The 115,343-nt window shown below is 64.7% G+C and carries 105 protein-coding genes and 1 pseudogene (2 of these 106 cut by a window edge); 79 read left to right on the forward strand and 27 right to left on the reverse strand.

Annotation, left to right across the window (positions count from 1 at the left end; genetic code table 11):
* The 18 genes from AB0J47_RS18090 to AB0J47_RS18175 form a co-directional block, all read left to right on the forward strand.
* On the forward strand, positions 1 to 1,442 hold the 3' portion of the coding sequence (locus tag AB0J47_RS18090) for an SCO6880 family protein (RefSeq protein ID WP_364346744.1). Its footprint begins 31 nt before the window's first position; only the last 1,442 of its 1,473 coding nucleotides appear in the window; its start codon lies off the left edge, out of view; its stop codon occupies positions 1,440 to 1,442.
* A gap of 29 nt (positions 1,443 to 1,471) precedes the next feature.
* Positions 1,472 to 3,148 (forward strand): hypothetical protein, encoded by a 1,677-nt coding sequence (locus AB0J47_RS18095; RefSeq protein ID WP_364346746.1) that lies wholly within the window; start codon positions 1,472 to 1,474, stop codon positions 3,146 to 3,148.
* A 401-nt stretch (positions 3,149 to 3,549) separates the two neighbouring features.
* Positions 3,550 to 5,442, forward strand: a complete 1,893-nt coding sequence (locus AB0J47_RS18100) for an acyl-CoA dehydrogenase family protein (protein WP_364346748.1) — start codon at positions 3,550 to 3,552, stop codon at positions 5,440 to 5,442.
* Between the two features lie 48 nt (positions 5,443 to 5,490).
* Positions 5,491 to 6,645 carry a C40 family peptidase gene (locus AB0J47_RS18105; RefSeq protein ID WP_364346750.1) on the forward strand — a complete coding sequence of 385 codons (1,155 nt, stop codon included), beginning with the start codon at positions 5,491 to 5,493 and terminating at the stop codon, positions 6,643 to 6,645.
* The gene (locus AB0J47_RS18110; RefSeq protein ID WP_364346752.1) at positions 6,642 to 7,313 is read left to right on the forward strand and encodes a hypothetical protein; all 672 of its coding nucleotides are present in this window, start codon (positions 6,642 to 6,644) and stop codon (positions 7,311 to 7,313) included. The genes AB0J47_RS18105 and AB0J47_RS18110 overlap by 4 nt, the downstream gene beginning before the upstream one ends.
* 215 nt (positions 7,314 to 7,528) lie before the next feature.
* Entirely contained in the window at positions 7,529 to 7,843 is a 315-nt protein-coding gene (locus AB0J47_RS18115) for a hypothetical protein (protein WP_364346754.1), read from the forward strand.
* Positions 7,840 to 8,919 (forward strand): hypothetical protein, encoded by a 1,080-nt coding sequence (locus AB0J47_RS18120; protein WP_364346756.1) that lies wholly within the window; start codon positions 7,840 to 7,842, stop codon positions 8,917 to 8,919. The genes AB0J47_RS18115 and AB0J47_RS18120 overlap by 4 nt, the downstream gene beginning before the upstream one ends.
* Before the next feature lie 54 nt (positions 8,920 to 8,973).
* On the forward strand, positions 8,974 to 9,882 hold the full coding sequence (locus tag AB0J47_RS18125; RefSeq protein ID WP_364346758.1) for a hypothetical protein: 909 nt from the start codon (positions 8,974 to 8,976) through the stop codon (positions 9,880 to 9,882).
* An 83-nt stretch (positions 9,883 to 9,965) separates the two neighbouring features.
* Positions 9,966 to 10,907 (forward strand): hypothetical protein, encoded by a 942-nt coding sequence (locus AB0J47_RS18130; RefSeq protein ID WP_364346760.1) that lies wholly within the window; start codon positions 9,966 to 9,968, stop codon positions 10,905 to 10,907.
* Positions 10,908 to 10,920: 13 nt separating this feature from the next.
* Complete coding sequence (locus AB0J47_RS18135; protein WP_364346762.1) at positions 10,921 to 11,886, forward strand: hypothetical protein; 966 nt, start codon at positions 10,921 to 10,923, stop codon at positions 11,884 to 11,886.
* Positions 11,887 to 12,167: 281 nt separating this feature from the next.
* Positions 12,168 to 13,256, forward strand: coding sequence for a hypothetical protein (locus AB0J47_RS18140; protein ID WP_364346764.1), 1,089 nt, complete (start codon positions 12,168 to 12,170; stop codon positions 13,254 to 13,256).
* Between the two features lie 47 nt (positions 13,257 to 13,303).
* Positions 13,304 to 15,163 carry a TraM recognition domain-containing protein gene (locus AB0J47_RS18145; RefSeq protein WP_364346766.1) on the forward strand — a complete coding sequence of 620 codons (1,860 nt, stop codon included), beginning with the start codon at positions 13,304 to 13,306 and terminating at the stop codon, positions 15,161 to 15,163.
* On the forward strand, positions 15,160 to 16,044 hold the full coding sequence (locus tag AB0J47_RS18150) for a DUF4913 domain-containing protein (RefSeq protein WP_364346768.1): 885 nt from the start codon (positions 15,160 to 15,162) through the stop codon (positions 16,042 to 16,044). Before AB0J47_RS18145 ends, AB0J47_RS18150 begins: the two co-directional genes overlap by 4 nt.
* Complete coding sequence (locus AB0J47_RS18155) at positions 16,041 to 16,979, forward strand: hypothetical protein (protein ID WP_364346770.1); 939 nt, start codon at positions 16,041 to 16,043, stop codon at positions 16,977 to 16,979. Before AB0J47_RS18150 ends, AB0J47_RS18155 begins: the two co-directional genes overlap by 4 nt.
* Positions 16,976 to 17,911 carry a hypothetical protein gene (locus tag AB0J47_RS18160; protein ID WP_364346772.1) on the forward strand — a complete coding sequence of 312 codons (936 nt, stop codon included), beginning with the start codon at positions 16,976 to 16,978 and terminating at the stop codon, positions 17,909 to 17,911. The genes AB0J47_RS18155 and AB0J47_RS18160 overlap by 4 nt, the downstream gene beginning before the upstream one ends.
* Before the next feature lie 267 nt (positions 17,912 to 18,178).
* The gene (locus AB0J47_RS18165) at positions 18,179 to 19,042 is read left to right on the forward strand and encodes an MBL fold metallo-hydrolase (protein WP_364346774.1); all 864 of its coding nucleotides are present in this window, start codon (positions 18,179 to 18,181) and stop codon (positions 19,040 to 19,042) included.
* Positions 19,043 to 19,124: 82 nt separating this feature from the next.
* Positions 19,125 to 19,781, forward strand: coding sequence for a GNAT family N-acetyltransferase (locus AB0J47_RS18170; RefSeq protein WP_364346776.1), 657 nt, complete (start codon positions 19,125 to 19,127; stop codon positions 19,779 to 19,781).
* Between the two features lie 80 nt (positions 19,782 to 19,861).
* A complete protein-coding gene (locus tag AB0J47_RS18175; RefSeq protein WP_364346778.1) occupies positions 19,862 to 21,334 on the forward strand; it encodes an NAD(P)/FAD-dependent oxidoreductase in 1,473 nt (490 codons plus the stop codon).
* Here AB0J47_RS18175 and AB0J47_RS18180 read toward each other — a convergent pair whose 3' ends face one another.
* Entirely contained in the window at positions 21,335 to 22,750 is a 1,416-nt protein-coding gene (locus AB0J47_RS18180) for a cytochrome P450 (protein WP_364346780.1), read from the reverse strand.
* Between the two features lie 139 nt (positions 22,751 to 22,889).
* Positions 22,890 to 23,657 (reverse strand): hypothetical protein, encoded by a 768-nt coding sequence (locus AB0J47_RS18185; RefSeq protein ID WP_364346782.1) that lies wholly within the window; start codon positions 23,655 to 23,657, stop codon positions 22,890 to 22,892.
* A 1,293-nt stretch (positions 23,658 to 24,950) separates the two neighbouring features.
* On the opposite strand from AB0J47_RS18185, the gene AB0J47_RS18190 reads away from it, so the two are divergent.
* The 6 genes from AB0J47_RS18190 (at position 24,951) to AB0J47_RS18215 (ending at position 29,731) form a co-directional block, all read left to right on the forward strand.
* On the forward strand, positions 24,951 to 25,529 hold the full coding sequence (locus AB0J47_RS18190; protein WP_364346784.1) for a TetR family transcriptional regulator: 579 nt from the start codon (positions 24,951 to 24,953) through the stop codon (positions 25,527 to 25,529).
* A gap of 211 nt (positions 25,530 to 25,740) precedes the next feature.
* Positions 25,741 to 26,046, forward strand: a complete 306-nt coding sequence (locus tag AB0J47_RS18195) for a hypothetical protein (RefSeq protein WP_364346786.1) — start codon at positions 25,741 to 25,743, stop codon at positions 26,044 to 26,046.
* A 745-nt stretch (positions 26,047 to 26,791) separates the two neighbouring features.
* Positions 26,792 to 27,661 (forward strand): hypothetical protein, encoded by an 870-nt coding sequence (locus AB0J47_RS18200; protein ID WP_364346788.1) that lies wholly within the window; start codon positions 26,792 to 26,794, stop codon positions 27,659 to 27,661.
* A 442-nt stretch (positions 27,662 to 28,103) separates the two neighbouring features.
* The gene (locus AB0J47_RS18205; protein WP_364346790.1) at positions 28,104 to 28,550 is read left to right on the forward strand and encodes an ankyrin repeat domain-containing protein; all 447 of its coding nucleotides are present in this window, start codon (positions 28,104 to 28,106) and stop codon (positions 28,548 to 28,550) included.
* 6 nt (positions 28,551 to 28,556) lie between these two features.
* Complete coding sequence (locus AB0J47_RS18210) at positions 28,557 to 28,838, forward strand: hypothetical protein (protein ID WP_364346792.1); 282 nt, start codon at positions 28,557 to 28,559, stop codon at positions 28,836 to 28,838.
* Between the two features lie 425 nt (positions 28,839 to 29,263).
* Positions 29,264 to 29,731, forward strand: a complete 468-nt coding sequence (locus AB0J47_RS18215; protein ID WP_364346794.1) for an NUDIX domain-containing protein — start codon at positions 29,264 to 29,266, stop codon at positions 29,729 to 29,731.
* Here AB0J47_RS18215 and AB0J47_RS18220 read toward each other — a convergent pair.
* Positions 29,719 to 30,282 (reverse strand): HD domain-containing protein, encoded by a 564-nt coding sequence (locus AB0J47_RS18220; RefSeq protein WP_364346796.1) that lies wholly within the window; start codon positions 30,280 to 30,282, stop codon positions 29,719 to 29,721. The two genes, AB0J47_RS18215 and AB0J47_RS18220, sit on opposite strands and share 13 nt — an antisense overlap.
* 317 nt (positions 30,283 to 30,599) lie before the next feature.
* Between AB0J47_RS18220 and AB0J47_RS18225 the strand changes: the two genes are divergently transcribed.
* Together AB0J47_RS18225 and AB0J47_RS18230 are read left to right on the forward strand one after the other, a co-directional pair.
* Positions 30,600 to 31,646: an asparaginase gene (locus AB0J47_RS18225; RefSeq protein ID WP_364346798.1), complete on the forward strand. Its 1,047-nt coding sequence runs from the start codon at positions 30,600 to 30,602 to the stop codon at positions 31,644 to 31,646.
* 2 nt (positions 31,647 to 31,648) lie between these two features.
* Positions 31,649 to 32,143 carry a DUF296 domain-containing protein gene (locus AB0J47_RS18230; RefSeq protein ID WP_364346800.1) on the forward strand — a complete coding sequence of 165 codons (495 nt, stop codon included), beginning with the start codon at positions 31,649 to 31,651 and terminating at the stop codon, positions 32,141 to 32,143.
* Positions 32,144 to 32,236: 93 nt separating this feature from the next.
* Here AB0J47_RS18230 and AB0J47_RS18235 read toward each other — a convergent pair whose 3' ends face one another.
* From AB0J47_RS18235 to AB0J47_RS18250, 4 genes are all read right to left on the reverse strand, one after another.
* Complete coding sequence (locus AB0J47_RS18235; protein ID WP_364346802.1) at positions 32,237 to 32,671, reverse strand: NUDIX domain-containing protein; 435 nt, start codon at positions 32,669 to 32,671, stop codon at positions 32,237 to 32,239.
* Between the two features lie 243 nt (positions 32,672 to 32,914).
* Positions 32,915 to 33,454: a GNAT family N-acetyltransferase gene (locus tag AB0J47_RS18240; protein WP_364346804.1), complete on the reverse strand. Its 540-nt coding sequence runs from the start codon at positions 33,452 to 33,454 to the stop codon at positions 32,915 to 32,917.
* A gap of 57 nt (positions 33,455 to 33,511) precedes the next feature.
* Positions 33,512 to 34,453, reverse strand: a complete 942-nt coding sequence (locus tag AB0J47_RS18245) for a phosphotransferase (RefSeq protein ID WP_364346806.1) — start codon at positions 34,451 to 34,453, stop codon at positions 33,512 to 33,514.
* Positions 34,454 to 34,544: 91 nt separating this feature from the next.
* Positions 34,545 to 34,751: a GNAT family N-acetyltransferase gene (locus AB0J47_RS18250; protein WP_364346966.1), complete on the reverse strand. Its 207-nt coding sequence runs from the start codon at positions 34,749 to 34,751 to the stop codon at positions 34,545 to 34,547.
* 382 nt (positions 34,752 to 35,133) lie between these two features.
* Here AB0J47_RS18250 and AB0J47_RS18255 point away from each other — a divergent pair, with 382 nt between their 5' ends.
* Positions 35,134 to 36,120 carry a DUF6615 family protein gene (locus tag AB0J47_RS18255; protein WP_364346808.1) on the forward strand — a complete coding sequence of 329 codons (987 nt, stop codon included), beginning with the start codon at positions 35,134 to 35,136 and terminating at the stop codon, positions 36,118 to 36,120.
* Positions 36,121 to 36,123: 3 nt separating this feature from the next.
* On the opposite strand, the gene AB0J47_RS18260 is transcribed toward AB0J47_RS18255, so the two are convergent.
* The 3 genes from AB0J47_RS18260 to AB0J47_RS18270 all read right to left on the reverse strand — a co-directional run bounded on the left by AB0J47_RS18260 (position 36,124) and on the right by AB0J47_RS18270 (position 38,266).
* Entirely contained in the window at positions 36,124 to 36,363 is a 240-nt protein-coding gene (locus AB0J47_RS18260; protein WP_364346810.1) for a hypothetical protein, read from the reverse strand.
* Between the two features lie 151 nt (positions 36,364 to 36,514).
* On the reverse strand, positions 36,515 to 37,453 hold the full coding sequence (locus tag AB0J47_RS18265) for a hypothetical protein (RefSeq protein ID WP_364346812.1): 939 nt from the start codon (positions 37,451 to 37,453) through the stop codon (positions 36,515 to 36,517).
* A gap of 192 nt (positions 37,454 to 37,645) precedes the next feature.
* Positions 37,646 to 38,266 (reverse strand): restriction endonuclease, encoded by a 621-nt coding sequence (locus AB0J47_RS18270; RefSeq protein WP_364346968.1) that lies wholly within the window; start codon positions 38,264 to 38,266, stop codon positions 37,646 to 37,648.
* On the opposite strand from AB0J47_RS18270, the gene AB0J47_RS18275 reads away from it, so the two are divergent.
* From AB0J47_RS18275 to AB0J47_RS18335, 13 genes are all read left to right on the forward strand, one after another.
* The gene (locus tag AB0J47_RS18275; RefSeq protein ID WP_364346978.1) at positions 38,189 to 38,470 is read left to right on the forward strand and encodes a hypothetical protein; all 282 of its coding nucleotides are present in this window, start codon (positions 38,189 to 38,191) and stop codon (positions 38,468 to 38,470) included. The two genes, AB0J47_RS18270 and AB0J47_RS18275, sit on opposite strands and share 78 nt — an antisense overlap.
* Positions 38,471 to 38,616: 146 nt before the next feature.
* Positions 38,617 to 38,871, forward strand: coding sequence for a hypothetical protein (locus AB0J47_RS18280; protein WP_364346814.1), 255 nt, complete (start codon positions 38,617 to 38,619; stop codon positions 38,869 to 38,871).
* 303 nt (positions 38,872 to 39,174) lie between these two features.
* Complete coding sequence (gene pglW / locus AB0J47_RS18285) at positions 39,175 to 43,815, forward strand: BREX system serine/threonine kinase PglW (protein WP_364346816.1); 4,641 nt, start codon at positions 39,175 to 39,177, stop codon at positions 43,813 to 43,815.
* Positions 43,812 to 47,465 carry a BREX-2 system adenine-specific DNA-methyltransferase PglX gene (gene pglX, locus AB0J47_RS18290; RefSeq protein WP_364346818.1) on the forward strand — a complete coding sequence of 1,218 codons (3,654 nt, stop codon included), beginning with the start codon at positions 43,812 to 43,814 and terminating at the stop codon, positions 47,463 to 47,465. Before pglW ends, pglX begins: the two co-directional genes overlap by 4 nt.
* A gap of 2 nt (positions 47,466 to 47,467) precedes the next feature.
* The gene (locus AB0J47_RS18295) at positions 47,468 to 51,388 is read left to right on the forward strand and encodes a phage resistance protein (protein WP_364346820.1); all 3,921 of its coding nucleotides are present in this window, start codon (positions 47,468 to 47,470) and stop codon (positions 51,386 to 51,388) included.
* Between the two features lie 85 nt (positions 51,389 to 51,473).
* On the forward strand, positions 51,474 to 54,356 hold the full coding sequence (gene pglZ / locus AB0J47_RS18300; protein WP_364346822.1) for a BREX-2 system phosphatase PglZ: 2,883 nt from the start codon (positions 51,474 to 51,476) through the stop codon (positions 54,354 to 54,356).
* Between the two features lie 52 nt (positions 54,357 to 54,408).
* A complete protein-coding gene (gene brxD / locus AB0J47_RS18305; protein WP_364346970.1) occupies positions 54,409 to 55,707 on the forward strand; it encodes a BREX system ATP-binding protein BrxD in 1,299 nt (432 codons plus the stop codon).
* The gene (locus AB0J47_RS18310; protein ID WP_364346824.1) at positions 55,704 to 57,854 is read left to right on the forward strand and encodes a DEAD/DEAH box helicase; all 2,151 of its coding nucleotides are present in this window, start codon (positions 55,704 to 55,706) and stop codon (positions 57,852 to 57,854) included. Before brxD ends, AB0J47_RS18310 begins: the two co-directional genes overlap by 4 nt.
* 172 nt (positions 57,855 to 58,026) lie before the next feature.
* Positions 58,027 to 58,422, forward strand: a complete 396-nt coding sequence (locus AB0J47_RS18315) for a hypothetical protein (protein WP_364346826.1) — start codon at positions 58,027 to 58,029, stop codon at positions 58,420 to 58,422.
* A 106-nt stretch (positions 58,423 to 58,528) separates the two neighbouring features.
* Positions 58,529 to 58,924, forward strand: a complete 396-nt coding sequence (locus tag AB0J47_RS18320) for an SseB family protein (RefSeq protein WP_364346828.1) — start codon at positions 58,529 to 58,531, stop codon at positions 58,922 to 58,924.
* On the forward strand, positions 58,924 to 59,514 hold the full coding sequence (locus AB0J47_RS18325) for a hypothetical protein (protein WP_364346830.1): 591 nt from the start codon (positions 58,924 to 58,926) through the stop codon (positions 59,512 to 59,514). Before AB0J47_RS18320 ends, AB0J47_RS18325 begins: the two co-directional genes overlap by 1 nt.
* Before the next feature lie 5 nt (positions 59,515 to 59,519).
* Positions 59,520 to 64,826: a putative T7SS-secreted protein gene (locus tag AB0J47_RS18330; protein ID WP_364346832.1), complete on the forward strand. Its 5,307-nt coding sequence runs from the start codon at positions 59,520 to 59,522 to the stop codon at positions 64,824 to 64,826.
* Positions 64,823 to 65,221, forward strand: coding sequence for a hypothetical protein (locus AB0J47_RS18335; protein WP_364346834.1), 399 nt, complete (start codon positions 64,823 to 64,825; stop codon positions 65,219 to 65,221). Before AB0J47_RS18330 ends, AB0J47_RS18335 begins: the two co-directional genes overlap by 4 nt.
* 438 nt (positions 65,222 to 65,659) lie before the next feature.
* Here the strand turns inward: AB0J47_RS18335 and AB0J47_RS18340 are convergent, their stop codons facing one another.
* Together AB0J47_RS18340 and AB0J47_RS18345 are read right to left on the reverse strand one after the other, a co-directional pair.
* Complete coding sequence (locus tag AB0J47_RS18340; protein WP_364346836.1) at positions 65,660 to 66,583, reverse strand: SUMF1/EgtB/PvdO family nonheme iron enzyme; 924 nt, start codon at positions 66,581 to 66,583, stop codon at positions 65,660 to 65,662.
* A gap of 65 nt (positions 66,584 to 66,648) precedes the next feature.
* On the reverse strand, positions 66,649 to 67,428 hold the full coding sequence (locus AB0J47_RS18345) for an aminotransferase class IV family protein (protein WP_364346838.1): 780 nt from the start codon (positions 67,426 to 67,428) through the stop codon (positions 66,649 to 66,651).
* Between the two features lie 216 nt (positions 67,429 to 67,644).
* Between AB0J47_RS18345 and AB0J47_RS18350 the strand changes: the two genes are divergently transcribed.
* The 14 genes from AB0J47_RS18350 (at position 67,645) to AB0J47_RS18415 (ending at position 79,183) form a co-directional block, all read left to right on the forward strand.
* Positions 67,645 to 67,965, forward strand: a complete 321-nt coding sequence (locus AB0J47_RS18350; protein ID WP_364346840.1) for a hypothetical protein — start codon at positions 67,645 to 67,647, stop codon at positions 67,963 to 67,965.
* Positions 67,965 to 68,186 (forward strand): hypothetical protein, encoded by a 222-nt coding sequence (locus AB0J47_RS18355; protein ID WP_364346842.1) that lies wholly within the window; start codon positions 67,965 to 67,967, stop codon positions 68,184 to 68,186. The genes AB0J47_RS18350 and AB0J47_RS18355 overlap by 1 nt, the downstream gene beginning before the upstream one ends.
* Before the next feature lie 17 nt (positions 68,187 to 68,203).
* Positions 68,204 to 68,455 (forward strand): hypothetical protein, encoded by a 252-nt coding sequence (locus tag AB0J47_RS18360; RefSeq protein ID WP_364346844.1) that lies wholly within the window; start codon positions 68,204 to 68,206, stop codon positions 68,453 to 68,455.
* 240 nt (positions 68,456 to 68,695) lie between these two features.
* Positions 68,696 to 69,817 (forward strand): Gfo/Idh/MocA family oxidoreductase, encoded by a 1,122-nt coding sequence (locus tag AB0J47_RS18365; protein WP_364346846.1) that lies wholly within the window; start codon positions 68,696 to 68,698, stop codon positions 69,815 to 69,817.
* A complete protein-coding gene (locus tag AB0J47_RS18370; RefSeq protein WP_364346848.1) occupies positions 69,801 to 71,036 on the forward strand; it encodes a methionine adenosyltransferase in 1,236 nt (411 codons plus the stop codon). Before AB0J47_RS18365 ends, AB0J47_RS18370 begins: the two co-directional genes overlap by 17 nt.
* The gene (locus AB0J47_RS18375; RefSeq protein WP_364346850.1) at positions 71,030 to 71,989 is read left to right on the forward strand and encodes a sugar phosphate isomerase/epimerase family protein; all 960 of its coding nucleotides are present in this window, start codon (positions 71,030 to 71,032) and stop codon (positions 71,987 to 71,989) included. The genes AB0J47_RS18370 and AB0J47_RS18375 overlap by 7 nt, the downstream gene beginning before the upstream one ends.
* Positions 71,986 to 72,981, forward strand: coding sequence for a Gfo/Idh/MocA family oxidoreductase (locus AB0J47_RS18380; RefSeq protein ID WP_364346852.1), 996 nt, complete (start codon positions 71,986 to 71,988; stop codon positions 72,979 to 72,981). The genes AB0J47_RS18375 and AB0J47_RS18380 overlap by 4 nt, the downstream gene beginning before the upstream one ends.
* Entirely contained in the window at positions 72,978 to 74,081 is a 1,104-nt protein-coding gene (locus AB0J47_RS18385) for a Gfo/Idh/MocA family oxidoreductase (protein WP_364346854.1), read from the forward strand. Before AB0J47_RS18380 ends, AB0J47_RS18385 begins: the two co-directional genes overlap by 4 nt.
* On the forward strand, positions 74,078 to 74,956 hold the full coding sequence (locus AB0J47_RS18390; RefSeq protein ID WP_364346856.1) for a hypothetical protein: 879 nt from the start codon (positions 74,078 to 74,080) through the stop codon (positions 74,954 to 74,956). The genes AB0J47_RS18385 and AB0J47_RS18390 overlap by 4 nt, the downstream gene beginning before the upstream one ends.
* Positions 74,953 to 76,038: a Gfo/Idh/MocA family oxidoreductase gene (locus AB0J47_RS18395; protein WP_364346858.1), complete on the forward strand. Its 1,086-nt coding sequence runs from the start codon at positions 74,953 to 74,955 to the stop codon at positions 76,036 to 76,038. The genes AB0J47_RS18390 and AB0J47_RS18395 overlap by 4 nt, the downstream gene beginning before the upstream one ends.
* Before the next feature lie 3 nt (positions 76,039 to 76,041).
* The gene (gene add / locus AB0J47_RS18400; protein WP_364346860.1) at positions 76,042 to 77,070 is read left to right on the forward strand and encodes an adenosine deaminase; all 1,029 of its coding nucleotides are present in this window, start codon (positions 76,042 to 76,044) and stop codon (positions 77,068 to 77,070) included.
* On the forward strand, positions 77,063 to 77,509 hold the full coding sequence (locus AB0J47_RS18405; RefSeq protein ID WP_364346862.1) for an NUDIX hydrolase: 447 nt from the start codon (positions 77,063 to 77,065) through the stop codon (positions 77,507 to 77,509). The genes add and AB0J47_RS18405 overlap by 8 nt, the downstream gene beginning before the upstream one ends.
* Entirely contained in the window at positions 77,506 to 78,219 is a 714-nt protein-coding gene (locus AB0J47_RS18410; RefSeq protein ID WP_364346864.1) for a hypothetical protein, read from the forward strand. The genes AB0J47_RS18405 and AB0J47_RS18410 overlap by 4 nt, the downstream gene beginning before the upstream one ends.
* A 535-nt stretch (positions 78,220 to 78,754) precedes the next feature.
* Complete coding sequence (locus AB0J47_RS18415) at positions 78,755 to 79,183, forward strand: hypothetical protein (RefSeq protein WP_364346866.1); 429 nt, start codon at positions 78,755 to 78,757, stop codon at positions 79,181 to 79,183.
* A gap of 221 nt (positions 79,184 to 79,404) precedes the next feature.
* Here the strand turns inward: AB0J47_RS18415 and AB0J47_RS18420 are convergent, their stop codons facing one another.
* The 12 genes from AB0J47_RS18420 to AB0J47_RS18475 form a co-directional block, all read right to left on the reverse strand.
* Positions 79,405 to 79,950: an NUDIX hydrolase gene (locus tag AB0J47_RS18420; RefSeq protein ID WP_364346868.1), complete on the reverse strand. Its 546-nt coding sequence runs from the start codon at positions 79,948 to 79,950 to the stop codon at positions 79,405 to 79,407.
* Positions 79,947 to 81,188, reverse strand: a complete 1,242-nt coding sequence (purD, locus tag AB0J47_RS18425; RefSeq protein WP_364346870.1) for a phosphoribosylamine--glycine ligase — start codon at positions 81,186 to 81,188, stop codon at positions 79,947 to 79,949. The genes AB0J47_RS18420 and purD overlap by 4 nt, the downstream gene beginning before the upstream one ends.
* A 44-nt stretch (positions 81,189 to 81,232) precedes the next feature.
* Positions 81,233 to 82,504, reverse strand: a complete 1,272-nt coding sequence (locus AB0J47_RS18430; protein WP_364346872.1) for an acetylornithine transaminase — start codon at positions 82,502 to 82,504, stop codon at positions 81,233 to 81,235.
* Complete coding sequence (locus tag AB0J47_RS18435) at positions 82,501 to 83,706, reverse strand: hypothetical protein (RefSeq protein ID WP_364346874.1); 1,206 nt, start codon at positions 83,704 to 83,706, stop codon at positions 82,501 to 82,503. Before AB0J47_RS18435 ends, AB0J47_RS18430 begins: the two co-directional genes overlap by 4 nt.
* Positions 83,703 to 84,194: an adenylyl-sulfate kinase gene (locus tag AB0J47_RS18440; protein WP_364346876.1), complete on the reverse strand. Its 492-nt coding sequence runs from the start codon at positions 84,192 to 84,194 to the stop codon at positions 83,703 to 83,705. The genes AB0J47_RS18435 and AB0J47_RS18440 overlap by 4 nt, the downstream gene beginning before the upstream one ends.
* 17 nt (positions 84,195 to 84,211) lie before the next feature.
* The gene (locus AB0J47_RS18445; protein ID WP_364346878.1) at positions 84,212 to 84,970 is read right to left on the reverse strand and encodes a phosphocholine cytidylyltransferase family protein; all 759 of its coding nucleotides are present in this window, start codon (positions 84,968 to 84,970) and stop codon (positions 84,212 to 84,214) included.
* Complete coding sequence (locus tag AB0J47_RS18450) at positions 84,958 to 85,572, reverse strand: gamma-glutamyl-gamma-aminobutyrate hydrolase family protein (RefSeq protein WP_364346880.1); 615 nt, start codon at positions 85,570 to 85,572, stop codon at positions 84,958 to 84,960. The genes AB0J47_RS18445 and AB0J47_RS18450 overlap by 13 nt, the downstream gene beginning before the upstream one ends.
* Positions 85,569 to 87,935 carry a PEP-utilizing enzyme gene (locus AB0J47_RS18455; protein ID WP_364346882.1) on the reverse strand — a complete coding sequence of 789 codons (2,367 nt, stop codon included), beginning with the start codon at positions 87,933 to 87,935 and terminating at the stop codon, positions 85,569 to 85,571. The genes AB0J47_RS18450 and AB0J47_RS18455 overlap by 4 nt, the downstream gene beginning before the upstream one ends.
* Positions 87,935 to 88,732 carry a class I SAM-dependent methyltransferase gene (locus AB0J47_RS18460; protein ID WP_364346884.1) on the reverse strand — a complete coding sequence of 266 codons (798 nt, stop codon included), beginning with the start codon at positions 88,730 to 88,732 and terminating at the stop codon, positions 87,935 to 87,937. The genes AB0J47_RS18455 and AB0J47_RS18460 overlap by 1 nt, the downstream gene beginning before the upstream one ends.
* A 36-nt stretch (positions 88,733 to 88,768) precedes the next feature.
* The gene (locus AB0J47_RS18465) at positions 88,769 to 89,770 is read right to left on the reverse strand and encodes a TauD/TfdA family dioxygenase (RefSeq protein WP_364346886.1); all 1,002 of its coding nucleotides are present in this window, start codon (positions 89,768 to 89,770) and stop codon (positions 88,769 to 88,771) included.
* 182 nt (positions 89,771 to 89,952) lie between these two features.
* Positions 89,953 to 90,993, reverse strand: a complete 1,041-nt coding sequence (locus AB0J47_RS18470; RefSeq protein ID WP_364346888.1) for a hypothetical protein — start codon at positions 90,991 to 90,993, stop codon at positions 89,953 to 89,955.
* Between the two features lie 23 nt (positions 90,994 to 91,016).
* A complete protein-coding gene (locus tag AB0J47_RS18475; RefSeq protein WP_364346890.1) occupies positions 91,017 to 91,529 on the reverse strand; it encodes an HAD family acid phosphatase in 513 nt (170 codons plus the stop codon).
* A gap of 140 nt (positions 91,530 to 91,669) precedes the next feature.
* Between AB0J47_RS18475 and AB0J47_RS18480 the strand changes: the two genes are divergently transcribed.
* From AB0J47_RS18480 to fxsT, 6 genes are all read left to right on the forward strand, one after another.
* Positions 91,670 to 92,197: a hypothetical protein gene (locus AB0J47_RS18480; protein ID WP_364346892.1), complete on the forward strand. Its 528-nt coding sequence runs from the start codon at positions 91,670 to 91,672 to the stop codon at positions 92,195 to 92,197.
* The gene (locus AB0J47_RS18485; protein WP_364346894.1) at positions 92,194 to 92,700 is read left to right on the forward strand and encodes a hypothetical protein; all 507 of its coding nucleotides are present in this window, start codon (positions 92,194 to 92,196) and stop codon (positions 92,698 to 92,700) included. Before AB0J47_RS18480 ends, AB0J47_RS18485 begins: the two co-directional genes overlap by 4 nt.
* Before the next feature lie 13 nt (positions 92,701 to 92,713).
* Positions 92,714 to 93,844: a hypothetical protein gene (locus AB0J47_RS18490; RefSeq protein ID WP_364346896.1), complete on the forward strand. Its 1,131-nt coding sequence runs from the start codon at positions 92,714 to 92,716 to the stop codon at positions 93,842 to 93,844.
* On the forward strand, positions 93,841 to 94,779 hold the full coding sequence (locus AB0J47_RS18495) for an alcohol dehydrogenase catalytic domain-containing protein (RefSeq protein WP_364346972.1): 939 nt from the start codon (positions 93,841 to 93,843) through the stop codon (positions 94,777 to 94,779). Before AB0J47_RS18490 ends, AB0J47_RS18495 begins: the two co-directional genes overlap by 4 nt.
* A 125-nt stretch (positions 94,780 to 94,904) precedes the next feature.
* Entirely contained in the window at positions 94,905 to 96,203 is a 1,299-nt protein-coding gene (tyrS, locus tag AB0J47_RS18500; protein ID WP_364346898.1) for a tyrosine--tRNA ligase, read from the forward strand.
* A gap of 127 nt (positions 96,204 to 96,330) precedes the next feature.
* Positions 96,331 to 98,886, forward strand: a complete 2,556-nt coding sequence (fxsT, locus tag AB0J47_RS18505) for an FxSxx-COOH system tetratricopeptide repeat protein (RefSeq protein WP_364346900.1) — start codon at positions 96,331 to 96,333, stop codon at positions 98,884 to 98,886.
* A 6-nt stretch (positions 98,887 to 98,892) separates the two neighbouring features.
* Here fxsT and AB0J47_RS18510 read toward each other — a convergent pair whose 3' ends face one another.
* Positions 98,893 to 99,798 carry a 2-hydroxyacid dehydrogenase gene (locus AB0J47_RS18510; RefSeq protein ID WP_364346902.1) on the reverse strand — a complete coding sequence of 302 codons (906 nt, stop codon included), beginning with the start codon at positions 99,796 to 99,798 and terminating at the stop codon, positions 98,893 to 98,895.
* 169 nt (positions 99,799 to 99,967) lie between these two features.
* Here AB0J47_RS18510 and AB0J47_RS18515 point away from each other — a divergent pair, with 169 nt between their 5' ends.
* Both AB0J47_RS18515 and AB0J47_RS18520 read left to right on the forward strand, forming a co-directional pair.
* Positions 99,968 to 100,147, forward strand: coding sequence for a hypothetical protein (locus AB0J47_RS18515; RefSeq protein ID WP_364346974.1), 180 nt, complete (start codon positions 99,968 to 99,970; stop codon positions 100,145 to 100,147).
* Positions 100,148 to 100,572: 425 nt separating this feature from the next.
* Positions 100,573 to 100,734, forward strand: a pseudogene (locus AB0J47_RS18520) (helix-turn-helix transcriptional regulator); the annotation flags it as partial.
* Here AB0J47_RS18520 and AB0J47_RS18525 read toward each other — a convergent pair.
* Positions 100,666 to 100,917: a hypothetical protein gene (locus AB0J47_RS18525; protein WP_364346980.1), complete on the reverse strand. Its 252-nt coding sequence runs from the start codon at positions 100,915 to 100,917 to the stop codon at positions 100,666 to 100,668. The pseudogene AB0J47_RS18520 and the gene AB0J47_RS18525 overlap by 69 nt on opposite strands.
* Between AB0J47_RS18525 and AB0J47_RS18530 the strand changes: the two genes are divergently transcribed.
* Positions 100,906 to 101,757, forward strand: coding sequence for a hypothetical protein (locus AB0J47_RS18530; RefSeq protein WP_364346982.1), 852 nt, complete (start codon positions 100,906 to 100,908; stop codon positions 101,755 to 101,757). The two genes, AB0J47_RS18525 and AB0J47_RS18530, sit on opposite strands and share 12 nt — an antisense overlap.
* On the opposite strand, the gene AB0J47_RS18535 is transcribed toward AB0J47_RS18530, so the two are convergent.
* Entirely contained in the window at positions 101,738 to 103,042 is a 1,305-nt protein-coding gene (locus AB0J47_RS18535) for a serine hydrolase domain-containing protein (RefSeq protein ID WP_364346904.1), read from the reverse strand. The genes AB0J47_RS18530 and AB0J47_RS18535 overlap by 20 nt on opposite strands.
* Positions 103,043 to 103,537: 495 nt before the next feature.
* On the opposite strand from AB0J47_RS18535, the gene AB0J47_RS18540 reads away from it, so the two are divergent.
* From AB0J47_RS18540 to AB0J47_RS18615, 16 genes are all read left to right on the forward strand, one after another.
* Entirely contained in the window at positions 103,538 to 103,861 is a 324-nt protein-coding gene (locus AB0J47_RS18540; protein WP_364346906.1) for a hypothetical protein, read from the forward strand.
* The gene (locus AB0J47_RS18545; RefSeq protein WP_364346908.1) at positions 103,858 to 104,568 is read left to right on the forward strand and encodes a hypothetical protein; all 711 of its coding nucleotides are present in this window, start codon (positions 103,858 to 103,860) and stop codon (positions 104,566 to 104,568) included. Before AB0J47_RS18540 ends, AB0J47_RS18545 begins: the two co-directional genes overlap by 4 nt.
* A 7-nt stretch (positions 104,569 to 104,575) precedes the next feature.
* A complete protein-coding gene (locus AB0J47_RS18550) occupies positions 104,576 to 104,962 on the forward strand; it encodes a hypothetical protein (protein ID WP_364346910.1) in 387 nt (128 codons plus the stop codon).
* A gap of 63 nt (positions 104,963 to 105,025) precedes the next feature.
* Positions 105,026 to 105,370, forward strand: coding sequence for a hypothetical protein (locus AB0J47_RS18555; RefSeq protein WP_364346912.1), 345 nt, complete (start codon positions 105,026 to 105,028; stop codon positions 105,368 to 105,370).
* On the forward strand, positions 105,370 to 105,651 hold the full coding sequence (locus AB0J47_RS18560) for a hypothetical protein (RefSeq protein ID WP_364346914.1): 282 nt from the start codon (positions 105,370 to 105,372) through the stop codon (positions 105,649 to 105,651). Before AB0J47_RS18555 ends, AB0J47_RS18560 begins: the two co-directional genes overlap by 1 nt.
* 31 nt (positions 105,652 to 105,682) lie before the next feature.
* Complete coding sequence (locus AB0J47_RS18565; RefSeq protein WP_364346916.1) at positions 105,683 to 106,171, forward strand: hypothetical protein; 489 nt, start codon at positions 105,683 to 105,685, stop codon at positions 106,169 to 106,171.
* The gene (locus AB0J47_RS18570; RefSeq protein ID WP_364346918.1) at positions 106,168 to 106,650 is read left to right on the forward strand and encodes a hypothetical protein; all 483 of its coding nucleotides are present in this window, start codon (positions 106,168 to 106,170) and stop codon (positions 106,648 to 106,650) included. Before AB0J47_RS18565 ends, AB0J47_RS18570 begins: the two co-directional genes overlap by 4 nt.
* Before the next feature lie 82 nt (positions 106,651 to 106,732).
* Complete coding sequence (locus AB0J47_RS18575; RefSeq protein WP_364346920.1) at positions 106,733 to 107,080, forward strand: cold shock domain-containing protein; 348 nt, start codon at positions 106,733 to 106,735, stop codon at positions 107,078 to 107,080.
* Positions 107,077 to 107,814 carry a TetR/AcrR family transcriptional regulator gene (locus AB0J47_RS18580; RefSeq protein WP_364346922.1) on the forward strand — a complete coding sequence of 246 codons (738 nt, stop codon included), beginning with the start codon at positions 107,077 to 107,079 and terminating at the stop codon, positions 107,812 to 107,814. The genes AB0J47_RS18575 and AB0J47_RS18580 overlap by 4 nt, the downstream gene beginning before the upstream one ends.
* A 94-nt stretch (positions 107,815 to 107,908) precedes the next feature.
* A complete protein-coding gene (locus tag AB0J47_RS18585) occupies positions 107,909 to 109,024 on the forward strand; it encodes an NAD(P)-dependent oxidoreductase (RefSeq protein ID WP_364346924.1) in 1,116 nt (371 codons plus the stop codon).
* Entirely contained in the window at positions 109,012 to 109,671 is a 660-nt protein-coding gene (locus AB0J47_RS18590; protein ID WP_364346926.1) for a hypothetical protein, read from the forward strand. The genes AB0J47_RS18585 and AB0J47_RS18590 overlap by 13 nt, the downstream gene beginning before the upstream one ends.
* A gap of 378 nt (positions 109,672 to 110,049) precedes the next feature.
* Entirely contained in the window at positions 110,050 to 111,465 is a 1,416-nt protein-coding gene (locus AB0J47_RS18595) for a helix-turn-helix domain-containing protein (protein WP_364346928.1), read from the forward strand.
* Positions 111,462 to 112,358, forward strand: coding sequence for an aminoglycoside phosphotransferase family protein (locus AB0J47_RS18600; protein ID WP_364346930.1), 897 nt, complete (start codon positions 111,462 to 111,464; stop codon positions 112,356 to 112,358). The genes AB0J47_RS18595 and AB0J47_RS18600 overlap by 4 nt, the downstream gene beginning before the upstream one ends.
* A 317-nt stretch (positions 112,359 to 112,675) precedes the next feature.
* Positions 112,676 to 112,867 carry a hypothetical protein gene (locus AB0J47_RS18605; protein WP_364346932.1) on the forward strand — a complete coding sequence of 64 codons (192 nt, stop codon included), beginning with the start codon at positions 112,676 to 112,678 and terminating at the stop codon, positions 112,865 to 112,867.
* Between the two features lie 602 nt (positions 112,868 to 113,469).
* The gene (locus tag AB0J47_RS18610) at positions 113,470 to 114,240 is read left to right on the forward strand and encodes a hypothetical protein (RefSeq protein WP_364346934.1); all 771 of its coding nucleotides are present in this window, start codon (positions 113,470 to 113,472) and stop codon (positions 114,238 to 114,240) included.
* Between the two features lie 12 nt (positions 114,241 to 114,252).
* Positions 114,253 to 115,343, forward strand: partial view of a cytochrome P450 gene (locus AB0J47_RS18615; RefSeq protein WP_364346936.1) — the 5' portion only. 163 nt of this gene lie beyond the right edge of the window; 1,091 of the gene's 1,254 nt are visible here — the first part of the coding sequence; the start codon lies at positions 114,253 to 114,255; its stop codon lies beyond the right edge, outside the window.

The raw sequence follows: 115,343 nt of genomic DNA on the forward strand, positions 1-115,343 counted from the left end.
GCCCCCGCTCGGCCGGGTTCTTTGGCCTGACTTGGGGTGTGTCCATGCTGGGCTTGGGCTTGATCATCATGGTGATGGTCGGGTTCATGATCACCCGATCGCTGTCGGTAGCCGCCGGTCTCATCATGGCCGCGGCGCTGGTGTTCACCCCCTTGGCCATCACCCGCAATGGCCGCACCGGCTGGGAAATGGCGTTGTTGCGGGTGCAGTTCGCCGCCGCCCGCGCCCGCGGTGAGCACCTCTACCAGGCAGGTCGCTTCTCGAAGATCCCGGGCATCGCGAAACTGCCGGGGCTGCTGGCTGATTCGCGGCTGTCGGAGTATGAGACCGCGGGCGGGAAACGTTTCGCGATGCTCCATATCCGACGCACCGACCATTACACCGTCGTACTACGGGTCATTCCGCGTGGCAAAGAGTTGGTCGATCAATCCCAGATCGACGCCTGGGTGCAGGGATACGGGCAATTCCTGGCCACCCAAAGCCGCGGTGGGGAAGTGGTCGCGGTGACCTCGGTGCTCGAGAACGTCGTCGAAACCCGTCTGAAACAGGCCCGGGAAGTCGCCCGCTTGGTCCGCCCCGACGCCCCGGCCTATGCCAAAGCGGTGATGCGGGAAGCCGCCGCCGACATCGGCGGGGTCGGGGTCCGGATCGAAGCCCGCATCGCGATCACCTACCGCGCAATCGGCAAAGGCCGCATCCGCCGCGACGAGGCCGAGCAGGCCCGCGAGATCGGGCAACGCCTGCAAGGCGTGCTGTCCCAGCTCGCCCGCGCGGGTCTTCCGGCGACACCGCTGCAGGCGTGGGAACTGCTCGGGTTGGTGCGTACCCGCTACGACTTGGCCGCCCAACGCGACGTCGAAGCCGCAGGCCCGGACATCACCGGCACGCAGTCGTGGGACTCGGTCGGGCCGGTCGCGCATCAGGACCGCTGGGATCACTACGTTCACGACGGCGCTCGCTCGATCACCTGGGAGATGGATGCCGCACCGCGTGGCGCGGTGATGGAAACGGTGCTCGAGGAGTTGCTGCGCCCGCGTGCGGACGTGCCACGCAAGCGGGTGGCGATCGTGTACCGGTTGCATTCGGCGGCCGAGGCCACCACCCTGGTCGACTCGGACTTCCGTGATGCGGTCGCGGCCGAGCAGACCGAACGCGGCATCGCCTCGGCGTCTGCGCGTATCCGGGTCGCCAACACCCAAGCCTCCCGTGAGGAGCAAGCACGCGGGGCGGGCTTGACCCGGTTCGGGGCGTTGGTGACCGTCACCGATCACCTCGATGGGGACCTGCCCGGGATCGAGGCGTCGGTCAAGGGGATGGCCGCTGCGTCGCGGCTGGGTGTGCGTCGCTGCTACGGCACGCAAGCCGCAGCGTTTGCCGCGTCACTGGGGATCGGGTTGATCCTGCCCGAGCACACTTCCATCTCCAAGCGGGTGTCGATGTGAATGGGTTCAGCCGCAAGTCTTCTCGGCCCGTGCGCACCGAAACGGTTGCTGGTGTACGGGTGCTCACGCCGGGGGCGCGCGCCGCGACCGAGGCGGCTGCCGCACAGCCCGGTGTGCGTGGTTGGCGGGCACGGTGGGCGATATCGAGCGATGATCATCGCCGCACCACCGCCGCTCGCCGCGCGCAGGATCAGGTCGGCGAGGGCTTCGACCGATCGCCACTTCCGTTGTCCGACCGCGGATATCGCGGGCTCGGCGGCGGCCGCGCCTCGGTGGTACCCAGTACACCGGAATGGCGCGCGACCACCGTGCAAGTCGCCGGGTTGTGGCCGTTCACTGTCGGTGCCAGCGCCCCCACTGTCGGCACACCTGTCGGCGCGCACTACATCACCGGCGCCCCGGTGCATTTCGACCCGATGTCGTGGTTCCTCAAAGGGTTCATCACCGCCCCGATCGCGTTCGTGCTGGGCCTCAATGGTTTCGGCAAATCCAGCCTGATCCGGCGGATGGTGACCGGGGCGGTCGCGGCTGGGGAAGTGGTGTTGTGCATGGGCGACATCAAACCCGACTACCGAGACCTCGTGATCGAACTCGGTGGGCAAGTGGTCGATGTCGGGTATGGACACGGCACCATCAACCCCCTCGACGTCGGCGCGCTCGGCGCGGTCGTCGAGCAGCTCACCGACCCTGATCAGCGCCGCCAAGTGACCGCCCGCGTCGAAGCCGGACAGGTCAACATCGTCGCCGGTCTCATCGAACTGGTGCGCGGATCACGGGTGGCCGACTACGAAGAAGTCCTTTTGGCCGCTGGGCTGCGCGAACTCTACAGCCCCGCAGGCGGATTCACCTATGAACACCCGCCGCTGCTGTCGAACCTGCTTGAGGTCATCTCTGGTGGCGGAGCGCAATTGCGCGAGTTCGCCGAAGAAGATGACGACGCCACCTACCGCGCCAGCACCAAAACCCTGCGCCGCTCACTGCGCGCGCTGGTAGAGGGCCCCTTCGGCGCGATCTTCAACGGACCCACCACCACCCGCTTGAATTTGGCCAGCCCTGCCGTGTGCGTGGATGTCTCCCGTATCCCCGAAGGCGACAACAAGCTGCTGGCGGCGGTGTTGATGGTCTGCTGGAGCGAGGGATTCGGCGCGGTCGCCGCTGCCCACGCCCTCGCTGACGCGGGTTTTGCGCCGAAGCGCACGTTCGAGGTCGTCATGGACGAGATCTGGCGTGTACTCGGCGTCGGTGAGTTCATGGTCGACCGTGTCGACGCCCTCACCCGCCTGAACCGCAAGTTCGGCACCGGCCTGATCATGTGCAGCCACACCACCAAAGACCTCGCAAGCTTCGACTCACCTGCCGCACAAGCCAAAGCCCTCGGGTTCTTCGAACGCGCCCGTGCGAAGCTCATCGGGCCGGTCGGGCCGGAGGAGATCAACCGCATCCGCAACGCGGTCGGCATCACCGACACCGAGAAACTTCTCGTCACCTCATGGGCTGCACCGCGCCCGCCCAGCGACGACGACCTCGACCCCACGCGCCGCGAAACACCACCGGGCACTGGCTGTTTCCTGCTGAAGACCGGCGAGGCCAACGAGCCAGGAATTCCGTTCCGTCTGGCATTCACACCGACCGAGCGTGCTGGGGATGTGCACAACACGAACCGGCGCTTCGATGACCTGCCCGGTGCGGGGGAGGCGAGCAGGTAATGGGTGCTGCTGTCGTGTCTGGCCGTCGCCGTGCGGGGTCCGGTTGTTATTTGCGATTTCCCGATCAGTTTGCCCCAGCCATCGGCGCAGATCCAGGCAGCGCACGGGATCACACGACGTCTGGAGGCCAACGCGCACCGCGTAGCTCGCGCACGGATCCCAAGGCTCACTGCCACCTCTACTACCGCTTTACCGACGGACACCGCGCCGGCCTCCGAGCACTCCCACATATCGAACAAAGCGCCAAACCGCGGAGAGGACACCACCCAAAACCGGTGGGAACAGCGATGATCCGCGCCGGTTACGACAGCGCGAAGCGCAAACGACCCCCGGAATCTGCAACCAGCGAACCGACCCAGCCCCCTAGCGCCAGCACCGGATGCGCACGAGAAAGGCACATCATGACCATCACCGACCCGCCCAGCCTGGATGTTGACACGTGGGACACCCCACGTCACCAGCAGCTCGACCCCACTACCAGAGCGCTTCGGAGAGCACTGTTCGGCGAGAACCGCGCCCAGCACACGCGGGTGCGCACGGCAATGATCGGACTTGGCGACCACCCGATCCCCGGTTCGACTCATGACGCCGAGGTGTATCGCAGCTACGCCATGTTGCGGCGAATCGTCGATGACCTCGGAGGGTCCTCGCGCAGTATCGCTGCCGACCCGGCCCTGCTCGGCGCGGTATTCGATTGGGCAGCGGTTGCCGCTCCGCGCCTGCTGCCCTTGTTGTCGGGGCACTTCCGCCTCGTCATCGGCGGTATCGAGACCCTGGGCGACGGCACCCTGTATCAGCAGCAGTGCCTGGCCGAGCTCGACCGCGCCGACGCTATCGGCGCGCTCCTGCACACCGAACTCGCGGGCACCAACGGCACCGACATCCAGACTCTGGCGATCCGCCAATCCGACGGAACATTCCTGCTGCGCACACCAGTCGGCGGAGCAGTGAAGTTCATGCCGAACGTCGCCGAGGTTGGTGTCCCGAAAACAGTGATCGTCACCGCACGCCTGCTCGTCGACGGCGTCGACGAAGGGATCTTTCCCTTCCTGCTGCGGCTGCGCACGAGCGCAGGACTTGCCCCGGGTGTCCATGTTGCCCGTCTTCCGGAGAAGGCCTGGGCGCCGATGGACAACGCGATGATCTTCTTCGACGATGTCGTGGTCCCTGGTGATGGCTTCCTGGGCGGGGATTGTGCCCGCTTCGTCGGTGGCCGCCTGGTGTGCGAGCTGTCGCTCGGGCAACGGTTCCACCGCACTATCAGCCCCCTGCAAAACGGTCGCAGCACCCTCGCCAGCGCCGCGGTCGCCGGTGCCCGCGCTGGGATGGCGATCACCTGGCACTACGCCCGCCAGCGCCGCCCCGGCCACGGGCCCTGGATGAGCGAACGCGACGCCGTCCTGAGCGATATGACCTCCGCCGTCGCACAGGTCTATGCCATGACCATCCTTGCGCGCGACGTGCGCGACCATTTCAGTGATGCCGATGCCACCGGATCAGTGCGGGCCATGCTGGCCAAACCGATCATCTCCAACACCGCGCTGAATGTGCTGTCGGTCTGTCGCCAGCGCTGCGCCGCCCAAGGCGCGCTGCGGGTCAATTACCTCACCGATTGGGCAGGAAACGTCGAAGGCATCATCACGGCCGAAGGCGAGAACCAGGTCCTTCAGGTCACGACCGGCAAACTGGCCCGCCAAGTCGCGGCAGGGCGCGCACCGAGTCACATGGACATCGTCGGACTGCAAGTCTGCGAACCACCAACTCAGCATCCCTGGTGGCGACAGATGCTCCTCGACCGGGAAACCACACTGGCCATCTCCGCTCGCTCTGGTGAAACCCGCCCCGATGCGCTGGGCGCCGATTCCGCCGCAATCGAGCTGTCGACCGCGACAGCGGAACGACTCGCCGCCGACTCGCTACTGTCCGCCGCTGAACACACCCCCGATCGGCGGGCCCGAGCGCTACTGGAAGCCGTCGCTGCCGTCTACGGCTTGGAGCGAGTGCGCGCGAACGGCAACTGGTTCGCCTCCCACCACCTGCTGACCCCCGAACTCGCCAACCGAGTGGACGCCGAACTCACCACACGCCGCCGCGAACTCGTCCCTCGTCTGACTCTGCTGGTGGATGCCTTCGACATCCCGCCACTGCCCGCACCCATCGCCTCCGACAATTACGAGCTGTCCTGGCTGCGATACGCCCACTGGGAACAGCTGGCACATCAACAAACCCCAGCAGTAACCGGACACCAACAGCGCAAAACCGGTGAGACAAACCATGATTCGCCCACCTCATGACAACCAGAGACGAAACGCGTTGGCGATATCTCGCAGTGATTGACCTGCATGGATACCTCCTCGCGAGCGGTGGCCGCGACCGCGCTCGGGCTTCCAGTGGCGCTGCTGCTGTTGTTGCTGGTGATCATCGGCGCCGACCCGGCGCTGACCTGCACAACCCCGCTATCAGGGGGCGGGGCGGCGGGCGTTGGGGGCGCGACCGGTCAGTCGGTGGCGGGACTGTCGGAGCGGCAGTTGCAGCTGGCGCGCGATGGCGTGGCGATCGGCAAACAACGCGGGATGGGCGAGTCGGTGATCATCGCCGAATTAGCAGCCCAAGCCACCGAGAGCACCTTCCGGAATCTGGCCAACCCGTCGGTGCCGGAGTCGTTGAACTACGCCAACGACGGGCTCGGCTACGACCACGATTCGATCGGCCCACACCAGATGCGCGCCAGCGTCTGGGGATCCGTCGGCATCGGCAAGCTCATGGAGCCGGTGTATCAAATCAACTGGTTCTACGACCACGCTCAACAACTCGGTGCCACCGCCGAGCGGATGTCGCCAGCCGAACTCGCGCAGGCGATCGAACAGTCGGCACCGAACGCCTATGGGGCGCAACTGGAATTGGCGCGGCGACTGTACGGGTTGTTCGCCGATATCGACCTCGCCTCGATGCCCCGCACCGCGGCCGGGTCGCCCGCGGCGGGATGCGGGACGGGCTCGGGTGCACCGTTGCCGGCGCAGGCGAGTGCGTTCGGGCGGGCGGTGATCGAGTACGCCTCGCGCTGGATCGGCACCCCGTACGTGTGGGGCGGCGGCGACACCACCGGCCCGACCAGCGGCGGGTTCGACTGCTCCGGGCTGACCCTCTACGCGATCTACCAAGCCTCCGGTGGCCGGATCCGCCTGCCGCACTACACCCAAGCCCAACAAGACCATCCGAGCGCGCGAGCGGTGCCGTTCGCGGATCGGGCACCGGGGGACCTGATCTTCTTCACCGCTCCGGGAAAGACGGATTCCCATCACGTCGGCATCTACTACGGCCGTGTCTATTCCGGCCCCGACGACAAGACCGGCACCGAGATGCTGCTGCACGCACCCCAGAGCGGGCAAACCGTCACCCTGACCCCGCTCAGTGCCTGGGACGAACACCCGGACGTGCGCCGCTACGACGTTCCCGCGACCCCAACCCCCGACACCACCCTGGGAGGTCGAACATGAAAAACCTACCAAACCCTCTGAGCCCGCAGCGATCTGGTGTCACGCCGGAGATGGTCGTGCGCGTGCGCGCGGTCGAGTTATACGGGTTCACCAGCACGCGTCAGTTCGATCGCGTGGCGACTGAACACGGGTTCACCGACCCGGGCGGTTTCGAGCGGTATCTGACCGCGTTGCTGGTCGAAGCCGGGATCGACTACGAAGGACTGCGCCAGATCGAGGCCGCCCGCCGCGTCGCGCATCAACGACTGGTGGTGAGGGCAGCGCGGGGGCCACGGCTGATGTTGTGGTCGGCCGCCACCATGACCACCTTCACGGTCTGCCGCGCCGACGGACGAGTCATCTGGCACGATCTGTTTGCCCGCGACACCGTGCTCGGTGACGGTTCAGCGGCTGCGGAAGCCTCAGCGCGACAAGCGATATGGATCGCAGAGCAGGCCCGCGCCCAGTGGGGCGCCGATGCCGCGACCCTGCATCTGATCTTGGCGCGCAGCCGCGGCGTCGATCTGGAAAACCTGCACCGCGATGCCGCGACCGCCGGCCTGGTGCTGGACGTGGTCACCGATCCGGTGCACAACCCAGCCGCCGAACAATGCCAGCGCCGCGATGTCGTCGACTGGCACACCACAGACCTCGGTGGCCTGCTACACCCATCCAGGGCCTCGGCATGACCCGCACGACATTGCTGACCACGGTGGTCGCTTTCGCCACCTCGAGTGCAGGGTGCGCTGCGAATACGCCTACCCCCAGCGTGGAACCGCCCTGCCGTGCAGCGAATTTCGCGGCTCCCTTTTCTGTGGTGGATCCGTGTTCGGCCGAATCGGTTCTGACCGCGGCGGTTTCGGCTGTGTTCGGGTATCGACCGAGCGAGGACCCCGATCAGCGGATGGCGTTCCGGTCGGCACGCACGTTGATGGATCCGGTGTTCGCGCGGCGCGCCGAGCCCGCGGCCCTGGTGTGGGCGCCGGTGAGCGTTACGCAGTGGCAGCGGTGGCGCACCGACGCCACCACCATCGCGGTATCGGCGCGTGTGACCAGCGACGACCACCCGGCCGACGCCGCCACCACCGTCAGCCGCGTGCTCGCCGTCGAACTCGAACCCCGCAATGAGGCGCCGATCAGGTGGGTGGTGTACGCGCAGGCAACCCGTACCACGGCGGGATCGGCGTGGTTGCTGTCTGGAATGGAGGTTGTCGCATGAATGGAGATCCCGTCGAGGAATCCAGCCAAGGAATGCGGCAGGGTTTCGTCCAAGCCTTGCAGACCGCGCACACCACTGCTGCTCTGATGCGGGGACGTGGTGGGGAATCACGATCGAGGGCGGAGTCCGAGCAGCGGATACGCCTGGCCGACAACAAAGAGTTGCGCTCGGTCATCGAACACCACCAGCGCGTGTTCAACGCCGGACAAGCAGCGGAGTTGGCGCGGGAACTGAACATCGCCAAGGTCGATGAAGTGCGTGCCCGCATCGAGCGCGCCGACGAGATGCACGAGATGGAGCAGTGGATCAAGGAGCGCCAATCCGAACGCGCCGATGCCGACCTCGACCGCCGCGACGCAGCAGGCGAACTCGAACGCGAGCAGAACATCGAAATCCACGAGTGGAAGGTCGACGCCTACGCCAACCGCGAGACCCGCGCCGCCGAGCTGCACGAGCTCGACGTCGAATACAAGAACCTGCTCATCGAGAGCCGCCGCCGCGCAGCCGGTTTCAGCGACACCCTGAGCGCGCACGGAGAATCCGGCGAAGCGATGGCCTCGGCTGCGGCGTTCGCCGCAGCCAAAGGCGCCGAGGGGTTGTCCGAGGAACTCGACGACGAGTTCGACGCTTTCGCCGAACGGTTCGTCGAGGACACCGGCAGCGACTACAGCGACATCATCGACGCCGAGATCATCGAAGACTTCGACGATCCCGACGTGACGGCGGCACCGCTGAGCCAGGCATCGGCGCCAGCGATCGAGAACATCGTCGACGCCGACATCATCGACGATTTCGACGTGACGGTGGCACCGTCAAGCCAGGCGTCGACGGTAGCGATGGACGACATCATCGGGCTCACCGAGGAACTGAGTTTCACCACCCACCTCAGCCATGAGTTCGCAGATCTGGCGGGCGACCCGGACACCGACGCGGATGCGGGCTCGGACATCGGCGATGCGGTCGATGCCGCCGGACTCACCGGCGAGGCCCTGGCCGAGGACATGGATTTCGGCCCCGAAGTAGATCTGCCCGCGCCGCACGTGTCGCCGATCTCTGATCTGGGGATGCAGCGGTGACCGCGACAACGACAACAACCGTGGTGGCTTCTGCTGCAGGTGGGAGCCGGTGAGATGGATACACCGACCGGCCTGCAGGCGCATCTGCTCAAAGCCGTCCAGAACCTCGCCTACGACAACCACCAGACCCTTCAGCGCGCACGCCACACAGGTCCCACCAGCCCACCGCCAGAGGTGGTGGCGCAGTTGGGCATCAGCGACCGGTCCCGCGAACAGCTCGAAACGGTCGGGTTGGCGGTGGGGGTGCCCAAGGCGTGGATCGACTACGCCCGCGCCGCCGGGGAACGCGGCAGCCAATGGAAGCCGGGGCAGGTGATGCTCGGGTCCGGACAGGTCCAGCGCAGCGAACTCACCACGGCGCTGGGCCGGGAAGTCCGTGACCTACAGGACATGGCCGGTATCGCCGCCGCACACACCCGCCACGCCGAACTCGACAGCGATGCGGTAGCGCGGTTTCGGCGAGTCATGGGAATGACCTGGCAGCGCCTCGGCGCGGTCGCCCACGCACTTGCCTTGAGTGAAGAAGAACGCCACCAGGTGTGGCAACGCGGCCACCAGCATTGGTCGACCGCGGTCGCCGAGCAGGTCCGCGACCACAACGATCAGCAGCTGACAGCACGGTGGAATGAGGTCGCGGGCTGCGATTTCACCGCGGTCGCGATGCCGGTGATCGTGCTGCAAGCCGCCGGAATCACCCACGACGACATCGCCGCACAAATGCCGGTGTCTCCGGACCACATGGTCGAACTCGTCGTCGACGCTCTCACCACCGCCGACCGCGGTCCTGTCGCACCCATAGTGACCGACCCGGACCGCGCACCCGAAGCTGCCGCGATCAACGCCGCCATTGAGGCCGCCGGTTTGACCGGTGAGCTGCCCACAGCCCTCGGGCCCGCCGAGGGAGCGACCGAATCAGCGCCCGCGACCGCAAGCGCCGACCTCGACCACGGGCACGAGCCATGACGTCCGCTCTCACAGCGGTGGTCGCGCTGCACGATCCGAAAACGACTGAACACCAACCCTTTCCAACAGAAAGGCACAAGCACATGCGTGAACCGACACCGGAGGTGGAGTACCTGCCCAGCTGGAAGCTGCGGCTGCTCGAACGAATCCAGGACAGCGCCGCCGACCACGCCCGGATGCTACGACAGGGCTACCCAACCTATGAGCCGCACTACGGCAGCGGGGAAATCCCGCTGCAGAACTGGCGCACTCACCTGCGCGCCCTGGAAGCTGACCGCGAAGAGATCGCGACACACGCCCTCGCGGTCGGTATCCCGTCCTCGGCTATCGATCGGGCATACGCAGTAGGTCAGCGCGGACTGAGATGGGCCGACAGCGTGTGGTCCCCTCTCAAGCCCCGCGGCGAGGACGCGGTGCGTGCCCACATGGTCGAAGGAGTTGCCGCCGACATCTGGCAGCTCGAACATATGGCGGCGATCGCTGTCGAAAGGCGATTCGGCCGACCGCCGAGCCGCATTCAGCATTCACCCGACGCCACCGAAGTCGCCCAGTACGGGCGCAACATGGCCGCGTTGTGGAACCGGGCCAACAACGTCGCGCACGCGATCGAGTTGACCGCCCAAGAGCGCGCCGAGCTGTGGGGCCGTGACGAGGCGGGCTGGCTCAGGCTGACCGCGGTGACCGTGCGCTGCTACAACGACGCCGATCTGATGGAGCGGTGGCGCGCCTACGCCTGGCCCGGCATCGAACACGAGGCCCGCCGCAGCATCGACACCCTGCCCGTAGGTCAGGTGGCGGGGGATGAGCAGGGTGCGGCGCCACCGACTCCGCATGTACTCATCGACCGCGCCACCGAAGCCCTCACGGTCACCACACCTGCTGAGGAGGCCGCGCGCGCCGACATTGGTGATGCGGTCGACGCCGCGCTGCCGCCGGATCCCGTTGCGGCATGGGACGACGAAACGGGCATCGAACCCGATGCCCGTCCACCCGAACCCGGCTCGTCACCCGGTCACGAACTGTGAAGGCGCGCAGACGATGACGACCCCGGAATCGGAATTCTCAGCACCGCAGACAGTGGCGCAGTGGCAATCCCAACTGCTGCTACGCATCCGGCTGCTCTCAGCCGAACACACCCGCATCCTCGACGCCGGGTGGGAGAACTTCGAGGCTCTCACCACCGACGGCGACCCCCAGCAGGCGTGGCAAACCCATCTCGATGGGCTCGAGGCCCAACGCGAGCAAACCGAACAGACCGCGCTGACCGCCGGAATCGAACCAGCCTGGATCGCGGATGCTCGTGAACTCGGCATCGCCAGCACCCGCCCACGCGTGGATGCCGGGGTGCGGGCGAACCCGTCACGTGACAACGCCGCCCAGGACTTCTACATGGACATGCTCCACCTGGACCTGTGGCATCTCGAGCGGATGGCTGTTCTCTCCGCGGCCCGCGCCGACCGCATCGCCACCGGACGGTGGAGCTTTGGCACCAATCCCCTTGCCGCGGCGCAGTTCGCGCAGAACATGCAGCTCTACCACCAGCGCGTCACCGCTTTGGCGCATGCCGCGGAAATCAGCACCAGCGAAGCCGACCAACTCTGGGGAGCAGATGCCGAAGGGAGCCGACGACGACATGCGGTCCACCTCGAAACCTACGACGAACTAGCCCTGGTCAACGAATGGAACTCCTACGCCACAGTCCGTGGCGACCTCGCGATCCCGCCCTATGTTCCCACCGACCCCGCTACCGGCACCCCCATCGCTGGCGCCGAGGTCAGCCCGCCGACACCACAAGACATGATCGCCGCCGCCGCCGTTTCCCTGCGGGCCGAATTCGTCGACGCCGCCCTCGGCCGCGAGGGCGAACTCGATCCGGCCGCGATCACCGACGCCGTCGACGCCGCCCTCCCCGACGGCGAGCACACCTGGGAAGCCGAACCCGACTACAGCGACCATGTCAGGTACCCACCGTCACGTACCGACCTGGGCGTCGACCCGTATTAGCAGACCTCCACGAAAGAAACACACGACCGACCACCGATACCACCTGACGAACTCGTTTCACGCGCTGATGTCGACGCACTGGTCACGGGTACTGACCGGGACGTTCGAAACCGCACTGCCAGGGGACATCCGAATACCGCCGCACCGACCGTCGCACGACGGTACGCGGTCCACGCCTTCCCTCACCGGAGGTCGACGATGTCTGACACCACACCCGATTCCGTCATTCCGCGAGACGACCGACCACGGCACGGTCGTCACAGTGATCGGCGGGAGCAGCGATGAGCTGGCCCGATCCGCGACACGCAACCACCGATCCCGCCTACTACCACGACGCCGCCAACCGCACCGAAGCCCAAATCCGGGCCGATTTCACCCGCTACTACCAACTGCGGGAGATCGCCCCGCACGGCGAAACCCCCGCCCAGCAACGGGAATTCACCGCCCAAGCCGATGAGTTGGCCGCACGATGGGGCCGCCACGAATCCGTCGAGCACCGCACCCTGTGGGCACAACTACAAGCCGCGGTCGCCGGGTGGGAAGCGCGCCCGGAATCCACCCGCCGCGCCTACGACCGGATCACCCGATCTGTCGCCGACGGGGACCTCGAGATCGATGCAGTGGTGGGCCGCAATTTGCGCCAGGCCGCCGAAATCACCGGCCACATCGAAACTTTCACCGCAGGCTCCGACCAAGACGGCGCCCGCTGGCGACCACCGGACCGCACCTTTGGGCGCGAAGCCGAGCGTGGCAGCTTGCTCGACCGGGCTTTGGGTGGGAGCGCACCGGTCCTGACCAGGCTGGCCGAGGTCGACGCGATCATCGCCGAAACCGATCAGCTCCTCGACGCCGAAGAAGCCGCCGGGGACCTCGACACCGGCCGTGACGAACGCCTCGCCCGGCAGCGGGCGGCACTGCGGCAACTGCAGGACTCCACCGCAGAACACACCCTGCTGGGGCAGGCGTGGCCCGATTCACCCGAACAGGACCAAGCCCACATCGCGCGGCTGGAATCCCTGCTCGATGACGCCCGCGCCGCCCGCGTGGACGCCGCCCTGACTGGGGCACCGGTCGCCGACATCGAAGCCGTCATTCACGCGGGACGCGACGGCACCTACTGGCACGACAAACCCGGCAACTCGCGGGTGCTCAGCACGCCCACGGGCATGCACCAAGGGCTGAATCCAGTGCCAGCGCTTGGCGACCCGGCCGCACCGGAACCGAGCACGGACCCCGGCGGCGCCGAAATCGAGGAAGCCATCGGCGCCGCCCTGCCCGAGGTCGAGGTCGGCGAGTGGAGCGACACCGAGGTGAGCGAAGAACCCGCCATGGCCCCCACAGCGGGCGTCGATGCCGACATGTCCCGGTGAAAACCGCCCCCTCCCAATCCTTTTCACCCTCTCCCAAGGAGTTGATCATGATCTCGACCAGAGAGACTCGCCGCCGTACCAAACGCGGACTGGGCGAGGAAACCACACTGCTGCTGGCGCTTCTGGCGTTGATCGCCTTCGCGCTGTCGTTGTGGGCGGCGTTGAGCCTGGGCAGCTGGTGGGCTGGACTGCCGGTTACTCGCCACCCGGTGACCGCGCTTGTGCAGGTTGTCCTAGGCCAGCATCCCTGGCCCTGGCAGGCCAGCGTCCTGGCCGTCGTGTTCATCGCCGCTGCAGCTGCGGTGGTGGTCGCGTGTTGGCGAACGTTGTTCGCGGGCAGCGAGATCGACGCGGCTGCCCGCACCATGCAACGGCCCGCCGACATCGAGATGGCTCGAGCCCGCGACAACGTGATCGCCAACCGGCGGCTGCTGCGCGACGCAGATCCGCAGATCCAGGCGCTCAAAGGGCCACCACTGGGGAAAACGGTGATCGGTGGTGTGGAGCTGTACGTGCCTGCCGAACTCGGGGTGACGATCGCCGCGGGAACCCGTACCGGCAAAACCATGGCGTGGGCGATACCGGCGGTGTTGTCGGCGTGGGGACCGTGCCTGGCCACGAGCAACAAGCCAGATCTCTACCGGCACACCGTCTATGGGCGCGAACAGCGCGGCCAGATCTGGTTGTGTGATCTGCAGGCGGTTACCGGCCATGTGGAGTGCGGGTTCTGGGTGGACCTGCTCGCCCAAGTGAAAATCCTGCCCGCTGCCCGTAAGTTGGCGGGGTTCTTCGTCGAGGACGCGACCGGCGACAACGCACGCGTCGATGCCTACTTCGACGGCGGAGCACGCGAGCTACTCGCCTTGTATGTCTTTGCTGCGGCGTGCGCGGGCGGGGACCTGATCCACGCAGCCGAATGGCTCGGTCGCGACCAAGACCAGACCCCCGCACTGATCCTGCGCCACTACAACCACGCGCGCGCCGCCGAGCGGATCCTGGAAGCCCAAAGCCTGTACGCGCGACAGCGTGACGGCTTGTTCGACATGGCGCGCCGATTCTTGAACGTGCTGTCGGACGAGGGCTACGCCCGGCTGGTCACTCCACCGCGACGGGTGTTGCTGGCGGCGCGGGAGGACACGGACAAGAAGACCGGCACACCCCGCATTGTCATCGAGAAGACCGAACAAGCACCGACCCATGATCTGCCGGAGTTCATACCCACTGAGTTCGTCACCTCGACCGACACGCTGTATGCGCTGTCGATGGCCGGGCCGGACGGAGCCACACCACTGACCTCCGCGTTGGTCGGCCAGATCCTGGAAGCCGCCCTCGACGCCGCCCGCGCCCGCCCGGACGGACGGCTGGCCGTGCCGCTGCTCGGTGTGCTCGACGAGGCCGCCAACTGCGCCCGCATCGCCGAACTTCCGTCGTATTACACCTACGCCGGCGGCTGCGGAATCATCCTCATCACCATCCTGCAGGTCCTTGAGCAGGGCGAAGACCTATGGGGCGCCAACGGTCTGAAAACCATGCGCGCCCAATCCATCGAGGTCTACGGCGGCGGCATCGCCGCGACCGACTACCTCGAACACTGGTCAGCCATGGCAGGCCCCCACGATGTGGCTGAGCGCTCCCGCAGCCACGGCGCCCAGGGCATCAACAGATCCCTGTCTTGGCGCGCCGAACCCATCCTTGATGTCGCCTTGTTGGCGGCATTGCCGAAAGACCGTGCGCTGGTGCGTCTTCCGAACCACGGGCCGGTGGTGGTGCGCAAGATCTGGTGGTCCGACACCGAATACGCGCCCCTGATCCAGGCATCGCTGGCGCGGTTCGACAAAGCCGCCGACCAGATCACGCTGCCCGCCAGCGACATCACCGACGGCGCGGCGGGCGGTGAGCAGCCGTGACCGCGCCGCCCGCAGCGGCCAAGAAGCCGCCGATGCCGCCGAGCTACACCCACTTCACCGAATTCGCCGAACGCTGGTTGTTCCCGTTCGTCACGGTGCGGCTGGCCGAAGCCAACCGGGAGAACACCTACACCTGGTGCAGCAAGTGGTGGGCACACCGCCCGGTCGCGGTGCGGATCGCGCACCTGCATGCCGCGTTCGAAGCGCAGCGCCGCGCCGGTACAGGTAATGGGTTCAGCACGTTCGTGGGCTCCCATGTCGATGCCCACGTCAAAACCATGCTCGACGCCGCCAACGGGCCCCTGCACCGCTGCACCCGAACCACCCACGTCGCGACACCCTCCCTGCCGTTCGACCCGGTCCCGGCCGGGTGGTTCAAATCCACCAAGCCAGCCGGCGGGCAAGCCGGGGGCAGCGATGCGAAGGGGGAGAAGAAGGGGCCGCCGCCGCGGTTCGCCCATTACAGCGAGTTCGTGCAGCAGTGGCTGCTGCCGGTCACCGCGGTACGTCTGGCGGGCAACGGCCGTGAGGGCCAATACACGTGGTGTCGCCAATGGTGGCGCCACCAAGGCGTGACCGTTCGCTTCGCCGGGCTGCACAAGGTGTTCGAAGCCGCCCGCCACGCCGAGGACAAATCCGCGATGAGCAGCCTGTTCGTCCGCCACATCGACCCACACCTGCGCCACATCCTCGACGCCGCCAACGGACCGCTGTTCCGCTGCACCCCCGACACACACATCGACACCCCCGGCGTGCCCGCGGCACCGATCCCGGCCGCCTGGTTCGGCGCCCCCGGCGCGAAAACACCCATCGAACGCCTCGGGTTCGGCCCCGACTTCCGAGCATTCGGCGACCTCAGCGTTGATGGGGCCAAGTCGTGACGGCACCGACGCGAGCACAGGTGAGGGTACTGAAATCCCTGCAGAACCAGACGGTGGTCCTGAACCAGATGGTCGTTACCGCCACCACGCGTCAGCAGCAGACCGGTCAACCCCCACCGGAGTCGTGGTTCCGGGACTATCAACCCCGCGCGATCGCGCGTGAGGAACTGATCAACGCGGCCTTTGCCGGCGGGGTGCCCCGTGCGTGGATCGACCACGTGCGCGAACGCGGCGACCGCGGAATCGGTTGGCGCGCCGACCTATACCTGCGTGCTCCCGAGGCGACCGATTGGGAGCGCATCCTCGGTGACCTCGATGCGGACGTACAGCGGCAGCGGGAATGGCTCGCGCTCAATGCCGCCCACAACACGATCAGCCCAGCCACCGACAGCGCTGCCGCTCACGATGTCGACCGCAACCTGCGCGCCCTGCACCACCGGACCACCGGGGTAGCCAACCTGCTCGGCCTCACCACCGAACAAGGCCATCAACTCTGGGGCGACGCCTGCGACTGGGCCCACTCCGCGGTCGAGATGCTCGATGATGTCCCCGCCGAACAGCTGACCCAGCGCTGGCAGCAGCTCGCGCGCACCGACACCCGCGCCTACGCACTGCAAGCCCACGCACTCGCCGCCGCTGGGATACCGACCTTGACTGCGGCAGCGTTGCCCTCCCACGCAGAGTTGGTCCCCGCGATCAGAGCTGGGCTCACACTCCCACAGCCACTGTTTCGGGCGGCCGTCACGACCGGTGAGGACATCGACACCGCGATCGACGCCGCAAACCTCACCGTCGACGGTGAGGTTGATGTCGAAACCGGTAGTGCAGCAGCGATGTTCAGCGATGGACCCACCACCCACGCGTGTGTCTACGAACCCGTGGCAGACATCGGTGCGCCGCAGTTCGTGGCGCCGGGCGAGGGATACGAACCATGACCACGCCCGGATCAGGCACGCGCAGCGGGGATATCCCGCCCGAGCAGGCGGTGCTCCTGGCCCGCATCCACCAGTTGGCCGCCGCCGCCAGCGGACTACGGCACGCCGACCATACCGCTGACCCAGTTAGCACGCCCAGCACACCGGTCCTCGAGCAGCTCGCCGCGATCGACCGCGACCGCGACCTGACCGAGATCACAGCCCGCGCCAACGGTGTGCCCGCGAGTTGGGTCGATCTCGCCCGACGGCTCGGGCACACCGGCCGGGCATGGAGCGATGACCAGTTGCTCCCGACACCGCGGCCGGTGGCCGTGCGCCGGAGCGTCCAACGCGTCCTCGACGACACCGGCCAATTGGCCGAGATGGCCGCGATCACCGTCATCCGCGAGCACCTGCTCACCGCCGCCGGGATCACCGCCGAGCCGGACCCTGTTGCCGCACAGCAACTCCGGCGAAACATGCAAGCGCTGTGGACCCGCGCCACCGCCACGGCCACCTCGATCCGCATGGGCCGCACCGAGCGTGCCCACGCATTCCAGGCCGCAATCGGTGCGGTGGACGCCCATGTCGAACGCTACCGGCACTACAGCCTCGACGACCTGGACGCACAGTGGCGCACCCACACCACGACCGCCATCGCCGATGGCGTGCGGCGCTCACTGAAAAGCCTGCGCCGCACCGACCGCACCACCACCCCCAGCAGCGACGCCGAGATCGAGAAACCGCCGACACCGAACGCCCTGCTCGACCACGCCCACCGCAGCCTCGGCACGACAAACACCGATCACACCCAGGCCGGAGCCGAGATCGACGCCGCGGTCACCGACGCGATGCCCGATGCGGCGACTCACGGCTGGGACACCAGCACCGATGTCCGCGACAGCGCCGCCACCGCCGTCCACGCGCATCCGGAGGCCGGACCCGATCCCTAGCCGATCCGCAAACCGAATGTGTTGCCCACCTTCGATTCTCACCGGAGAGGAGCCCATGCACACACCCGACGACGGTGTCCCCGCCGACGCCGCCACACAACACACAGCAACTGCGTCGACCCGTGCGCTCTCGCCATGACCCGCCCGCCCAGCCGTCGAGATTCAACCCGCCCGAACGCCCACCGCCGGGTAGGGCATCGCCGCACTTTCCGCACCTTCCGGCGCCGACCACCAACAACGCCTCCCTCGCGATCAGGAGACCGATCCATGACCCTCAGCCTCGACCACTACACCCGCTCCGCCACCATCCACCGACACCAGCTCGGCGAGCACCGCATCACCTACCTGCCCGACGGTGTCGCGCTGCTCGAACCCCAAGCCTGGCTGCCGGCCTGCGACGACCAGATCTGGGCCGAGCATGCTCATCTGATCAACGCCGACGGCTACCTGGTCGCCAGCGTCGGTGCGCTGCTGGTCGAATACGGCAACCGCGCCCTGCTCATCGACGCCGGATTCGGGCCACTGGCCGTACCGACACCGTTCGGGCTGCTACGCGGCGGACAGCTCCTCGACAGCCTCGCCGCAACAGGCAAGAGCACCGCCGACATCGAAGCCATCGCGCTCACCCACCTGCACCTCGACCACATCGGCTGGCTGTGGCAATCCACGCCCGGAACCACGACCAGTCCGTTCGCCGATATCCCGGTCCTGATCGGGGACAGCGAATGGGAACAGCGTGACCTCTCTTTCGCCGATGGCGCCAGTCCCGAGATGATCGAGGTGTTCGCCGCGCAAGTCCGCACCATCGGCGACGGGCAGGAAATCTTCCCCGGCGTCCACGCCATGGCCACACCCGGTCACAGCCTCGGACACCTCGCCTACACCATCACCTCACCCGGCCACCGGCTGATCGCGTTCGGCGACGCCATGCAAACCCCGCTGCAGATCACTCACCCCGAGCTGACCGCCGCCGTCGATGACGACCCCGCCGCATCCGTGGCCACCTGCCGTCGACTCATCGACGAACTCTCAGCGCCCGGCGTCCTCGGCTTCGGCATGCACTTCGCCGACGTCCAACTCGGCCGAGTCACCGGTCGTCCCGACGGCGCACCAATGTGGCAGCCGAAATAGACACGTGCCCAGCCACATTCGACGGCTCGCGCGCCAACAGACTCCAAAACCTTTCCACACCAACACATCTAGGGAGACAGCTATGCAACCAACCCCCCGATCTGCCGGTATCACCGTTCATGTCCGTCCTGCCGGTAGCCGCGCCGAGCTGCGCGAGTTCACTCGATGGCATCGGCTCGCCGGTGTGCCACAAGCACGCCAGGCCGGACGCAACCTCGTGGATGTGAGCGACGCGGGCATCCTCTCAACCGGGCTGACACGCAGCTATGCACATTCGGTGCACAACGGCAGCACGCCCGGCAGCGTGCCGACGGTGCTGGCCGCGCGCACGATGGCACTGGTCGCCCTCGCCGACGGCCGCCCGATCGGCGGCCTGTCCGCTGGACCCTCGTTCTTCGTGTGCGCGCAGATCGCTGCCCTCGGTCCTGCGTTGGCCCTGCAAGCCGCGCTGACAACGATCAAGATCCACGCGCTGGCAGTCCAGCCCGGCTACCAGCGCCACGGAATCGGCACCGCGTTGCTACGCCACGCGCTCACCACCGCCCGCAATGCCGGAGCCCGCATCGTGTTCGGCCAATTCGACACCAGCTCTTCAGGAGTGGCCGCGTTCTATCGCCATTCCGGCATAAACCTGTCCGAACCCGGCGCACCACTGGACCTGGACGCGCTCATCGATCTGCCCGCCATAATCGCGTCGCTACCAGGGGAGACCCTGTTTCATCAGGTCATGAACCAGTGAGCAGCGCATCAGATTGCTCGGTAGAGGCGAAACAGATTCCAGCCACCACCAGACCGGTGTCCGATCTTGTGGATCTTGAGGTGGCTGTGGTGGGGGCGGGCTTCGGCGGGATCGGCATGGGTGTGGCGCTTCGGCGCGCCGGTGTCGAGCGGTTCGCGATCTTCGAGGAGGCCGACGACCTCGGCGGCGTCTGGCGCGATAACACCTACCCCAACTGCAACTGCGACGTTCCCGCTCACCTGTATTCGTTTTCCTTTGCGCCCTACCGCAACCGGCGCATCAGGTATCCAGGACAGCCCGAGATCCTGAACTATCTGCGGCGGGTCGTGCTCGAGCAGCGGCTTGCGCCGCACCTACGGCTGGGCACGGCGATCCGCGACGCCACCTATCTCGAAAATCAGGGACGATGGGAACTGATGACCCAGTCTGGACAGGCGGTGCTGGCCGATGCCGTGGTCTTCGCGGTCGGGCAATTACACCGCCCCAACATTCCCGACGTCCCAGGCCGAGCCGAATTCACGGGAGCAGCCTTCCACACCGCCCGCTGGGACCACACCCAACACCTGTCCGGACGCGATGTCGCGGTGATCGGCACCGGATCCAGCGCCGCCGAGATCCTGCCGAGTCTTGCCGCGACCGCACACCACGTGCGCGTCTTCCAGCGCACACCGCACTGGGTACTACCCAAACCCGCTACCGAGTTCGGCCCAACCATGCGAACGGCGCTGCGATTACCTGGCGCTCAGCGCCTCTACCGCCACGCGCTCTACTGCGGTGGTGATCTCGTGCTCGCACCGATCATGCGCCGCGGCTGGTCGGCCCGCCCGGCCGAATGGGCGGCTCGCCGCTATTTGCGGCGACACATCCCCGATCCGGCACTCCGCGCCAAGCTCACCCCCGACTACCCGATCGGGGGAAAACGTATCATCCTCAACAACGACTACTACCCGACGCTGACCCAACCCAACGTCGAACTGATCACCGCGCCGATCACGCGCCTGACCCGCGAAGGTCTCGACACCGCCGACGGTGCACACCACCACGCCGATGTTCTGATCTTTGCCACGGGGTTCAGGGCATCGGAGTTCCTCGCCCCGATCATCGTGCGCGGCCGAGACGGACAGATGCTGCACGAGCGATGGCGTTCGGGTGCCTCGGCGTTCCACGGGTTGGCAGTGCCGGGGTTCCCGAACGCCTACCTCCTCGCCGGACCCAACACGTTCAATCCCGCGGGCAGCAACCCGACGATGAAGGAACACCAAATCGACTACATCATCCAATGCCTGCGCTGGCGCGACGAAATCGGCGCGACCGCAATCGAAGTCGACAACGAGGCGATGCAAACCCACCAGCGGTGGATGCACAAAGCCATCGCCGAAACCGTCTGGCCAGAAGCAGGTCCGAGTTGGTACAAGCACCCCAGCGGGGCCGTCACCAATCCCTGGCCCGCCACCGGGCGGCGCTTCGACCAGAGGCTGCGCCACCCGCCCGCCGAATCCTTCCACGCGGTTCCGGCCCGCGTCGATACTCAAAGCGAGCACACATGTAGTTGATCAGTCGACGAGTGCGACTTGTCTTGTGGTCACTCGCATTTGCACGCCGTCGGGTACCGGTACCTGTGTCATCGACATCGAGATCGGCCGCTGTGTCGGCGAGGACAGTCGCCACCGACCGGTGATTGTCGCTAATGCGAGCGCGGTTTCGATCAACCCGAACTGCTCGCCGATGCATCCGCGCGCACCGAGACCGAACGGGATGTAGGTCTTGCGGTTGTGATGGGGGTTGGTGTGCATCCAGCGGTCCGGGCGGAACCCGCTCGGATCCTCATATATCCGGTCGCTGCGATGAATCACGTACGGGCTGATCGCGACCTTTGTCCCGGCCGGAAGTTGTATGTCGCCCAATTCAGTATCCGCTGTGACCTGTCGAGTCACCATCCAGGTAGGCGGGTACAGCCGAAGGGTTTCGGTGATAACCCTGTTGGTGAGTGGGAGCGAGGGGAGATCGTCTCGTGTCGCTGTGCGGCCACCCAGAACTGAGTCGACCTCTTCGTGTAACTGCTGCTGCACGTCGTGGTTTCGGTCGAGCAGGTACAACGCCCAGGTGAGGCAGCCTGCGGTGGTTTCGGCGCCCCCCAAGAAGAATGTGAAGACTTGGTCGATCAGCTCGGAGTCGGTGAACTGTGCTCCGTCGTGTTCATCGCGGGCTTCCAGCAATGCCGACAACAGATCGCCGCGGTCTTTTTGTTCGGCGCGTCGTTCCGCAATGACCGATGCCGCGAGTTGCCGGACGCGTCGGGTGGTGGCGTCGTAGCGCCGATTGTCGGGAGTGGGTAGGCGATTGATGATGGGGGGCAGTGCTGTCCGCCGGAAAAGTCCGTGGGCGATCGTGCTCAGATCTGTGGCGAATTGGCGAATTTGCTTGTCGGACAGCGATGTTGAGAACATGGTATCGGTCGCAATCCGGAAGGTCATGGCCGACAGGTCGACGCCCAGGTCGATCAGCTGGCCGTCGTGCCATCCCCGGACCGTGGTCTCGATCGAGCGGGTCATGCTCTCGACATACGGCGGGAGCCGGTCGGAGCGGAACGCGGGCTGGCACAGGCGTCGCTGTCGACGGTGCTTGCTATGTGGGCAGCTGCCGAGTCCGTCGCCGGCGATCTCTCGGGCCCGGGCATAGAAGGGCCCACCTTTGTCGTAGAGCTTGTCGTCAGCGAGGACCTGCGATGTGAGGTCCGGATCGGAAACGAAAACGACGGTGTCCGCCGCGAGCTGGATTCGGCACATCGGACCGTGCTCGGGCAGCGCCGAGAGGAGCGCGAGGGGGTTTCGCATCAGTTTCACCCCATGTCCGATCAACGGCAGTCCACCCGGGGCGGGAGGGATGCGGTCGAGGTCTGACTTTTCCACGTTCATACGGGAGTCCCCCTTCATCAGCTGACTACTCCCCAGGTGATCGCAGCGCTGCATTCGCCCGCGAGCAGAACAATCGTTCGCGATGTTACCAACATCGGGATGTTCATAACATCCCAAATGGCCATTGGGTGCTTCGACGGTGAGCGTCGTGCGTTGCGCCGGCTCCCGTGTCACTTAGCTCCGCCGGGGCTTATCAGGACAGCGGTGGACCAGCGTAGGGTCGTCGCATCGCCTGATGGATGAGGATGTCGCGGTCAGGTCCGGGGAGTTCGCTGACCTGAACCGAGACCGAGAATGGCTCTTTGGTGATCGGATCTACCATGTGACACAGATCGTCGGGCTCACGTCCATATGTGACCTGGATTCCGCCCTGCCAGCGATCATTGAACTCGTCGCTGGCGCGGAGTCGCTCGAGCAAGTCGATGGACTGGGGAGATTCGCGGTAGCGACCGAGTCCCGCACGGACCATTGCGATGAGGCCGGTTGCCTCGTAGTCCCATTGCAGGGCAACGTCTTTGGCAGGCGACCTGGCCACACCGGGCCGGAAATGCCACAGTGCGACGTTGTTGCCTGCGGCTACGATGTCGGGTTCTGCCCGGTAGAAGTTCTGGTTGCCGACAAGGACATTCCACAAAGGATCGGTGAATACGCAAATGATGCCGACCTGGTCGAAGAACTTCAGTGCGGCAAGGCGGTCCGGAGTGCTCACGCGTTCGCGCAGCTCCTCAATCGGCGTCAGCTCGACGGGCGGCTCGGCTAGTTCCCGAGTGAAGCGGGCTTGCATCTCGTCAAGCCGGTAGCCGATGATGAGCTGGTCTAGCACACCCCGAAGTGGTATGAGCCCTTCATTCTCGATCTGTTTGATGTAGGAATCGCTGACCCCGGTACGTACCTCGGCGGACTTTCGAGTGTGCTTCCGGTGCTCACGCACCTTGCGCAACCAGTCACCGAGGTTAGGCATCTCGGCCTTGTCAGATGTCTGGGCGCGGCCACGCCGCTGCGTCATGGCTCGTCTTGCAGGAGTCGAGCTCACGTTGTCGTCCTCCCCGTCTTGTCATCGCTGCCAGCGACCTATCCTCACCATCAATGGATGGTGAGGAAATATCACCGCAGACTCCCCCAAGCTGCTTCTGTCCTATCAGACCTAGATCAATCCGGCAAACGCGTAAGGCCTTCCCACGATTGCGAAAAGGTTGCTTCAGTGGTCGAACCTCCGACTCTTGCAGCGGGACCGTGATCGAGAAGAGCCTCACCGTCGGGCAGCCTCCGGACACCAGCCTCGGGCGGTCCGTTGTTGCGCCATGGCGTGATCTTCTTCTCCTACACCCCGTTTGGGGCCGATACGCTGCCATGGTCACTACGGGTTGGCGTCAGCCGAAAGGCGTGAAGCAGCCGCGCGCGGTTGAGAGTGTCTGATGGACAAGGCTATTGCCAATTACCGCGATCCGTGCAGGTCAGGATGGTCCAGAGTATGGGCAAAGAATTTGACTGGCAAAAACGTTGTCCCTTGAAAGGGTGGCGCCGCGACCGTTTTCGAGGTTTTGATGGCGTAAGTGCGACTGTCGATCTCGGCGCTTACCGCGTCGCGTGCGTCGCGATCCGTTCTCGGTGCTCAGGGGAGGAACAGCTTGATCCAGATTCTGCGAACATGCCGGACCGGCGGTAGCGGCGAGATGAACGGCATGAGCGATAGCCAGGCTCCTACGACCGGTCTCGTCCTCGTAGCCACGAATGCCGTGGGACAGCTGAAAGCAATGACACTGACGAACCCGATACTTGCCGCAACTGTCGTAAGTGGTTGCGGGCGAAACGCTTTACCGGTGCTACTACGCGTAGTGCCGCGATCGTCCAACCGCAGTGCGGACGGGTGTGGAGGTAGCCGATCGAGATGCGCGCACGGATCCTCAGCCGTTCGTGCTGCCAGGGCCACGACTTTCGCCTGCTTCTTCGAAGCGGAACGAAACAGAATCGACGATGAAGCGACCGCCACGAGGTTTGGAGGGTCGTCGTCGTATGACGGCAGCGCTTCGGTAGGCGGGCGGTGTCGATGATCGCATCGGCCCGTCCGGGCGATCTGCACTCGCCTTGCCCGACAGCCGCCGGTGACGCTCGACAACCCACGACCGCCAAATGCCCAATTGTTCGAGAGGAAGTGATGGAAGAAGCGGCCACAAGTGTGCCTCGCGAGTTGGTCGGCTCGATATTGGGGAGCGCGCGAAGCTCTCCGAGCGGCTCGACTGCACAAGCCGCTGGGGTGGCACGTAGAGCGGCAGAGACCCGCGAGCATTTCTTCCGTGCGGCGACCGAGTTGTTTCTCACGCGCGGCTACGCCGAGACATCGCTCAAAGACATCTGCACACGCGCAGGCCATGGCTACAACGCATTCGTAGCCCACTACAACTCCAAGTCGGAACTCGGTAACGAAGTCGCGGAAATGCTGGCCAACCGTGGGGTACAACGAATTCAGCAAGCCGCCCCGCGTGACATCGACCATCTGATCACCATGTTGGTGAAGTGGGCGACGACCCTGGTGACCAGGCCCGCGTGGGCGATGCTGGAGCTGGCCCTCGTAGCCATCGATGACCGCAGCCGGGCCGAGACCACGGCGCGGATCGGACTACTGCGCGACACCCTCACTGAACTGGTTGTCAGCACGGCAGATTCGTCCCGCGAGTCGGCTTCCGTCGACAATGCGATGTCGTTCTTGGTGACGACGGTCATCGGTATGGCCATCCAGTACGCGAATGGCTTGGAGATAACTGGCAAGACGATCGACAGACACGTCCGACTAATTCTGCAAGCTGGTGGACTTGAGAGGTGCGCACAGGAATAGGTCGACAATCACGAGATCGGGCGACACGTGGGAACTCCTGGCCCCGGTCTCCAAACTAGTTTGATGAGTGCGGCCAGGGATGCCCGCAGGCCGTCTCGAAGACTCGGAACCGCGATATATCGTTTCGCTGAGTTTGATCAGGTCACCTACGTTGATCTCCAAATTGCCGCAGCCCAGATCCGACGTCTGGCCGGTTGGTACCGTCAACACCGTGGCCGCGTACCGCGAGTACCCTGACGATCAGCTGATGAGCCCGCAGCAGCGGGCTCTGCTTCTCAAGGTGATCACCGCACTCGACGCTGGCGAGACCGACATTTACCGCGCGGTCGCGACTAGAATGACTCCACCTCCGCTGGGGGAAGATGTCGATACCGTGCTGCGAATCCTCGACATCGACGCAATCCGATACCGGCCGGGCGATCCGGGCGAAGTAGTTCTCTCACGCATCCTGGACGCCCTGGAAGCCGCCGCGAACGGCGTCGAGTTCAAGCTCCCACCGGACGAAGACGCCAACTAGACCAGACCGAGTAGTATTCGAATCTATGTTCGAGTACTGGACGGGTGAGTTCTCGGCGCCGCTGAAGCGCGTCGTGGATCCACCGCGACATGTACTCATCGACCTGAGCGCAGCGATCCCGACCAACGGTCCATTTCGGGCGGACAGAGTTTCGCTGCGGTCCAAGAACTGCGGCCTCGACGTCACCGCGACCGTGCCCGGCTTACTACTGGCATGGGCCCGCGCGACCGATGGGACCTGGCTCGGCCTGTGCTGTTTCGCTATCCGCACTGGTAACCAGCGAGGCCGTGTCGAGACCAGACAGTGGTGCCCGGCACGGGCCATATCTTTGAGGCGTGACTAGCTGCTACCGAAGCGAACCCGACTGACGGACACATCCTTCGCGATAACCGTGCTCGCCTGATTCCGGATTGTTCCGGCTGTTGGGTAACTGAGGGCGGGATGGGTCCTTGCAAAATCCTGATCATCCATCGATGGACCGTGCGTGAATCGATCCCTGCGATACCGCGAAAGTATCGCAACAGCACTCCCTTTTGGCACTGTCGCTACAAGCGACAAGCGGTGCCGTCAGAAGGGATCCGCTGTCGAGGTGACGGATGCGTACGCCACGAAACCGCCGGGCGTAGGCCGAGTCTGCTGGAGAGTTCACGCATCGAGTCGCGAAACGCGGCGGCCGGATGCGCGAGCTGCGACCATGGTCAGGGTCACATGCCGGAAGGCGGCCGAGCGATCAATGGGGGTACCGATGCTGGAGACGAGCGCGACTGCGACCGGGACGCAGGCCGATGATGCGGAGCCGGTGGCGTACCGATGGACCACTATCGTGACCGACGCGGCCGGGCATCAACGGCCGACCTTGCGCGGCCAGGGCCGGTTCGACACCGAGGACTCCTACACCGCGCGCGCCCACGACAGCCACACCGACCTGGCCGCAGCGGTGTTCGCCGAGGTGTGCGGCGAAATGGTCGAATACCACCGCGACGCTGTGCTCGACGCCCGCATCGATGGCCAACCCGACCCGGTCCCACCCATCACAGTCACCACTACAGTCCACGATGCCCACGGCACTGCCGTGGCAATCCTGACCGGCCTGCTACATCATCGGCCAGTAACCGAAGACGAGGTCGCCGACGCCGCAGTCACATTGGGGCAGAGTGCAGTCGCCGACGCATGCCAGCGCATTGACCAACTGCGCGACCCCCGCAGCATCAGCCACCACGATTTGGTCCCGCCAGTCCTTGACCTCGATGTCGAGCTGCGCGCTTACACCGACGTTCACGCGGTTGGTGAGGGTGCGGTTGCGGCCGTCGACGACGAGCGGCGACAACGGCTGCGTGCGCTGCGAGCCGCTGCAGCAGAACTGCGGGCCGAGGTATACAACCCCGAGTACTGCCGCCAGCAACTCGCCACCATGGAAGATGCCCTCGCCGCCGCCCACACCACCGAAACCCCACCCTCGACCACACCACCCGGCGACGAGTATCGATCCGCCGTCGCACTGATCGATTGGCAGGCCCGCGTCGATCGCTGGCAGCGGCTGCTAGAGATCTCCACCGAGGCTTACCTCGACGCCGCCAGACTTGACACCGCCGCCGAACACCTGCGCCGCGGATAGATACATCCGAACTTTCTCGATAGGCGCGAGCTGCCCGGCGGCGATGCCGGCACGCACACGAAGGTCCAGAGCCGATGACGGCAGCGAATGCTGGAAAACGTGTCGTGCTAATCGGCGGCGGCAGGATACAAGGGGTGCGGGCAAGCAAGTCCGGGAACGGGTAGTCGTCGGGCACGCTGCTCGTTACGACATCGAGCCCGGTCCTGTCTTTGTACGCATCGTTCACGGCGGACCGCCTGATTCGCGATTCGGCCCGTAAGTTCCAGGGGTGTTGGTGCGAGGTGACACTCTGAAATCTTTATTGGCGATCGTCGAGGAGGATTGTCCAGGATCGCTTTCTCGTGAAATTCTGGTCTAATGAGTTGATCTCTATGAGTCGATGATGTGGGAAGCTGGCATTGGATTGCCATATCATCTTGGGTCGCGGTGAGGAAGCTTGGCGATGTGGGGAAAGAAGGCGGATAAAATTCCGCCCGTTGAACGCGATCGGGGCGGTCGAATTCCTTTGCACTACGCTGCAGTGGCCAGTGAGAGTGGCAACGACGCCCTTGTCACCTGGCTGCTCGCGCAGGGCCAAGACCCCAACGACCGCGATCACGTCGGGTTCACCCCGCTGCACGGCGCAGCCCAGTATGACCGTGTCGCGGTGGTGCGCGCGCTGCTCGATGCTGGTGGCAGGGTTAACGCGCAGGACGATGAAGGCAACACTGCATTGATGTATGCCGTCCGCAGTCCATGGACCAGTCCGGAAGTTGTTCAGTTGCTGCGGGACCGAGGCGGTGATCCGACGATCCAGAACCAGCAGGGCAACTCCCCGCTGTCGCGTGTTCGTCGCGTCAGCAACAAACCCCTTATCAAAGCAGTGTTCGCCGACATCCTCGACGAGTAACCGGTCATGAGATATGTGAAAGTCGCCTGGGACCATGATTTCGAGGACGAGCCGGTGGCGTACTTCCATGAGGTCGATGTCGACGACTGGGAAACACGCAGAGTGCAGGTTTATCGCGACGGGCGTATGGAGTGGGCTGATAGGTCCCATGAGACCGCTGCCGCCGGAGTCGCAGAGATACCGATTGCACCGATCGAAGAAATAGCAGCACAACCCGAATTCGCCGCAGAAGAAATATCTCGAGATCAATTCGAGCGTGCGTGGTCGAGGGCCCGCATCGCGCGGTAAGCACCCCAGCTGACGGAACTCGAGAGCCTACTGGCCGCTGACCCGGCGGCCCACTGCCAGGTCACCGAGGGGGTCCGCCGTCGCGAAGTGCCGACGCTGATCGCAGAGATGCTCGCTTTTCTGACGTCCAAGGTTCCCACTCGGCGCGACGGTGCCTGGGACCGACACTGCTTGAAAGCGGTTTCGTTGTTGCGATTTCCAGGCAGTTTCGCGAGGTGCACCTGAGAGCTCTGGACTGGCCAGCAACCGCTCGCGTCCACGTTTCTACAACAGTTGGAGGGCGGCGCGGCCCGGTCTCTGTCATCGAATCCGGTCTTCCAGCTCAAACGCGTTGGTGAGATCGGATGGTTCGACAACTACACCGAAAGCTTCGACGCCATCTGGGCTGACGCACAGCCCTGGACACCCTGATTGAAAGGCCGATCATGGGCAGGATCGAGTACTACCACGACCCAAAGGCACCCAAGCCCAATTCCCTTGTGGTGGCCTGCAATCTGCTAGTCACCGACGAACATGGGGCGATCCTGCTGCAGCGCCGTCGCGACACCGGGCAATGGGCGTTGCCCGGTGGTGCCATGGACTTCGGCGAGACCGCGGGCCAGTGCGCCATCCGCGAATGTGAGGAGGAAACCGGCATCACGGCGGAAGTCACGGGATTCCTTGGCGCTTACAGCAATCCGAACCACATCGTCGCCTACACCGACGGCGAGATCCGCCAACAGTACGAGAACTGCTACATCGGCCGCCCGGTTGGGGGTGAGCCGACGATCAACGAGGAAGCCGACGGCGTCACCTGGGTCGATCCACAGGACCTGGACCAATACGACATCCACCCGAGCATGCGCCAACAGATCGGGGACTTCCTGTCCGGGAACTACCCCTACCTCGGCTGAGCGGCCAGAGCCCGCTCGACCCGTGCTGCGGTGGCGAGGATTTCAGGCTCGGCCCGCTGGATGAACCTGCCCACCACGGTATCTGGGCCGTAGCGCGCCACGATCTCAGCGATCCGAGCCGGTGCCGTGGTCGGCGTTCCATCAGGGGTTGTGATTATGTCGCAATAGGTCAAGGCATCCACGAGGAGTTGATCGTCGAGGATTGGGAACTCGGCTTCCAGTTGCTCACGCAGGCCACGCTCCTCGGCCTCCAACAGCGCGAAGGTGTGGTTGGCGACCAGTCGAACCAGCCGGTCGTCGGCCTGATGCTCGTCCCTCAGGAAACGGGCACCGTCCAACGGATGGAAGCCGCTGAGTGCCAGCCGCGGCGCGTAGCCCACGTCGTGCAGGAGGGCAGCAGCGACGAGGAGGTCGCTGTCTTCGCCTTTCAGGTATGCCATTTCGGTCGCGGCACGCGCCACTCCTTGGGTGTGTGCCCAGCGGCGGGGTAGTACTTGCGACAGCTCGTTCTGACCTACATGCCACGCCCAGGACGATCCGTGATTGGCCACTGCCTCACGCTACCGAAATTCACTGCCATCGGGAGAGGCTAAGTAAGTCTGTCACTCGGATACCAGCGCATGCCGACAGGCCGCTGATCGAGCTTCAGCCGCGCTCTGGGTCGCAAGCGCAATGACGCAGTAGCGGTTGGGTAACAGAACTAGCCGTTTGCCTTCTCGTATGCGTCGCGCCTCATTCACGAAGCCAAGCTACAGACGGCCCGGACTGATAACCAAAGGGGTAGCCGCCGCACTCGCACAGCCATTGCAGCGCGGTGGGATGCCGATTTCTCGCCGACCTCGACTACCAAGATCGCTAGGCTGCCGGGGTGTCCTCCGCCGAAACCGGCCGCCGTGTGATCATTTTCGCCCTCGGCGGCACCATCGCCATGTCGGCCAGCCCCACCGGGGGTGTCGCGCCGACGCTGACAGCTGAGCAGCTTGTTGCGGCCATCCCGGGACTCGCCGACAACAGCGTCGCCGTCGAGGTCGTCGACTTCCGCCACATGCCCGGCGCGTCACTGAAGATCTCCGACATCACCGCACTCGCTGACGCCATCGACCAACGACTCGCAGACGCCGACGGTGCTGTTGTCACACAAGGCACCGACACAATCGAGGAAACAGCCTACTTACTGGACCTCCTGCACACCGCGCCACAACCAGTAGTCGTGACCGGAGCGATGCGCAACTCCACACTCGCCGGAGCCGACGGTCCCGCCAACCTGCTGGCCGCCATCCAAACCGCCGCCCACCCAAAGTTCCGGGGGCAAGGATGCCTCGTCGTTCTCGGCGACGAAATCCACGCCGCGCGCCGGGTCCGCAAAACCCACACCACCAGCCCCGCCACCATCCAATCACCCAACGGCGGACCACTGGGCTACATCGTCGAGGGCCACCCCCGCCTGCTCAACCAACTCCCACACCGCGCCGCCGTCCCGACCGCACCCGGCGACGACATCCGCGTCGCGATCATCACCATGGCCCTCGGCGACGACGGCACCACACTGCAAGCAGTCGGTGACCACGTCGACGGCATCGTCATCGCGGGCCTCGGGGCCGGACATGTTCCCGCGCAGACAGTCCCGCTCCTGGAGACCCTCGCCGACAAGGTCCCCGTCATCCTCGCCTCACGCACCGGCGCCGGCTCGACCCTTCAGGCAACCTACGGATTCCCCGGCTCAGAACGCGACCTCATATCCTGCGGCCTGATCCCCGCCGGTTACCTCGATCCGATCAAAGCCCGCATCTTGCTGCTGACACTGATCGCGGCGAACTGCGACCGCGCCGCGATCACCGCCGCGTTCGGCGCGGAGGGCGGATACCGCGATACCGAAACATGGCCCTGGCCAACGAATCTGGACAAAGACACCTGATCATGCGCAGCCACGAACTCACCCTGGGCCGATCATTCGGAGTCGTATTCGACCACGGCGACGACTTCTACCCAGCGCTCACCGAATTCTGCCGAAAAAACAACCTCCGCCAAGGCTTCATCCCCTCGTTCATCGCCGGGTTCAGCGAAGTCGACATCGTCGGCACCTGCGACCGGCTCGACAACCCACAAGCACCCGTCTGGTCCCGCGTGCATCTGACTAACGCCGAAGCCTTCGGCGGCGGCACACTCGCCTACGACCCCGAAACGAACCAGATCAAGCCCCACATCCACGTCGCTGTTGGCTTGAAGGAACACTCCGCAACCGGACACACCAGTCACCTGCTCGCCGCTAAAGTTCAGTTCCTCACCGAAATGCTCATCATCGAAGTCGCCCACCCGGACATGCACCGCGCCCCCGAACCCAGCCTCTACGGCGTTCCAGTGCTCACCTTCGACAGCGCACCCACCAACCATCTCGCCCCGCCCGCCCCATAGCACCGCGAATCCACGAGATCGCTGCAATCCGTCGAGCCGGGATATCGTCGGCACCGGCGCGGGCGCGCGTGAGCTTCCTGGCGTTTGGCCTGTTCAGTCGTAGAGGCGACCGAGTAGCGCGCCTTGTCCGGACTGCAGGACATGGGCGGTTTCCAGTGGTATCCAGAAGCATTCGAACTGCGTCGGCTCGCCGTCGCCGTCGTGGTCTTCCTGGCTGGTCCATCGGTCGGGGGCGTCCTCGTGCAGTGCCAGCTCGAAGAAATGCCGATGCTGGATCTCGAACCGGTATGGGCTGATGTCGTATTCGGCTTCCCCGAGCTTCCGGATGATGGTGAATGCCGACAGTCCCGTCTCCTCTCGGGCTTCGCGTACTGCGGCGTCTTCGGGCGTCTCCCCGGCTCGGATGGTGCCGGCGGGCACTTGGATGCCCACCTGCTCCCAGGAGAAGTCGGTGTGCCGGAACACCAGCAAACTGCCGTCGCGCACGATATAGACCAGCACCTTTTGCGTGATGACCTTCTCGGGCATCGAGCGTAATCCTTTCCTAGGCAATGGAAAACATGGTGAAGGTGTCGACTGAATCGGCCACTGAACGCATACCCCTCGAGTGTGCGCTGCCACCGAGTTTGGGGGCCTGCCGATCCCAGCGGGCTGATCGGCACTGTCAATGCGGTACAGGCCGCGACACGAGCCGCCATCGTAGTTCTGCCCCCTCGCTCGGTGCTGGGCTGGTTAACAGCTCCGGCGACAACGTCCGCCACAGGATGGAATTCAGCCGATCCAGTAGCGGCGGATGAGGGTGCCGTCGGCGCATGGTTCGACCGATTCCACTACGCCGCCGCAGGATTCGATGATGCGTCGTGAACCAAGGTTGTTCTCGTCACAGGTGATGAGTGCGCGGTCGATACCGAGTGCGTCGGCGACTGTGAGACTGTGGCGGAGGATCGCCGTGCCGTAGCCGCGGCGCCGAAATGGCGCCAGCACCCCGTAGCCGATGTGACCGCCTCTGCGGCGCAGTGAGTCGTTGAGGGTATGCCGGATCGACGCGCGGCCTACCACCTGCTCGTGTGCGACGGCCACCAGATACGTGGCGGCGACGATACCGTCAGGCAGATTCAGCCCTCGCTGCCGGTCATCGAGGGCGGACAGGTAATGCGACCACGTCATATCTCGGGCCAGTCCCAAGGCGAAAGTGAAGCTGTCCTCCGACATCGCCTGATGCGCCGCGCGAACGACCTGTTCGTCCGATAGCCGCAATGGGCGCAGGCGCACCAACTCCAAAGGCTTCGGTGTTCGCGAGACAGGTGCCATGAGCTCGAACCGCAGTCACCGATGTTGTTGTCGTCGAAGGATTTCACGGTTCCGTACCTACCGCCCCGGCATTGTGATTCGCTTGGTCAGCCATTCTCGGGAGACGCGGGCTTTTTCGGCTTGGTGGACGCGCAGATTCGGTGACCGCGCAGGTGCGGATAGTCGACTGTTGCGGGCCCAGTAGCCCGACATCGCGCACACGAACGCAGTGATCGCGGCCGGGTCGGCGTCGGCGGTGACCGGGTGTGTGGCAAGAATGGTGTCCGGGTCGATCCCGTCAGCGAGAAGCGATGGCATGAGTGAGACGAGGTCGACCCACGCGGCACCGCTGCACGGCCAAGCCCAATCCACCACGACCACGCCGCCATCGTTGCGGTACAGCATGTTGTCGGGGCGAAGGTCGGTGTGCAGCAACGTGTCACCGGCCGCCAGATCGGACCAGGTCGCTTCCAACTCTGCCAGCCGGTCCAGGTTGCGTAGCGACCACCGGTCTAGATCAGCGGGCGGACCCTGTTCGGCGAACTGACGCCACCCGGTCAGCTCGGGACCATAGGACTGCTCGATCGTGGGCACATCCGGCAGCGGGTTGGGCGTCAACAGCTCCGCCAACTGCTCGACTACGGCCAAGACGGCGGCCAGTTCACGAGGGCTGTCGAGGCGAGGATGCCGGCCGGGCACAGCTTCGAACACGGTGACCAGCCATCCGGCCGTCTCGATCGAGAACAACACGGCAGGCGTCGGGACCACAGCAGGTAGCTGTGCAACCGTGTCTGCTTCGGTGCGATACCGCACGGCGAGGGCGTCATCGCTAGGAATCGCCTTCGCGAAAACCGTTCGACCGTCGTCCAAATCCACAAGCGCGGCCATGCCGTGGCTGAATCCGCCCGATGGGACCGTCACCATCTGAACCCGAGCACGCAAGCGGCGCTCGATGGCCGCACGCACCGCGGCGGGCAGTTGATCCCATCCGATCCGATACGCAGCCTGCTCGTCTGTCATCACACCATCGTGGATCCCGCGCCACCGCGGACTCCACTCATTTTCGGCGAGCGACCGCGATCGGGCGCCCCGGTGGCGTCAATCGGGGCTGTCACGGATGTGTTCGAGGCTGCCGTAGGTAGAGGCCTGCTTCCTCGAAGTCCCAGCCCTGTTTGTAGAACCCCGCAACGTCGAGATGCGCTGCCAGCCCGAGGTGGTGGAGTTGGCGTTGGGTCGCCCAGTCGATGATTCGGTCCATGATGAGCGTGCCGATGCCTCGATGCTGGTGGCGCGGGTCGACCTGGCGCAGGGAAGTTATTCGATTGCTGCACTATTCTCACTCCGGCGTGGCGCCTGGCCTCTCGGCGCATCCAGCCGGCAGCACCGTCGCTGGTGCGAACAGCGCCCAATGCGGCATAGGACGTTCCGTAGCTGGATCCAGGCGGTGACCATCATGGCCGCCGCCACCGACAACCACCACACGCGGGCGGTCGAGGTGAAGGCAGATCAGGCCGGAGGCCTCGGACACTCGAGTGCCGCAACATTCCGCCGCAAAGAACTCCCGAAAAGCACTGCGCGCCAACATGATCGGCTCACACCGGCTTCCCATCGCTGCACCGCCTGCCCCTTGTCGGACAACATGTCTGGCAAGAGGCAGGGGCCGCTGTAACGACGGCAGGTTCACACCCCATGATCTGTGCATGGCGACGCACTCAGATCTGACGGCGGCAATGGACTACCTGGCCGTGGACACATGGCGACGCCTCGAACATGGACAACCGCGTGGCCTGGCACCCAGTGAAGAATCCATCACCGACTACGTGCTGTTCGAACTGAACCAGCAGTTCCCGCAGATCCTCGTGCACAAGCCCAGCAAACAGGAAGAGGCACGGGTCGGGGCGGACTGGGAATGGTGGATCGGATCGGATACGCGATGGGTGTGTCTGCGCGTACAGGCCAAGAAGTTCTTCGGTCACCACTATCGGTACCTGAGCCATCGGCCCAAGGGTGCCGACGACAGTCAGATCGACTTGCTGATCGAGGGATGCAATCGACGCGGATATCTCCCGTATCACGTGTTCTACAACGGCTGGGGACGCGACCACTTCGACGGTGAGGACATGGCGGCACTGCACACCAACCACCGATACTTCCCACACACACCGTGGCAGCCGATAGTGATCCGAAATCCCACCCACCCCGACGGTTACGAGGTGGTGGATCTAGGGGAGAAGAATCCGCGGTGGTGGGGATGTTCGGCGTTGCCGAGTCGCTTCGTGTTGAATCTGCTGCGGCACAGCCCACCGCATTTCGTGCCACGCTATCTGAAGCATGCGATGCCGTGGTCGATGATCTTCTCCACCACCCCCGCCAGCCGCGCACGCGATCATGTCCCCAAGAGTTTCACCGACGCCGTCGATGTCGTGCATTGGCGTCTGCTCAGAGGCCCCTTCAATGTCAAACGCTTGGTGCACAGGTTCCCGCCCACTGCGGGGGAGCCGGTAACCCCGTCCGTCTTGGACCGATGGCGACTCACCGCCCTCCCCAGCTATATGCGGGCCGTGCTCGACGGCCGCCACGACCTCAGCGCAGCCAGCCTGACCGACATGCTGGACGGTCAGGTCCCGGCCCGTCGACTCGTCCTCACCGACCTGGAAGGCTTTCCCGCCGAACCGCCCCGGGAATGACCCTCACCACCCTGAAATCGGCGGCAGCGCATCGGTTCCGGCCGACTCAGCATCCAGACGCAGCTTGTCGGTCGCGAGCCGGTTGAGGTGGTGATCCCACTCGAGGGCCTGCGTGACGCGCCCGTCGTCGTACAACTTGGGGACGATGGCTAAGGCTGGCGCGAGCGCGGGCGCTAGCCCTGACAGATCGACCCGTCGGTACGTGGTTTCGTCCGGCGGGCCACCGTCCAGGATGTGACGCACACTGCCGCCTTCGCACCAGCGCCTGCTGCAGCCGGGCATAGCTGCCGTCGATGATCAGCCAGGTGCCCTGCTCGATAGTGCTGAGATATCTGGCGCTGATCCCGGTCTTGAAGCGTGAGCCTCGTTTGCCAGAGAACCGGACACCGCGTCGTCAGGTCAGCTCTTGCGGAAGTGCCAACGACGGGACGAGTGTTGCCAAGTCGACCAGTTCGATGCGGTCGCCGTGGACGCGAACGAATTCTGCGACGGTGAAACCGGTTGCAGGTCCGAAGCGTTGATCGAACCGGGCCCTGGTGTGAGGAGACGATCGACCAAGTGCCCACGCTATCGTAGACGTGGATGTCTGGAGAAAACGGACCGGCAGCGCACCGACCACGAAAAGCTGAGCACGTCGGCCGCTTTCATCGAGCGCCAAGTGAACCAGATCGGAGACGACACCGCGCTTGCGCATGGTGTCGGCGCCCTTCCACTGCGCGACTTTGAACTCGGCGATCCGACGATCCGTTTCCAGATCGAACGGCCGCGACCGATCATTTCCCGCTCCCAGAGAGGGCTGTCGAATGACAACCTCGCCTTCTTCCAAGATGGCGGGTAGCACGCGCGCGATGACGGTCGCGTGAATGACGTCGTTGAGGCGCCCGACATGTGTGCGCACAGCCAGTGCTGCGTCGAGAAGGTCGTCGCTGAATCCGTACTCGATCGTCACCGCACGACTCGTTGCGGATCCCGCATGATGGAGGGCAGCCTCCGCGGCAGCGAGGTGCGCTGTCAGGTCGTGGTCGGTGAGAAACCGTGACAGCGTCGCGAACGACTCGGCCAATTCATTGTTGCCTTTGGACCCGTCGGAGGACTCCGCTTGGACAGCTTCGGTCCGCGGCGGCGTGTAGACGCTGGTCGACAGCCCCAACCTGCGCAATTCGGCGAGGGCTCGATGCGATGTGTACGCCGAGCGCGGCAACCCGGTGATCAGTTGATACACCTGCTTGGGTGGATAGCGTTTGTCGGCGACGACCACCCAATGCTCGCGGATCGGTTCAGGTTCGACCTTGCTGATCACCTCGAACACCGAAGACCCGATTGCTTCCTCCATGGCCGAGAGGTTGCCTACCACAGGCGGGTACAGCAACCATCGACATCGAACGCCATCACCTGACGGACGACCAGCGGCTTTACCGGACATCGTCCTCTGTCGGGGGTTGCTTGTGCCGCTTCACAGATGAAGGGCTCTCTGTATTACGAGGTTGCGGCGGCGCCGGGGATCTGGAGAAGGTCGTAGATCGAGTCACCCCAGCACACCCAGGTGCGCATTGATTTTCCATCCATCAGGTGGATGGCTTGGCTTGCGGCGAACTGGATTCCTTCTGGGGTGATGTGCCGGTTGGTTGCGAGGATGACGATGTCGGCCCCCGTGGATCGGGCGTGCGGTTCCGTTAAGCTCACGCAGAAACCGGGGCGCAATGGACCCGGATTGCCGGACTTTACATTGAACAGCGACACGGCGACCATCCGGTGTCGATGCAATGACGTCGACCCCTTGATCGCGTTGCCCTCCTCCATCGCGGATAATCGTGAGCCCGTCTCGCCGCAAAGTTCGGGCGACGAGTTCTTCGAACTCCCACCAGTCTGCACGCAGAACACGATCTTCGGGTTCGCTCGAATTCGATGCCAGAAAGGCTGATCGACGCTGCTCGACCTTAGCGAGCTCAGCAGCCTGAGCGCATGTCGCTGTCCAGCTGCGTACTGCCGCGTCATACGCTAGTACAGCGGAATCGCCGTGTTTGCAGATGCGTTCTACCGGTGATTCGGTCCGGACTGATGTGTCGAAATGCGGGACGAGGTCGCGTCCGAGTCGGTCTTTGAGCTCGGAGAATTCCTCCTGGATCTGGTTGTGTGCCTTGGCCATAGCGGAGCGCTGATGCTGGCACTGTTCTATATGCCCGTGCAACAGCTCTGCGAACTCGTCTCGAGTGCATTGCCATTCGATGTCCGAAGATGCCACAGCCGCCAGGCGCTTTTCCTGGTTTGCAATGTGCTTGTCGGTTTCGGCAATGTCGTTCCGCACGTCTTCCATCATCTGGCGTGCTGCAACCCCCTCGGCATGCCATAGCTGGCAGGGCCAGCAGTTCGTCCATGCTGATCTTGCCAATGGTCTGTCCGACGAACCGTCTGAGATCGCGATCGTGGTAGCGTACTGGCCTCGCCCGATCCGGGGCGAGTACAGGGTTCCGGTCGGCGGGGGATGCGGCGTCGGAGATGATCACGGGCGCGCACCATATAGGAGACGTCCGACACAGCAACCTGATTCCCTACTTCCACACTGCCTTTGGGCACTGCGAGGGTCGTGGCAACCCGAAGCAACGCACACAGGATATTGAGCACGGCCATGATGGGTGGACAGCCGAGAAGGCTGCAGCAGCGATGTCGAACGGTGGCGGTCGGTTCGTCGCCACCGATCGTGATGATGAGATCCTCGTGATGGGACAGGTCATCGGCGACGGCGCAATATGAAGATGGAATGGTCGACGTGATCGCCGATCCACGCCGCCACCATCGAACTCGCCGAGATCTCCGACGTACACGTGGTCACTGCGCCAACCGATGAGTGAGACCCTGGGGCAGGGTTGGAAGCGGTTTCGGAATGTCTCGCCTGAGCGTGTCGGCCCGGCAGGATAGGGTCTTGATCTGAGTTCCGGGTCGGCTCGACAGCTGGCGGGAGGGTCCGGCACTGTCAGCGCGAAGCAGGGGCATTCGGTTGGTCGCCGGTGCACGACCGGTCGGTATCCGACGACAACAGAGAACGAGGTTCGGCGCATGGACGGCGATCGGTGGATACCTGTCACCGAATCATCCTTCGACCACGAGATCCGCGCCTTGGAGGCCATCCGATCCGCCCTGCCGGATGCCGACCCGTGGCTCGCCTGGGCGAACTTCACATTCACCGAACGCTACGGTCATGTGCGCGAGGTCGACCTGCTGGTGATCGCCCCGAACGGGGTGCACATGATCGAGCTGAAGGACTGGCGCGGCGAGCTGGTCGTGCAGGGCCGGGACTGGGTGCAGAAGCGTGACGATGGAAGCGTCGTCCATCATCGCAGTCCGCTGCATCTGACTGACCAGAAGGCCAAGGAGCTCGCGGGCCTGCTCAACGCTCACCTCGGACCTGATCGCGTATATGTGGGTGCCCGGGTCTGCCTTACCAACAAGGCATTGCGGCGGATCGAGCTGCCGCCTGGCGATCGGGCCAACACGCACAGACTCGCGGAGCTGCTGGAGCTGCTGCAGCAGCCGCCGCGTGAAGAGCGGCACCGGATCACTCCGATGCGAGCCAGGGCCATCGCAAATGCCCTGCAGAAGGTCGGAGTCGGGCGCAGCGAGGCCGACTTCACGGTGGGCGCCTACCGCCTCGAGCACAAGCCGTTCGACATCGGCCCGACGTGGAGCGACTATCTCGCCCGCCACACCGACTTGGGTACACCGGCGCGTGTCCGCATCTATGTCACTGAACGCGGCGCGGATGCCGACGCTCGCAAGTCGGTGTACGACGCGGCCACGCGGGAAGCCGCAGTGCTGCGCCGCTTCCGGCATCCAGGCGTGGTGCGGTTCGTGGACATCGATTCGGGCGCGCATCCGGCCGGTCCAGCACTGATCTTCGAGTACGACCCGGCGACGGTGCGGCTGGACGAGTTCGTGGCTCGGCATGTGAGCGCGCTGGATATCGGCGACCGCCTGCAGTTGGTGCGACAGCTAGCGGAAACCATGCGGACGGCGCACTCGGGCCGCATCTACCACCGCGGCTTGGCGGCGCATTCGGTGCACGTGATTCCGCGGCTGCGTGATCGCACCGGTCGTGAGTTGAGTGAGCAGGAGCGTTGGCGCACACCGTTTCTGCAGATCTCCGATTGGCAGATCGCCGCCCAGCGCAGTACCGCCAGCCGCCCCGGAATGACCCAGTTCGCGCCGACCGCCCTGTCGGCCCGACATCTCGCGCTCGGCACGGAGGTCTATCTGGCTCCGGAGCTGACAGCGGCTGATCCCGGGCCAATCGAGATGGACGTGTACGGCCTGGGCATGCTCACCTATCTGCTGGTAGCCGGTCAGCCACCGGCGTCGAACAAGGCGGAGCTGCTGGCCCGCTTCGAAGCCGGTGAGGGACTGCGGCCAGGCGCGGTGGTGGACGGCCTGCCGCCGGATGTCGATGAACTGGTGGAGGCGGCCACCGCCTACCACCCCAAGCGCCGGATCTCGAGCGTGGACGAGTTCCTGGAGTGGGTCGAGCTCATCGAGAGCGAGCTACGCACACCCCCCGAACCGGAACCCGTTGCGCCGGAGATCGATCCGCTGGACGCTGTGACGGGCGACGTGCTGGCGGGTCGCTGGGAGGTGCGCCGCCGGCTCGGCACCGGTTCGACCAGCCGCGCCTTCTTGGTGCGGGACCTGCAGGCCGACCCGAAGGCCCGTGACGCGCGCGAGTTCGCGGTGCTGAAGGTAGCGCTGTCGGACAGCCGCACCCTAGTCGTGGCCCGGGAAGCGGAGGTGCTGCGGCGGCTGCGCAAGGACGCCCGCATCATCCAGCTGGTCGAACCCGAGCCGGTGAAGCTCGCGGAGCGGACCGCGCTGCTGCTCGAATACGTCGGCGACGAACGGGAATTGGATGCGCCACCTACTGTAAGCGGTGGCACGGGCAGCAAGCGTCGTCGCCCCGAGGAGACGGTGGCGCGGCAGCTGCGTGAAAACGGACGCCTCACTGTGGACGACTTGGAGGCGTACGGCGAATACCTGTTCGGCGCCGTCGAATTCCTTGAGGGCGAGGGCATCTGGCATCGAGACCTGAAGCCGGATAATATCGCGATCCGGGTGCGGCCCAATCGAACTCGGCAGCTGGTGCTGATCGACTTCTCGCTCGCCGGATATCCGGCGAAAGACATCGACGCGGGCACCGACGGCTACCTCGACCCGTTCCTGGGCGCGGTCGACCGTTCCAACTACGACGCTCACGCCGAACGGTATGCACTCGCGGTCACCCTGCATGAGATGGCGTCGGCGGAATTGCCGCGCTGGGGTGACGGCTCGGTCGCGCCGCGACAAACCGACGCGACGCAGCTCCCGTACCCACAGATCGCCGCGGACGCCTTCGACCCATCCATTCGCGACGGACTGATCGCCTTCTTCCGCAAGGCGCTGCACCGGGATGCCAAGCAGCGGTTCGACGACCTGAAGCCAATGCGCGATGCGTGGCGGCGCATCTTCCTGGAGATGGCACGCGCAGTGCCGTCCCGACCGACCACACGTCATCCAAGCGGGGACGCGACAATCGAGGCTCCGGCCGCACAGGCCCAAGCCGCGGCCATTGCGCCGAAAGCTCTTGCGTCGGGCGAGCTTCCACCCGCCGACGTCTCACCCGAAGCCGAACGGGACCGGATCGCCGAACAGGTGACCCGTGAGACGCCGCTGGCCGTTTCCGGTTTGACGGCGGCGGCGGCGCAGTTCCTGTACGGCATGGGCGTCAACACCGTCGGTGAACTCCTCGATACCGGCGTGCGCGGCGTCATCAACGCGCCGGGCCTGGGCGCGCGCACTCGCAGCGAGATTCAGCAGCGCCAGAAGCAGTGGGGCAAGCTGCTGGGCCGTCCGGAGCCGACACCGCTGACACCAGAGGGCCGCCGCGCCGCCAGCCAGGAGTTGAGCGAAGCCGAATCCGCCCCAGCGGATTTGAGCGAGGCGGTGCTGCGGGCACTGAGCCTGGACACGCTGGTATCGAAGCTCGTTCCCGAGCTCAACAACAACGGCTCCAATGCGAAGAAGATCGACATGGTGACCCGATTGCTGCAGGTTCCCGGCGTGCCCGATGTGCCGGACCTGGGCGTGTGGCCGACGCAAACCGCGGTGGCTGGCTCGCTGGGAGTCACGCCCGCGGCGATCTCGCGGCCGTTGAAGGAAATGCGCAAACAGTGGGCCGCGTCCGAGGTGGTGCGAGCGGTGCGCGGCGAAATCCTGGATCTGCTGCGGGATTTCGGCCGCGTCGCCTCCGCGATCGAGCTGGCCGACGCGCTGATCGTGCGCCGCGGCACCCGCCTGGACGGCCGGGACCAGCGACGGGCACTGGCGCTGGCCGTGCTGCGCGCCGTCGTCGAAGCCGAGCAAATGACACCGGACGAAGCGGCGTTCAAACACACCGCCACTCGCGACGGGCTGCCGGTCGTTCTCGCGTCGGACGTGGACGAGGAGAACATCACCCCGGAAACGCCGGCAGTGAACGCGCTACTCGAATACGCGGCGCGCTTGGGCACAGCGGCCGACCGGCTCGCGGATTCCGAGACCCTACCCACCGCCGCCACGGTGCTGGAGCGACTGAGCGCCATCGACACCCCGCCCGGCGTCGTGGAATGGCCCGATCTCGGCTGGGATGAACAACGGCTGGTGCAGGTAGCGGTGGGCGCGTCCCGCAATGCCGCGGCCACGCCACGTCTGGAGATCTACCCGCGCAGCCTGCCGCTGGTGCGTGCGGCACGGTTGACGCAGGCGGGCCTGGTGCGGACTGTACTCAATGTGCCGCGCGAGAGCCAGCCGGGCTTGCTCGTCACCGACGTGCATCAGCGCATCCGTGACCGCTTCCCGGAACTGGCCGCCGGACAAGGGCTTCCGACCGAGTCCGAGCTGACCGCCGCATTGCACGGCGCAGGTTTCGATCTCGTGCTGGAGACCCGCGCCGACGGCGTCACCCGGTACCTGCCGAGGCATGCGGCCAACGTCTACAGCTCCGCACCCGCTTGGTCGGGCCGACGCGCCACCGCCACGACCGTCCGCGACGGCCGCTGGGCCGACGACCCGAAGGTGGCGAAAGCATCCCGCGCCGAAGAACAGCTGACCAGCGCGGCCAACCGCGACGGCTTCCGGGTCCTGACAGTACGATCCGCGCTCAGCACCCAGGCCGCCGACGAGATCACCGACCGATTCGAAGCCACACCAGTATCGGTCACGAAACTGTTCCTGTCGGTCATGCACGACCTGATCCCGGTCAACGGCAAGCCGACCTGGGAGACCATCCTGCTGGCCGACGCCGCCGAGCCCGGCAGCAAACGCGCCCTGCGCTTCGCCGAATACGCGCGCACCGCATGGGGCAGCATCGAACCGGCAGTACTGAACCGGCTCTCCGCCGCGTGCGGTCCGGTGCTGCTGACCGATACGCTCGTGTTCGCTCGCTACGGAGCCATGGGCGTACTGCACCGGTTGGCCGAGGCGGCACGACGTGGCAAGCGCGGGCTGTGGCTGATGTGCCCACAGGACGATCCGGAACGCAAACCACGCCTCGGCGGAGTCGCGGTACCGTTCCAGGCCGGATTCGCCGAATGGATCGTGCTCACCGACGACTGGGTGGGCAACATCCACCGCGCCGGCGACCGACGCAGTAAACCAGTCCGCGAAAAGACCTACAACACAGGAGATTCCGAATGATCGACGCCGACGCCCTGTTGGCCGACCTACGCAAGCAGGTCGCGGCGGTCGAAGCGGACCTGACCCAGCAGGTGGAACACCCTGACACCGACCAGGCACGGGCGGCACGTGACCGGCTGCGCGCCGAGTACGACAACGCCAAGCAGGTCGGCCGCACCGCCGCCACCTGGAATACCTGGCTCACCGGCAACGACAAGATCCCCGGCCGTATCCCACAGATCGCCGTCGCGTGGGTACTGGGCACCGTATTCGTGCGCTTCTGCGAAGACAACCACCTGATCACGGACCCCTACCTCAGCGGCCCCACCGATGAGCGACGAGACCTGGCCCAGGCCCGCTACGCCGACTACGTCGAATCCGATCCGAACCCCACCTACCGCGGCTGGCTGGAGCGTGCTTTTGCCGAGTTCGGCGCGGGCCAGGCCGGAAAGTTGCTGTTCGACCCAGAGCACAACGCCCTGTACGAGGTCCCGCTATCGCATGACGCGGCACGTAATCTCGTTGAATTCTGGCGCACCCGAGACGAACACGGGCGGCTGGTGCACGACTTCACCGACCCGCTGAGCGAGGACCGCAGGCGAGGATGGAGTACACGGTTCCTCGGCGATCTGTACGAGCACTTGTCGGAGGACGCACGGAAATCCTATGCGCTGCGGCAGACTCCGGTATTCATCGAAGAGTTCATCCTCGATCGCACCCTGAAGCCAGCGCTAGGAGAATTCGGCCACTCCGACCTGAAGCTCATCGACCCAACCTGTGGTTCAGGGCATTTCGTGCTTGGGGCATTTCAGCGATTGCTCGACGAGTGGGAACGTCAGCCGCTCGGCAAGAACTTGCACCAGCAGGTACGTGCCGCTCTGGACTCAGTGCACGGTGTGGATGTCAACCCGTTCGCCATCGCCATCGCCCGCGTTCGGCTGCTGATTGCCGCAATGGCCGCGGCCGGCGTGCACACCCTGGCCGACGCCGCGCGCTACGAATGGCCCCTACACCTGGCCATCGGTGACTCGCTCATCCAGAGTCGCCAGCTGGAACTTGACTACGGCAACGGCGTCGGAGGCGACCCGCTTGTCGAATTCACCTATGCCACAGAGGATTTGTCCGAGCATCCATGCATCCTGGAGAAAGGGCGCTACCACGTCGTGGTGGGCAATCCGCCATACATCACTGTGAAGGACAAGCAGCTCAACGACGCGTACCGGAAGATCTACCCTGATGTTTGCTCCGGAAAATATGCGCTTTCGGTGCCTTTCGCCGCTCGCTTCTTCGAACTGGCCAAACGCGGGAGCGAGGATGGGCGTGGGTACGGTCGGGTCGGGCAGATCACATCGAACTCGTTCATGAAGCGCGAGTTCGGAACCAAGCTCATCGAGAAGTACTTCGCCGAGCAGGTCGAGCTGACAGAAGTGATCGACACATCAGGCGTCTTCATCCCTGGCCACGGCACTCCCACCGTGATCTTGGTTGGCACACCACGTTCCGGTGACAGTCGCACATCCGTTGTACGAACCGTGCGAAGCGTGCAGGGCGAGCCGAAAGAGCCCAAGGAGCCGGAGAACGGGTTGGTCTGGCGAGAGATCGTCGAGCAGATCAACAATCCCGGGTTTGCGGGAAAGTGGATTTCGGTGGACGATCTCGACCGCACGCGGTACTTCAGCAAGCAGCCGTGGATCTTGCTTGATGGTGGCCTGGAGATGGTGGAACAGATCGAGCAGACAGGCCAGAAGCGGCTTCGGTCCCTACTACCCCGCGACATTGGCTTTGCCAGTTTCCCTGGGCAGGATGATGCGTTCATCAGCACGCCTGATGCGCTCCGGCGAACAGGAATTGGCGAGAAAATTGCACGCTGGTTGATTATTGGCGAGGTTGTCCGGGACTGGAACACTCATGCCTACGAACAGGCCGTAGTGCCATATGATCTCAAGCTGAAGCCGCTAGAATACGATTCGCAAAGCGCCTGGGGGCGACTGCTCTGGCAAGCACGCAGCCATCTTCGCTCCACTAAAGACTTCGATGGCAAGACGCAAGACGATCTTGGTAAGCCATGGTGGGCTTGGTACAGGTGGGTTCCTGAAAGGTATCTGACACCGCTGTCGATCACATTCGCGTTCGTAGCTACGCACAACCATTTCGTGTTAGATCGGGGCAAGAATGTGTTCAAACAGTCCGCGCCGGTAATCAAGCTGCCGCATGATGCGAGCGAGGAAGCGCACCTTCAACTGCTCGGACCATTGAACAGTTCCACCGCTTGCTTCTGGCTCAAGATGGTGAGTCAAGATAAGCCAAGCAACGGTGTCGGCCGAGGGCTTGAGTCCGAAAAATGGACAGTTCGTTACGAGTTCACTGGAACAAATCTTGAGGAATTTCCACTGCCGCAAGGGTTTGCAGCAAGCTTGGCTAAACAACTCGACAAAATAGCGCAAAATCTTTCGGCGGTTAGTCCGGAGGCCATTTGCGCTAAAGGCGTCCCGACTGCCACGGTGCTTCGCGAAGCAAAGCATCAGTGGCATGAACTTCGCGCACGCATGATTTCACTCCAGGAAGAACTGGACTGGTATTCGTACTCGGCATATGGACTATTGCCTGATCAAGTAACCATTGCCGATTTCACTCCTCCCGGGATTTCTCTCGGCGAGCGCGCTTTCGAGATCCTGCTTGCACGTCAAGTAGTGAGCGGAGGGGCGGAAACAGAGTGGTTCCGCCGACACAACTCTCCCTTAGTTACTGAGATACCCGCGCATTGGCCCGATCAATATCGAGATCTTGTACAGAGTCGCATCCGGGCAATTGAATCCGGGGGCGCTATCGGTATGATCGAACGGCCGGAGTACAAACGTCGCTGGCTTACTGAGGGCTGGGATGCTCTGCAGGATAAGGCTATCCGAGCCTGGCTACTCGATCGCCTGGAGCGTCGAGAGCTGTGGTACGACGAAGACGATCAACCAGCCATCCGTTCATTAGCGCGGCTGACCGACTTGCTTGCCCAAGACGAGGTTTTCGCCTCTGTGGTAGCTATTTATGCTCCGCGTCAGGACCTGGCCAAAACGGTGGCCGACCTCATCACTGAGGAGCATGTGCCATTCTTAGCAGCGTTGCGATACAAGCCGTCCGGATTGAAGAAGTGGGCTGACTGGGAGCACGTCTGGGATTTGCAGCGGCAGGAAGACAGCGAAACCGACCTGGGTAAGCAGAAAAGCATCCGAGACTCGATTCCACTACCTCCTAAGTACGGCAGTACTGATTTTCTTCGCGACTCGTACTGGAAGGCGCGCGGGAAGCTGGACATGCCCAAGGAGAGGTTCATCTCCTACGGAGAAACCAATGTCGCCACTCCACAGCGCTACGGCTGGGCTGGGTGGGATCACCGGGAGCGGGCGCAGGCTCTCGCGACGTATTTCACAACCCAAGCCCTGGACGCCAAGCACATCACCCCGCCGTTGGCGGGCCTGCTTGAGTTGCAGCCGTGGCTTGAGCAGTGGCACAACGAGTTCGACGACGACTACAGCGCATCCCCGGCAGCCTTCTTCGCCGGCTATCGCCGCCAAATCCAGTCCGAGCACGGATTGACCGATGACGAACTGCGTGCCTGGACCCCGCCGAAGGCGACTCGCGGCCGGGGCACGCGCAAGACCACGAAGACGGAGGAGTGACCGTGGCACCGAAGGGTGGCGCGCAGAAACCTTTGCTGCGGGACCTGATTCACATCAAGGAACACATCTCTACTCCTGACTTTGTGCTCGCGCTGGTGGAGGCGGTGTCTGATCCGGAGTCCATCGCGCGGGCGGTGCGCGAGTACGTGGTCACCGAGCAGCTGCTCACCAACTACGATCAGTCGCTCGCTCTGATCAAGTCCGCGCTCGACGGGCGTACTTCCAAGCCGACCTACCTGCACGGTTCGTTCGGTGCCGGTAAGTCGCACTTCATGGCAGTGCTGTACGCGCTGTTGTCGAACAATCCGGAGGCCCGGGCGCGCGCGGAGTTCGCGCCGGTGCTGGCGAAGCACGACTGGCTGCAGACCGAGGGACGCAAGTTCCTGCTCGTTCCGTACCACATGATGGGTGCTAAATCGCTGGAACAGCGGGTGCTCGGCGGGTATGTCGAGCATGTGCGTGCGCTGCACCCGGATGCGCCGCTGCCGCAGGTGTATCGCACCGACGCTCTGTTCGAAACTATCTCCGGGATGCGTTCCCGCCCAGGAGGCGAGGATTTCGTGCTCGCGGCACTCAACTCGCTCTACCAGGTGGACGAGGACGGCGAGGACGAGTGGGGCGACAAAGAGCCGGCCGATAAGGACGAGAGCGGCGAAGCCTTCTGGACCAGCGCCCGACTGAACGAGGCCATGGCCGCGCCCGAAGCGCACGAGCCCGGGGCGACACTCAATCTGGTCAAGCCGAAGACTCCCCAGGAGTTGCGCGCGAAGCTCGTCGGTGACGCCAGCGCCACCCTGGTCACCGGTTTCACCCGCGATGCCGCCGAGGACGAGCACGGTTTTATTTCGCTGGACCGCGGTCTGTCGGTCATCGCGCAGCACGCCAAGGACCATGGCGGCTATGACGGGCTGATTCTGTTCCTGGATGAGCTGGTGTTGTGGCTGCACACGCAGATGCACGACCACAAGTTCGTCGCCCGCGAGACCGCGAAGATGACGAACTTCCGGGAGGGTGGCGATACCCGTCGCGCCATCCCCATCGTGTCGTTCATCGCCCGTCAGCGGGACCCGCGGGAACTGTTGGGCGGCGAGGCATCCGGGGCGTACGAGGCGGCCATCCACGACAACCTCGAACTCGCCTCCGGGCGTTTCGACGTGATCGAGCTCGAAGACCGCAACCTGCCCGAGATCGCGCATGACCGGCTGCTCAAGCCGATCGACGATGACGCGAAGGCGCAGATCGACGCGGCGTTCGCCGCGACCAAGCGGGTCGGGCCGCAGGTATGGGATGCACTGCTCGGCTCCGACCAGTCCACCGGTGCGGACGAAGCATCCTTCAAGCACGCCTACCCGTTCTCCCCGGCGTTCTTGTCCACGATCGTCCACATGTCGACCGATCTGCAGCGCAATCGCACCGGTCTCAAGCTCATGGGCGAGTTGCTGGCGCAGCGGCGCGACAATCTGCGGCTGGGGCAGCTGGTTCCGCTGGGTGATCTGTACGAGGTGCTCACCGCGGGTGGGGACCGACCGTTCGTCGCCGATAAGCGGGTCATGTTCGAGGCGGCGGATCGGTTGTACCGCAACGATCTTCGCCCCTATCTGCGGCGACTTTACGAGGTCACGGAGGACGACGTCGATGCTTACCTGCATCGGCCCGACGAGCTCACCGACTTGAAGGTCGTCAATGGCTGCAAGCAGTTCGTCGCCGACAATCAGCTGCTGTGCACGCTGCTGCTGTCCGCGCTCGCTCCTGGGGCGTCGGCCTTGCATGAGCTCAATGCCCGAAAGCTGGGCGCACTCAACTACGGATCCATCTCCACACCCATTCAGGGCGCGGAAGTGGGCATCATCTCCAGCAAGATCGAGGAGTGGGCCGGCCAGTTCCCGGAGATCAAGCCCAGCGAGCCGGTTGGCAATCGTGGTGTGCGCCTGGAGCTCACCGGCATCAGCGTGGACTCCGTGCTCGCCAATGCCGGCGCCAATGACACTCGCGTCAACCGTGCGGCGCTCGCCAAACGTATATTGATCGACGAATTCGGTATCGAGCCTGCTGGCGACCGGTTCGGTCCCGACACTCTGCGGTTCGTCTGGCGTGGCTCGAACCGCCTCGTCGAAGTCGTGTTCGGCAATGTTCGCGACGAAAACGAACTGCCGGACAATGAACTTCAGCCGAGCGAGTCGAGCCTGTGGCGCCTCGTCATCGACTTGCCCTTCGATGAGGACGAGGATCACACCGCCCGCGAGGACGCCATGCGCATGCGGGAACTGCGCGACAAGCAGCAGGACCACCCAACGAACACCGTTGCGTGGCTTCCCGACCACCTGTCCAAGGCGCGCTGGGACAGCTTCCGGAAGCTGGTCGTCATCGACAAGGCGGTGGCGGACAAGGCGCGGTTCGACACCCAGTATGCCGCCACTCTCAGCGCCGACAACCGGGCTACCGCCTGGAATATGCTGCGCGAGCAGCGCGACACGTTGATGAACCAGATGCGGGCGGCGTTCAAGAAGGCGTACGGTCTCGACGAGAAGACCGAGACCGACGTGCAGAACGTCTTCCACGAGCATCTGCAACCGCTGCCTGAGATCCCGGATCTGCGTTTGCCGTTCGGTTCCACCATGCGCGACGGCGTCCGGCACATCGCTGGTCTCATGCTGGCCCACCAGTACCCCGCGCACCCGCATTTCGAAGACCCGGACTACCTGGAGCTAGCAGTCAAGCCCGCCGACGCGAAAACCGTGTTCGCCCATGTGCGGTCGGCTGCCGAGGCGCGCGACGGGCGGGTGGAGGTTCCGGCCAAGGACCGCAAGATCATGCGGCGCGTCGCGGGTCCGCTCGGACTCGGTGAGCAGAAGGAGGCATACTTCGAGCTGTCGCGGCGCTGGGCCGAGGAGTTCAACCGCTTTGCCGCCGAGGACGGTGTCACCGGCGATCTGAAGATCACCGACCTGGCCGACTGGACCGACCGCCCGCCGAACTCGCGTGGGCTGGACGATTTCCTGAAGAACCTGGTGATCGCCGCGTTCGCCGTGATGGACGATCGGGTGTGGGTGCGGGCAGGCCACCCTCAGGACACCACACCGGAGCCCAGTCAGCTGAAATCCATTGACGCACTGCGTAAACAGGCACTGCCCAGTGAATCCACCTGGGACACTGCTCGTGCGCGCTTCGAGACCATCGCCGGCGATAAGGCCCCCACGCTGCTGCGCGGTCCGATGGTGCAGCAACTCGCACGTAGGCTCATCGAGTTCGCGAACGGCGAGTATCGCGGACAGGCCGCAGATCTGGTGCGGCAGCTGGAGAGCCATGCCACGCTGCTCGGCCTCGATGGCTCCGAACGCCTGGCCACCGCGCAGCGTGCCGTCGCCCTGTTGTCGGCGATTTCCGCTGCAGGTGGCGGCGGTTCGGCCGCCGCCAAGCAGACCGTCGAAGCTTTCGCCGGGTTCGCCCTGGGCGAAGTGACCCCGCAGCAGTTGGGCGCGTCCATCAAACAAGCCCGCGCTGTGGCCACCGCGCTCGAGAACGCGCCGTGGGGCACGCTGAAGCTGTACCGCAAGCTCGGTGCCGATGGCGAACAGTTGCTCGAACAACTGCGGAAAACGGCCCGTGCCGACCAGTTCACCGCGGATCTGGTCGCTAAGCTGACCGACACCGCCGACGCCATCACCGCGGCGTTGGACACCGCGGAGCCCACCCCACCGCCCACGCCCCCGCACCGAGGCGATGACGTCGATCTGGCGGGACAGTCCAATCATCCCCCAGTGCCGGTCTCCGATCCGGATACGGGTCGTCCGTCCCGATCCGGTGCACGACGCTTTACTGCCGTGAACACGCACGCGGTCATTCGGGAAGTGACAGCGGAACTCGAGGAACTGGCGCGTCAGGACCCCAACGCACGCATAGTCCTGAGCTGGGAGGTGCAGTGAGCTCCGCATCCCCTGATTCTCGTTCCGGCGCACGACCTTTCACCGCACTGGCCTGGTGCGGCGCTGCAGCCTGGGAGGTATACGCGTGACCAGCACCCTGAGTCTGCCGTCCCTGCGTAACTCTGATGTCGCCCAATACCTTTCGACCAGTAGCAGCTTGACCGACGCGCTGGCCGGGAAAGGGCCACGTACTGTGGTTCTGCTGCGCGCCGTACCGGGGTGGGACGGACCGGTCGAGCTGACCATCGGCGGTCGACGAGTGCGACTGGCTGTGGCTCCATCTGTTCTCGGCGTACATGAACTCGTCCTCGAACACATGGATACGGATACCGAGCCGCCGGTGATGGTGGTGCTCACCGACCGTGAGCACGACGAGCTCGACCCGGCCATTCTCGCCCGCACCCATAGGCAACGGGTCAACCTGGTAGACCGCTGGGAGATGGTGCGAACCGCGTTCGGGGCCACCGACGTCGACGAGTGGCTCAAACGCGAGATGTGGGCGGCCGAGGCATTGCTCGACGCCGCCGGGCTCGACGGCTGGCCCCGGATTCCCGGCATGCTGTCGCGAGGAGAGGCATTGTCGGCGCTCGCGACCCGGCGCTTGCGGCTACCCAGGACCGACACCGACCGCATCGACCCGAACATTCTGCTGCAGTGGTCGCACACGGCGGGCAGCGCGGAAAGGCTGCTGGGCCTGCGCGATGCCGAACGCGACGGTTTGACGGCCTTTCTCACCGATACCGAACAAGCCGGTGAGGCCGGTGCGGTGATCCTGGACCTGATGCGTGCCGGGAATGGCGCCGACGCGCTCGCCTTCGGCCTGGTATGCGCGGCGCTGTGGCTGCACCCGCAACCGGACAACGCCACCTACCAGGCGCGTGGACGCGCCGAACGCCGGCTCGGTGACCGTCCTCCCGTCAGCGCCGACGAACTCGACCGTCGCATGGTCGTTTTCGCGCGCGTGTGCACCGCCTACTTCGACACCCAGCTCACCCGTGCTCACGACCGGCGCGCGTATCGGGTGAACGCTCCGTGGTCGGATACGGGGGCCGAGATCGACACCCCATGGACGTCCTCGGTTCGCGCCGCCCGCGAGATCGTCGATCCCGCACTCAAACGAGCCGCCGAACTGGTCCGCGAACTCGGTGCAGACACGGCCGCCGCGGCCAGCCCGATTCTGCGAGCCGGGCTCGAAGCTCGCTTCACGGCGGTCGGAAATGCCTTGGTTAGCAAAGATCCCCAGGCCGTCACCGCGGCGCTCGCGGAGTTGACCGATCACCGGCTTGCCGATGATCCCGAACTCGAGGTGCGTATCCGGCGGGTCGAAATGGCGCAGCGACTCAGCCGATGGCTGACGCCGGAACCGGATCCCGCCGTGGACACCGTGGCCGCGGCACTAGACCGGCACATGCGCGAGACCGCTTGGGTCGACCGGGCTCTCGACTACCTGGAGGCTGGTGGAGACTCCGATCCGGCCCTGAAGGTCCCTTACCGCGCCCTGATCAAGCGAGTCCGGGACCGCCGGCGCGAAATAGACCGCGAATTCGCCACCGCACTCGCGGTGTGGACGTCAGCGGGATCCGACCCGGGCGAGATGCTCACCGTGGAGACCTTCCTCACCCGCGTTGTCGCGCCGGTGGCCGCGCAGCGCAGGGTGATGCTGATCGTGGTGGATGGGATGAGCGCTGCCATCGCCACCGAACTCGCCGACGAATTGCACCGTGGCTGGGACGAATACGACCCGTACCCGGTCGGCGACATCCCCCGTCGTCGTGCCATGGCCGCGGCGCTGCCGAGCCTCACCGCGGTCTCCCGCACGAGCCTGTTCGCCGGAGTGCTCACGCATGGCGACCAGAGCGTCGAGCGCAAGCTGTTTCCGCAGCATCGTTTCCGAGGCAAGCAGCAGGCGCGCATCTTCCACAAGGACGACCTGCGTGCCGAGGATGGGCATCCCTTCGGCAAGGACCTCACCCACGCCCTGGCGGAACCCGGAACCCATATCGCGGTAGTCCTCAACACCATCGACGACCGGCTCGCCAAGGAACGCAAGCTCGGCGACCCGAGCTGGGAGCTGCGTGAGATCGGTGACCTCACAGCCCTGTTGCGTACCGCGGACGAACACAACATGGCCGTGATCATCACCAGCGACCACGGCCATGTCATCGACCGGCACAGCAAGCATGTCGACGTCCCCCGGGCGCAATCGGCCCGCCACCGTTGGCCTGACGGTTCCGGCCGGCTCGCGGAAGCCGAGATCGAGCTGTCCGGTCCGCGGGTGGTATGGACGCGCCCCGGAGAAACCGAGGCGCACCCCGGCGCTTCCATTGTCGCCTTGTGGGACAACGACTCCCGTTACAGTACGCAGAAGGCGGGCTACCACGGGGGCGCGGCGCTGGCGGAGATCACCATCCCGATCCTGGCGTTGGTGCCAGTCGGGATCGAGCCGCCCAAGGCATGGCTGCGTCGGGGGCTAAACGATCAGTCCCCCTACTGGTGGTGGCCGGACCGTCCCACCCCCGAGGTGGCCCGAGAACCCGAACGGACAACCACTCCCCAGCGCAAGACCGAACGCGCTGCACAGCAATATCCGCATGGCGTCGAACCGATGTTCGAGCTGCCTGAGGTTTCCCCGGCCGAGCCGGTGGCGAGCCGCGACGACACTTCCCGCGAGGATCTGGTGAGTCGGTTGCTGGCCTCGGAGACCTTCGCCGGGCAGCGCACCCTGCTGTCCCGCCCGCCGCAACCGCAGATGCTGGAGAAGGCTATCCGAGCACTGCTCGAGGGGCCTCTGCCCATCACCGCGCTCGCCCAGCGTGTCGGTTACCCGTCTACCCGCCCACCGGCAAGCTTCGCCGCCGTGTTGAGCCAGCTGCTCAACTACGACGGCATCACGGTGCTGGAGACCCTGCCCGACGGCCGCACTCTGAAACTGAATGAGGCTCGCCTGCGCACCCAATTCGGGCTATGACCGAACGCCGCGCCCCGCATGCGAGACTTGGCTCGTGAGTAGCGCGCAGCCCATGCCGGTAAGCGCGGCACGACGTCGCCTGGTCATCGACGCGCTGCGGCGGGGGGCCGTCCCCGAGTCGGGGCTTGACCTGCTCGCCACGGGGCTCGACCGGTTCGAAGCGGCCATCGACGCCGAACTCGACGCGGCGGCCTGCGGCGGGTCGGTGTTCAAAGCGGTGCGCGGCGAATACGGCTCCGGTAAGACGTTCTTCGCACGGTGGCTGGCCGAACGCGCCAAGCGACGCAACTTCGCCGTCTCCGAGATCCAGATCTCTGAGACCGAGACCCCGCTGCACAAGCTCGAGACGGTCTATCGACGCCTCACCGAACGGCTGACCACCTCCAGCTTCCCGCCCAGTGCCCTGCGCCCGGTGGTCGACGCCTGGTTCTTCGCGCTCGAGGAGGACGCGCTCGCCGACGGCGCAACGGACGCCGAACTACCTGACGCGGTGGAACAGCTCATGACCGCGCGACTGGCCGAGGTATCCAGGCACGCACCATCTTTCGCGGCCGCATTGCGCGGCTACCGGAACGCGACGCTGGCCGGTGACGAATCGACCGCAGCCGCCGTGCTGGCATGGCTGGGCGGTCAGCCGAATGTCGCTGCCGCGGCGCGACGCGCGGCCGGGGTGCGCGGTGACCTGGATCACTTCGGTGCTCTCGGCTTTCTGCAGGGGCTGTTGGTTGTGTTGCAAGACAGTGGCTACCGCGGCTTGCTGGTGGTCCTCGACGAAGTGGAGACGCTGCAGCGGGTGCGCTCCGATGCCCGCGACAAGGCCCTCAACGCCATGCGCCAGCTGATCGACGAGGTGTACTCGGGTCGCTTTCCGGGCGTGTACCTACTGATCACCGGAACGCCCGCCTTCTACGACGGGCAGCAGGGCGTGCAGCGGCTCGCGCCGCTGGCGCAGCGTCTGGCCACCGACTTCACCACCGACCCACGCTTCGACAACCCGCGGGCAGTGCAACTGCGACTGCCCGGGTTCACCCTGGACTCCTTGAGCCAGCTCGGAGTCACCATTCGTGACCTGTACGCCGACGACTCCGATCACGGGGACCGGATTCGGGCAGTCGCAGACAATGCCTACATCGCCGACCTGGCGACAGCGGTGGGCGGCGCATTGGGCGGCAAAGTCGGTGTGGCACCCCGGCTTTACCTGAAGAAGCTGGTCAGCGATGTGCTCGACCGCGTCGATCAGTATCCGGATTTCGATCCGCGCCAGCACTATCGGCTGACGGTGACGCCCACCGAACTCACCGCCGTCGAGCGAAATCTCACCCGTGCCAACGACATAGACCTCGACCTGTGAGCGAGGTGAACACAGCCCGAAACGCCGATCCGCTCGACCGGCTCGACCCGGTCGTCGTGCATCACATCGTCAACACCCTGGGCTGGCCCGACCTTCGGCCCCTTCAAAAGGCCGCCATCGAACCGCTGCTCGCCGGAGAAGACGCGGTCCTGCTCGCCCCGACTGCGGGCGGCAAAACCGAAGCCGCCTGCTTCCCACTGCTTTCGGCCATGGCGCAACGAGATTGGCGCGGGGTTTCCGTGCTGTATCTATGCCCGCTCAAGGCGCTGCTCAACAACCTCGTCGCCCGAATCGATGGATACGCTCAGTGGCTCGGCCGACGCGCCGCCCTCTGGCACGGCGATATCGGAGAATCCCAGCGCAACCGCATCCGCCGGGAACCCCCCGACATTCTGCTGACCACACCGGAATCCCTGGAAGCCATGCTGATCGGCGTGAAGACCGATCACGACGACCTGCTCGGCGGAGTTCGTGCTGTCGTCGTCGACGAGGTGCACGCCTTCGCCGGCGACGACCGTGGCTGGCACCTATTGGCGGTGTTGGAACGCCTCCAACGAGTGACTAGAGGACCCATCCAACGCGTGGGATTGTCAGCGACAGTAGGCAATCCACACGACCTGTTGACCTGGCTACAGGGCTCGGGGACTCGGGTGCGCCGGGGCCGGGTCGTCGCGCCGGATGTCGAGACATCCAAAGTCACGGCACACCAATCTGTTTCGCAATCACCACCGCCCGGCGAAGTCGAATTGGACTATGTCGGTTCGCTCGAAAATGCCGCCAAGGTGATCGCCACCCTGCACCGCGGCGAGAAACGCCTGGTGTTCTGCGATTCCCGCCGCCAGGTCGAAGAGCTCGGAGCCACGCTGCGGGCACGCGGGGTCGCGGTGTTCCTCTCACACGCCTCGCTGTCCGCCGACGAACGCCGCCGCGCCGAACAAGCCTTCGCCGAGGCCCGCGACACAGTCATCGTCGCCACCTCCACCCTCGAACTCGGCATCGACGTCGGCGACCTCGACCGAGTCATCCAGGTCGATGCGCCCGCCACCGTCGCTTCCTTCCTGCAGCGCATCGGCCGCACCGGGCGCCGGACCGGGAGCACACGCAACTGCCTGTTCCTCGCCACCAGCGACGATTCGCTGTTACAGGCAGCCGGGCTATTGCTGCTCTGGGGTCGCGGATGGGTGGAACCGGTCCAAGCCCCGCCACAACCGCGTCACCTTATTGCTCAGCAGATCCTCGCCGCAACCCTGCAACATGGCACCCTCGGTGACAGGGTCTGGGCTGAGCAATGGAACGGCTTGCCACCCTTCGACGGCTCCGCCGAACCGATCCTGCGGCACCTGATCAACGCCGGCTTCCTCGACAGTGATCAAGGTTTGCTTTTCATCGGTCCGGAAGCCGAGAAAAGGTTCGGACGCAGAAACTTCCTCGACCTCACCGCGGCCTTCACCGCCCCGCCGCAATTCACCGTGCTCGCCGGACGCCAGGAGATCGGCCAAACCGATGCCTCGATCCTCACCGACGACCGGCCCGGCCCACGGCTGCTTCTTCTCGCCGGGCGCAGCTGGCGCGTCACCTATATCGACTGGAAACGACGCCGCCTCTTCGTCGAACCAGCAGACGGTGGCGGAATCGCCAAATGGTCGACCCCTGGCCTGCGTGGCCTGTCTTTCGCCTTGACGCAGGCAATGCGGGATGTCATGTGCGGTTTCGACCCGCCGGTGTCCCTCACTCGTCGTGCGATTGCCGCCCTGGCAGATCAACGCGCCGAACGCGCAGCCACGGTCGCATCCGACGCCACCATCATCCAACGCAACGGAAGAACCGTCCGCTGGTGGACCTGGGCAGGCTTCCGCGCGAACGCAACTCTCGCCAACACCCTCGCGGCGGTCACCGAAACCGAGCAGCGCCCAACGGATCTTGTCATCCGGCTGCGACCCGATCTGACACCGGACATGTGGCGCGCAGCCCTAACTCGAGCCGACCTCGTGTTGCCGGCTGTGGATCCTCGCGCAGTCAACGGACTCAAGTTCGGCACGCTGCTGCCCGAGCACCTCGCGGCGGCGACCGTCGCGGCGCGTCTGGCGGACGATTCGGGCGCGCAGCAGATCATTCGGATGGCAACCCAATTCCTGAGCACACCGTGAGTACCTCACGCGCATGGATGCATTGCTGATGCTTGTCGCGCACAGGTTTCCTTACGGACGGCGGTATGCGACCGGAGCGACCCAGTGGAAGCCGTGGGTTTCAGCGCCAGTACCGCCCGGCTGATCGTGCACCGGGTCGGGCCCGCCGCCTGCTATCCGGCACAAGCCCGACTTGGGTGAACTGTTGCCCGTCTACCGATACGACGAGACGCTCATCGACCGCCTCTTGACCCGCAGCCAGAACCTTTGCGGCTCAGACTTTCACGTCACACGTTTGCTCGCTGGGTGGGGGTTCGCGCCTCGGTGCTATCAGGGGGTCGTCGCAGTTGATGGCTCTCGCGAAAATCGTTCGGCCGTCGCGCAATTCCAGTCGGCCCGACAGTGCATGACTGAAACCGCCCGGTTGTGTGTACGCCGCACGGACCTGCCCGCGAAGGCCCTGCTCAACTTCGTTGCGGACGAGCTCGGGCAACTCGATCCAGACGATCCGATCAGCGGTGTTCTCGGTGTCGATCCTCGAATCATCGTGGTGGCCATCCGCCACAAGTCTCCAGTCCTCTTCGGATAACCTGCCAGTTCGGCTCGGTGAGGTTGCCTGTCAGCGATCACGGTTATGCTGCGAAGGCTGGTTTCAGCCGGGGTCTGCCGCATCATGAACGGGGGTTGCGAGTCAAATGTCTGATATCGATCCGTCGGCCGTGTTGCGGTCGGAGATCGCAGCATACTACGCGGGTTTCGGGCAGCCCGAGATGCTGCGCGCGGCGTTTGAGCAGGCGCTGCTGGTGGTGCCGCTGATCGAGCAGGACAGGGTGTTTACTTCCCAGGTCGGTGGCGTCGACTGGATTTGTGCGTTCACCAGCGTCGAGGAGTACGCCCGCTACATGAGTGCCCGCGGGGTCGATCCGGACCAGCAGTACCGCTATCACACACTGCTCGGCAGCCGCCTCGCCGAGTACGCGGCAAGCCGGGCCGAGCCGACCGGAGTCGCTGTCGATATGGCGGGCACAGCACCAATGGCGTTCCCGCCGAACGTTTCCGAGACCTCCCTCGCTGGTGATGGGAACCGCTGATGGGTGAGCAGCTCAATGTCGATCCTGCGGTGTTGCAGCAGGCCGCGGATGGGATCACCGGTGTCATCAGTGAACTGTCCGATCTCGGTGTCGGCGAGACGGGGGCGATGGGCCGAGGGTTTTCGCTGTTGACGTTGTCGCCGATGCAGGCGGGTAAGTCCTCGGTGCAGAATTCGTTCGAGACGTTCACCGAGCGGTGGTCGTGGGGTGTGCGCGCGTTGGTGCAGGCGGGCAATGCGATCGCGCAAACGTTGGGGTTGGCTGCGGGCCGCTATCACATCATGGATGAGAAGTTCTCGAACACGTTCAAGGAGATCACCAGCCATCTGATCGGCAACCCGCATCTGTCGAACGAGGAGATCGACAAAAGGTCGTGGGGAGAGACCCTGGCCGATAACCAGTACAACCAGATCCGCAACCGCGACTACAGCGCCGAGTCGTTCCAGAACGCGTTCAACCAGATCGGCACCAACATCGAGGTCATTCAGGCGGTGGGCCCGGACGCGCTCGCTGGCGCAGTGCCCGGGGTTCACTGGAATACCGGGGCGGCGCAGCGGGCCGCTGAGATTCGTAACGGGCAAGGGGGGTAATAGTTTTGGGGATCGGGGATTTCGTCAACTCGGTCGGTGACGCGATCGAGCACGGCGTCGAATCGGTCACTCAGAAAGCGGGCGAGCTCGCCGATTCCGGGTTGGACGCCGCCGCCACGCTGGCCCGCAAGGTTGGCGCGGACGGGGTCGCCGAGGGGCTGGACGATCTCGGCGACAAGATCGCCGATTTGGCCGGCGGTGAAATCCACGAGCATGAGCTCGGGCAAACCAAGGATCCGAAGGAACTGATCCGCGGTGATCCCTCAGCGATCCACGACGCCGCCGAAGCGTTGCAGAAGATGGGGGATTCGATCGGGCAGACCGGCGATGCCCTGCGTACCGTGAACACCGCGGACTGGACCGGGACCGCGGCCGAGGAGTTCCACACCGAGTTCGCCAAACAACCCAAGCTGTGGTGGGAAGGCGCGGACGCGATGCACAAGGCGTCCGGTGTCCTCAACAGTTGGTATTACGAGGTCACCGCCGCCCAAACCAAAGCCGCCGACGCGATCGCACGATGGGACGCCGCCGAGGCCGAGGAAACCAGCAAGAAAACCCAGTGGAACGCGCCCACCGATGAGCAGAAACGCAAAACCCCCCTGGTCGACACCTGGACGTCGATACGCAACGAAGCCCGCGAGATCCTGCTCGGCGCCCGCGCCCAACGCGACAACGCCGCGACCTCAGCCGCGGCAGCGTTGGCGGCGGCGACGGAGTCCGCGCCGACCGAGCCGCCGTTCACCGAACGTTGGTCCGACAACGTCTCGGACCTATCAGGGGCGTTGGATCAAGCGAAGCTGAACTTCACCTCCGGGTTTTTGACCAGCTTCTCCGGGATCGTGCAGTTCGTTCGCCAGGTCAGCCCACTCGACGCCTACAACCTCACCCATCCGGCCGAATACTTCTCCGGCATGTCGGATCTGGGCACCGGACTGGTGGTGGCTGCTGCCGATCCCGGTGCGGCGGTGTCGTCGATCCTGTCCGGTGCCCGCAAGAACCCCTCGGAATTCTTGGGCTCGCTCACCGGGGACCTGATCACGACCGTCGGGACCGGCGGTGCGGGCGCGGCCAAACCCGCCCTGTCGGCGTTGGACAAGGTCGGCGATGTCTCCAAAGTCACCAAAGCCACTCACACGGTGGGCAGCGCGGCAGAACACGCGCCACACGCCACGCCCAGCACACACACGCCGAGCGCTCCCACGTCTCACGCTCCTTCGTCGACACCACATGAGCCGGGCGCACCGACGGGCACCCACCCGAGTATGACCGAGCCGGGCACCCACCCCAACACAGCGACCGAATCCCCAACTCAACCGGGAACCACCGACCCCCATCCGGGCGACACCACGTCCCAAACCCCCTCGCACGCTACAGAACCCGACGCACCCCGACCGGACAACTCGGCTCCCAACCACACACAGCCGGAGTCACCATCGGCGGCACCGCATCCGGACACGAATCCGGCTCCTCACAACACTGATTCGCCCACCACAACCGAGCACGGCGGTGACCCTCCACAGCAGACCCATGACCCGAACCCGACCCCCACGGATGGGCATCCAGGGGACGGCACGACCCCTGGCGGTCACGACAGCCCGAGCCCGGATCATCAACAGTCTCACCACGACCAGCCGGTGGACAACACTCCGCAGGGTCGCGCCGAGGCCGACCAGGGTGCCGGTGACGTGGCGCGCGAAAACGGCGCGGACAGCAACCAGACTCCGAGCGAGAAGACCTGCGACCGGGATCCCGTCGATGTCGCCAGTGGCGAATTCCTGCTTCCGGAAACCGATCTCGACCTGCCCGGTGTCCTGTCGCTGGTGTTGGCGCGCACTCACCGCTCGAGCTACCGGTATGGCCGCTGGTTCGGTCCTTCCTGGTCGGCGACCCTCGACATCCGTTTGGTCGTCGAGCACGAAGGTGTGACCTTCCTTGGGCAGGACGGGATCATGCTGGTCTATCCGCACGCCGCGGCTGGTGTGGCGGTGGAGCCGATCACTGGTGGGCAGCGGTGGACGTTGACTCGCACCGACACCGGCGGCTATCGGCTCTGGGATCAAGGTCGCGAACTGATCTGGCATTTCGCTCCAGAACCGGTACTCGGCGACCTCGAATCCCGGCTGGGGAACTACGCGATCTCGGCGATTACCGACCGGCACCGTAACCGAATCCGCTTCCACTACAACACCGACGGCGCGCCGATCGAGGTCTCGCATTCGGGCGGATATCGAGTCCTCATCGACACCGCGGCGGGCCGGGTGACCGGACTGTCGGTCAGCAGTTCCGGCGACAACAGTGTTGAAACCGCCACGCGGGTGCGGGAATTCGCTTACGAGTTCGGTGAACTCGCGATGGTCACCAACGCCGTCGGCGCTATTACCCGTTACGGCTACGACACTGAACACCGGATGACCTCGTGGACCGATTCAAACGGCAATCAGATGGTCAACACCTACGACGAGTCCGGTCGCGTCATCTACCAGCGCGGCACCGGCGGTGTGATGAACTGCGACTTCGACTATCTCGAATTCCCCGACGGCACCGGCAGCCTCACCACCGTCACCGACTCCTTCGGTGCGGTCACCAGCCACGGCTTCGACCGGGACCGTCGCCTCCGCGACCTTGTCGACCCGGCAGGTGGTCGTACCCATATCGACTACAACGCAGACCGCAACCCGCTGAAAGTCGTTGCTCCCGATGGTGGCATCACCCGCTACAAGCACACCGCCGAGGGTGACGTCGCCGAAATCACCCGCCCTGACGGCCACGCCGTCGAGATCGAGTACCTGTGGCGCAACCGCCCCACCCGAGTCATCGAGGCAGACGGCAGTGTGCGACAACAGGAATGGGACAAGACCGGCAACCTCGCCGCCGTCATCGATCCGGCGGGCACCCGCACCGAATACCGCTACCACCCCAATGGCGCTATCGCCCAGATCACCAACGCCGACGGTGCCCGCACCACTATTGAGGTAGATCCGGCCGGTCTTCCCATCCAGACAACCGCCCCGAATGGCGCGATCACCCGCATTGAACGCGACCACTTCGGCAGACCGATCCGAGTCATCGACCCGCTCGGCGGCCACACCTGCTATGCGTGGGCTCCCGATGGAAATCTGCTGCAGCGCACCGATCCCGACGGTCACACCGAATCCTGGACCTACGACGGTGAACGCAATCTGCTGACACACACAGACCGCGCTGCCAACCTCACCCGCTTCACCTACGGTGCCTTCGACCTGCTGACCTCCCGCACCGATCCCGACGGGTCGACCACCCGCTACACCTGGGATGCTGAACGCCGCCTCACCGCGGTCACCAACCCCCTGGGCCACACCTGGACCTATGAGCACGACCTCGCGGGCCGTCTGATCGCCGAAACCGACTACACCGGCGCCACCACCCACTACACCCACGACCGCGCTGGCCGCGTCGCCACGATCACTCCTGCCACCGGCGTCACCCGCCACCACACCCACGACATCCTCGGTCGCCTCACCGAAATCACAGCCGACACCGGCGAATGGCTCCGCTACACCCACGACCCCGTCGGGCGCATCCTCACAGCTGTCTCCGGCAGCGGAGGGGACTCGATCCACACCCTCGAATTCGGCTACACCCCAACAGGCCACATCGCCACCCAAACGCTCGATCATCAACGCCCGATGCGGCACGACTACGACCAACTCAGCCGCCGCACCCGCCGCATCACCCCTTCCGACGCGACTACCGACTGGCACTACGACTTCACCGGCCGTACCCGCGCAATGACAGTCGACGGCAACCACGTCCAGTTCACCCACGACCCACTCGGTCGTCTAACCTGTTGGCGCATAGGTGAAATCGCGGTCACCCGCGCTTTCACCGCGATAGGGCGCCTCACCCACCAGGACGTCACTGCCTACCCCGGCAGCTCACTCGACCTCGGCCCGTCTACCCGCCCGAGCCCAAGCCTGCTCCGGTACGACGAATACACCTACCGCCCAGACGGATACCCCACCAGCCACATCCTCACCCACCCCGACACCGACCCGGTGCTTCGCGAATACACCCTCGATCCCGCAGGCCGTGTTACCACCATCACCCGCAACGGCACCCTCACTGAGCAATACACGTACGACCGTCTCAGCAACATCACCAGCACCCTGCCCGCGCAGGCCTCCGGCGAAGGCGCCGTTGCTCTCACCGCTCCAACAACACCGGCTACCACTCCCGGTTCACATCCCACACTGGAGACCAACGACCACCGCGAATACCAGAACAACCTCCTCATCCGAGACGGCCGCACCCGCTATCAGTACGACGAGTCCGGCCGCCTGATCCGCAAAATCACCACACGCCTGTCCCGTAAACCCGATATCTGGCAATACCGCTATAACGCCTTCGACCAACTCACAGACGTCTGGACCCCGGACCACCAGTGGTGGCACTACACCTACGATGCCCTCGGTCGCCGCACCACCAAACAACACCTAGCCGCCGATGGCGCCATCCTCCACCGCACCGACTACACCTGGGACGGCACCCACCTCATCGAACAGACCACCGACGACAGCTCGAAACGGTGGCAGTACCAACCGAACTCCCACATCCCCATCACCCAGACCACCGACCAAACCCGCGTCGACCGCGAGTTCTTCGCAATCATCACCGACCTCGTCGGCACCCCCACCGAACTCATCGATCCCGCCACCGCGACCAACACCGCCACCGCGTGCACCGATCTATGGGGCAACACCACCTGGCCAGAACAAGCTGAAACCCCACTCCGATTTCCTGGTCAGCAGCACGACCCCGAAACCGGTCTGCACTACAACCTGCACCGCGTCTACGACCCGCGCACAGGGCGGTTTCTCACAGCAGATCCTATGGGTCTCGCACCTGGCCCCAACCCCATGGGCTACCCTCGCAATCCGGGGCTGTGGACCGACCCGTTGGGGCTGGTGCCCTGTCGTAATGAGGACGGATCGTTCCAGTTCCGTGAGCCGAATCCGGCTCACCCGCCGAATCCTCAACTCGATGATTTGATGCACAAGAAATATTCGGAAAGCTACGACTGCTCAGAGATCGCGCAGGACATGCTCTCTAGAGCCGATGGGGTTGGGAGCATCATACGTTACGAACCAACAGACGGGAGCCTCCTGCTCACGCCCGAGAACGCCGGGCGTGTAACCCAGGAGTACGTATTCCATGAGGTATATACAGATGGTCGTTATGTTTACGATCCAAGGCTATCGGTAACTCCGATTCCTTTAGGCGACTTTGAGAGAGTGATCAAATACCTAAACCCGGGAGTGAGGTGGTCGGGATGACCAGCGCAGCCGACCGACCGTCCAAACGTATACTCTCCACGCTTGCGATTCTCGGCGAGGTCGAATGGGCTCGAATTGATATGGGTTTCGATGACTTCTCCCCCCGGAGGACTCCGCCATTCATAGTTTGGCGCTACAAGTCTGAATCCAGCGATACACCCGAGTTAATCCGATCTGGCGTACGATCCTATCGCGGCGAGATCGACTGGAATGTCGATAAACCAGGTCGCAACTGGATCATCCAGCCGATACGAGTCGCCTCGGGCACTCCGGAATTCCCGGGGATGGAGGGGCGCGAACTGTTAGACGCCATCGCGCAGAGCGATCCAGAGTATTGTGAATCTTCCATCCGAGATTTCCAGAATTTATTCGAGTATCTGTCCCGTCTATGGTGACTTAGTAACCATGAATAAGGATGAGGTGGTTACTGCGACTTCTGGCAAGACTTCTTTTATTACCGTAGCCGATCGTAGACGGCGCTCCTCGCAAAGTTTCGCCCACATTGTCATAAACGCGCCCAACCTCTGAACGGATGGATTGCGAAAGCCCGGACGTCGAACGGATCGGCCGCCTTCTCGCCGAATGGTTCCCAACCCGGAAAGCAATGACAGCCGTGGAAGATTTCGAATGCGCCGATCAAGTGGTTTGTTTCCTCGGCGAATGCATAATCGCGATACGCGCCGACATCCGATCCGCCGTGCCTATTTCTCGAAGCCCATGTAGATGTCCTTGCCGGTACGCCACTGGCTCTTGTGCAGGAATTGCGGGTCGATGTGTTCCTCGGCCTCAATGACTCCGGCCGCGGTCGACGTCAAGTGTGATCTGACGGTCGACTAAACTGGCTCGCTCACGAGATTTCCTGTGACGCAACGGAATCCGGTGTCGTCGTCGAGCATCCCGCGCGTGGCATCGTTGAATGCTGCTGGTTCGCCTCGGTCGAACGGGCTGGTGAATGCCGAGCCTTTGAGCTCGAATCGGTCGGTGGTGGTCTCGGTGGCCGTCCATTCCCAGGTGTTTCCGACGAGATCGTAGATGCCGAATGGACTGACTCCGCTGGCGTAGGTAGATACCGGCGTCGTGGTGCCGGGCCCGGAGCCGCGGACATTGCATTTGGCCGGGGTCGGCTGGTTGCCCCAGGGCCAGGTGTTGCCGCGGGTGCCTCGGGCGGCTTTCTCCCATTGTTGGCTGGTCGGCAGAGCTTTGTGGGCCCATTGGGCATAGGTGTTGGCGTCGTCCCAGCTGACCCAGACCACGGGGTGGTCGGCGATGTCGCGGGGCGGGGTCGGGCCGTCCCAATGCTGGGGCGTGGAATGTTGGTGGGCGGCAACGAATCGCGCGTAGTCGTCGTTGGTGGTCGGGAAGACATCCATCCAGAATCCGGCCACCCACACGGGTTGGTCTTGTGGTCCGGCGAGGAAGATTCCTTCGGGTACCCAGGTCATGAGCTTGCCGTCGGCGGGATGGCGGGTGTTGGTGCGTTGCTCGATGACGTCGGTGTCGCGAGCGTCGCTCAGGGCGGTGGGAGATATCGCTTCGACGAATCGGGCGAGTTCGTCGTCGTTGAGGCGCGACAGGATGGTGTCGAGGGCTGCTTGGTTCACGGGGCGGGGGCGGATGTTCGCGCCGCCGGCTTCCCAGCGGGAGATCACCCGGGGGTTGACGCCGATATGCGCTGCGAATTCGATCAGACTCATCCGTCGTGCGTCTCGCAGTGCGGCTGCTTCGGAGCCTGTCCAGCTCCGGACCACGATGGCCATCGAGTGTGTGCTCCCTTCCCCGAGCGTAGGGTCTGAGCCTAGTCGCAGCGGTGGTGCGGTGCGCGTCAGATGCGTTGCGGGGGAATGGATTCGTATTCCGCGCGGAGCCGGTCGATCAGCTTGTGGTCGACGGGAAGGTCGATGTCGTCGATGCGGGCGATTGGACGCACACCGACCGCGGCGTTGGTGGCGACGGCCGCGTCGACGTGCGGCAGTTCGGCCAGGGTGATGGGTTTGACGACGACTTCCTCATCGAGGGTCTGGCTGAGCAGGCGCATCGTGATGCCGGGCAGCACGTCGGCCTGCGGCCAGATCAGCTGGCCGTCGGAGATGACGCCGATGTTGGACGTCGCGATCTCGGTGATGGTGCCATCAGCGGTGGTGAACAGGACATCGTCGGCGCCGTCGCGTTGGGCGAGGCGGCGCTGGTAGAGGGCGCCGAACAGGCCGACATGCTTGGTTTTGGGTAGGTCGCGGGTGTAGACCGCCGACCGCAGAGTCATCGGGGCTTGTGGGACGGCGGGCGCTTCACGCCAGGTCACCAGGATCTGAGGGTCGGCGTCAGCACCAGGCCTGCCGAGGGCGATATGCGGGTCGAACACGGTGACCCGCACGACGACTGCGGCGTCGGTGTCGGCCACGGCGCGGCGGATGAGGTGGCGCACGCGCTCGGGGTCGAGTTCGGCGTCGAACACCGTGCGGCAGTCGCGGGTGAGCCGGTCCATGTGCTGGCTGAGCCCACGCACAGCGCGATTCTCCACACGCATGGACGTGAAGTGCCCGTACCCGACCAAACCCAGCGCGGCGAGCTCGGACTGACTGATCGGCGACCCGTTGAGTTCCATGCGGCCAGTGTGTCACCGAGGGCGCGTCGCGAAAGCGTGGCCCAACGCCGAACGTCAGTGAAAAGTCAGTGCAACGACATTCAGCGACAGTTCCGGGCAGGCGGTTGTGCGCCGATTCTGAGGTCCATGAAAAACACGGATCGCGGCAGCCGGGGTTTTCAGTCCGATCAACCAACCCTCCGCAGGGACCGAACCATCATGAGATCACCCGCAGCAATGGGCTACATCCGTCGTGACGAATCCGGCACACGCCAACCGTGGGACGAGACCGAAATCCGGCGCGCTGCACAGGATTTGGGCTACAACCTGATCAAAACAGTCGTGTTCGGCGACGACACGGACCATCCGGCGATGCGCCTGCGCAACGTGGCCCGCAACATGACCCGGGTGCGCGGGGTGGAGATCTCGGCCGTGCTTATCCCGAACCTGAGGCATCTTGACGGTGACGTGGGGCCGGTCATCGAGTGGTGTGACGAGGTGATCACCGTGGAGGACGGTGCGAGCTACAGCCGCCTCGGATCACATGTCATCGCCTGATGCTGGGGTGGCAACTGGGCCTGGTCATCGTGGTCACGCTGCTGTTCGCGGGAGCGATTTCCGGGGCCGCGTGGCTGATGTACCAGGACCGGGCCGATGACGGACTGGACAGTCAGAGCACATCGACATACGACACCGCCGCAGACACCGCTCTCGGTGTGAGTGCAGTCGAAATTCTATCCAGGCTCGGACCTGAGTATGACGCCCCAGACGACCAGTGACCAAAGGAGCTACTTCGATGCCAACATCGCACGACGCGCTACCGCAGTGGCGGAAGGTCCTCGATGCCGAGATACGGCCGTGGCTGGAGGAGCACCGCGCCTGTGGAGCCCTCGAAGGCGGCACGACATCGCAGGCGTGCGGCGCGAAATGGTGGCTGCTGCAACAGCATCAAGCACGCGGATTGACGTTTTCCGATGTCGCTTCAGGTGGTTGCGCAGCGTCTCGGCTGGGCACCAAGCAGCATGAGGGGGCCAGCCATGCGGGCTGAAGGTCTCGGCGGTTCGAGGCATTGCAGGCTCCTCCGGTCTACGACGGAGGCGGCACAGCGGCAACGTGCCGAGGTGTATCACGTCCGGAATCCCCTACGGTTGCCCCGATGCCGCGGTGGTTATGTGCCCCGGCATCGGGCGTTTCCACGAGGCTCGACGATGAGTGGTGAACGACGGCTGTCGGCGCTGCTGGACACCGCGTTCACCCCCGCGCGGTACTGCCTGAACGGAGCGGCGTGATGGGGCGGCTGCGGATCGCGGTGATCGGCTGCGGCGTCGCCGCGCAGACTCGGCACTTGCCCGCGCTGGCTCGTCTCGGGGACCGGTTTCGGGTGGTCGCACTCTGCGACACCGACCCGCGGGCGCTGCAGCAGGCCGCGGTGTGGGCGAGTGGATGTCGCGTCTTCGCCTCGGTGGGACAGCTGTTCGCCGCGGCCGAACTGTTTGACGCAGTGCTGATCGCCACCAGCGGTGACCATGTCGCAGAGATTCAGGCTGCGGCGGCAGTTGGGAAGCCGGTGTTCGTCGAGAAGCCGCTGTCGCTGACGCCGGACCAGGCGCGAGGGTTGGTCGAGGCCATCGAGTCCGCCGGCATCGGTTGCGTTGTCGGGTATATGAAGCGCTACAGCGCGGCGGTGACGACCGCGCTAGGGCAGGTCGGGATCGCGTCGGGTCTGCGCACCGCGGCTGCGGATCTGGTTCATCCGCCAGAGGACCGCTATCTGTATTCGGTGCTCGGCCGCGCGCGGCCGCCCGGCGGGTCACTGTCGGAGTTCGTGCACCACCAGGTCACCGATGGAGCCAGCGCTGCGGCCATCCGGCGGACCGTCGGAGTCGATGCTCCCCTCCCCGCGCTGGCCGCCTATTTCCTGTTGGCCACCAGCGTCATTCACGACGTGAATCTGTTGCGGACCGCGCTCGGCGGCCAGGTGCGGGTCGTGAACGCCGCGTTCTGGAACGACGGGCTGAGCGGGCAGGCGACCCTGCGCAGTCCCTCGGGGCGGGTCGGGCTTATGTCCTACACCTTCGTCGCGGCTGGCCGGTACACCGAAACCCTGTCACTGGTCGGCGACATCGCCCGGTGCGCGGTGTCGTTCCCATCGCCGTATCTGCCATACGCGCCGATCGCGCTGGACACCGAGAACGACGGTGCAGCGGTGACGCGGGAGTTGGCCTACGACGACGTTTTCGCCGCCGAGCTGATCGCCTTCCACAACCAGATCGTGTCCGGCCAGGCCGCAGTGACCGGCCCGCGCGAAGCACTGGCCGACCTCGAACTCATTGCCGAAATCGCACGGTCAGCGCAGACCGTCGACCGCGACACCACCACAGAAGGGAACCGTCGTGTTGGTCTCTGTTGATCTGGACAACCGCTTCGTTGACGCCTACGGGTTCGACATCGTCGAACGCAAGGGCATCGGCCACCCCGACTCGCTGGCCGACGGGCTGGCCGAGGAGCTCTCGCGCGCCTATTCACGACTGTGCCTCGAGGAGTTCGGGGCGATCCTGCACCACAACACCGACAAGACCGCCCTGCTCGGCGGCTCTGCCACCGTCGCGTTCGGCGGCGGCAGCGTGGACGGGCCTATCACCGCCTTGGTCAACGGCCGGTTCAGCGAGACCTTGGGGGAGCGGAAGCTGTCGGTGGGGGACTTGATCGAGACCGTGTCCCGCGATTTCCTGTGTTCCCGGCTGCCGCTGCTGCGCCGCGACGACATCGAGGTCCGCATGCGCCTGAACCCGGCATCGAGCCCCGGCCATGTCCACAGCGACACCAGCTCCCGCGACGGCGGGCGGCTGCACTGGTTCGCCCCGCGCAGCCTCGACGATCTGAGCGAGCGCCGCCGCCTGCACGCCAACGACACCTCCGCCGGTGTCGGGTACGCGCCGCTGAGCATCGCCGAACGCGCCGCCCTCGACATCGAGGGCTGGCTCAACGGCGCCGAATTCACCACCGCCGCACCGTATTTCGGGTCGGACATCAAGATCATGGTGTGCCGCGACGGAGGCGACCTGCACATCACGTTGTGCGTGCCCCAGATCGATCGGCACACACCGGACCTGGCCACCTACATCGACCGCAAACAAGCCCTGCACGAGTTGGTGCTGCAGCGGGCGCGTGGTCTGGCCCCCTCCGGTGCGGCGACGGTGGCGTTGAACACCCGCGACGACCACGACGCCCAGGAGCTGTATTTGACGGTGACCGGGTCCTCGATCGAGAGCGGCGACGAGGGCGTCGTCGGGCGCGGTAACCGCTGCAACGGTGTCATCTCGCTGATGCGCCCCATGAGTATGGAGGGCGCCAACGGCAAGAACCCCGTCTACCACGTCGGCAAGCTCTACAACGTGCTGGCCCAAGCCGTCGCCGAGCGGCTCTACACCGAAACCGGGCTGCCGATGGCGGTGTGCCTGGTGTCGAGGTCGGGCGGCGAGCTGACCTGCCCGGAGTTCGTTGGGGTCCAGCAGTCCGGCGGCGTCGCCGTGGACAGCGGGTACGTGAGCACGGTCGTCGAGGACGTGATGGGGTCGCTGCCCACGCTGCGCGAGGACCTGATCGCGGGGAGGCGGGCACTGTGCTGACCCAGTTAGCAGCCCGCGACGGCGATCCGGGCTTGCCGGTGTGCATCAACCCGGCCTGTTTCCGGTGGGGCACCTCGGTCAGCGAGTTCCTCACAGCCACCAGGAATGCAGGATTCGAGCGAGTGGAGGTGTCCATCCAGCAGATCCTGGCTCTCGCCGAGGCCCTCGGCGGCTTGGACGCCGTCGCCACCCGAATCGCGGATCTTGGGGTGCGGGTCGAGGCGTTCAGTGGTCTGATCCCGGCCGGGCCGGTGCTGCCCGCGCCGCTGCTGGTCGAGCAGGCCGCGTGGAGCACCGCCGAGGCCAGCATGGATGAACGGCTCACCGCCGCAGCTGCGTTGGGCTGCACGCGGGCGGCGATCGTGTGCAATCCACGCACTGATCTGTCGCCCGCCGACGCCGTCTTGACGGCGGTGGAGCGGCTCGGTCTGCTGGCCGACCGCGCCGAAACCTACGGTGTGCGCTTGGCGGTCGAGTTCATCGGCCTGCACGCGGGGTTGCCCGCGACGTTGGATGGAACTCACCCGTTCGTGCGGGATCTCGCGGGTCTGGTGGGTCTGCTCGACCAGTTGCGCCACCCCAACGTCGGGCTGCTGCTGGACACCTGTCATCTGTTCGCCGCCGCCGTGCCCGAGGCCGAGATCCGGGTTCTGTCGCCAGGGTCGGTCGAGTTCGTGCAGGTCAGCGACGTCCCTGATGGCATCGACCCGGCGGCGATGCGCGATGAGTTGCGCTGCCCGCCAGGGGAAGGCGTCCTCGACCTGCCTGGACTGCTCGCGGTCATCGCCGACACCGGATACAGCGGACCCGCATCGATCGAGCTGTTCTCGCCCGCGGTCTGGAGCCTCGATCCGGCCGAGGCCGCGCACCACCTGTTCGCCGCCGGACGGCATGGCCTGGCTTCCACGCGGGCGTACTCGGCCGGGCACACCCCGATGGGAGGACGGTCATGACGCTGCGTGTCGGGTTGATCGGCTGCGGCCGAATCGGCACTGAGGGACACCTGCCCGCCTACGCTCTCGGCGAGGTGACGGTGAGCGCGGTCTGCGACCTCGACCTCTCCCGTGCTCGACGTGCGGCCGAATCCTGCGGTGCCGCTGTCGAATCCGATGCCATTGCCTTGGCGCGACGCGGCGATGTCGATGTCGTCGATGTCGCGACCCGTCCCGGCGACCGCGCCGCGCTGATCCGCACGCTGCTCGATGTCGGTAAGCCGCTGCTGGTGCAGAAGCCGGTCCTCTACGACCTAGCCGAGGCGCGTGAGTTGGCGCGGGAGGTGCGCCAGGCGGGGCTGGCGGTGGCGGTCAACCACAACGCCCGGTGGGCACCTACGCACGCGCGGGTGCGCGGCTGGATCGAGGCCGGACGCCTCGGGCAGGTGTATGCGGTGCATCATGCGAACAGGTTCAACGAGGATCTGGCCGCCTGGTACACCGATCATCCGGACTACCTGTTCCTCGACCACGGCCTGCACTACCTCGACCTGGTCCGCTACCTCACCGGCCGCACCCCGACGACGGTGTCCGCGCGGGCATGGGCCAAACCCGGCCAGCACGCGTCGTGCCCGCTCGCGTACGCGATCACGCTGGGCTTCGACGACACAGCACCGTTGACCGCGAGCCTGTCGTTCAACAACGCCGTCCCCGCGCCCGGCGGATTCCACTACCGCCTCGACATCGACGGCGTCCTCGGCAGCGCCGGGGCCGACCTGGAACATGCCTGGCTCGTCTCCAGCGACGGCGTACCTGTCGAGAACGAGAAGTGTGGCGGGGCGTGGGTGCCCGACGGCATCCTCGGCGCCTATCGCGCGTTCGAGTACGCCGTGGAAACCGGTGCGGCGCCCCCGCATTCGCTCGACGACCATCTGCGCAGCCTGGCCGTAGCCACCGCGGCCGCGGACTCGGCCCGCGCCGACGGCGCCTGGACTCGCGTGGAGCAGCCATGAACAGCATGCCCCGCGAGGTCGGTGTCGCGGTGATCGGCGCGGGCACGCGATGGCGCACGCTCTACGGTCCGCTGCTGGGGATGCTTCCCGGTGTCCGGCCCGCAGGGATCTGCGGACGCGACCGCCACCGCAGCGCCGAGGCGGCGACCGCGTTGGGCACCGTCGCGTATCCGGACCTCGACGCGCTGCTTGGCGGTCCGGGTGTGGACGCGCTGATCGCGTGCGTGACCTGGTCGCAGAACCCCGAGCTGTATCGGCGGCTCGCGGCCTGGGACGGCCCGGTCCTGCTGGAAACACCGCTGTCGGCGGACCCGACCGAAGCAGCGGAGGTCGCGGCGGCGCTGGCCGCCCGGGACAGTTACACCGATGTCGCCGAGCAGTACCACCGCCGCCCGATCGAGACCGTCAAACGCGACCTGATCAAACGCGGCGTGTTCGGCGAGGTCCGGACCGCCTACAGCGACGGCGTCGGCCACGAATACCACGGTGTTAGCCTGCTGCGCTCCTACCTCGCAGCACCCGCCGCCCCGAGGCGGGTGCTGGCGGTGCAGCGGGATCTGCCGATCACCGACCACATAACCCACCGAGGCGTGTTCTTCCCCGGAGAACGCGTCCAGCACGCGGTGATCGAGTTCGACAACGACACCCTCGCGACCTACCACTGGTCGTGGCTCAACTACGAGTCCCCGATACGCGCCCGCCGCCACGCCGGTTTCACTGGCACCCACGGCGCGGCCTGGGGCGAGGAGATGGTCGCCCTCGCAGACCCGGACAACCCCCACGCCCAGCATTACCGCGTGCAGCGGCGCACCCGCGTCGTGCACGGCGTCGAAGTCCTCGCCGAGATCGCCGTCCTGGCCGACGAGACATGTATCACCAAGTGGCACAACCCATTCCCGCTGCTGCCGCTGGACGAGGAACGCATCACCGCCGCCGCTTTCCTCACCAACCTCGCCGCGGCCGTCACCGACCCCACCGTCGCGCCGCTGTACCCGCTCGCCGAAGCCGCCGCCGACCACGCCACCGTCGCCGCGATGTACCAGGCGATGGCCGATGAGTCCGGCAGTTGGACTACCCCATTACCGGGAGGCGTTTCATGACGATCAGCGTGTACCTGGAAGGTCTACCCGGCGCGGGTAAGACCTCCATAATGGTCACCCTCGCCGCCGCGCTCAGCGAGGACTGCCTCGCCGTGCCCGAAACCAACCCCACCACCGCCGACCGGGAAGCCATGCACGACAGGTCCTCCCAGGAGGTCACCCTGTGGTATTTGCGGCGGGAGTTGCGCCGTGACCGGCTGGCGTCGCGCCTCGCTGACGCACGCCACCCTGTGGTGGCGGTGTTCGACCGCAGTTACCTCAGCGTGCTGGCCTACTGCTGGGCCACCGCCGCGGTCACCGGCGACCGCGACGGGTATCGGCACGCCCGCGCCGTGTTCGACCGCGATATCCGGCCGCACCTGACCCCGACGGCGGCGATCGTGCTGCTCACCACCCCGGTCGCCACGTCGCTGCACCGCCGACGCGACAAGGCCGACCGCGAATTCGAACACCAGTGGTATCGCGGCGACTTCCTCGACGCGCTCGCCGAGTTCTACCGCGTCGAAGCCCCCACACTGGCCGTCGGTCCACTACACAACCTGGACACCACCGGCAGGCCCGCCGACCAGATCCACACGGCGCTGCTGCCCGTCCTCGACCCGACCGGACGCCGCACCGGCATCCCGGTCGAGCGCTTGGCGGCGCCCCTGGTACCACGGGGGCACGGCCGACACCTGTGCCGACCCGCCCTTCGCCGCTACTACGAAACACACGGCGGCGTCCGGGTTCTCGGTCAACCTCTGGGCGAGCCGATCAAACACCACGCTGGTGTCTGCCAGTTCTTCGAGCGGCACGCGGTGCTGCTCGACGAGACCGGCAACATCCTCCCCCTCGATCCCGCCATGACAGTCGACGACCTGATGGAGACACCGTGACCACGCCGCTGCGATTAGGAGTGCTCGGCTGCGGCATGATCGGCAGCGCGTACCTGCGCCAAGCCCACACTGTGGCCGGGGTTCTCGTCACCGCCATCTGCAGCCCATCGGCCTCCTCTCGGGATTCGGCATTGCGGTTGTGGCCGACCGCCCATGCCTACCGCGACCGCGGCGGCCTACTGGGCGACCCAGAGGTGGACGCGATCGTGGTCTGCACCCCACACGCTCACCACTGCGCCGACGCGGTGGCCGCGCTCGAGGCCGGCAAGCACGCGCTGATCGAGAAACCGATCGCGACATCGCTTCGCGAGCTGGACGAACTCGATCTCGCCGCCGCTCGCCACGATCGAGTCGTGGTCGCACTGCCACTCGTGGACCGCCCAGCGCTCACTGCGGTGGCCGACCTGGTTGGGTCGGGAATCATCGGCCCACCAATGGAATTCACCTCCATGCTCGACGTCCCAGGGCCACCACGATCCAACTGGTACTACAGCCACGACGCCGTGGCAGGCCCGGCTCTAGACACATTGCCGTATGCGCTGTCGCGGCTGCTGGCCCTCACCGGCACACCCAGCGCGGCCACCGCCTCGGTGACCCAGGCCATTCATCATCGGCGATGCCTCGACGGCGGAACACTCACCCAGCAGGTCGAGGACCACATGAGCATGCAGCTGATATTCCCGACAGGACAGCAAGCCATGGTCAAGTCGTCGTGGTGCCTGCACCGGCCCGAGGACTACCTCATCGTGCGCGGCCGATCCGGCGACATTCGACTCGACTGCTGGCGCAACCGCATCCTCGTCCGATCCAACACCCCACCCGAGCAGCCGCACTACACCGCCACCTGGGACGACACCCCGGCCTTCGGAATCGACATGCCCACTGTCGATCCCGAACATGTCAAGCTCACCGCGCTGGTCGCCGCAGTGGCGAGCAACAGTCACATCCTGGCCGAATCGTCGTTCGCGATGAGGTTGATCCTGACCGGGTTGGCGACACAGACAGGGGCCGTTGAGGTCTCGGCCGCCACCGGCGGGCCGCAGCCGCTTGTCGAGCTGCGGATCGGACAGGAGTACCTGTAGGCGATGACCGTCACTGTGGAGCGCTCGACGTGGCTGGCGACGCTGCCGAAGGCGCACTTGCACGTGCACCTGGAAGGTGCCGCCCGCGCCACCACCATCGCCGAGTTCGCGAATCGGCACCGCCTGCCGACGCCTGGCGTCGCGGATTTCAACGACCTTCCGGAGTTCCTCGACTGCTTCCGGCAAGTCACCGACGTCATCGCCACACCCGAGGACCTGCAGCGGGTCATCTGCGAGTTCGTCGCCGACGAAGCGGCCGAAGGCGTGCGATACAGCGAACCCATGGTCGGGCCGTGGCTCTACGCCGACCGATTCGGCTGGTCGGTGCCCGACACCCTCGCGTTCATCGACGGCACCTTCCAGCAGGCGGCGCGACGCCACGACATCGAAGTGCGCTACCTGCTCGGGGTGAACTGGGCACGCCCACCGGACTGGATCGAGCAAGCCGCCCGCTTCGCCGTGAAGCACGCCCGCAATGTGGCCGGGCTCGGCCTGGCAGGTGTGGAGCCCGCCGACGGATTCGAGCGCTACTCCCGGGCCGCAGCGATCATCCGCGCACACGGCCTGCTCGTCGTGCCACACCTCGGGGAAACCCAAGGACCACAGTCGATCCGCGCCGCCATCACCGCCCTGCGACCGCATCGGATCGCGCACGGCGTGCGCGCAGCCGCCGATCCGCGCCTGCTCGACGAACTCGCCGAGCACCGCATCGTCTGTGACGTATGCCCGACATCCAACGTGCGCCTCGCCGTCACCAGCGACCTCGCCAGCCACCCACTGCCGAGGATGCTGCGACACGGCGTCGCCGTCACGCTCAACGCCGATGACCCCACGCTGCTGGACACCACCCTCACCAGCGAGTACCAGCACGTCGGTAATGCCTTGGGATTCACCGATCATCAGCTGGCCGACCTCGCCGCCGAGGCAGCGTCCACGGCTGGTATGACCGAGGCCACACGCACGGCACTGCTGTCGAGTATCCGGCGATGGCTCGCCGACGATCAACCCGCCAAGGAAGGACACCGTGGATAGCGACGCCACCAACCAGTTCCAGATCCAGGTCACCGCACGCGCCCTGGTCACCAGGGGCGAGGATCTGCTGCTGGTCTCCAACGACGGCCGGATCTGGTACACACCCGGCGGTCGCCTGCAACCCGGCGAATCGCTGCACGACTGCATCCGCCGCGAAGTCCACGAAGAAACCGGACTCGATGTCGCCGCAGGCGAATTGGTGCACGTCTTCGAATACTGGGAGGCCAAACACCACCGCCACAAAGTGGAGTGTTTTTTCCTTGCTCGCCTGGAATCCGGTGCACTCGACCGGAATTGGGCCGACCTCGACGGCCCGGTCGAACACATGCGGTTCTTCACCCCGGCCGAAGTGCAGGCCGAAGAACACATCTACCCGCAATTCCTGAAGAAGGGCCAGTGGCGTACCGGCAAGGACATCTACATGGGGTTCGAGAAATGAGCACGGCGGGTCGGATGCCGCGGCGACGGCGTGTGGTCTTCGTCGACTGGTGGGGTGTGCTTTCCCACGACTTCTACTGGCAGTCCATTTGCGCCGACCCGCACCATCCGATCCGCGAGCAGCTGATGCAGTACATCGGTGAAATACTGACCGACAACAGCATCCGAGGGGACGAATGGATGCGAGGCCTCCGGTCGAGCCAGCAGGTCATCGCCGCGATGAACCTCACGCCCACCGCCGGACTCGATGAAGGGTTCCTGCTCGACACGCTGATCCGGGACTGCGCCGCCATGTCGGTCAACACCGAACTCGCGGCGCTGCTCGCCGAGATACGGGAACAAGCGTTCATCGTGGTCGCCACCGACAACATCGACTGCTTCGCCGACACCTTCCGCCGCGCGCAACGCGCCGCCGCACCGTGGTTCGGTGCAGCGGCGACGCTGACCAACGCCGTCGGCCTGTTCGACGACCTCATTTGCTCCAGTGACGTCGGCGTCTGCAAAAAGGACGACCCGAACCGGTTCTTCGGCGGGTGGCTCGACGCTCACGGCCTGACGATCGCTGAGGCCACGCTCATCGATGACAAGACCACCAACTGCGACGCCTTCGACCTCCACGGCGGCACCGCCGTGCGATGGGATGCTAACCGCGACAGCATCGCCGAGTTGCGCCACACGCTGGAGCAGTGGACGGCACATTCGCTCAAATGACCGCAAGATCGGGCGAAAGGCACCTCCCCGGTGGCGCGGCGGCAACCGACCGTGGATGCGCGCACCGGGGTTCTGGCACGGCCGGTGCGAACGAACGCGCCTGATGGTCTCGGGGTCGGAAACCGCCGCGGCGGGGTCCGCGCGAGGCGGGCGGGAGGAACGAGGGCGCGAACGCGGCATCGAACTACGTGGATGAGTACCAGAACCGAAGTCAGGAGTAGAACGGATGAGTTCCCACACGGCGCAGTCGCGGCGGATACGCGATGACATCGCAGCACTCACCGAAGAAGTTGCGATACTGGTGGATCCAGGGCATCCGGCAGTCTCAGCACTGATGCAGGCTGCTGATGAGCTGGCAGCAACCGCACTTGCCGCTGCGCCACGGAGCTACGGCGACCGGTCAGAGCAGGGGTGAGCATCGATGTGCACATTGTGTGATGACGAGCACTGCCTGACACGTTTCTATGCGACACCACGTCCGAAAGAGTCGAGAATTCTCGGGACCTGGGATGAGGGCGAATGCGACGCGCCGACGATGTCCGATCATCTCGAGGACGCCAAATCGGCCGCTGTCGAGGCGCGCGAACTCGACGATGCGGCATGGTTCGTGGGTTTCGACAGATTGAAAAGTGATCCGCCGCCACCGATCCGATGGCGTATCGCCGGACCGCTGGAATTTCCCGAATACTGCTTCGGTGATAGCCCCGGAGTCGTAGTGGGACCGATCCGCACGGCATGGGAGCTGGCGGCGTTCGCGGAGCGGTTGATGACCGGCCACGAACACGACGACGGCGGCACCATCGCCGAATGCCTTACCGGTGCAGTGCCGTTGCGGCAGGAACAACACTGCTGGTTCCTGCCGAACCTGCGAGTGATGGGACCATGGCAGGAACGAGTCACCGATGACGGCGCGGTGTATAAGGTTTGTGAGTACCTTCCGGCACCGCCACCGCCCCGACTGTAACTGCCTACCTCTGGAGGAGACGACCACCGGCGGATTGCCCCGTCCGGTCGATCGCCGACGCCACGCTCATCGATGACAAGACCAGCAACTGTGACGCCATCGACCTCAGCGGCGGCACATACGATGGGACGCCAACCGCGGCTGCATAGCCGATCTGCGCCACACGCTGACGCGGTGGATGACATTGGCTCAGCTGCGGGTAGGCCCCCTGGAAGAGGCGCTCAGCAGGTGTTGAGGAGAGCTTCGCAGCGCAGGAGAGACAACGCTGAGCGACCGTCTGTGATGATGCCGGTGCGGGCCATATGGAGGACGCGATCAACGGGCAACAGATGAGGCGTAATGAGTTCGGTCTGGCCTAAAGACGGAGTGTGATCGAGGACGGTGTCGTAGGCCAGGTAGATATCGCAGCGCGAGTTGGAGATAGGCAGGCTGTCGTAGAAGAAGCCGAAATGTTCGATACGGGAGGCCGTTGCGCCCGCCTCGTCGCGAAGCTCCTTCGCCGCGAGATCCTTCGGGTCACCATCGTGATCGAACAGGGCTCCTGCTGGCAGCTCCCAGCCCCATGCGCTCACGGTTTGGCGGTATTGGCGAAGCAGCAAGATCCTGCCGTCGCAGGTGAGGGGGACCACATAGACGGCACCTGCGTTCTCCAGGGTGGTCTGGGTATGCTCGGCGCCGTCGCGACCGAGGATCCGGTCGCGACGGATTCTGCCGAGTTTGTAGGTGAACGGGTAGTCGCTGTCGATCAGCGGCCAACCAACACTCATGTGATGTCCAGTGCGATATCGGTGCGTACGACCCGCCCCCGCAGCTGGATGTGGTTGAGCGCTTCGTAGGCGGTGGAGCGGGCTTGGCTCGGGTCGGCGGCGCGGGCCACCACGTTGATCAGACGTCCGCCCGCAGCGATCAATTCGCCGTCGTCGTTGAGGGCTGTCCCGGCGTGCAGGATGTGCGCGCCGTCGACCGCGGCGGCGGTTTCGAGACCGGTGATGGTGTCGCCAGCGACAGGGTGCGAGGGGTATCCGTCGCTGGCGATGACGATGTTGACGGCGGTGTCGGGGCTCCAGTCCAACTGTGTGTCAGGTTTGAGAGTGGCTGTGGCGCAAGCCATCAGAAGCCCTGCCAGTGGGGTGTCGAGGCGTTCGAGGACCACTTGGGTCTCCGGGTCGCCGAAGCGGGCGTTGTATTCGATGACTTTGACGCCGTCATCGGTGAGGATCAGCCCTGGGAACAGGACACCGGAGAACGGTGTGCCGCGCTTATCCAGTTCTGCCAGCAAGGGATCGACGACTGTCGCGGACAGTGCGTCTTCTACTCCGGCGGGGAGCCAGCTGACGGGGGAGTAGGCACCCATTCCGCCGGTGTTCGGTCCGCAGTCTCCGTCGGCGACGCGTTTGTAGTCGCGGGCCAGCGCCAGCAAGACCGATCGGCTGCCGTCGCAGAGGGCGAACGCCGAGAACTCCGGCCCGGCGAGGTATTCCTCGATCACGACCCGCTCGCATTCGGCGGCGTGAGCGCGTGCGGCGTCGATGTCGTCGGTGACGATGACGCCCTTGCCCGCGGCCAGCCCGTCATCCTTGACGACATACGGTGCACCGAATTCGGTGAGCGCGGCGTCTACTTCGGCGGCGGAGGTGCAGGTGCGTGATTTGGCGGTGGGGATCCCCGCCGCCGCCATCACATCCTTGGCGAAGGCCTTGGAGCCCTCGATGCGCGCTGCCTCCTGGGTCGGGCCGAAGCACGCGATTCCCGCCGCGCGCACCGCGTCGGCGACCCCGGCGATCAGTGGCGCCTCGGGGCCGACCACCACGAGATCGACGTCGAGGTCGACGGCCAAGGTAGCGACGGCGGCGCCGTCGCAGGCATCGACCGGATGACACTGTGCGATCGCCGCGATGCCGGGGTTGCCCGGCGCGGCAAGCAGTTCGGTGACCTCGGGGTCGCGCGAGAGCGCCTTGGCGATGGCGTGCTCACGGCCTCCGGGACCAACGACGAGGATCTTCACAGGTATTCATCCTTTTCTCAGGTGTTGGGCACTCGGGTGGTGGTTTATCGGTGTCGGCGCAGAACTGAGTGCAGCGTATCGAGGCCCCACTCGAGCTCGTCAGCGGTCAGATTGAGTGGTGGGGTAAACCGCAGCACGCGCTCGGCCACGACCGTCAGCAGTAAGCCTTGCTCACGCAGCTGGCCGAGCAGGTGTTGGGGGTCGACAGTGGCGGAGAGTTCCAGGCCTTGGAGTAGGCCTGTGCCGCGGGCTGCGGTGACGGGCAGGGTGTCGTCGGCGGCGAGTTCGCGCAATCTGCTGGCCAAGGTGCGCCCGCTGCGTTCGACGTTTCCTGGGATGTCTTCGGTGTCAATGACTTCCAGGGTTGCTCGCGCGGCAGCGGCGGCGACTGGGTTGCCGCCGAAGGTGCTGGCGTGGCTGCCTGGGGGTAGTGCACCGGCGAGGGTTTCTCGTGCCAGCACCGCTCCCATCGGAAGGCCGGAGGCGATTCCCTTCGCGAGTGAGCAGGCGTCGGGGATCACGGAGCTGTGCTCGCAGGATAAGAAGGGGCCTGTGCGGCAGATGCCGGTTTGTACCTCGTCGAACATCAGCAGCGCACCGTGGTGGTCGCAGAGTTCACGCAGCCCCTGTAGGTAGTGATCGTCAGCGGGGATGACGCCTGCTTCGGCTTGGATCGTTTCCACGATCACGGCGGCGGTGTCGGCGGAGATCGTCGCGGCGGCAGCATCGAGGCTGTTGAAACGGACGTGCGTGACGCCAGCGAGGAGCGGGCCGGTCCCGATCTTGTGCTTGGTGCGGCCGGTCAGGGTCAGTGCGCCGTAGGTGCGCCCGTGAAATCCGGTGTTCGTGGCGATGATCTGGGTTCGGTCTTGGCCTTGTTCGTGGAAGTGGCGCCGCGCCAGTTTGAGAAGGCATTCGTTGGCCTCTGAGCCGCTGTTGCAGAAGAACACGCGATCGAAGGGGGTTCGCTGGCACAGCTGTTCGGCGAGCAGTATTGCTTGGCGGTTGTGAACGAGGTTGGAGGTGTGGACAATTCGCGCGGCTTGCTCGGCGATCGCGGCGGTGATGGCCGGGTGGGCGTAGCCGAGGCAGCTGACGGCGTTGCCTGCGGTGAAGTCCAGATAGCGGTGGCCGTCGACGGTCATGACGTGGCGGCCGCGGCCGTACTCGATGACCAGCGAGGCGGGCTTGTAGGCAGGGAAGGTTGTGCGTTGCGCCGCCGCCAGGAGTCGCGTGGTCTGTTCGTTGGGGTGGCCGGTTCCTGTCGTGGGGTCGGCGACGGCGTTGCTGGTGGCGTCGGTGTCGTTGTGGCTCATGGGAACTCCGGTGGTGGGCCGAGGATCGAGAGTCGCTCGGCGATGATGCGTGCGATGAGCTGGTTGGCTCGGTCGCTGGGGTGCGGGCCGAGTTTGCCGTAGGCGTAGAGGCCCGCCGGGGCGGGTTCGGCCCGGAACGTGGGGGTAAGGTCGATGACCGGCAGCACCGCGCCCATCGCGGTAAAGAACGCCTCGTGGGCGGCGGGCACGCGGTCCAGGTCGGCGGGTTGGGGAACGATGACCAGCGCGGCCTGCTTACCAGCGGCAGCGCACGTCTGGGCGAACCTGCGGATCAGCGCTTCGAGCAGCGCAGTCGATGCCTCTTCGCTGTAGAGGCGGGAGGTGAGGGTGTGGTTCTCGCGCACCACGACCGCGAACGCTCGCCGGAATCCGCGGTCGGGCTGTCGACGGAGGCGGCCGACGGTGAGGTGGAACAGGATCGGAAGGTGGCGTCGCGCTCGGGTGAGCAGGTGCACGACGTGGGGGAAGGCGAGCAGGTCTCGTTGGAACTTGCGGCGGTAGAACGGGTCGATCACCTGGATGCGTGGTAGGTGCGGGCGGTAGTCGAGGTAGTCCTCGGGTCGCTCGATCACGCTGGGGTGCAGGACAAGTCGCCCGTCGAGCAGCTGGAAACGGGGCTTGAACGCCAAGGTGTTGCCGTATTCGAAGTAGTGCTTCCATGCGGACTGGATGCGGGCGATGGTTTCGGGTACGACGCCCATGACGACGAGGCCGGCGTCGAGGTAGGGCAGCTCCCGCTCGAGCCGAAGCAGCGCCTGGTCCAGGCCGTAGTTGCCGACGCCGTAGTTGGCGACGTTGGCACCGGTCGGGCGAGAAAGGTGGTGCGGCCAGGTCTGATCGTCATTGACCAGTCGGCAGAAGGTGAACGAGTCACCGAAACACGCGATCGGAGCTGAGGGCTCGTCACCGTAGCCAGGATTGATGCGCCGCCCGGCGCCGTCGACGCTGTAGCTGGTGACACCGTCATCGGTGATCTCGTTCGCTGTCTCGCCGGGCCGTCGACACCAGCCGAGTTCGGGGTCGAAAGAACGGTGGGCGTGGGCATTCACGGTGGCGGGGCTGAGCACTGGTGCAAGGTCTGCGCGGGTGATCAGCCATGGGAAGGACCGGCGATGCCAACCGATCAACGCCCATGCTGCGAGTTCGGCGACGAGGGCAGCGAGGATTGCCCGCCGCATCATCGCAGCTCCCGTATGCGGTCCAGAATTGCCGCGGCCAGCACGGCTGGGCTACCGGCGGCACCGGAAGTGTCGAGCACAAGGTCAGGGGCGGCCGGGCGGGGGAAGGGGATGTCGACACCTACAACGTTGCTTTCATTTCCGGCGGCGGCCGCGGCATAGAGGCCCTTGGTGTCACGCGCGCGCAACACATCCATCGGCGCGTCGAGGAAGACCTCGAAATACGACGAGAAGGTGGCCCGATTCCATGCTTGCCAGTCGGGGAAGATCGACAGCACAGCCGCGACGACGTCCAAGCCCTGTTGATCGAGCATGGCGCACAACCTCGAGATCCGGCCCGCGTTGACCTCCCGGCCAGCGATGTCATGCCCGGTCTGCTCACCCCACACCTCGCGCAGCATGTCGCCGTCGAGGTAGACCGTGCCGGGGTGGGTGGTGCGGAGTTCGGCCTCCACGAGACGTCCGATGGTTGTCTTTCCTGCTCCGGACATCCCTATCAACCAGGTGATCATGCGATTCCGGCTTTCGACTCGGAGGTTGATGGGTGCTCGAGTATCGAGGTGTAGAGGGAAATGTCGGCGGGATGATCGACTTCACCCCATGGACCGTGGCGGGGGATGGCGAGGATCTGTTCGCCGGTGGTGATCAGGTTCTGCAACAGTGAGGTCATGTCCAGGGCGTCGCGGGTTGCCGGGGTCAGGGCGGCGAGGTGATCGCGTGCCCGTGTCCAGGCGGGTGGGGTGAAACGCAGCAGCCCCATGTATTGGCCTTGGATTTCTTCGGTGGACGCTGCCCTTCGGCCGATTTCGGCGACCGTCGAGTCACTGCGCAGCCGAAAGGTTTCGGCATCATCGAGGGGGTCGGCGAACCGCTTCGCCCACAGCTCGAGCCAATGCGGGTCGTAAGCGATGGCCAGCTCGGCGGACGCCTGGACGAGGGACCGGACGGTGTCGGCGGTGTAGAAGATATCGCCATAGGCGACCAGGCAAGGGGCCGTGCTGAGCCAGTCGTCGGCGGCGGTAAGCGAGACGACCATATTGGTTTCCTGCCAGCGCGGGGCGTGGAAGTCCCGTGACAGTCGCCCGGTGAGTGTCTCGGCGCGGTAACCGGTCACGATGCCGACCTCCTCGACACCGGCCGCGTCTAGAGCATCGCGGTGGCGGTCGAGCAGGGTTCGGCCGCCGACGTTTACTAGGCATTTGGGGTGCTCGTCGGTGTGTGCGCCCATGCGGCTGCCCCGACCGGCAGCGAGGATCACCGCGCGCATGGCGCGCTCGCGAAAAGGTCACAGAACAGGGCGATATCGTGCGGGTCGGGCACGGTGACACGTTCGGGATGCCACATGATCCCGGCTACCCGCAGCTCGTGCGATCCGACCGACTCCACGACACCGTCGGCGGCGCGGGCCCACACATCCAGTGGTTCGGCGCTGTCGCAGGCGGCCCAGCGGTGGTAGCTGTTGACCCTCCGGGGTGTCCCTTGGACGTCGATGTCGTGGTCGACGCCAGCATGTTGGGATACGCGGGCCAGGCTCACACCGAAGTGGTGTTGAAGCATCTGCATTCCCCGGCATACGCCGAGAACACTGCGGTGCTGCCGCAGCGCCGAGGTGAGCAGTAGTCGTTCGGTGGCGTCGCGTTCGGGTGCGGTCCCGCCGTAGGCGGTGAGATCGTTGCCGCCGGTGAGCAGCACTCCCGCGGTGGGGACGGTGATGAGTAGGTGGCCGGCGGCAGTCGGATTGTTGGGCACCGCGATCGGCACCAGCCCGCAGGCGATGAGGAACTCGGCCCATCGGTGGTCCAGGGTGTCGCGGCGTTCGCCGCGGCGCTCGTCGACGGTGACCATCTGGGTTGTCAGGACTGGGATCATCGCAGGATCTCGATTCGCCGGTTGGTGCAGTCGACGGTGACGACGCGGGCTTCGCGTAGTGCTTGGTAGGTGGTTTCACCGACGCCGAGTACTGCGGGAATACCGAATTGGTGGGCGCGGATGGCCATGTGGGAGTTGACGCCGCCGTAGGCGGTGATGACTCCGGCGATCCGGTGTGAGTAGATCCAGTCGTAGCCGGGGTCGCCGCTGGGCAGCAGCAGGATCTTGCCGTCGATGGGCCCACCGGTATCGAGGGGGATGAGCGGCGCGGTCACCGAGGCTTGGGTGATGAAGCTGGGTTGCGCGTGGGGCTGGTGGAACGCGAACACATCCTGGGGCCGAGTCAGGAGTGGGGGGAGCACGATTTGCCGTGTCAGGGCATAGGTTTCGCGGCCGTGCTCGACGGCACGGCGCAGCTCCTCGGGCATCCACCCCGTGCCTTGGTAGAGCTCCTCGATGACGCGGACGTCCAGATAGGAGCAGTCCTCTGGTGAGAGCCCGCGCTCTGCGCCGAGGCGGCTGATGGCCGACAGTGCCTCCGACAGGTGGCGGGTGAAGGCGAACTTGGAGTTCTCGCGCCCGATGATCCCATCGCCGATGAACGTCAAAAGCTCGGCGCCACCGTGTGCCAGTCCCGCGCTGAAGGCGAGCTCGTCCAGGGCGTGCAGTTGGAATGTGTTGGGCTCGAAGGGTTTTGCCGGTGGGCAATTGTGTGGTTCGGCGTTGCTGGTGAAGTACAGGTGTGGGGCCTGGTCATAGCGCGGGGAGCAGATGTTGTAGGTGCCAGGGCGCAGATGCCCATAGATCCGTAAGAATTCCTCGGTCGAGAGGGCCGCGCGATCGGCGGTCATCTGGTTGGTGACGGTCCGCATGCCGGACACGAACAGGTCGGCATCACGCGGTGAGAGAACGCCGGCGCGCACGATCGAGCGCAGCAGCTCGACGGCGATGAACCCGAGGCGCGCATACCCGGAAAAAGCGGGAGTGCCGTAGCGGGCACAGTCGTGCAGCAGCCAGCGAGCCTCGGCGACTGGGTCGAGGTCCAGGCCTTTGACCAGTGTCCATCGTTGTTCCAGGCTCCGCAGGTTCGCGTCATCCTCGACGCGGGCCGGGTGAGCGGGATCGAGGAGTCGGTTGGTCAACCGCAAGAGGCTCTCAGCCAGAGCCTGGTGCTCGTCGTCGGTCAACGCGGTGCCGAACCGTGCCCGTGATTGCTCGCGGGTGTCAAAAGTGAAGCAGGACTGGACAATTTCGAACTCGACTTTGTCATGCAGGGCAGGCTCGGCGGCGAGCCGGTCGAGCTGAAGGTCGATGAGGTGGGCGGCGACGGTGTCGTCGAGGTCGGCCGGGAGCATGGAGTTGAAGCTGGCCCGCACGTCGATGTAGGGGAGGCCGGCCAAGTCGATCATCAGTGGGCAACCACGGACATCGCGGTAGCCATAGCGATGTCGCTGTTCGGCCCAGATCTGGTTGGTAATCAGGCTCCGATACAAGCTCAACGCCAGTGGTCGGGGCCGGATGCCGATGATCTCGGCAGGGTTCCAGTCCGGCATGACGCCCAACATCGTCCGGCGACCGAGCAGGGTGGGGTGTCTGCCGTCGCGAGCGAGCTTGTCGGCAGCGGCGTGCAGGGCGGACTGGTGGGCCTGGGTCCGGACCGGATCCACCGCTGCGGCGAGCAGACGGCGCACCTGCAGGAGATAGAGGCGGTTCTGCTCCCCGAACGCGAATTCCACGTCGAGCAGGTCCTCGCCGGTGAGCGCCTCGAGTTCACGCGTGAGGGCCAGCAACCTGGCCATACGGTCATCGTCGGGCGAATCCTGCGCGGGCTTCCAGTAGTAGAAGGTTCGCAAGTTCGTGCCGCGGCCACCGGTCACGGCGGTGGTGTCGGCGCCATCGTTGTAGTTCACGACGATGTAGGCAGCGCCGGTATTCGGGTCACCGGTGAACACCACCCCGCTTCGGGTGACCCGCGGCGCCATCGGCTGGAGGAGGATTTGGTCCGCACGGTCTATCGCTCGCCGTCCCCCCTCGGTGTAGGAGGACACCACGCGCTCGACCGCTGCGGCGATGGCATCGCGGCCTACGACCTCGGCTTCAGAGGCGTAGCGGCCTGCTTCCTGGGTGTCTGCGGCGTCCTCGTGCACGGTGCTGCTACGGACGATCAGCGGCCCATCCGCCCACGGCAGTGTTGCCAGTTCATCGAGCAGTTCGCCGCGGCGCTCGGCCCAGTCCGCGACGGTGAAATACATCAGCGGCAGCACCTCAGCGTGCCGAAGCAGCGGAGCCAGGCTCTGCAAGGTCTGCGCCTTGGTGCCGAGATCGACGAAGGCCCGTGGAAATTCGGTGGTTGGAGTGCTCATCAACGGTCGCCTTCCTTCACGCCGATGAACACCATCACGTTGCAGAACTGAGCGGGCCACCACCGCATCAACAGCCCGTCGATCGTGCGGCCGAGGACGTTGAGTCGGTAGCCGCCTGCGCGGCGCGCGCTTTCCTCGGCGTGGGCGAATTGTCGTTCGCGCAGCAACGGCAGCCGGTAGAGGATCGACATGTTGCGGGCGTAGTGAACCTGCTCAGTGCGCAGCCCGACTCCGGCCAGCACCGCGGTGAATTCTTGTTCACCGACGAGCCATTTATGGAAGTGCAAAGGGCCGGTGCGGTGCCGGTTGCGCCATTGCCAGTACCGTTCGTTGAGGCGCATCTCGATGTTGTCCGGGCGCATCGTGATGCAGAACCGGCCGTTGGGAGACAGGATCCGAGCCGACTCGCCCAGCGCAGGCACGAGGTCGTGCTCGAGATTGTGATACAGCCCGAACGCCAGCAGGACATCGATTGCGTTGTCCGGCAGACTGATTCGGGTTGCATCGCCCACGGTCACATCCAGGCCGGGGTCCTGGTCGAGGATGGCATCGACCGCGATTTTGCTGCGCTCGATGCCGGCGATCTTCCAACCGCGGTGGTGGTAGTGCTTGACGACTCTGCCGAGTCCGCATCCGAGTTCCAATACCCGGTCTGACTGGTCTCCCATGACCATCTCGGCGTATTTGATCGGGTAGATCGACAAATCGGTGAAAGATGCTTCGTCGCTTCCGGCTTCGGCCCAGCGGCGGTCCCAGTAGGACTCGTTGGTTTCGGATCGTCTGATGGCTTTGCGCATGGTGCTGTCCTTCCTCGCGACGACGTGTTTGCGCCTTCAGGACTTGTTCGATGCCCGCTCGGGGACGCTGAGCCACGCTCGTGCCAGAAGCCGTTTGCGGTCGGGTTCGGGGAAGTCGGTGAATTCGGTGCGGTTGTGGGCGACGGTGGCGTTGTTGAAGAAGATGACCTCACTGGCGGCCATGTCGAGTGCCAGGACGTTGTCCTGGTCTTCCAGAACGCTGTCGAGCCGGTCGAATGCGGCCGCGTCTTCCGCGCTGATCGGCAGTTCGGCCTTGGCGTAGCCGGTCTCGATCCAATGCCGCATGTAGCGCAGCGTCGGGCCCGCCGCGAACTCGCCCCAGGTGAACACGGGGTAGGCGTTGTCGAAGATGTTGGTGTCCTCGTCACCCGGGGTCACGGTGTTGCGGTAGTGATCACGAAACAGCGCGGGCAGGTGCTGCGGAGTGGTCTCGGCGATCTGCCGGTAGGCCTGGCATCCGCTTGTCAGCAGGCTCTGGCCGCCGTGCATGGCCGGGCGCAAACACATCAGGCCGAAAACGTTCGGGAACAGCCGCTTTGAGGTGCTGTCGGTGTGGAACGGTGCTCGCACCCGCGTCTTGGAGACCGACACGTCGGTGGAGCGGAAATCGTAGCCGCGGTCGAAGACGTCGTGCAGGCGCCCGTAGGGGGTGAGCATCTCACCCAGATGCAGGCAGGTCAGGACATAGAACAGGCGCAGTTCGGATTCGTTGAATTGGCCGGCGTCCAGGCCGGTGAGGTGGGCGAACCCGAACCGGCCGAAGATCTGTTCACGCAGCCGCTCGGCGAGGGTCACCAGCTGCGGCAACTCGACAGCACCGCGCTCGACGGTGTCGAGCAGGGCCGCCGGATCGGTGACTGTCGCGAGATAGTCGGCGAACTCGTGCAGTACTTCCGGTCCTACAGCGATGCTCCAGGATCGGGTCGCCAAGGCGTCGGTCTTGGTCCAGGCGAGCTCGGCGATCACGCTTTCCTCGGCGGCGAACTTTTGGGCAGCAACAGAAACAAAATCGGACATGAGGGCACTCCAATGACAGGGATCCGGCGGAGTTCTCGGCGGTTCAATGGGGCGGAGTCGCAGCAACCGCTGCCCAAGCCAGCCGAAACGAGCCTGAAGTAGGCGAAAGAGCATATGTACTGTTGACATTCACGCGTTGCCTCTCCGGCTCGGGGTGAAAACGCTGAACGTTCAGTCACGATTCAGTTGAGGTATGTCTGGCGATGCTCGGCTAGAAAGATCGTGTGCTCGTCACGTCGGTAGTCCAAGAACTCCTGGCTCGGGCCGTTTCGCGGTTCGGCGACGAGTTGCCCGCCTGTCGCCTCGAGGGCCGCGACAAATCGCTCACCGTAGAGGAAGTCTCGGCCGTCGCCCCAGTCGAACCAGATCGGCTCGATCACCCGCTTACCGTGTACGAGGGCTTGCTCACGTAGGTGCCCGACCGAGGCACATACCGCCGTCATGTTCAGGTCGAAGGCCAACTCCAGCTGACCGGAATGGCTGCCGTGCGAGTAAGGGAGCAGCAGTGCATCGGATCTGAGCACGGCCTCAACAATGGTGGTGTCGGATGGGTAGGACGCCATGGTCGCTCTGATCCGATCGTCTGCCCGGATCACAGATAACAGGGCATCGATGTTGTACCTGCCGAAATCGGCGGGATTGAACGGGCGCAACAGGAGGTTGAGTCGCGCATGTGGGTCGTCGACGGCCAGGCTCCAGTTCGTCACCGCTGTCAGATGATCACGATTCGGTCGTAACGCGCCATATATCAGGTAGCTGCTGAGTTCCGGACTCGTTTGCCGACTACGTCTGATCAGATCGTCTGGGGCAACGACGTATCCGTGTGGGATAACCCGCACCTGCTGCACTGCGGGAACGAGTTGCCGAAGTTCGGCTACCGACGACTCGGTGAGGCCGATCCAGCTGGCTTCCGACTGAGCGACAAGCTCCAGGCGTGCGCGGAGGTCCTCGGGTGCGGTGAACATCGGCACCAAGTCGTGGGCGGTGCAGACAACCTTCACCGATTCGTTCGTGCAGGCGTCAAGCAGATTTTCTAGAACCACGAGATCCTCGAACTCGATGTGGTGGAGGTGAACCACATCGAGCCAGTCCAACGGGCGGTGTGTAAGAAGCCATGCCGCGTCCACTTCCGCTGGCACGATGCCATATTGGGTTCTGTTGCCGTTGAGCAATTCGATGTCGCCGGACACGATCTTGCGGACGTAGGGCGTTCTGGCCGGCAAGTGGACAACTCGGACAGCGCAGCTCACAGGGTCGCCCACTGTGCGTGATAGACCGGCCATCCGCCGCGCCGGAGCGCAGCGACAACAGAATCGTCGTCGTCGACGACCAGGCGAAGGTCAGTGTGTTCCGCGATCTCTGCAATTCGCTCCACTTTGAACTCGGCGACGGGCCGCCGGTCGGTTTGGGAGCGCATGTGTACCGTGTCCGTCGGTAGGCCCTGCCGCGCCAGCCACGACACGGTGACGGTCCGAAACCGTTCTGGTCGACCGGTCAGCCACACAATGTTGGCCCTCGACATCAATGCATTCGCAATCTGAAGTCCTCGTGGTAATGGCAGGTCGACCGCTGACGACGCGAAGAACCTCTCCCACTGCGGCGGCTTCGACTCCAGAAGGTGGAGTCGGCGTCGGCAATCCGAGACCGTACCGTCGATGTCGAATACGACAACCTGCCTCTTGGTCGCAGCGTGAATGAGCTGCGAACTGGATCTAGTGGTTGCAACACCGCTGATTACGCGGCCGTCTGATTCCGTCATCACCCCAGACTCGAACAATGACCTGCTCGCGACCAGATCACCGTGTCCCTTCACCTTGAAGGTGCAGCTCGGTCTTACTTCCGCGTGCCTGCCGAACGGATCCTGTTGGACAGCAATACGACTGGCACGAAGGGCGCGCAATGAGAACAGCACCAGTGGTTTTCTCGGACACCTACTACCGAAACGTCGTGCGGGAGTATGGCTACGGCGAATTCGAGTTCGACAGCTTTGGCTTCGAGCTGGCCGGCATCAGCGCCGAGGAGCTGAATCTCCGCTGGTTGTGCCACCACCGAGCTGAGGAGTTCCTGGCCGCTCCTCGCCTCGCTCGCATCGTGACCACCGGGTTCGGCATGTCCGGAGTCCCGCACATGGGCACAGTGGGGCAGATCCTCGGCATATCGAGGCTCCAGCGAGGTGGCGAGTTCACCCAAATCGTTCTAGGCGATCTCGACGCTCACAACGGCAAGGCCAAGTCGCTTTCCGAAACCCGTGAGTTGGCGGACAGGTTCGCAGCCTTCTGTCGGCGTCTCGGCTACGACGATTCGACCGGTGTACTGCGTAGCCAGTTCGAGGATGTCCACACCGCGCGAAACCTTTACCTGCTCAGTCATTTCGAGATGACGCAGATTTCGACGGCGCTGAGGAGGACAACCACGCCTACTACGTGAGCCTCGGAATCGTTGCTGCCGCGATGACTTTCCCCCGCAAGATGTCTCTCGCTCTGATGGCCTCCGATTTCATTACGCTCGGTCAGGATTTCGACGCTGTACTGGTGCTGCTCGGGATCGACGAACACAAGTACGTCCGGTTCGCTGCCGAGATCGCGCGACGCCTCGACTCGAATACGACCCTGCGCGGCGACTTCACATTGGGGTCGATCTACTCGCGCCTCGCCTCTGGATTCGGAGGACATCCGAAGATGTCCAAGAGCATCCCGGATTCCTCGATCAGCGTTACCTCGACCCCGGACCAGATCGTGGACCGAATCACCGGTGACACCGCAGTGCTCGCGGCACAATCACCCAGCTTCCAGCTGATCAACCAGCTGTTCCTGCGCGACTACGGCGACTGCATGGATCTCGTCGGCGAGTGTTCGGCGAACTCCCCGGCCTGGCGATCCGCGAAGGCCGAGCTGGCGGACTATCTGATTTCGATCACCGAACTGTGGTGAAAGGACAGCCAGCGTGTACGCGAACCTGATGGGGCTTGTCGAAGATTCCAAGCCCACCCATTTCGCTTCTTACCTGAGCCGGCTGAACTCCGGGTTGAGCCTGACTTACCGCGAAGCCTCCGACTACATGAGGTCGGTACTCGACATCGATGATCCGCGGATGCGCAGCGCCCAGCTCGGTGTGCTGTTGAACGGGCTGATGGCCAAACATCCGACTGTTGAGGAGGCCAGCGGTGTCATCGACGCGGCCCTAGCCCTCGACGGACTCCGCCTGGGCGCCCGGCCGTCCCACCCCTTTACTGGGGAACGCGTCGTCGGGATCGCCGGGAGTGGAAAGAAGGGGATCAAGACGCCCAACATCTCGACGCCAGCGGCGATCGTCGCTGCGGCCGGGGGCGTCCGGGTTGCGAAGTGCGCATCAGCGGCCACTTCGTCGGTGGCCGGCTCCGCCGACATTTTGAAGCGGCTCGGGGTCAAGCTCACGCGAAGTACAGGTCGCACCTTGGACGTGATGGCCGAATGCGGTCTGGGCATCTTCGAGATCGAGCAGATGGTTCCTCGGTTCGACGCCGCCTATGGCGGACTGTTCTTCGCACCGCATGTGCTGTCGTTGGCCTTTCCGGCCTTGCTGCTGCCGATCAGGACCGACACCTTGTTGTACGGCATCGCACATCCAAACGTCAGCCTGTCGCTCGAGGTACTACGCCGGTACCACGACGGAGACTTGCTCGTCGTGTCCTCAACTCCGGACAACCTCAGCTGGATTGACGAGGTGGGCATTGTCGGCGATACATCGATCGTCGGTGTCCGAGAAGGGGTTCGGGGTCGAACCCTACGCCTCGGACTGGCAGAGGTCCTCGGCGTCGGACCGTACTCCGTGCACGACCTCGTGCCGGGCTCTGATGTAACCGAGCAGGCACGCATCGTGGTGGACGTTCTCACCGGAACCGCTGCCCCGGCCTTGGTCGACCTGGTGGCAGTGAACGCGGCGACGCTGCTTCTCCTCGACAACATCGGCACCACCGTTCCCGAAGCGTTCGACCTCGCTCGCGAATTGATATCCAGCGGAGCGGCATTGGCGAAACTGCGGGAATTGATCACCGCCAGTGGCGGCGACGACCACACCGTCCGGGGGTGGCTATGACTGAACAGGCCGTGCCGGTCGTTGCAGTCGGCATATGCGGCTCCGACATCCAACGCTTCCGCAGCGGCTTCGCCCTCACCTCCCTGGGCCACGAGCTGGTGGGCCAGCATCCGGACGACGGCGGATTGGTAGCCATCCGGCCCCTGCAGCCCTGTCGACGGTGTCCGATGTGTCTACGGGGATGGACCGAACAATGCGCCGATGACGCCAGCATCGGCCGCCACGACACCGGGCGCGGTGGGTTCAGCGGAGCAGTTCAGGTGACCACCGACCAGCTGTACCGGTTGCCCGCTAACGTCGATATCGCCCTGGCAACGTTGACGGATCCCCTGGCCTGCGTCGTTCACGCTACTCGATCGATAGAGATGGCTGGACTGGAAGTTCTCGTCATTGGCGACGGGCCGATGGCGGCACTGGCCGCAGTGCGTGCCCGCCAGCAAAACGCCAGACGGGTCACGGTGGCGGTCAAGTCCGCCGAGCGAATCGAACGCCTGTCCACTTTCGCGGATCGTGCAGTCACTGTGGGAAGCGTTGGGTCCAACCGCTACGATGTCGTTGTCGAAGCCGTAGGAGGCATCAGCAGTGAACCGATATCGATAGCAGCAGCCGCGGTGGCACCCCTGGGTCAGGTGGTGGCACTAGGGGTCTATCACCCGCAAGCGACTGCTGATCTATCGGTTCGCCGCCTCCTGGAGAAGGAATCAATCCTCCAAGGCAGCAAGGCATACCGCGTCAATGACGTCCAGGACGACTTCGCCGCCGCCCTCGAGATTCTGAGCAATCAACCGGCCGACTTCGCCCCGATCATCGCCACTTGTTGCGCTCTGCCATCCGACATTCCGCAGTTGTTCGCCAACGACCGACCACACACCCTCAAGGTCGTCTACACGTTCCGGAAGCGACCTCACCGACTGCGAACAGGACTGGACATATGATGCACAACAGCACACGTCTCGGTGCGTCCCAAGCCACAATGATGGACCTTCTCGAGTCAGCCCCCGAACTGCGAGAAGGACCGCAACTCAACGCGATCCTAGGCTTGCTCAGCGAACGCCGACGGATGGATCTGACCGACCTGTCCCCCACGGAGCAGGCCCAGATCATTGCCGCCCGCACCCAGGAGCTGCTCCCATCGTCAGACCATCTCGCCGAGCTGCTGGCCGATGCCCGTGACGCCGGTCGACAGCTGATCGTCAAGTTCGGCATCGACCCCACTGCCGCAGACGTACATGTCGGCCATGCGGTGCCGATGATCGTCGCGAGCCGGCTTCAGCGCATGGGACATCGGGTTGTATTCATTGTCGGCGACATCACCGCGAAGATCGGCGACCCGTCTGGCCGGGTTGCAGATCGCCCCCCTTTGACCGACGACGATATTCGCCACAACATGCAGTCCTACCGCGACCAAGTCTCACCGTTTTTCGACTTCCACCGCGCCGACTTCCGGTTCAACAGCGAATGGCTCGCACCGTTCAGCCTCCCCCGGTTCATTGGCGTGCTGGAGAACCTTCCCCTCTCTGTTTCCCTGCAGCGTGAGGACTTCCGCAATCGGCTCAGCGCCGGCAGCGGCCTGACGATGGCGGAACTGGTGTACTCGGTTGTCATGGCATTGGATTCGGTAGAGGTCACCGCGGACATCGAGATCGGTGGACTCGACCAGCTACTGAACATGCAGATGTGCCGCCGAGTCATGGAAAACCACGGGCAGAAGCCGGAGGTCATCGTGGCCACCGGTCTAATCGAGGGGACCGACGGGACCGGCGCCAAGATGAGCAAGAGCAAAGGTAACTACGTCGGTCTCGCCTTCGACCCGAAGGATGTGTTCGGCAAGCTCATGTCCGCTCCTGACCGGCTGCTGCCCGCTTACCTCGAATCGCTGACCGAGCTGTTGAGCCCCGAGATCGCACTGATCCAGAAGATGATGGAGGACAGGAGAATTCACCCGATGGGCGTCAAAACCCTGTTGGCCTCCGATGTCACAGCGGCAATTCACGGACTCGAGGTCGCCGAGTCATGCCGGGCCGGGTTCAAGGCCCAGTTCTCCCAGAGGCGCTACTCCAACACTCCCGACGTGCCCGTTGTGAGCGGCAGCGAACAGGCTGACGCCACCCTCGCCGAACTCTTCGTCAAGGTCACCCGCCAGGTCCCCAGCCTCAACCAGGTGCGCCGCACGGCCAAATCGGGCGGACTGCGCTTGGTTGTCGAATGGCCCGGCAGTGACAAGGAAAGCTTCACACTCGGCACAGAGGAAGCCGACGCTCCTCTCGCTACGTTGATCGCCACGCACGTGGAGCTGCTCGGCACCACCAGCACCCGAAGCTTCCTCAAGTGCGGACGTTCCCTGATCGAATTGCGCTGATGTGTCCCCCAATTGCACCGCTAGACTCGTCTATCGACGGTTCAGACGGTGGATTGGGGGGCACATTCCCGCGCGACAGCCGGTCAACCCTGTCTGGTGGACCAGCGGGCAGTACGAGAGCATCCCGATGCGTCAGCTGCTCGCTGCCCGAGACATCCAGTCGGTCTTCCAATTTCTGCACAGCCGCGGTTGGAGCTGGGCCGCGATTGCACGCGCCACCGACCTCGGCGACCAACGAGTACGCGAGATCGCCAGCGGCAGAAGGAAGATCGAAAGCTACGACGTGTTCGTCCGCATCGCCGAGGGCCTCGACATCCCCAAGCCCTACCTCGGTCTCGGCCTTGACGATCCCGAATCGCCTTCGGCTCCGGCTTTGGGTCACGTCGCAGGCACCGCCGAATTGGAGCCACGAGTTCTGGGGCAGCACGGCGGGCAGGCGCCGCGGCGTCCACGGGAGACAACACCACTTCGTGCCGATATACCGACCGCCAGTGTGGTGACCGGGTGGCACCAACCGGAGGTCGGCCCGCAGATCGAAGTCGGTGTGGATGTGCCATCGGATGCTATCGGGTCAACACGCTCTTCGGTGCCACGCATCTCCAATTTGCCGAGCCTGACATTGAACTTCGTTGGGCGGCAGGATGTGCTTGCTGCTGTCGAACAGAATTTAGATGAACAGTTGACTGCGGCAGTAGTTCAGACAATAGCCATTTCAGGAATGGGTGGCGTCGGTAAAACGCAGCTGGCGCTTGCCTACGCGTATCGAAATCTTGCTCGGTACGAGCTGATTTGGTGGATCCCAGCCGAGCGGTCAGCAGTAGTCGCCGAATCACTGCATAAGCTGGCGATCAGGTTGGGTGTGTATTCCACCGACACCCATAGTGATAGCATGGGGCCGCTCCGAGATTGGCTGCGAGCGCACGACAATTGGCTGATGATTTATGATAATGTCGAGGATCCTCGGGATCTGATGCCATTTCGTCCAGCCGACACGAGAGGGCATATCATCGTGACGTCCAGAAATCCATCGTGGCGGGGATATGCGACGACTATAAAGGTGGATGTCCTGGAAAGATTCGAATCCGTCGAGTTCCTACTCTCGCGAACAGGAACGACGGACCGGGTGGCTGCTGACAAGATCGCCGAGATCCTCGGCGATCTCCCGCTCGCTCTAGAGCAGGCTGGCGCCTATATCGAGGAATCCAACATTTCGTTGATGACATATCTCGAATTAGTTCAATCCCGAGGTGCTGCGATGTCCCGCCAGGGACGGCCGGCGAATCACGAAGACACCGTCGCAACCACATGGTCGATATCGCTTCAGAAGCTATGCAGTATCTCACCAAGTGCCGAATTACTACTGAATCTTCTGTCGCACCTCTCCGCCGAGGGGGTGGACCGGAACATGCTGCTCCGATACGCGGCGACCATGCCGGAAACCTTACGTCCGGCACTCTCGGATCCGTTGCAATTCAACGCCATGCTGAGCGCGGCCAGCAGGTACTCGATTGTGAACGTGTCGGAGACAAGCCTTTCGATGCATCGCCTTGTACAGCTGGTGATCCGGGAGAGCCTCAGTGCCGGGCAAGGCCAGCAATGGTCAGGGGCAGCGGTTCGTCTTCTAGCGGCTGCCTTTCCGGAAGACGTCACGGATATCGCAAATTGGGGCGAGTGCGCGAGACTTCTTCCGCATGCCTTGACCGTACTCGATCACAGCGTCAGTCAACGATCAGAGCTCCACCTTGCCCAAATTCTCGTTGGGCATGTCTCGCGCTACTTGGCGATACACAACCAGTACGGACAGGCGCAGCTGCGGCAGGCCCGATGGATTTCCGAACGGACAGTTGATATTGCAACCTCGCTGGGAGAAGAGGATTCTCGTTCCGTAGCGACGAGCCTCAACAGTCTGGGCCTGGTTCAGCGCGACCTCGGCGAACTAGAGAAGGCACGAGTCGCCCACACCCGTGCCCTGGAAATATTCATTCGCCTTGTTGGCGAACGGGATCCGGAGGTGGCTGCCACGTTGAACGCCATTGGTCTTGTCCATCACGCATCCGGGCGGCTCGACGAGGCGGAGGCCGCATATCTCGAGGCCCTCAGCATCACCGAAGAGGCTTACGGCACGGAGCATCCGACCGTAGCGAGGACCCTCAGCAACCTCGGCCGTGTGCACCGTGCCATGCGCCGCCTGGACCAGGCCCTCGCTGAACAGGAACGTGGTCTATCAATTCGCATCGCCTGGTACGGGAACCGGCATGCCGATGTCGGCTGGAGTCTCGATGGCCTAGGGCTGACCAAGGCGGCCCTGGGCATGCTGGACGGTGCCGAAATCGACCACCGTAAGGCCGAAGGCATATTCACCGACGCCTACGGTGATAGTCACCCTTACACAGCCCGCTGCCTCGACGGCCTAGGCCGAGTCCTTTTCCTGCAGGGTCGTCCGGCCGCAGCGCGCGACGTCCACGAACGAGCGTTGCGGATCCTCGACGCCTACTACGACCCACAACATCCGCACATAGCGCGGTGCGTTCGAGGGCTCGCTGAAGCGGAGGTCGGATTGGGCAACAAAGGCAAAGCCGTCGGACTTCTGTCACGTGCATACGAGATCGACAAGCTGGTTTTCGGTGAAGCTCATCCGCTGGCGAGGCGCTTGGAGGCGGAGATAAAGACGCTTGCCTCCTGAGTCCGGCTACCCGGCTACCACGTTCAACGGCGCGTCGCCGTTCACGATCCTTACTAGCTGTTCGCGTACGCGCGAATACGAACTCGGCAGGAATGACGGCACGACGGAGGCTACATGTGGCGTGATCAGCACGCCCGGCAGCGTCCAGAGTTCATGCTCGGCCGGCAGCGGTTCCGGGTCTGTGACATCGAGTGCTACGCGAATCCTACCTGTTTTAAGTTCGCCCACAAGGGCATCGGTATCCACGACACTGCCGCGCGCGACATTGATGAGCACACTTCCGTCACGCATGTTCCGCAGAAAATCTTCATCGATCATGCGATACGTTGAGGGGGTCAGCGGAACTGCCACAACAATGGCGTCGGCCCTCGCGATCAGAGTTGGTAAGTCCGCAGGCCCAAAGACACCGGGACGTCGCGCGCTGGCCATCACTGCAACTTCGGCTTCGAAGGCCCGTAATAGGGTAGCGACTTGCTTTCCAACGGCTCCGTATCCGATGACCAGGACGTTGCTTCCGCCCAATTCTCCGGTGCGACGCTGGTCCCATTTCGCGTTCATCTGATCACGAAGGAACTGCGGAAATTCGCGGAGGAGACTGAGAAGCGCCGCAAGAACCCACTCGGCCACGGGACGCGCGTTGACACCCGGCACGTTCGCCAACTTAACTCCGGATGGAAGCGCGGGGGCAATCCAGTCGTAACCGGCGCCGAGAGTTTGAACTAGCTTGAGCTTCGGCATTCGGCGAATTTCGTGAACCGCTCGCGACTTCGCCCACCAGGGAGGAATGAACACCTCGGTACGCTCGAAGTTCTCCGGATAGTCATCAGTACCCGGCCAGAAGTCCAGGTCGACACCGTCCGGCGCGCCTCCCATAAGTTGGGCAGCATCTGCGTGCGGTACAAGGACATGCATGGCTCCGACTCTATCTGTAGCTGTCCTCCGTACCCAGCGACGCGGACCAGGGCTGCGCTGAATGAAACGCATGCAGTCCACTTCGGCAGTGGCCGCGAGAAATCCTTCGAATGATCCGGCACATCGGCGTTGCCGCGTCTGAGGGTGATCATGGCGCCGCAGAGCCCAACTGCACACAACCACTCGATCGGCGCAAAAGGAACTCGAAGCCGCAGTGAAGAAACTGAACAACGACGGCTTTCTTGCCAAAGCGCCTGCCGATGTCATTGAAGGTATCCGCACTCGACAGCAGACCGCTCACAACGAAATCGACCGAATCCAACGTCAACTCCAGACGCTGCCGAGTTAGCGACAAACTCACGTGAACGGAGCCTCCCGAATCCGCCACGACCCCGGGAGACACCAGCGTCGACCACGAAGCCGTCACCGCCGCACAAGTCGCCGCTATGCCCGAACCCCTGCGAAAGCTGTTGAACGACACTGTCGCCTAGTTCGAAGCCCAAGCCACCGTCGAGGCGATCTGTGCCCGCGACGCCGACCGTCTCGAGTGCTTGTTCCAGGCACTCGAATATCGCGCCGCGGGCAAGACGCTCATACAGGAATGGATCACCGACTCCCGCGCTCGGCTGAAGACAACCACCGCGATACGTATAGCCGACGCGGCACTGACCACCTCGCCGTTGAAGTGGCGTCAATGACGGCTGGCACTGCACACCGACCGTGTCTGCCGCGAGATCGCTGGTCAACCGGATTGTGTGAGGCAATAATTGCCTCGTGCGACCAGCCCTTCGCCAATCCGATCCGCGGGAAACCGCGGAAACGCTGTTCGGTGCCGAACTGCGTGCCCGACGTAAGGCCGCCGGCCTTTCATTGCGGCAGTTGGCCCCACACGTGCTGGTCAGCCACGATCTGCTGTGGAGGATCGAGACGGCACAGCGTCGGCCGCATCCTGACTTGGTCGACCGGCTCGACCGAGCCCTCGATGCTCGAGGCCAGCTGAATCGGCTCGCCGCCCCGTTCACCGATATTGTCCTTCAGCCTCAAGATATTTCGTTGGAGCCAGACCTCGTCGGGCCGTCGCTTCGTGATCTGATCACGGAGGTCCGCATGGCTGACCACACCATGGCAGCCAAACGCCTACCCGAGGTGGTGGCCCAGGCGAAGATGGCCGAGAAGTTCGTATCGCGGGTCAACGAGTCGCAGAGGGCGCAGTTACTGCGGAATATCGCTGAAGCGCATCAACTCGCCGGTTGGATGCTGTTCGATCGAGGCAGCGTCTCATTAGCCGAGAATGCGTTCGCCAATGCCCGGCGGACGGCAGAACGGATCGGCGCAATGGACCTAATTGCGTTCGTCGGCGGTCCAAATGCCGCCTTCATGAGCACCTGGAGCGGGGATCCAGCCCAGGGTGCCGAGCGAGCCTATGGGGCGATGTCATGGGCCCGGCGCAGTGGAAATCGGCGCTTGGCAGCATTCGTGGCCACCATCGCCGCGCGTGCACACGCGAGAATGGACGAAGCCAACCTCTGCACGAAGATGCTCGTTGAAGCCGAAACGGAGCTGTCCCGGCATCAGCCACAAGAGCCCGACCCGGTCTGGTTGGACGTGTTCGATGACGCTGCCTTGGCTGGGCATCGCGGTTCGTGCTTGTTGGATCTCGGGCAGCCACGGCACGCCGTCGAGTCCTTGCGTGAGCAGGATTCGGCCAGCCCAGTGGCCTTTCTGCGCAATCGCACGATCTGGCAACTAGATCAAGCCGAGGCCCAATTGCGAATGGGTGAGGATGAAGCCGCAGCAGCGGCGGTGAATCATGCGATGGATGCCGTAACAGCCAGTTCCATTACTCCTCGGGTTGCGCGCATGTTCCGTTCAATCCTTCTGAAACTGCGTGCATCCGGTGATCACGCAGTGACACCAACTGCTGACCGGTTAGAGGTCTTCATCGGGGCGTGCGTGTGAGTGGGTAAGTCGCCCAACGCATCTCGATGCCTCCACCGGTGTCCACGGCAATGAGCAGCTCGCCTTGCAACCGGCCTTCCGCTGCTCGGAACCGTCCCGGCCCTTCCGCTTCGAAGCGGGTGTCGCTGGCGAGCGGGTCATCGGCCAGGCTTGCATGCAGGCCGTCGTGCTCCCACCGGAACACCGTTTCGTCGGCTTCCGACCACCAGCTGCCGAGAAGCGGACCGATCTCCGGTGGACACGACACCGGCTGCCACTCGCGTGGCGGTTGTGTAGGCTGGGATGCGATTGCCTCGCAAAGGGTTTCGGCGGCGAGGTCAGCAGGTTTGATCCCCCGGGTGGCGTTGGCCAAAGCAACCACCGTTACTCCGGTAGCACGGTCCAACGTCAGTGCGGACTGGAAGCCCGGCATCGCGCCGGTGTGCCCGGCAAAAACGTGGCCGCCTCTGCGTTCCAGGATCAACCCGAGGCCCCAGCCTTTGGTCCATGCTGCGGTGTCGACCATGACCTGCAGGGTGTGCATGCTGTCGACGACCGGTGTAGGAAGAACATCGGGTTCTCCTCCGGCGAGTGCGTGTCCCCAGCGCAGGAGATCGCCTGGCGTGGACCACATTTGGCCGCCGACACCGATCGAGGCTTGGTCCATTACCGGTTCGCGATGGACCGTGGCGATATACGGATCCAGCCGGTAACCGATCGCCGCATCGGCAGGGCGTGTCCAACTCGTCCGAGAAAGGTCGAGCGGAGCTAGCAGTCTCTGCTCGATCAGCTGTTCGCACGGTTGACCACTGACGTTTTCGATGATCTGGCCGAGCACGGCGTATCCGAGGTTGGAGTAATGCCACCGCTGTCCCGGATCGGCGACCAATTCAACATCCTGAAACGCGTCGCGAAGTTCGGCGCCTGTCGGTCCTTGCATGCTTTCCCACATGTCCACCGGGGCTTCGCGTTGCAGCCCACTGCTGTGCGACAACAGCATCCGAAGTGGCAGATGCCCGAACGGTGTGTCGGGTAGATAGCAATCGACGGTGGCGTTCAGGCTCAGATCACTGCGGTGGGCCAGTAACAACGTGACCGCCGCGGTGAACGTTTTCGTGATCGACCCGATGCGATAGATGCTGTCGATCGTGGCTGGCGTTAGGTTCTCGACGTCCGCGTACCCGGATGAGGCTGCCGCAAATGGGACGCCGTCGACACCCACCGCGACGGTCAAGCTGGGTATCCGTGCGGCGGTCTGCGCCTGTGCAACCCTGGCAGCCAGCGCCGTCTGGAAGTCGGTGTCCATGCGCCCCTTTCCTTCGTGACCAGCATCCCACACCCTCGGCCACGCTCTGTTGACAAAGTTTCTGTCCACAGCAAAGTCCTTCCACACCGGATTTCCGCAGGCCAGGGTGAAATCAGCACCGCGGACGTCGGTCCGTTTCACAGAGGAGTGTCATGAGAACAATCACCACGGCACGGGATGTATGGACACGCCGCCACGCCTATGAGGATTGGTACGGAGTGGCCGTCTCGAAATCGGAGCCGGGCGCCGAACGTCAGCGAAACGTCAGTGCAACGCGATCAAGCGACAGTTCCGCACATGCGGTCGCGCACCGATTCTGAGGTCCATGCAAATCACGCCTGATGACCCGATTTGGCGGGAATGGTTTTCGTAGCTCGGGCCCGTTGCGGTCGATCCCTGAGGCCGCTTTCCTAATCGCTCCGCTATTCAATCTTTGGCGGCCGCTGACAACGGCGGTCCCCGGGGAGCGTTTGTCAAGAAACGGAGGTTGCCGCGGTGGCTACAGCGGTAATGCATGTCTACATCCGAGATGACCTGGCCGAGCCCGGATGGCGCGATGGTGTCGAAAGGTTCATCCGCGCGCAGTCGTTCGCCCTGGGCACCATCATCCACGCCTCGGCAGGTGCGGATTCCGATGACGCTGAGGCGCCCGAATCTGCTGCGAGACGGTTGTTCGAGGAGATGCTGCGCACCGTCAGCTTTCACGCCGTGACCCCATCGCGAGCGCACCTGCAGGACATTCCGGTTGCTCTGCGACAGCGATTCACCCGGGCGGAGATGTGGTTCTGGACTGTCCCTGATGACCGGGGGCAGCGATGACGACGGTGGGACTGGTGCTGGTCGAACGAGTGCCGGCGACCGCGGCTGTCGAGATGGTGCTGCCGACGAAGTCGGAGTTGACGCGGGCTGCTTGGGGCCTGTCGGTCGAGGCTAAGGGCGGACCCGCAGCGGAAGCCATCGTGCGGCTGTCGCACGCGCTGGCGGAACTTCACGCGTCGGATCTGGGGTTCCGTGCTGAGCTCGGAACCCGGCCCGCCGGACAGTTCGATCGAAACTACAAGGCCCTGCTCGACAGGGTTGCTGACGCGTTGATGCGCAATCTGCCTGATCTGCCGGCCAAGGACCTAAGAGCAGTTGCCGATCGGATCGGGCGAATCACTCGCCTCTCGGCACAAGCGAACCGGCGTGGCCGCAGTATCCGGCGACCGGCACGAGCCGATCAATCGCTTCCCGACTGCTACGTGGATCTGTTGGATTATCACCAGATGTGGACGCGGTTGGCCCAATGGATCGACCACTACGACGAGGCCGTGTCGGCGCTGGCCGTGCGGGCACCCTGGCGCGCACCGGCCGCCGACGAGCCTTCTGCCGAGGAGCCCAACGCGCATCCTCCAATCCACGATCCGGTAGTGATCACGTCACCGGTAGATAGCCCGGCATCGCGCCCGACCCCGCCAATGTGGATCGGTTCATCCCACCACCATCCGCACCGCGAATACCCGCGCCGACGCACCCCTGGGGAGTGAATGACTGATGTTGCGGTCCAAATGCAAACCTATCCCCGAGTCAGCGCCGGTGGTGCTCGGCTACATCGACACTGCCCGCATCCCGGTCGGGAAGACAGTGATCAATGTCGGTGCGCCGATGCGTGCCCGCGCCGCCGAGTACGGATACAGCTGGGGCGGAACCTATCTCGACCACCACACCCACGGTGAAACCGTCGCTGCACTCACCCGCGCCGCCGCAGCCGACCCAGCCGTGGTCGCGGTGATTGTCCCCGACCACACCCACCTCCCCGACGGCCAACACGCCATCACTGCCAGCACACGCCGGATCCGCGTCCTGACCACCCACACCCTCAACGACACCCTCGGTCACCGGGCGCGCGCCGCCACCGGGAAGGCCGGGCGCGATGGGTGAGGACGCCGCATACCCCACCTGCGTCGATAATGGTCTGAGCGGGTCGAACGCCGGGGACTGGTCATGACCGGGCCGCGCGTGCGGGCCTACGGGATTGTGAGCTTGGACCGATCCGGGCCGCAGGCCGCGACCGATGTGCAGGCCATCCGCGAGGCTGCTCGCTCCGCGCGGCTTGATCTGCGTGCGGTTTCGGTGATGCGTTCGGCGAACCTGAGTGTGCTGCTGGCCAGTTTCGCTGCATCGGGAATCGGTGTGGTGATCGTGCCGAGCGTGTTGCATCTGACCGGTTGGCTCGACGTGGTGCGTCGCGACTGCGAGGTGTGGACGCTGTTGCCGCCTGGCTATTGGCCCCGCGTCCACGCTTCGGGGCGACCGGGTGAGTTCATCGCCAGCTCGGGGTTGCGCTGATGAATCCACTCCAACGCATCCGGGACATCCACATCGATTCAGGTCCGCTCGCATTGGACTTCCAGGGCAGTGCCGACCAAATCCACAGTGTCGCCGCTGAACTGGGCATGACCGCGTACTTGGAGGTCACCGTCGACGACGATGTGCGCCCCCGGCACTCCGGCGCTGCCCTGCGGCGGGCTCTGGGGATACCCCGACCCGCGCGTCAACCCGTCGAGTGGCCCCCGGCCGCCGCACTTGCACACCACGACTGGATGTCGCGCGGACCGCGCGACTGGTGAATGCCCCGGTCGAATTCGAAAGGACAATCCAGTGACGACAGCGACGGTTTCCATCTCTGAGACCACCAATGCCGAAGCCCCGGCCGCCGAACGCGCGATGATCGATCAGCGTCGGCGGGTGTATCGGGATCAGTTCGGGTTCAACACTTTCCGTGATCCGCGCACCGATGCGATCACGATGGTTGCCGGGTCGGTGTCGGCGGTGATAACACCAAGCAGTCTCGGCCCGCGGGTCAGAGCCTTGTTCGGCTCCGGGGCCGTGCCGGTGTTCTCGGTCGGGCATCGTCTGTGGGTGTTTTTGGCCGACGGCCCCACACCGACGGACAATACCGCTCAGCTGACGGCTGATTTGTTCAAATGTGGTGCGGTGCCGTTGGTCTCGGGCGCGCTGATTGTGCTGCCGACCCCGGGTAACGAGAAGCGGTGCTGGATGCACGTGCCCGACGGCGCTGCCCGGCCGCCGTTCGCCGCCCTGGTCGAGGTGGTCCACACCACCGCCACAGAGGCGGGTTCGCAGTGAGCACCGTCGACCCGAGCATGTCGCGGCGGTCGCTGAGTGACCAACTCGCCCCGGTCTGGGTGGAATGGCTCGCGTACAAGACCGATGCCTTGGACCGGTTCGTCACCCATGACGTGCCGCAGCTGCCGCCGGACCGCTACTCCGAGACCGGCATCCGTGTCGCCGAGCAGGCTCTGCTCGCCCGCTTCACCGCTCTGGAAACCGCCGATCCCGACGATTCGCTGCTCACGCGGTTCGGCTGCTACCTCGGTGAGACCTTGACCGAGGCACTCGACGGGTATTGGTTCAACGACCCGTTCCTGGATCCCCGCCTCCCACGGCCGACCGTGCGGTTCCTTTACACCGATGTCCGGCTGTGTGTCCGGGAGCAGGTTGTCCTGGCCCTGCATCACCGATCTGGCACCTACTGGTCGCAGATCTACCGCGCGTTGTCGGGCCTTTGCGTGACGTGGTGGGAATCCGGGCACAGCCGCCGCTGAACCACACCACGCGATACCGCACCGCCCAGGCTTGCGGGCGCGCCCCGAACAGTCACTTACCACCAAGGAGTCGGAGAAGGTCATGGCCGAGGGAGCCATCAAATGGTTCGACAGGAAACGCGGGTTCGGATTCATCGTGCGCCCCGGCGAGGCGTACATGTTCGTGCATTGCTCCGGGCTGGCGAACCCCGACACCTCTCTCCTCACTCACGGAGTGTGGGTCACCTACGACATCGTTGCGGGCCCCAAAGGACCCGAAGCGATCAACGTTCGCCCCGTGCCGAGCAACCGGTATGCAAGGCCCAGGGCCGCGCGCTACCAACCCATCCGGGACCGAGACTCACCAGCTCCGGCCGGGTACGAGCCCGACCCGATGACCACGGATCCAAGCCTCCAACCCCGCCCGCACCAGGAGACACCACGGAGATGACCGACCCCACCACACACACTCCCGAGAGCGCGATCGATCCCGCGCCGCTGCCGACCGGACTTCGCTTGTCTCGCAAGCAAAGCCAGCAGCGGACCCGTCAGCGTGTTCTCGATGCCGCCACCGTCTTGTTCCTCACCGATGGCTACCCAGCGACGTCGATCGAGGCGATCGGCGAACGCACTGGATACACCTACGGGGCGGTGTTAGGTCACTTCCGGACCAAGGACGCACTCGCGGTCGCCGTGCTCGAACGGGTATATCGCCGTGCCCACGCTCGCGTGCACCGGTATCAGGTCCGCGACCACGATCACCTCCTGACCACCGTTACGACCTGGATGCACATCGCGATCACCCATCCCGGCTGGATACGCCTCGAACACGCCCTCGACGCAGCCGGTGAATATCGCGACACGCAAAGACGGTTGTGCAATATCCACAGCACTGCAACGACTTTCATCGCCAATGCTTTCCACGAAACCGGTACGGAGCCTGACGTCCCCCCGGCAACCGCCGCCGCGATGCTGCTGTCGATCGTGATCGGGCACGCCGCCATCGACTTCGACGAGGCCACCACCTCGGCGGGTCTGCGTCTGCTGGTCGACCACGTTCTTGCTCCCGCCGACCCACAGGCCTCGACGAGTGCAGACACCGCACCGGCCACCGCAGTCGGCTGCGACACCGTGACCGAGTTCGCCGTCAGCGACGGGCCGTGCGATCGCCGGGTCCACACGTGACGGGGTGGTTGACCGCCCTCCGGATCCGGTCGGGGGCGAGAGCGGTTGCCAGAGCATCAGGATTCGACACTTGATGAAGGGGAGAACACACCCGATGGACGTGGGAGTTTCGGTGGACGTGCCGGATGTGCTGGTCGTCGACGATGGGCATTTGCGAGCGAATTGGCCGTATCTGCGGGCCCGGTTGCGGGCCGGGCTGGTCAACCACGACCTGACTGTCGTGTTCGCCAGTCTCGGTGCGGGCCAGCGGATCCGGGATCTGTACGGGATCGGGGCAGTGCCCGCGTTGGTCGTGATCGATGTCGAGCCCGACGCCGAGGACATCGCGGCACTGACCAAGCTGGAAGTGGTGGCGGGGGTGACCGGCGGCGGCAAGCTCGCCGTCGCCGACCGACTCGCGGAGCGGGGCATCGTGTTCGTGGATGGATCACGCGGTCGCGCCCGGTCACAGGCGGAAATGGTGATCGGGCTGATGATCAACGCCCTGCGTCAGATCTGTACCTGGCACAACATCATTGCCGCCGCCGGGCCGTGGCCGCGCCCGAGCTGGCAGTTCACCGACCACCCGAGCTTCGTTAACGGCACGGTGTGCGGCAAGCAGGTCGCTGTGATCGGGATAGACCCGGTGGGTCGCGCGGTGATCGGCTTGTGTGTGGGGATGGGGGCACGGGTGTGGGCGGTGGACCCGGGCGTCGAGGAGACAGATTTCCAGGAGGTGGGGGCGCGGCGCATTCAGCTCGATGAGGTTGCCTCGGTCGCCGATATCGTTGTCGTCGCGGGAAATTCGAGCACACCTCCGTTGACTGGCGAGATTGTCGCGCAGTTGGCCAGCAGAACGCTGGTGGTGACAGTGCGCGGCGGCGGGATCGACCTTGTGGCGTTGCGCGCCCGTGTGCTGGCCGATGAACTTTTCTGGGCGACTGATGTCTACGAGTCGGTGCCCGTCGCGGCCGGTGATCCGATCCTGGGTCGTGGCAACGTCATTCACACACCAGGCATCGCCGCCTGCACGCGGGAGGCGAACCTCGCCGTGGCCGACATACTGACCGCCAACATCGACCGTGTCCTGCGTGGAGGTCCACCACTGCGATGGGATTGTGTCCCGGCCGTCACTGTTGAGGACACATCGGGTGAACCCGCTGGAGGTCCTGCGGCAGATGAGCTGATCAACAGTATCGGGGCTGCGGGAGTACATCCATGGTCGAGATGACGAAATCGAATATGTTGCGGCCCGGCAAACCGTTCGGTGATCCGGGAGCGAGGAGGGGCAGCCGCCGGATGGTGGCCTCGATGGCGGTGACCGATATCGGCATCGGTTTGGTGTATGTGCGCTTCGACGCCGATCACCCGCTCGACCTCAACGACGGGCGTGGCTTCGTCTTCGACTACGAGTTGCTGGACTCCTCCGCTTACACCCCCGAGGTCTTCGGGGGGATCATCGACGACCGCCTATTCGAGATCGACGTGCACGTTGAGGTCATCACCGGCCACGACATGCTTTCCGGCCTGGCGAAACTCAGTCACGACATCACCGACCCGGAGGCTCTGTCCAGCATCGATAGCTTGATCCAGATGTGGCCCGAGCGCGAGAACGTCAGCGCCTGCGGTGACCTCGAACGCATCATGGTTGACACCGCCTACGATCTCACCGTTTCTCATGTCGATCTTGTCCAGACCTGTCGGCAATTGCGGGTGCACAGCTGGTATCTGGATCCTGATCGCCATACCCAACGGTTCCCGATCACCACGGCTCTGGCATCAGCGGTCCTGGCAGGGCGCGAGATGGGTTGGCGCAGTTGGAACATGCTCGATCTGGATCTGCTGGTGACCGAATCCAATCGACGCCTCGATGCGTGAGGCGGTGTGCATGAGAGCCGCAATCACGTGGGATCGGCACATCGTCGAGGCAGGAAACGACACTGCCGAGGACATAGTCCCGCGGCATCACAGTGACGGAACTTCCGCCGAGCTGGGTGAGGGTCGGTTGCCGAGTGGCGCATGCCCAAGAGTGCAAGCACCGAACCGCGGCTGGTCCACCGGTCGGGCCCGGTGCGCGAGCCGTGTGCAAGTCATTCGCTGATCGCGACATCTGGTGGACGCCAGCAGAATCCGGAAAGCCGCGTAGCGGCCCATGCTGATGGGGGAGAGCTGAGGATGAACAAAAGATGTTGTCGCTCGTGTAGCGGATCGCTGACTGCGGGGCACGTGGGCGATTTGTGCGCGAAGTGTGCATCGGTGGCGGGGTTCAAGCGGTTGATCCCACCGGGATTCTTCGACTCGCCACCTATGCGTAAGGCGTTGGCGCAACAGGATTTCGGGAGTGTTTTCGGCGCGGTCAGGACAGAAACCGGGTTGAGCCAGGGCCAGTTGGCGCAGCTGGTGGGGTTGAGCCAGGGCCGGGTCTCGGAGATCGAGAACAAGGGCCATAAGGTCACTGGGCTTTCTCTCGGTGCCCGGATCTCCATGGCGCTGGGGATCCCTGCGAGCACGATGGGGTTCTGGAGCGAGCCGGGTAGCCTTGTCGATGAGGAGGTGAGTTGGGTGTACCGACGTGACTTCCTCTCTCTGGCGACAGCCACCGCGCTGGGCTCGAATCTGCATCCGGAACTCGATCGGCTCGGCAGCGCGCTTCCCACGCGAGTGAAATCCTCACCGCGCACACTGATCGGCGCCAACGACATCGAAGCGATCGAGGAAGTCGCCGACTTCTTTCGCCGCCAAGGGCTGGCCCGTGGCAGCGGCTTGTATCGTGATGCTGCCCTGGCACAGCTGCATGAGGTTCGCTCCTACGAGCACGTCGAGTGCAGCGCGGTGTTGCGACCCTGGTTGTGGGTGGCTACGGCGGAGCTGGCGTGGGTGACCGGTTGGCTGGCTTACGACGTGGAAGATCATGATGCCGCGCGTCGGCTGTGGTCGTATGCTCTGTGGGCCGCCGGTCAGGGCGCCGATCACCCACGTAGTACGGATTTGTCGGTGGCGATCCTGCTGGATTTGGCGCACCAGGCGCTGCATCTGTGGCGGCCGTTGTGGACGGTCCCGACTCGTGTGGAACGTGACCACCAGCAGCGGATGCTCGACGACGCATTGCGGTGCGCGCAGACTGCGGCCGTGACCGCGAGTAGCCGCCGCTATCCGGTCTCTACGGTCACTGCGGCGTATATCGCGTCGGTGACGGCGTGGTGCTGGGCGGCCCGTGGTGACGCCGCTGCGGTGCATCGGTTGATCCAGCAGTCGCAGGATCTCTACGCGAAGGTGGATCGAAGCAGCCTTGCCCCGTGGGCGGCGTTCATTACGCCCGCCGAAATCTCCGCCCAGCACGGGCATTCGTATTACCTACTCTCCACCCATGATCGCGATCACGCCCCGCAAGCGGTGCAACTGCTCAGCGCCGCCGTGGAAGGCCACGCCCTTGCGCACGCCCGCAGTAAGGCTGTGGCTCTGCCGACCTTGGCTGGGGCGTGCCTGCAGGCTGGTGACCACGACAGCGCCGCTGTCTACTGTGACACTGCGATCGAACAGATCGGTGGCTTGACCTCGCGGCGCTGCTATACCCGGCTGGGCGATTTGAATCGGATTGCGGCCCAATACGATCGCGATTCCCTGGTGACCGATATGCGATCTCACATCACCGACACCCTTGAGGCGAAGTGATCGACAGTGGTCTGCCGGGCCGCGACGCTCTGGGGGCGGTGTGCGCGGAATTCGGTGTTGCAGGCGCCGAGGAGGCGGTGATGCTGCATCACCGATCGAACGCGGTGTGGCTGGTCGGTTCTGTCGTAGTGCGGTTGGCGCCCCCGACCGAGCTGCGGCGTCAACGCGCTACCGCGGCCGTCGCGGTGACTCGATGGCTGTCGAATGCAGACGATCCGATCGCGCTGACCCCGTTGCCGGGGCGACAGCCGGTCGTCGCCGGTGGGGCGGTAGCCACTTTCTGGCCGTACCGGCCTACGCAGGGATCCGCAGATCCGGCCGCTCTCGGCGCGCTGGTGCGGCGACTGCACGCGGTCGATGATCCGCCGCAGTCCGCCCCGATCCCGGCCTACCGGCCGCTGCTGCGCCTGGGTGAGGCACTCGACATCGACGAGCGCCGGACACGACCAGCGCTGTCTAACGCTGACCGCGTGTGGCTTCGGCGCCGTGCCGAGGAACTGGTCGCTGAGTTCGCAGACACGAAGTGGCCGTTGGGAATCGGGCTGATCCACGCCGACGCCCATTCTGGTAACGCGGTCCGCGACCAGGCCGGGTGGGTGTTGATCGACTGGGACGGAACCAGTATCGGCCCCCGCGAGCTGGACCTGATCGGTACGGTTCCCGACCATTTCCACGAATCCGACTGCTATCGGCAGCAATTCGCCGCCGCCTACGGCTACGACATGCTCACCTGGCCGGGCTGGGTTCTGCTGCGCGACATCGTCGAGCTGCACTCGGTCGGCTCCTATATCCGTCTAGCGCCGGACAAATCGGCCGCCGCGAACGAACTCCACCGCCGCGTCCGATCTTTGCGCAGCGGAGACCGATCCGTCCTCTGGCACCCGGTGCACTGAGGCCCGCCACTGTGGGCGGGTGCAGCCGAGTATTTGGCCGCACGATCGAAGTTCGGGAGTTTCCTCTCCGTCCAATGGTGTTTCGCGCAGGTTTTTTCGGCATCTGGCCAGGCGAGATATTCGACGGTTCCCGAATACGATCCCTGGCAGGGATATCCCTGCCAGGGATTGGATGACCCCTTCGCGCGCGCGAGTCTGATACAGGCATCCGGCATCGGATTCGCTTCGGTCACATCGTCGTGAGCGACCCGCCGTCCGGGACGTGGCGGACAGCGGGCCCGGTGTTCGGATGCTGTCGGGCTAGCTGGGAGGCGCGCATGACCACCGTTGTGGACAGAGAGCTGTGGCTTGTCGGACACGCCGACTGCGCCGCCCATGGCGATGTGCGGTTCGGGTCGATCGATGAAGCCCGTTTCATCCGAGTGACTCACTCCGGGCACGGTCCGCAGTGCCGCCAGTACCTCGCCGCGTCCGCGTACAGCGGCGGGGTGAACGCCCAAGACAACTAGCTGGTGCCCATGATCCATCGGTCTGCAGTCGCTGTCAGTGGGCGACTGCACCGGGGGACGTGCTGGGACCGCATGACGTGCACGCTGGGCGCCAAAGTCCTTGCCTCACAGTGAAAGGCCGAATGTCAGTGACCACTGGGCAACCAGCTTCTCCGCTACCGCCTCTCAACACCTCCGAGCCCCGGGTCGCGATATATGGGCCGGAATTCGCAGCCGACCCGCACGCCGCGTACCGGAAGATGCGGAAACAGGGGCCGGTGGCGGCGGTGGATATCGCGCCCGAGGTTCCGGCCGCGCTGGTGACCGATTACCGTGAGGCACTGCGCATTCTGAACGACCCGCGGTATCCGGCTGATCCTCGTGGCTGGCAGCAACGAGTAGGTCCCGAATGCCCCGCACTTCCTACGCTGGGGTGGCGGCCTGATGCACTGCGCAGCTCCGGCGAGGAACACTCTCGTCTACGGCGCGCGATCAGCGGTGCCCTCGATCGTGTCGACCAGTACGGCCTGGATTCCACGGTCGCGCACATCACGACAACGCTGATCAACGATTTCTGCGAACACGGCTACGCCGATCTTCTCAGTAAGTTCGCGATCCCGCTTGTGGGGCAGGCACTGAATTGGCTGCTGGGGTTATCGCCAGAAACCGGCAAGGCCGCGCTCGACGCGATCATGGTGTTGCGGGCGGCCACCGACTCCGAAACGGTCAAGGCAGGCAACCAACAACTCATCGTCGCGATGGCCGATGCGGTGATGGACAAGCGTCTGCACCCGGCAGCGGATGTGACGTCGTGGTTGATCGAGCCCCCCGCAGGCTTGAATGACGCTGAGGCGACCTATCAGCTGGCGATGTTGTACGCCACCGGCAGCCAGCCGACCTGGAATCTCATCGCGAACATGCTGAGGCTGATGTTGACCGATGACGGGTTCGGAGGTCGTCTTCTTTACGGGGCGTTGTCGGTCACGGACGCGATCGATGAAGTGCTGTTCACCGATCCACCGTTGGCGACGATGTTTCCACGGTTTCCGCAGCAGATGCAGATCCTCGACACAACGATGCTGCCCCCACATCAACCGGTGCTGATCAGCGTTTCCGGCTGCAACACCGATCCGGCCGTGCACAGCGACGACCACTTCGGCAACCGCTCCCATCTCGCGTGGGGCGTGGGTATCCACGCCTGCCCAGCGCGATCGGTGGCGACGGTCATCGCCACCAAGTCTTTGGCTCTGCTGTTGGACGCGTTGACCGAGATCCAACTCGCGGTTGCCGACGGCACCGGTTTGGAGTGGTTACCGGGCCCCTTCCATCGCGCGCTCAAATCGCTGCCGGTCACGTTTTCCCCATGCTCGCCGCTTGAACTTCCGCTCGCATAGGAGACCACCCTCGTGCAGCAGCACACCCTCCCAGCGCCGGGTAAGGCCACAGGGATCCCGATCGAAGCCCTCGGGCCTCGAATCAGTATCTACACTGCCGAATTCGCGGCCGACCCGCACCGCGCCTACAAGGAGATGCGTGAGAACTACGGCGCTTTGGTGCCGGTGGAGCTTGCTCCCGAGCTGGCCGCGACGTTGGTGATCGACTACCGCACCGCGGTCAACATTCTCACCGATCCCGAGCACTTCTCCGCTGATCCCCGTGAGTGGCAGAAGACGTTGCACGACCGCACGTGGCCGATCCTGGCGATGCTCGCGTGGCGGCCGAACGCGTTGCGCAGCAACGGCGAAGAACACGTGCGCTTCCGCCGGGCGACCCACGACGCCCTCGCCGGCATCAACCAATACGGGCTGCGCGCCTTGGTCGAGCGCACCGCGGTCGGCCAAGTCAACACGTTCTGCCGGTCGGGCTCGGCTGATCTGCTCAGTCAATACTGCCTGCCGGTGGTGTTCGCGGTGGTCACCCAGATCATCGGGTGCACACCAGAACTCGGGGAGCAGCTCGTTGCTGCCAGCGTGGCACTGTTCGACGGACAGGACAACGCTGAGGAACTGTTCGACTCGGCTTTGCGTGAGTTGACCTGGCTCAAGCGCACCGATCCTGGCGACGACGTCACCACACGGCTGGTGCGGCATCCGGCCAAGTTGACCGATGACGAGATGGTTCAGCAACTGCTGACGATCATTTCGGCTGCTATCGAGGTGCCGCAGAACTGGATCGCCAACACCCTGCTGCTGATGCTGGCCGATCGCCGACGGTTCATCGCGGGCCTCAACCGTGGCCTGCCGCCCTCGACGAGTGCCGCGCTGGCTGAGGGGTTGTTCACCAACCCGCCGATGGCCTGCTACTGCCTGACCTATCCGGTCCAGCCCATCCTCGCCGGCAAGGTGTGGTTGCCCGCGCATCAGCCGGTGATCATCAGCATGACCGCGTGCAACAGCAGCCCCGAGGTCAACACCGGCCAGTACACCGGCAATGACTCCCACCTGGCCTTCGGTGCGGGCCCACACGCTTGCCCGAAACCGGCCCGCATCGTGGCTGA

It is taken from the genome of Nocardia sp. NPDC049737, from assembly GCF_040674755.1.
GTDB lineage: Bacteria > Actinomycetota > Actinomycetes > Mycobacteriales > Mycobacteriaceae > Nocardia.

Excerpts from the sequence above, each read along its gene's own strand:
- AB0J47_RS18360 (WP_364346844.1), top strand. The coding sequence starts at position 68,204 with ATGCCAACATCGCACGACGCGCTACCGCAGTGGCGGAAGGTCCTCGAT.
- AB0J47_RS18580 (WP_364346922.1), top strand. The coding sequence starts at position 107,077 with ATGACCGACCCCACCACACACACTCCCGAGAGCGCGATCGATCCCGCG.
- AB0J47_RS18230 (WP_364346800.1), top strand. The coding sequence starts at position 31,649 with ATGCGCAGCCACGAACTCACCCTGGGCCGATCATTCGGAGTCGTATTC.
- AB0J47_RS18445 (WP_364346878.1), bottom strand. The coding sequence starts at position 84,970 with ATGCGCGCGGTGATCCTCGCTGCCGGTCGGGGCAGCCGCATGGGCGCA.
- AB0J47_RS18575 (WP_364346920.1), top strand. The coding sequence starts at position 106,733 with ATGGCCGAGGGAGCCATCAAATGGTTCGACAGGAAACGCGGGTTCGGA.
- AB0J47_RS18345 (WP_364346838.1), bottom strand. The coding sequence starts at position 67,428 with ATGGAACTCAACGGGTCGCCGATCAGTCAGTCCGAGCTCGCCGCGCTG.
- AB0J47_RS18335 (WP_364346834.1), top strand. The coding sequence starts at position 64,823 with ATGACCAGCGCAGCCGACCGACCGTCCAAACGTATACTCTCCACGCTT.
- AB0J47_RS18215 (WP_364346794.1), top strand. The coding sequence starts at position 29,264 with ATGGGCAGGATCGAGTACTACCACGACCCAAAGGCACCCAAGCCCAAT.
- AB0J47_RS18120 (WP_364346756.1), top strand. The coding sequence starts at position 7,840 with ATGAATGGAGATCCCGTCGAGGAATCCAGCCAAGGAATGCGGCAGGGT.
- AB0J47_RS18265 (WP_364346812.1), bottom strand. The coding sequence starts at position 37,453 with ATGGAGGAAGCAATCGGGTCTTCGGTGTTCGAGGTGATCAGCAAGGTC.
- AB0J47_RS18460 (WP_364346884.1), bottom strand. The coding sequence starts at position 88,732 with ATGCGCAAAGCCATCAGACGATCCGAAACCAACGAGTCCTACTGGGAC.
- AB0J47_RS18585 (WP_364346924.1), top strand. The coding sequence starts at position 107,909 with ATGGACGTGGGAGTTTCGGTGGACGTGCCGGATGTGCTGGTCGTCGAC.
- AB0J47_RS18165 (WP_364346774.1), top strand. The coding sequence starts at position 18,179 with ATGACCCTCAGCCTCGACCACTACACCCGCTCCGCCACCATCCACCGA.
- AB0J47_RS18590 (WP_364346926.1), top strand. The coding sequence starts at position 109,012 with ATGGTCGAGATGACGAAATCGAATATGTTGCGGCCCGGCAAACCGTTC.
- AB0J47_RS18440 (WP_364346876.1), bottom strand. The coding sequence starts at position 84,194 with ATGTCCGGAGCAGGAAAGACAACCATCGGACGTCTCGTGGAGGCCGAA.
- AB0J47_RS18270 (WP_364346968.1), bottom strand. The coding sequence starts at position 38,266 with ATGGCCAAGGCACACAACCAGATCCAGGAGGAATTCTCCGAGCTCAAA.
- AB0J47_RS18410 (WP_364346864.1), top strand. The coding sequence starts at position 77,506 with ATGAGCACGGCGGGTCGGATGCCGCGGCGACGGCGTGTGGTCTTCGTC.
- AB0J47_RS18125 (WP_364346758.1), top strand. The coding sequence starts at position 8,974 with ATGGATACACCGACCGGCCTGCAGGCGCATCTGCTCAAAGCCGTCCAG.
- AB0J47_RS18355 (WP_364346842.1), top strand. The coding sequence starts at position 67,965 with ATGCTGGGGTGGCAACTGGGCCTGGTCATCGTGGTCACGCTGCTGTTC.
- AB0J47_RS18320 (WP_364346828.1), top strand. The coding sequence starts at position 58,529 with ATGTCTGATATCGATCCGTCGGCCGTGTTGCGGTCGGAGATCGCAGCA.
- pglW (WP_364346816.1), top strand. The coding sequence starts at position 39,175 with ATGGACGGCGATCGGTGGATACCTGTCACCGAATCATCCTTCGACCAC.
- AB0J47_RS18450 (WP_364346880.1), bottom strand. The coding sequence starts at position 85,572 with ATGATCCCAGTCCTGACAACCCAGATGGTCACCGTCGACGAGCGCCGC.
- AB0J47_RS18495 (WP_364346972.1), top strand. The coding sequence starts at position 93,841 with ATGACTGAACAGGCCGTGCCGGTCGTTGCAGTCGGCATATGCGGCTCC.
- AB0J47_RS18455 (WP_364346882.1), bottom strand. The coding sequence starts at position 87,935 with ATGAGCACTCCAACCACCGAATTTCCACGGGCCTTCGTCGATCTCGGC.
- AB0J47_RS18100 (WP_364346748.1), top strand. The coding sequence starts at position 3,550 with ATGACCATCACCGACCCGCCCAGCCTGGATGTTGACACGTGGGACACC.
- AB0J47_RS18240 (WP_364346804.1), bottom strand. The coding sequence starts at position 33,454 with ATGGCACCTGTCTCGCGAACACCGAAGCCTTTGGAGTTGGTGCGCCTG.
- AB0J47_RS18435 (WP_364346874.1), bottom strand. The coding sequence starts at position 83,706 with ATGATGCGGCGGGCAATCCTCGCTGCCCTCGTCGCCGAACTCGCAGCA.
- AB0J47_RS18430 (WP_364346872.1), bottom strand. The coding sequence starts at position 82,504 with ATGAGCCACAACGACACCGACGCCACCAGCAACGCCGTCGCCGACCCC.
- AB0J47_RS18145 (WP_364346766.1), top strand. The coding sequence starts at position 13,304 with ATGATCTCGACCAGAGAGACTCGCCGCCGTACCAAACGCGGACTGGGC.
- AB0J47_RS18545 (WP_364346908.1), top strand. The coding sequence starts at position 103,858 with ATGACGACGGTGGGACTGGTGCTGGTCGAACGAGTGCCGGCGACCGCG.
- AB0J47_RS18350 (WP_364346840.1), top strand. The coding sequence starts at position 67,645 with ATGGGCTACATCCGTCGTGACGAATCCGGCACACGCCAACCGTGGGAC.
- fxsT (WP_364346900.1), top strand. The coding sequence starts at position 96,331 with ATGCGTCAGCTGCTCGCTGCCCGAGACATCCAGTCGGTCTTCCAATTT.
- AB0J47_RS18605 (WP_364346932.1), top strand. The coding sequence starts at position 112,676 with ATGACCACCGTTGTGGACAGAGAGCTGTGGCTTGTCGGACACGCCGAC.
- AB0J47_RS18200 (WP_364346788.1), top strand. The coding sequence starts at position 26,792 with ATGCTGGAGACGAGCGCGACTGCGACCGGGACGCAGGCCGATGATGCG.
- AB0J47_RS18555 (WP_364346912.1), top strand. The coding sequence starts at position 105,026 with ATGACCGGGCCGCGCGTGCGGGCCTACGGGATTGTGAGCTTGGACCGA.
- AB0J47_RS18365 (WP_364346846.1), top strand. The coding sequence starts at position 68,696 with ATGGGGCGGCTGCGGATCGCGGTGATCGGCTGCGGCGTCGCCGCGCAG.
- AB0J47_RS18160 (WP_364346772.1), top strand. The coding sequence starts at position 16,976 with ATGACCACGCCCGGATCAGGCACGCGCAGCGGGGATATCCCGCCCGAG.
- AB0J47_RS18390 (WP_364346856.1), top strand. The coding sequence starts at position 74,078 with ATGACGATCAGCGTGTACCTGGAAGGTCTACCCGGCGCGGGTAAGACC.
- AB0J47_RS18535 (WP_364346904.1), bottom strand. The coding sequence starts at position 103,042 with ATGGACACCGACTTCCAGACGGCGCTGGCTGCCAGGGTTGCACAGGCG.
- AB0J47_RS18170 (WP_364346776.1), top strand. The coding sequence starts at position 19,125 with ATGCAACCAACCCCCCGATCTGCCGGTATCACCGTTCATGTCCGTCCT.
- AB0J47_RS18480 (WP_364346892.1), top strand. The coding sequence starts at position 91,670 with ATGAGAACAGCACCAGTGGTTTTCTCGGACACCTACTACCGAAACGTC.
- pglX (WP_364346818.1), top strand. The coding sequence starts at position 43,812 with ATGATCGACGCCGACGCCCTGTTGGCCGACCTACGCAAGCAGGTCGCG.
- AB0J47_RS18105 (WP_364346750.1), top strand. The coding sequence starts at position 5,491 with ATGGATACCTCCTCGCGAGCGGTGGCCGCGACCGCGCTCGGGCTTCCA.
- AB0J47_RS18245 (WP_364346806.1), bottom strand. The coding sequence starts at position 34,453 with ATGACAGACGAGCAGGCTGCGTATCGGATCGGATGGGATCAACTGCCC.
- AB0J47_RS18550 (WP_364346910.1), top strand. The coding sequence starts at position 104,576 with ATGTTGCGGTCCAAATGCAAACCTATCCCCGAGTCAGCGCCGGTGGTG.
- AB0J47_RS18210 (WP_364346792.1), top strand. The coding sequence starts at position 28,557 with ATGAGATATGTGAAAGTCGCCTGGGACCATGATTTCGAGGACGAGCCG.
- AB0J47_RS18180 (WP_364346780.1), bottom strand. The coding sequence starts at position 22,750 with ATGCAGCGCTGCGATCACCTGGGGAGTAGTCAGCTGATGAAGGGGGAC.
- add (WP_364346860.1), top strand. The coding sequence starts at position 76,042 with ATGACCGTCACTGTGGAGCGCTCGACGTGGCTGGCGACGCTGCCGAAG.
- AB0J47_RS18420 (WP_364346868.1), bottom strand. The coding sequence starts at position 79,950 with ATGAGTGTTGGTTGGCCGCTGATCGACAGCGACTACCCGTTCACCTAC.
- AB0J47_RS18560 (WP_364346914.1), top strand. The coding sequence starts at position 105,370 with ATGAATCCACTCCAACGCATCCGGGACATCCACATCGATTCAGGTCCG.
- AB0J47_RS18415 (WP_364346866.1), top strand. The coding sequence starts at position 78,755 with ATGTCCGATCATCTCGAGGACGCCAAATCGGCCGCTGTCGAGGCGCGC.
- brxD (WP_364346970.1), top strand. The coding sequence starts at position 54,409 with ATGCCGGTAAGCGCGGCACGACGTCGCCTGGTCATCGACGCGCTGCGG.
- AB0J47_RS18325 (WP_364346830.1), top strand. The coding sequence starts at position 58,924 with ATGGGTGAGCAGCTCAATGTCGATCCTGCGGTGTTGCAGCAGGCCGCG.
- AB0J47_RS18185 (WP_364346782.1), bottom strand. The coding sequence starts at position 23,657 with ATGCCTAACCTCGGTGACTGGTTGCGCAAGGTGCGTGAGCACCGGAAG.
- tyrS (WP_364346898.1), top strand. The coding sequence starts at position 94,905 with ATGGATCTGACCGACCTGTCCCCCACGGAGCAGGCCCAGATCATTGCC.
- AB0J47_RS18280 (WP_364346814.1), top strand. The coding sequence starts at position 38,617 with ATGATCACGGGCGCGCACCATATAGGAGACGTCCGACACAGCAACCTG.
- AB0J47_RS18115 (WP_364346754.1), top strand. The coding sequence starts at position 7,529 with ATGGCGTTCCGGTCGGCACGCACGTTGATGGATCCGGTGTTCGCGCGG.
- AB0J47_RS18275 (WP_364346978.1), top strand. The coding sequence starts at position 38,189 with ATGCGGGACGAGGTCGCGTCCGAGTCGGTCTTTGAGCTCGGAGAATTC.
- AB0J47_RS18110 (WP_364346752.1), top strand. The coding sequence starts at position 6,642 with ATGAAAAACCTACCAAACCCTCTGAGCCCGCAGCGATCTGGTGTCACG.
- AB0J47_RS18205 (WP_364346790.1), top strand. The coding sequence starts at position 28,104 with ATGTGGGGAAAGAAGGCGGATAAAATTCCGCCCGTTGAACGCGATCGG.
- AB0J47_RS18235 (WP_364346802.1), bottom strand. The coding sequence starts at position 32,671 with ATGCCCGAGAAGGTCATCACGCAAAAGGTGCTGGTCTATATCGTGCGC.
- AB0J47_RS18130 (WP_364346760.1), top strand. The coding sequence starts at position 9,966 with ATGCGTGAACCGACACCGGAGGTGGAGTACCTGCCCAGCTGGAAGCTG.
- AB0J47_RS18385 (WP_364346854.1), top strand. The coding sequence starts at position 72,978 with ATGAACAGCATGCCCCGCGAGGTCGGTGTCGCGGTGATCGGCGCGGGC.
- AB0J47_RS18140 (WP_364346764.1), top strand. The coding sequence starts at position 12,168 with ATGAGCTGGCCCGATCCGCGACACGCAACCACCGATCCCGCCTACTAC.
- AB0J47_RS18340 (WP_364346836.1), bottom strand. The coding sequence starts at position 66,583 with ATGGCCATCGTGGTCCGGAGCTGGACAGGCTCCGAAGCAGCCGCACTG.
- AB0J47_RS18135 (WP_364346762.1), top strand. The coding sequence starts at position 10,921 with ATGACGACCCCGGAATCGGAATTCTCAGCACCGCAGACAGTGGCGCAG.
- AB0J47_RS18255 (WP_364346808.1), top strand. The coding sequence starts at position 35,134 with ATGGCGACGCACTCAGATCTGACGGCGGCAATGGACTACCTGGCCGTG.
- AB0J47_RS18465 (WP_364346886.1), bottom strand. The coding sequence starts at position 89,770 with ATGTCCGATTTTGTTTCTGTTGCTGCCCAAAAGTTCGCCGCCGAGGAA.
- AB0J47_RS18475 (WP_364346890.1), bottom strand. The coding sequence starts at position 91,529 with ATGACGGAATCAGACGGCCGCGTAATCAGCGGTGTTGCAACCACTAGA.
- AB0J47_RS18510 (WP_364346902.1), bottom strand. The coding sequence starts at position 99,798 with ATGCATGTCCTTGTACCGCACGCAGATGCTGCCCAACTTATGGGAGGC.
- AB0J47_RS18530 (WP_364346982.1), top strand. The coding sequence starts at position 100,906 with ATGGCTGACCACACCATGGCAGCCAAACGCCTACCCGAGGTGGTGGCC.
- AB0J47_RS18380 (WP_364346852.1), top strand. The coding sequence starts at position 71,986 with ATGACGCTGCGTGTCGGGTTGATCGGCTGCGGCCGAATCGGCACTGAG.